Here is an 88,977-nt window from a genome sequence, read left to right as displayed (position 1 = left end):
GCGCGGCGCTCCGGGCGCCGCCGGATCAGCTGACGGGTCGAAGGCGTCGCCGCGCCGCGCCGTGCGCGACGGCGGAGATCCGGCCGCTGGCCCCCCCGATGGGGTCGCCGGGGACCCCGCCGCCGCCGAGCGATTGTCGCCGCTGAGGTAATCGTCGATGGCGTCCGTGCGCTTTTGCGGCTTGACGGCGGCCGCCGGAGCGCCGCGCCCGCTATCCTGAAAGCGGAAATCGACGTCTTCCTGAAATTTTCGCAGCTGATCCTCAAGCTTGCGGTTCTGGAACTGCAATTGCTCGATTTGGCCATTGAGTTGGCGCAGCTGCGCCTCCAACCGGTCGACCCGGACGAGCAGCGAGGAGGGGTCGGCGTCCTGCTGGCCGTAGGGATCGCCGCCGACGTCGGACGGCGGCGCACGATAGTTTTGCGCGAGCAACTCGCCGGCGGGCGCCTCCCCCGCGCAGATGAGAGAGGCAAGACAGATAAGCGCCGCGGCGCCGGCGCTTGCGAAAGGCCTTGAAAGCCTCATGATGCGAGTTCCCACAAAAATGGCGTGATTTATTCTAAAATAACGCTTCTGCTGTAGACCGGTGGTTTATCGAGAATTGGACCGCGAGACCCCAAGGCCGCGGCCGCAGAGGCCCGACGATCACTGCGATCAAACCGAATCCGTGTAAATGCGGACAAGATGATGAATGCAAGGCGTCGCCGGGTTTTGGCTGATTTAAACGATCACGGCTGCGTGTCATATCCGGGAAATACGCTGCCCGCCGGGCGAAATGGCGACAGTTTTGCGCCATGTTCGCGCAACGGGGCCGGGGCGACGGCATGATGCCGGAAAGTCGCAGACGGGCGAAAGCTTCAGGGATTGCTCATTAATGTCTCGTAAACATTTTGGAACCGACGGAATCCGCGGCCAGGCCAATTCCGTCATCACGCCCGAACTCGCGATGAAGGTCGCGCAGGCGACAGGGGTGCTGTTTCAACGCGGCGAACATCGCCATCGCGCGGTCATCGGCAAGGACACGCGGCTGTCGAGCTACATGATCGAATATGCAATGGTCGCGGGCTTTGCCTCGGTCGGCGTCGATGCGCTGCTGCTCGGGCCGATGCCGACCCCGGCGGTCGCCATGCTGACCCATTCGATGCGCGCCGATGTCGGCGTGATGATTTCGGCATCGCATAATTCTTTTGAAGACAATGGCATAAAGCTGTTTGGGCCCGACGGCTTCAAGCTTTCGGATGAGGTCGAGACGAAGATCGAGACGATGCTCGAGGCCGGTTTCGCGCTAAAGCTGTCGAAGCCGGCCGACCTCGGCCGCGCCATGCGCGTCGAGGGCGACCGCGCCCGCTATATCGAATTCGCCAAGCGCACGCTGACGCGCAGCCTGTCGCTCGAGGGCCTTCGCATCGTCGTCGATTGCGCCAATGGCGCGGCCTATAAGGTCGCCCCCGAGGCGCTCTGGGAGCTTGGCGCCGAAGTGTTCTCGATCGGCGTCGAGCCAGACGGCTTCAACATCAATCGCGGCGTCGGCTCGACCTCGCCGCAGGCCCTCGTGAAGAAAGTGCGCGAAATGCGCGCCGATATTGGCATCGCGCTCGATGGCGACGCCGACCGCGTGCTGATCGTCGACGAAACCGGCAAGATCGTCGACGGCGACCAGCTCATGGCGGTTATCGCCGCGAGCTGGAAGGAGGACGGACGGCTCTCCCGGCCGGGCGTCGTCGCGACCGTGATGTCGAACCTCGGCTTAGAGCGCTATCTCGAAAGCATTGGTCTGACGCTGGCGCGGACCGCGGTCGGCGACCGCTACGTGCTCGAACATATGCGCAGCGAGGGCTACAATCTCGGCGGCGAGCAATCTGGCCATATCATTCTTTCGGATTTCTGCACGACCGGCGACGGCCTTGTCGCCGCGCTGCAGCTTCTCGCCGTCGTCAAGCGGCTCGAAAAGCCGGTCAGTCAGGTCTGCCGCCGTTTCGAGCCCTCGCCTCAGGTCTTGAAAAGCGTTCGCGTCGCGGCGGGCAAGCCCCTCGAGGATGCGAGCGTCGCCCGCGCGATCGACCTTGCGCGCAAGAAGCTTGCGGCGTCGGGGCGTCTCGTCATTCGCGCGTCCGGCACCGAGCCGGTGATCCGGGTGATGGGGGAGGGCGACGACCTCGACCTCGTCGAGGCCGTCGTCAATGAATTATGCGACATCGTCGCGCGTTCGGCGCGGGCGGCTTGAGCCGCCGGCGCCGATTATTCGAGGCGGCCTCTGAAGCCCAGAGGAAGCAATCCGGTCAGCGCTTGAACTCAGCCTGACAGGCGCGGGTAAGATGAAACATATTGCGCTCCAGACAATGCTGGATCCGCAGATGGTCCGGGATAACGGCGCGGCAAAACTTGAACGCATCGTCGTGGCAGGGATTGCGCGCTGAAGCCGGCGCGGCTGCAAGGGTCACAAGCGCAAGCGCGGCGGCGGCAAGGCTAAGTTTCAAATTCATGGCGTTTCTCCAATCCTCAATTTTCTTCGTCGCCTGAGGGCTTTTATCTGCGCTTCTTCTTCGCGGGAGCGATGATCGAGCGGCAAGCCGGACTGAGATAGGCCTTGTAGGTCACGAGGCAGGTATGAATCTTCGCGTGGTCGGGAATATAGGGCGCGCAGAGGCGGAGCGCGTCGCCCTGACAGTCAGCGGCTTCCTGCGCCTGGCTCAGGGCCTGGCCGGGCGTCGTCGCCGACATCGCCGCGCAAAATGCGGTCGCGGCGGCAAGCGTCCATCTTACGGTCTTGCGCATTCTCTCGTCCCCCCTCCGACCTTCGGGCCCCCTCGGGCCCGTTTCGGGCCTCTCCCGTTCGCGTCGATAATCGATTGCAGGAGCGACCGCAATAGCCACGCCTTCGATGATGCACAAAACGGCGGCGGGACGAAATTCCGGCGACTGCGCGGGATCAGGCGCGGGGCTTTCTCACAGCTTCGGCGACATTGACGGGCTTTGGCAGCAGGCCGAGCTTGAGGAATGTGTCGGCGATCAACTGCTGGTCAGCGACGACTTTTTCGGTCAGGGGGGCGACGCCGAAATTCTGCCGCTTCAGCGCGACGGTCAGGGCCGGGGCCGGAATGCCGGTGAGAGGGGCAAGCGTTTCGGCCGCCGCTGTCGTGTCCTTTTCCACCCAGCGGTTGGTCTCGTCGATCGCGCCGATCAGCGCCTCGATGATCGCCGGATTCGCGTCGGCGAATTTCCGCGAGCCGAGATAAAATTGATAATTCGGCACGATCCCTTCCGCGGTTGTCAGCGGCCGGGCGCCGATGGAAACTTCGGCGGCGGCGAAGAAGGGATCCCAGATCGCCCAAGCGTCGATCGCGCCTCGCTCAAAGGCGGCTCTTGCGTCCGCCGGCGGCAGGAAGGCGGTTTTGATCTCGGAGTAGGCGATCCCGTGTTTCTCGAGAGCCTTGACCAGCAGGAAATGCACATTCGACCCCTTGTTGAGGCCGACTGTCTTGCCCCGCAGCTCTTCCACTGATTTGAGCGCGCTGTTGTTTGGAATGATGATTGCCTCGCCGCCCGGCGAGGCTGGCTCGTTGGCGAGATAGAGCAGATTGTCGCTCGCGGCCTGAGCGAAGATCGGCGGCGCCTCGCCGGTCTGGCCAATGTCGATCGCCCCCGCGTTGAGCGCCTCAAGCATCTGCGGACCGGCGGCGAATTCGGACCATTTCACGGCAACGCCGAGAGGCTCCAGCTTCTTTTCGAGAATGCCCTTTCCCTTCAACAGCACCAGCGTTCCATATTTCTGGTAGCCGACCCGCACAACAGAGTTGGCGGCGAGACTGGCGCGGGCATTCATGGATAGAGCAAGGCCAGCGGCTCCAGCAAGGGCCGCACGTCGGCTGATATGCGTCATATAACACCTGTGATGTTGTTTGTGGAATTGGCGACGCCGCAAGCTAAAGTTGGCTTAGGCGCCAAACAGCTGATCGAGAATGCGCGCCTCGATGGCCGCGCTTTCGGGCGAGCCGCGGCGCCGCGGCCGGGGCAGCGGGGCCGGAAGATCGAGCGCGACCTTGCCGGAGTCGACAAGAACGATGCGGTCGGCGAGCGCGGATGCTTCGGCGACGTCATGCGTGACGAGCACGGCGGTAAATCCCTGTTCGAGCCAGATGCGCTCGATGAGCCTTTGCATGTCGATGCGGGTCAGCGCATCGAGCGCGCCAAGCGGCTCGTCGAGCAACAGCAGCTGCGGCCGGCTGACGAGCGCTCTTGCGAGCGCAACGCGCTGCTTCTGTCCGCCCGACAGAACGGAGGGCCATTCGCCGGCGCGGTCCGCGAGTCCGACCGCTTTGAGCGCGCTCAAAGCCCGCTCGCGCCCCTCGGCCTTGTTCACCCTCGCGGGCAGCCCAACCTCGACATTGGCAAGGACCCGCCGCCATGGCAGCAGCCGCGGCTCCTGGAACATCATGCGCGTCACCGGCTCCGCGCCGCCAATGGCGACGGCGCCTTCCGACGGCGCGTCGAGACCGGCGAGCTGACGCAGCAGCGTGCTCTTGCCGCAGCCGCTCTCGCCAACGACGGCAAGAAATTGGCCCGCCGGAATGTCAAGGTCGAGACCGTCGAGGACAGGCGTCTGTCCGAAGCGCCGCGTGACGCCGATAAAGCGGGCGGGGACGCCTCTTGCCTCCGCGAGGGGCGTCGGCGCCGAGTCGAAGGCTCGCCTTTGAGGTGCGATGGCAAGGCTCATGCGTCTAGCTCCGCGCCGGTTGAAAATTGGGATGCCAGCTGAGGCAGACGCCCTCAAGCAGCCGCGTCAGAACATCGGCCAATTTGCCGAGCAGGGCATAGATGAGGATCGCCAGCATGACGACGTCGACCTGCAAAAACTCGCGCCCCTGCATCGCCATATGGCCGAGCCCTGATTGCGCCGCGATGGTTTCGGCGACGATCAGCGTCAGCCACATGACGCCAAGCGCAAAGCGCAGGCCAACGAAGATCGACGGCAAGGCGCCGGGAAGGATAACGCGCACAAACAATGTGACGGGCGTCATGCCATAGGCGCGGCCCATTTCGATCAGGTGGGGATCGACGGTCCGGACGCCATGCAGCGTGTTGATGTAGATCGGGAAGAAGACGCCAAGCGCGACGAGAAAGAGTTTGGCTTCCTCATCGATGCCGAACCACAGGATGACAAGCGGGATCAACGCCAGATGTGGCACGTTGCGGATCATCTGCAGTGTTGTGTCGGTGTAGCGATGGCTGAGTTCGGATACGCCGTTGGCGATGCCGAAGACGAAGCCGATCGCCCCCCCGACGATCAGGCCGGCAAGCGCCCGCGCCGCGCTGACCGCCATATTCTGGAAGAGGTCGCCAGAGCGCGCCGCCTGCCAGCCCGCGAGCGCGATGGCCGAAGGGGCGGGAAGCACATTGCCGTGGATGACGCCGGCCCGGGACAAGGCTTCCCATGCCAGGATGAGAAGGAGAGGAAGAATCCAGCCAGCGAGGCGCCGCTCGATGCCGGCCATGCGCCGAGGTGCGCTCTGTGTTTGCGGGGGCCTCGCTGCGACCGGCGCATCAGGCGTGGCGCTGGCGCCAGGTCGACGCGCCGCGTCCGTGGCGAACGCCGCCGCTTGCGCGGCGTCTAATGTTTGCTGCTGCATGAACCCTCGGGAGCCCCTCGCGCGATTGGCCCTGCGCGAATTGCGATGGCGCTCAGGGATGCCACAGCGGAAACGGTATGTCTAGTTATTCTATAGAGTATTATCCTATGCCTGTGAAAATGTCCGTCCTCGCAATAGGCCACGACGTTGGCCCATGTTTCAGGGGGACGCCGGGATCGCCGCGGGCGTCTTGCGCCGATCTGGCTGACACGCCTGCTGCTCGGCCAATCGTTCGGCCACATGTGTCGCGATGCGGACAGCGTAATTGGTGACGTCGGGCAATCCCATCAGCTCGCCGAACGTGCCGCGGGCAAGCGGACCTGCGACGAAGAGATCGCTCGCCGGCTGATCGCCCGCGCCGATCACGCGACCGTTCAGATCGACATCGATCCCGAGCCGGAGCGGATCCGGCCGCGCCAGCCCCGCCGCCTGCATCGCCTGAAGCAGGAGGTTGTCGGTAAAGACGCCGCCATGCGCCGGACCGGTGGCGAGAATGACGGCGTCGAAGGCGAGCGTTTCCGTTTCGCCTTTGCTTTTGCCGCCACGGCTTCGCAGCATGACCTGCATGGTTTCGCCTCTGCGTTCGGCGCGGCGCAGGGATGCGGTCTTGAGCGTCAGGCTTCCGTCAGCAATCTTCCGGTCGAGCGTCGCCTCGATCTGCGGCGCGATGCGGAATCGATGCACGTCCCAGAACGGCCGGATCAGCCGCAAGAGCCGCGCCCGCTCGGGCAGGGGCAAGGCGCGCCAGATCGCAGTGCCCTGAAGGCGGACCTGATCGAGCGCGCCATGCCAGCTTTTGCCCTGGGCCGCGCCCTCGGCCACGGCCTTACGCACGCGGCGCACCAGCTCGCGCACGGTGCGCGCGGGACGGGCGGCAAAATCGCCATAGGGCTCGACGGCGGCGGGGGGATGGCCGCGCGATCTGAGGCCGCGCCGCGACACCGCGGTAATGGGGCCGCGATGGCCAAATCGATCGAGCGAGGCGACGATATCGGCCATAGTCAGCCCGCTGCCGACGATCAGCACGCGGGCCTCGGCGCCGATTCCCTCAAGAGCGCCGGGCGCCCAGGGATTTTCGATGAAGTGCGAATGGCCGGCGAAGGCGTCGGCCAGCATTGCGGGCGGGCTCGGCGGGGGATGGCAGACGGCGAGAACGACGATCTTCGCAAAAATGGTCCGGCCGTCCGAACAGGCGATGGCGTAGCCTTGCGGCGTCTCCTCGACCTGCTCCGCGGTCGCGACGACATGAGCGATCTTGTCGCCAAAGGCGCGAAGCTGTTCGCCCATATATTGGCCGAAGACGGCGCGGGCAGGAAAATTGCGTCCGTCCGGCAGCCGCGCCGTGGGATCTTCGTCAAGCCGGCCGGAGGCCGTGAGCCAGTCATTGAAATCATTTGGCTCTTCGGGACTGATCGACATGCGCGCGGCCGGCACATTGATGCGCCAGCTCGGATCTTCCGCGCCATAGGCAAGGCCGCGGCCGAGATTGGCGCGCGGCTCGATGATGACGACGCGCTCGAGATCCGGGCGCAGCCGAAGCAAATGAAAGGCGACCGTCGCGCCGGAAAACCCGCCGCCTATGATCGCAACGGGCGTGGGTGCGGATTGAGCGCTCAAGATTGCGAGACGGCCCGTGCGGCCGGCCGATAGTCGTTTGCGATGGTTTCGCCGAAAGGACCCGTGTTCACCGAGAGCTCCGCTTTCCGGACGCCATGGTTGAGCCGCAGCCGGGGCAGCACAAGCTCGGCGACGCGATAGGCTTCCTCAAGATGCGGATAACCCGAAAGGATAAAGGTGTCGATTCCGAGATCGGCATATTCCTGGATGCGTGCGGCGACCGTCGCGCCGTCGCCGACGAGAGCGGTTCCGGCGCCGCCGCGTACGAGGCCGACGCCCGCCCAAAGATTTGGGCTGACTTCGAGCCTGTCGCGCCGCCCGCCATGGAGCGCCGCCATGCGCGCCTGACCGACCGAGTCGAGGCGCGAAAATACTTTCTGCGCCGCGGCGATGGTGTCGTCGCTGAGATGGCTGATGAGTTTGTCGGCGGCGGCCCATGCGGCCTCGGTCGTCTCGCGCGCGATGACATGCAGGCGGATACCGAAGCTGATGTTGCGTCCGCGGGCGGCTGCAGCGGCGCGAACCACTTTAAGCTTCGCGGCGACGGCTTCCGGAGGCTCGCCCCAGGTCAGATATTTGTCGACATGCTCGGCGGCGACATCATTGGCGGCGGCCGAAGAGCCGCCGAAAAAGAACGGCGGCGGCGCCTGCCGGGGCGTGAACAGAAGATGTCCGTCCTCCAGCTTGATGTGTTTGCCGGAAAAATTGACGCGTTCGCCCGCGAGCAGCGCGCGGTAGACGGTGAGGAACTCGCGCGTCACCTCATAGCGCTCGTCATGGTTCAGAAAGATTCCGTCGCCGGCGTTCTCGGCCGGATCGCCGCCGGTGACGACATTGATGAGCAGGCGCCCTTCGGAAATCCGGTCGAGCGTCGCGGTCATGCGCGCCGCGAGCGTGGGGGAGGAAAGGCCCGGCCGCACCGCGACGAGGAAACGAAGTTGCTTCGTCAGCGGCGCGAGCGCCGAGGCGACGACCCAGGAATCCTCGCAGCTTCGGCCGGTCGGCAGCAGCACTCCAAAATAGCCGAGGCTGTCAGCCGCCTGCGCGACCTGACTCAGATAGGCGAAATTGGTGTCGCGTCCGCCTTGCGTCGTGCCGAGATAGCGGCCGTCGCCATGGGTCGGTATGAACCAGAGAACGTTAAGGCCGTTTTGGGCGTCGCCCGAAGGCGTGGCGTTGGTCATGGGATGGTCCTTGTTTCAAGAAGAGAAATTCATTCGGCCGCGATGGCATGCGGCGGGGCGCGCCACGAATGGCCAAGGATACGGAGCGCCTCGCGCTTCAATTCGTCGAATTCGGGCGAAATGCGGTCGCGCGGACGCGGCAGCGCGATCGGCAGCACGGCTGCAATTCGTCCCGGACGCGACTGCATGACGACGACGCGGTCCGCGAGGACGAGGGCTTCCTCGATGTCATGGGTGACGAGCAGCAGCGTCGGCCGCAACTCGTCCCATAGGCTGAGGAGATGATCTTGCAGATCGGCGCGGGTGAAGGCGTCGAGCGCGGAAAAAGGCTCGTCCAGCAGAAGCGCGCGCGGCTGCGGCGCCAGCGCGCGGGCCAGGGCGACACGTTGGGCCTGTCCGCCGGAGAGCTGGCGCGGCCAGCGCCGGGCGTGATCGGCAAGGCCGACGCGCTGGAGCGCCGCCGCCACGCGCGCGCCCTGCTGCGGCTTCGAGGCGCCGGAGAGGCCGAAGCCGACGTTTTGCGCGACGGTCAGCCAGGGAAACAGCCGCGGCTCCTGAAACACCACGCCGACGGCGGGATGCGGCGCGCTGATGGGCTCATGATCGATCAGCACGCGGCCGGAGCTCGGCCGGTCGAGCCCGGCGACGAGGCGGAGCAGCGTGCTCTTGCCGCAGCCGGAGCCGCCGATGACGGCGACGATCTCAGCGGCATCGATGTCGAGGCTGACATTGGAGAGGGCGTGCGCCCCGCCGGGATAGATTTTTGAGACCGACTGGATGGTCAGCATGGCCCGCTAGCCTCCCTCGCCGGACGTTTGTCCGAGCGTGTCCTGCCAGCGCAGGAAGGGGGCAGACGCTGCGACCAGCAGCGCGTCGGTCGCTTTGCCGAGTACGGCGAAGGTGAAAATGGCGCCGATGATCTGCGCCGGCTTGCCGAGCTGTTGGCCGTCAACGAGGAGATAGCCGAGTCCTTCGGAGGCGCCCATGAATTCGGCGGCGACGACGAACATCCAGCCGAGCCCGAGACCGGAACGCAGCGCGACGACATAATGCGGCAGCACCGCAGGAAACAGGATGCGGCGAGCGAGAGCGACGCCTTCGAGGCGAAAGCTGCGACCGGCTTCGATGATCTTGCGATCGACGGCGAGGATCGCGCCGAAAATTCCAAGATAGACCGGAAAGGCGACCCCGACCGCGATCAGCGCGATTTTGGAGGCCTCCAAAATGCCGAACCACAAAATGAACAGAGGAACCCAGGCAATCGAGGGAATGGCGCGCAGACCCTGCAACGTGGGGTCGATCAGAGCGCGCCCCAGCGCGGAGGCGCCGGCAAGAACGCCGAGCGCGGTGCCAGCGACAACGCCGAGCGCGAAACCGGCGCCGACGCGCAGCAGCGTCGTACGGATATGCAGCCAGAGATCGCCGCTCACTGCGAGTTGCGCGAGGTTGGCGGCGACGACGCTTGGCGTCGGCATCAGGCGGCCCTGCGCCCAGCCGAGCCGCACGGCGATCTCCCAGACGAGCAGCGCGCCGAGCGGAAGGGCGAGGCCGAGCAGGGCGAGCCGCAGCGACGCCCCGCCCCGTCGCCGAGGCCGCGCCGCGGGCTCGACTGAGGCGAGGCTATCGATCGCGCTCACCGCGTCCGCCCGGATCAATTGCTGACGGTCAGAAACGCGGGATCGATCAAGGCGTCGACGCTTTGTTTGACGTTGGCGTCTTTGGCGATGACGCCGGCCTGCTGCAAGGCGTCGCCCGCCGCGACAAGGGTCTCCTTCTGCGCCGCGCCGATCGGGCCGAAGGTCAGCTCGGTGCGGCTCAGCTGACGTTCGATCACCGCCGGCGGCAACTTGGTCGCGCCCTCCAGCAAGACGGCGAGCTCCTTCGGGTGGGCCAGCGACCATTTGCGCGCCGTCTCATAGGCGGCGAGCACGCGCCGGACGATGTCGGGATTTTCCGCCGCGAAACCCTCGCGCGTGTTGAGGACGCCCCAGCTGTTGGCGGCGGGATTGCGATAGAACAGCACAGCGCCGTCGTCGATCTCGGCGGAGGCCATGATCGGGTCGAGGCCGGCCCAGGCGTCGACGTCGCCGCGGGTCAGCGCGAGACGGCCGTCGGCATGCTGCAGCAGGACGAGACGCAGATCCTTCTCGGTCAGTCCGTTGGCGGCGAGGGCGCGGATGAGGAAAATATGCGGGTCGGTGCCGCGGGTGACGGCGACGGACTTGCCCTTGAGATCGGCGACCGAGGCGATCCCAGTTTCCTTGCGGGTGACGAGGGCGGTCCATTCGGGCCGGGAATAGACATAAACGGCTTTGATCGGATTGCCGTTGATGCGCGCGATCAGCGCGGCGGCGCCGGCCGTCGAGCCGAAGTCGAGCGATCCGGCGTTCAGAAATTCGAGCGCCTTGTTGGAGCCGGCGGACTGGACCCAGCGGATGGCGACGCCATCCTTGGCGAATTCATCCTCGAGGATTTTCTTATCCTTCAGAATGATCGATACGGGATTATAGGTCGCCCAGTCGATGCGGATTTCGCTTGGGGCGGCTTTTGCGCCGAGCGCGGCCGCCGTCGTCAGGGCGAAGGCGAGGGAGGCTAGAATATGCCGGAAGCGGAGGGACATTGCGGCCTCGTCTGGATCGGGAGTTTATAGTTCATAAAGCCGATAGAGTTAATGTCAATATGCTCCAGAGGGAAAATGACAGCCGCCGCCCCAAGGCGTAGGATACAATTGCTTTTTCTGGCTGGGGACTGCCGCATGGCGCTGCAATCGAAGCTTTTCAGCGGCGATCCCCTGCTTGAATCGGCCGCGATGCGCGATCAGGCGCATATCACGCCGGGCGCGCGCGGACCTCATATCGGCAAGATTCAGCAGGCGCTGGCGCTGGTCGACGGCGCGGCGATCGACCAGGACCAGTCATATGGCCCAGCGACAGCGTCGGCAGTCCTCGCCTATAAGAAGAAGCGCGGCATCATCAATTTCAGCTACCAGACCCAGCCGGACGACATCGTCGGCAAAATGACCATCGCCTCGCTCGACGCCGAACTGTTGGAGCGCGAGCGCATCCCGACCGGGCCGCTTATCGTTCGTCCTGTTCATCCGGGCGCGCGTCCGCCGAACGTCGCCGACAGCGCCTTGTTTCGCGCGCCCGCCGGCAATCGGCTGGCGGTGGGAGGGCCGACCGTTGGCGCCACCGCCAGTCTCGATCTCAATCTCACGGGATTTCAGAAAATCCGGGTGCCGCCGCGCTTCACCGCGACGGTCGAAATCCTGAACGGCGCCGGCGGGCGCGTTGTCGGGCGCAATTCGATCCCGCCGAGCGACACCAATGCAAAAATCAGCTGGGCCTTCGATCCCGATGACAAATTGCTTCCGGTGATCCGGCTGAATCCGGAGCCGATCGGGCCGGCGACAGCGATGACCGACGCCGGTTTCGTCCGGATTACGAAAAGCCCGTTTCAGCTGAAAATCGATTCCTACAAGCCCGGCGACGGCCTGTTCGACTTCTCCGCTGAAAACGGACTGTCCAATCTGCATGTCGAAGTGCGCGCGCCGAAGATGACTGGCCCTTCCGGGCCCGCGCCGATCACAGTCAACCCGCGCGGGAAGAATGGGCTGATTTCCGGCAATGGCGATCCCGGCGTGCCGGGCGGGGTCAGCGGCGGCAGGCCGATGAAAATCGTCGGCAGCCGGCGCAAGATCAATCTTGGCGGCGAACATGAGACGCCGGGATTTGAAGACTACACGGCCTCGCTTGGCTTTTCGGCCTGTCCCGATTTTCCGGACCGCAACCACCGGGCGTTCAGGCCCTGGACCGAGGATCGTGATCCGTCGGTGTTTGTGTCCGATGGCGAGGCAAGCGACATCTGCATCCGCAACACGCCAGTCACCGATGAGATTTTAGCGGTCATCAAACGCATCAAGGCCTCGCCCTGCCGCCTGACTTTTTCTGGACGGCCCGACGCGTTCACCACGCTCAAAGGGGCGTTTTCAGGCGAGGCGTCGATCGCCGATGAAATCATCGACGAGGCTATTGTCCTCGACTTTCCCTGATCGGGCGACAGCTGCGGTAGGCCGCAAAAAATTCAACCTATTTTTTCGGCCTCGGAGCTGTTGACAGGAGCGGTGTCGAGGGCCTGGCCTTTTCGATAGGCGGTTTTCCTGTAGACATCGCCTTCTTTAAAGATCCTGGTCGTCCATCCGGATTTCCAGACGATCACCGCGGCGTCGCCCTCGCGCGTCCAGGGACCGCTCATGTCCTCGTCGAGCGTCGCCCGGGCCGTTCCATCCGCGCCGAGCGTGATCTCGAATTCCTCGCCGACGCTGTCCTTGACCTTCCAGACGCCTTCGAGTTCGCTGGCGCCGCCTGCCGCCGGTTTTTTGCTCATGCCGCCCATTGTCTCCGCCCGCTCTTTGATTTCGATTGAGTGTGCATCCGAACAATTGACCGCCGCAAACGAAAACTTTCGCCGGCTTTGCGCGGCGCGATCGAGGATAGAAGATGACCGACGAAGACAATCGGCTACGGCGCGCGGTGCGGCTTGTCGCGCTGCTCAATCTCAGCTTCTTCGGCGTCGAGTTCGCCGTGGCGCTGGCCATCGGCTCGGTGTCCCTGATTGCCGACAGCGCTGATTTTCTCGAGGACGCCGCAATCAATTTTCTGATCTTTGCGGCGCTCGGCTGGAGCGCGGCGCAGCGCGCCCGCGTCGGCATGGCGCTCGCCGCGATCCTGCTCGCGCCGGCGCTCGCCTTTCTGTGGATGCTTTGGCAAAAATTCGGCGCGCCTGTTCCGCCGAACGCCGGGGCGCTGACGCTGACCGGCATGGGCGCTTTCGCCGTCAATCTGCTCTGCGCTTTCATCCTGGCGCGGTTCCGTCATCACAGCGGCAGCCTGACCAAGGCCGCGTTTCTGTCGGCGCGCAATGACGTGCTCGCCAATGTCGCGATCATCGCCGCCGGTTTTGCGACCCTCTACGCGCCTTCGGTCTGGCCGGACATCCTCGTCGGGCTTGGCGTCGCCTTGATGAATCTCGACGCCGCGCGCTCGGTCTGGACCGCCGCGCGCAGCGAACATCGCCTCGCCAGAGCGGAAGCCTGAAAATCGCCAGCAGCAGATCTGGTTTATATGACGTTGATCCGGCAAAAAAAGCGATCCGGATATGCGGGAGGCGAAGGCCCCGTATGGCCTTCCTGGCTTGCCTCGCATTGGTGGACCGCCATATTTGATCCGCATCGGCGGCAGGGGGCAGGCTTTTGCAGCCCTCGGTCGAGGGGGTAGAAGATCGCTGCGCCTGTCCGCTTTAAGGAGAACAAGCATGAGCGTAATCACCGCCGCCGCTTCTGGCGACTTCACCATTGGCGACATCAAGATCCATCGCTTGGGCTTTGGCGCGATGCGCATCGTCGGCAAGGGGGTGTGGGGCGGACCGGCCGACCGCGGCGAAAGCCTTGCCGTTCTGCGCAAGCTTCCCGAGCTCGGCGTCAATTTCATCGACACGGCCGATAGCTACGGGCCCTTCATCAGCGAGGAGTTGATCGCCGAGGCGCTCTATCCTTATGACGGATTGTTGATCGCAACCAAGGGCGGTCTGACGCGGCACGGCCCTGACATATGGGCGCCGCTGGGGCGCCCCGAATATCTGCGCCAATGCGTGTTGATGAGCTTGCGCCGCCTGAAAATCGATCGCATCGATCTCTGGCAGCTGCACCGCGTCGATCCGAAGGTGCCGCGCGAGGAGCAATTCGGCGTCATCGCCGACATGCAGAAAGAGGGGCTGATCCGACACGCGGGCCTCAGCCAGGTTTCAATCGACGACGTCAAGGCCGCCGGCAAGTTCTTCAACGTCGTCTCGGTGCAGAATCTTTACAATCTCGTCGACCGCACGAGCGAGGACGTGCTCGATTATTGTGCGACAGCAGGCGTCGGCTTCATCCCCTGGTTTCCGCTCGCGGCTGGAAGACTGGCGCGGCCGGGAACTTTGCTCGACGCCATCGCCAGGAAGAAAGGCGCGACGACAAGTCAGGTCGCCCTGGCTTGGACGTTGCGGCGCAGCCCGGTAATGCTGCCGATCCCCGGCACAGGAAGCGTGGGCCACCTCGAGGAAAACGTCGCCGCCGCGGCGATCGAGTTAAGCGACGAGGAGTTTGCCGGTCTCGACAAGGCGGGCCGCGACGCGGCCTAGCGCGCCTGCCTCTAATACTTCACAGCGTGCCCCGCCCCTGACCGGGGGTGGGTCGCCTTTCCCATGCGGGCGTGCTAGCTGACGGGTTCGCCCTTTTCATGCCGCCTGCCCGAAATGCTCTGAAGCGCATGTCGCCGCCAACCCGCCAAAGCCAAAAAGAAAACGTCCATGAGTGAATTTTTCCGCGAAGTCGACGAGGACTACCGCCGCGAGCGCCTCGCCAATATCTGGACGAAATATCAGGTGTGGTTCATCGGCGCCGCGGTTTTGCTTGTCGCCGCGACGGCCGGCTGGCGCATCTATCAGCATTTTCATCTGCAGGCGGCCGAGGCGGCCGGCGCGCGCTATGAGGCGGCGCTGCGGCTGTCGCAGGACGGGAAATCCGCTGAAGCCGAAGCTGGATTCAAGGAGATCGCCGCCTCGGGGCCGAAGGGCTATGCGACGCTGGCCCGTCTTCGCGGCGTCGATGAGATCGCTGGCCGCGATCCTGCGGCGGCGATCGCGGCCTATGACGCGCTCGGGGCCGATCCGTCCTTCGATCAATCCTTCAGGGAGGCGGCGCAGACCCGCGCGGCGATGCTGCGCGTCGATCGCGACGATCCGAAGGCGTTCGAGGAAAAATATGGCGCGCTGGCGCAACCCTCCTTTACCTATCACGACACCATGCGCGAATTGCTCGCCATGGCCGCGTTCAAGCGCGATGATTTCGAGGCGGCCGGGCGCTGGCTCGATATGATCGTCGGCGATCCGCGCGCGCCGGGGCCGCTGCGCCAGCGCGCCGAGGCCTTCCTTGGCCTCGTTCAGGCCGGCAAGCTTGCGCCGGCGCCCGCCGCTGAGTCTCTGCCTGCTGCTGCGCCGGCGCTCGAAGCGCCGGTTTCGCCCGAAGCTCCAGCGGCGGCCTCTGCCGCGCCGGACGAACCTGCCGCGCCCGCGGCGCAAAATCCCGTCGCTGAAGCGCCGCCGGCCGCCGCAGCAGGGTCCGACGAAAATTCCGCCAGCAAAAGCGCCGCGCCGCCGCCGGAGCCGGAGAAGAGCGGCGTAGAGCCTGACGCCGCGTCGCCCGCCGCCGCGCCGGGCGCGCCGACGCAACCGAACTGATGTTCACGATCGCCATAATCGGGCGCCCCAACGTCGGCAAATCGACTTTGTTCAACCGTCTCGTCGGCAAGCGCTTGGCGCTCGTTGACGATCGTCCGGGCGTCACCCGCGACCGGCGCGAGGGGGAGGCCCGGCTTGGCGATCTCGTGTTCAAGATTATCGACACGGCCGGGCTCGAGGAGGGAGCGGCGGCTTCGCTCTCCGGACGCATGCGCGCGCAGACGGAACGGGCGATCGAATCTGCCGACGCTGTCTTTTTCCTGTTCGACGCGCGTCTGGGTCTCACCCCCGACGACCGCTTTTTTGCAAATCTGGTGCGGCGCGCGGACAAGCCGCTGATCCTCATCGCCAACAAGGCGGAAGGGCGAGTTGGCGAAGCCGGCGCGCGGGAAGGTTATGACCTCGGCCTTGGCGATCCGGTGCCCCTGTCAGCCGAGCATGGCGACGGAATGTCGGATCTTTACAGCGCCATCCGCGAGGCGCTGCCGGAGCAGACCGAACTGCCGGCCGAGGAGGAGGAAGGCGAAACGCGGCTCATTCTCGGCGACGATGAAGACGGCTCCGAGCTCGATCCGACCAAGCCGCTGCGCATCGCTATCATCGGGCGCCCGAACGCCGGCAAATCGACGCTGCTCAACACCATCATCGGCCAGGACAGGCTTTTGACCGGACCCGAGCCGGGGCTGACGCGCGACACCATCGGGATCGACTTCGAATGGGGCGGCCGCAAGATCAAAATGTTCGACACCGCGGGCCTGCGCCGCCGCGCTAAGGTGGAAGATAAGCTCGAAAAGCTCGCCGGCCATGACGCGGTCCGCGCGGCGAAATTCGCCGAAGTCGCGGTTCTGCTGCTCGACGCCACGATACCCTTTGAGAAGCAGGACCTGACGCTGGCCGATCTCGTCGAGCGCGAGGGCAGGGCGCTGGTGATCGGCGTCAACAAATGGGATCTGATCGAACATCGTGGCGCAAAGCTCTCTGAGCTGCGCGAAGAGGCGATCCGCCTTCTGCCGCAGGTAAAGGGCGCCCCTGTCGTGCCGCTGTCAGGCGCCACCGGCGACGGCGTCGGCAAGCTGATGGAGGCGATCTTCCGCGTTCATGAGGTCTGGAACAAGCGCATCTCGACGGCGCGGCTGAACCGTTGGCTCGCTGGCGCGCTGGAGCAGAGCCCGCCGCCCGCCGTCTCGGGCCGGCGTATCAAAATCCGCTACATGACGCAGCTGCGCGCAAGGCCGCCCTATTTTCTCCTGTTCGGCAATCAGCTCGACGCTTTGCCGGCGAGCTATGAGCGCTATCTCGTCAACGGCCTGCGGCAGGCCTTCGATCTGCCCGGCGTGCCGATCCGCATCTCGAAGAAAACGAGCGATAATCCGTATGCCGACCGCAAAGCGCGCCAGAGATAGGCGGCTGCCGGTTGCGCGAGACATGGGTCAGAACCGATCCGCCCCTTGAGCCAAGCTTGCCGGCGATCGAAGCGATGGCGCGGCGGCTCTGCCCCGGCGCCGCTGTCTGCCGGGCGCAGGAAATTCCCGGCGGTCTGATCAACGCCAATTTCAGGCTCGACCTTGCCGGCGATCCCAATCGGGATCGACTGCTGTTGCGCTACTGGCGGCGCGGGCGCGCGGACGCCGACAAGGAAATCGCGCTGCTGCGTTTCCTCAAAGGGCGGGTTCCTGTTCCCGCCGTTCTTGCGACGGGCGCGGCGGATTCTGAATTCGGACTGCCTTACGCGCTCTTGGAGTGGATCGACGCGGAGAGTCTGCACAGCGCCTCAGCCGGGTTGGCTGCGGCGGGTCTGCACGAACTTGGCCTCGCCGCCGGCGGGACGCTTGCCGCCATTCATGGCGTGCGGTTTCCGCAGCAGGGTTTCTTCGGCGCCGATCTCGCTCCGGAAGACGGATATGAGGCGAGCGTCGACGGACAGCTCGCTTGGCTGAATGCGACGCTCGGCCGCGATCAGGCGCGCGAGCGGGTCGGCGGCGCGCTGGCGGGCGCCCTCAGCGCATTCGTCCGGCGCAATGGGGAGGCGCTGTCGCAGGAATGGGCGCGTCGGCCGACACTCAGCCATGGCGATTTCGATCCGACAAATATCATGGTCAGGCCGATGGCAGGCGGGTTTGCAGTCGCTGCCGTACTCGACTGGGAGTTCGCCTTCGCCGGCGGGCCTGCCTATGATTTCGGCCATATGCTGCGCCCGCCGCTGGGCGATCAGGCGGCGTTCATTGGCGGTCTCTGCGCCGGCTATCGTGCGGCGGGAGGCGGTCTGCCCGAAGATTGGCGCGAGGCGGCGCGCCTCGCGGATCTTTTGTCCTGGGTCGATTTTATCTCGCAGCCCTTTTGCGGAGAGAAAGCCGCCGTCTCGGCCCGGCAGATGATGGCGCGGCTGATGGCGCCATAATATTTGCCAAGCTGCGCGCATCAACATATCTGCCCTATCGTGGCTCTTCCCCCGGCGACTGCGCCGTAAAATGGATCTGGCAAGATGCTGACGACCTTCTCGCGGATCATTCGTCTCGTCCTGCTGCGCCTTGCCGAGGCGCTCGTCATTTTTTACGTCGTGCTCGATTCGATTTTTACGCCGCTTTTCCGCCCGCTGCTGCGCTGGGCGGCTGGGCTACGCCTCCTGCGGCAGCTGCAGGATCTTGTCGTCGAGCTGCCGCCCTATGCGATTTTGGCGGCGCTCGCTATTCCCTTCGGCCTCGCCGAGCCGGCAAAAATTTATGCGCTGGTGCTTTTCGCGGGCGGCCGTTGGCTGACTGGCGTCATCGTGATGGCGCTCGCCTATCTTGTCAGCCTCGTCCTCGTCGAGCGCATTTATGACGCCGGCCGGGACAAGCTGCGCACGATCGGCTGGTTCGCCCAGCTGATGGATTGGTTGGTCGGGCTCCGCGATTCGCTGCTCGCCTGGGCCCGCGCCACCAAAGCCTATGCTCTCGCCGTGCAAATGCGCCGGCGCGGCGTGGCGATGTTTGGACGCCTGCGCGCGCAGTTCAGGTTGCGCTAGCTGCCGGGTCGCCGCTCGTTTTCTGCGCCGCGCTTGCGGCGCTTGCAGGCTCACCCTATCTTGCCGCCAATGGATCGCCGCTCCGCAAACAATGATTTCGCCTCCCGCCGCGGGCGAGGCGACACGCCTCCGTTCGAGGGCGGCGACGAGGCCGCTTTCGACCCCTTTGCTCCGGCGCGGCCGCCAAAGCGGCGCTTTCGCGCCGTGCCGATGCGGATCATCCTGCCCAATCTCGTGACGCTGCTTGCCTTGTGCATGGGTCTGACGGCGATTCGCTTTGCAATCGAGGCGCAGTTCGAGGTGGCGGTGGTCTTCGTCATTATCGCCGCCGTGCTCGACGGCCTTGACGGGCGGATCGCCCGCGCGCTGCGTGGCGCGACAAGATTCGGCGCGGAGCTCGACTCGCTCGCCGATTTCGTCGATTTCGGCGTCGCCCCGGCGCTGATTCTCTATTTCTGGGGTCTGAACGAATTCAAGAGCCTTGGCTGGTTCGCGGCGCTGGTCTTCGCGATCGCCGCAGCGTTGCGCCTCGCCCGCTTCAACGTCATGGCCGACGAGCCGGACAGGCCGGCCTGGCACGCGCATTTTTTCACGGGCATGCCGGCGCCGGCGGGAGCGATCGTCGGCCTTTTGCCGATCTACCTCAGCCTGTCGATCCTCGACGCCCCTCATGGGCGGCTGATGGTTCTGATCTATATTGTTTATGTGATCGCTGTCGCTCTGTTGATGGCAAGCCGGATTCCCCATTTCTCCGGCAAGAAGATCGGCCGCATTCCGCGCGAATATGTCATCGTCGTTATGTTCGGCGCGGTCGCTTGCCTGCTTCTTCTGGCGACCTTCCCGATGGAGATGCTGATTTTCCTGTCAATCGCCTATCTTGCCTCGATTCCTTTTGCGATTCGCAAGTTCAAGGCGCATGAAGTCGACGACGCGGCAAAATTGAAGGCTCTCGGCGCGGCGCCAGACAAGTGACGCCCGCACAGCGAAGGCGAAGGCGGCAGTTCACAAATGCGCGGTTCTCGATTAGGGTCCGCGCCAATTGTCAGCCGGATTGATCCGTCTTTCTTGAGCTTGGTCTGATCTCGGTCGCGCGGATGCTCTGCGCGGCCGCGCACCCGTTGGGGTCGCCGCCTCCTGCGGCCGGCGAAACGGTGTCGGACGCTGCAAATATAAGGAAACAAATGTCGAAGGAAGAATTGCTTGAATTTCCGGGAGTTGTGGTCGAACTGCTACCCAATGCGACGTTTCGTGTGCAACTCGAAAACGAGCATGAGATCATTGCGCATACGGCCGGCAAGATGCGCAAGAACCGCATCCGCGTTTTGACCGGGGATAAGGTTCTCGTCGAAATGACGCCCTATGATCTCAGCAAAGGCCGCATCACATACCGCTTCAAGTGAGGCGCGGAAGTGATTGTCATTTTTGACGGAAAGACTGTTTAAGGATCGCCGCAATGACGAAGCCGGAGATCCCGGAGGAGTTTACGCGGCCAAAGCTCGTTCTGGCTTCAGCTTCGCCGCGCCGGCTTGAATTGTTGCAGCAGATCGGCCTCGAACCCGATGCGCTGCTGCCTTGCGATCTCGACGAAACCCCCGGCAAGACCGAACTTCCACGCACGCTCGCCTCGCGCCTCGGCCGCGAAAAAGCGCGCGCCGCCGCCCGCATCGCGTTGAGCCGCCCGGAACTCGCCGATGCCTATGTAATCGGCGCCGACACGGTGGTCAGCGTCGGGCGCCGCATTCTGCCCAAATGCGAATTATCAAGCGAAGCCGAGCAATGCTTGCAGCTTCTCTCCGGCCGCGCGCATCGGGTTCATACCGGCGTCTGTCTGATCGTCCCCGGCGGGCGCGAGCGTCACAAGCTGATCGAGACGAGGGTCCGCTTCAAGCGGCTGTCGTCGAGCGAGATCGAAACCTATCTCGAGAGCGGCGAATGGCGCGGCAAGGCGGGCGGCTACGCCATCCAGGGTTTGGCCGGGGCGTTTGTCATCAAGCTCATCGGCTCCTATTCTTCCGTGGTCGGCCTGCCGCTTTACGAGACCATGTCGCTGCTCGTCGGTGAGGGTTTTCCGGCCATGACCTCGTGGCTGAATCGGGTTTAGAGGACTGCGTATGGCGGAGCCGGAAGCAAATCCCGAAGCCGCAGCGGACGCCGCCGTCCTGCCCAAGCGGGCGTGCCCGATCTGCGGCAAGCCCGCGGTCGCGGCGATGCGTCCCTTCTGCTCGAAGCGCTGCGCCGACGTCGATCTGCATCGTTGGCTCGGCGGCGTCTACGCCATCCCGGCGAGCGAGACCGAGGAGTCCGCAAAAGGCGCGGCCGCCGAGGACGAATGAAACTTGCACGCGTTCGGCCGCCGCCGCGGCCTGACGCGGCGCGATAAAGCCGGGCTCCATGTTCTTTCCAGTCTCCAAGATTTTCTGGCTTGTCGCCGAGCCTTTGACCTTTTTGATCCTGCTGACCGTGGTCGGCGTCGTCCTGATGTTCACACGTTTCGGGCGCGCGGGACGGGCGCTGGCGGCGATGGGCGCCTTCGCGATGGCGCTCCTGTTCCTGACGCCGGTTGGCGTCGCCTTGCTGCTGCCGATAGAGGACCGCTTCCCGCCGCCCCCAGCCGATTTGCCGGCTCCGACTGGAATTATCGTGCTTGGCGGCGCGCTGAACCAGAGCCGCAGCGTCGCGAGGGGGCAGGCGATTTTCGGCGGGGACGGCGAACGGCTGATCGCCGGGATCGACCTCGCCAAACGCTACCCCTCCGCGCGCCTTGTCTTTACCGGGGGCTCCGGCAATCTCGTCGAACAGACCATCGTCGAGTCGACCGGGGTCAAAAAATTCTGGGTCGATATGGGAGTTCCTCCCGACCGCATGGAATTTGAATCGCACTCGCGCAATACTTGGGAGAATGCGCTTTTCACGCGCGACCTGCTGCGGCCGAAGCCCGGCGAAACATGGCTGCTCGTCACCTCGGCGTGGCATATGCCGCGCTCGATGGGGATTTTCCGGCGGCTTGGCTTCGATGTGATCGCCTATCCCGTCGCCTATCGCACCTCCGGCGATTCCTCCGACTGGAGTTTTTTGCGTCCGGCGTTCGAGCGCGTCCCGCTGGTCGTTCTCGCTTTTCGCGAATGGATCGGGCTCCTCGCCTATCGCCTGACCGGCAGGACTGACCAGCTCTTTCCGGCGCCCTGAAACCGGGTCGGACGCTAGACGTCCTCCCGCGTCAGCGAGCGCCGCGCGGCGGAGAAAAACTGCCGGCGCATGACGATGATGAAAATCCCTGTCGTTGTCGCCATCAGCACATAGGGGCTGACGAACCAGCCGATATAGGCGAAGGCGAAATAGAAGCTGCGCAGGCCCTTGGCGAAATGCAGCCCTGCGTCGATGGTCATGAATCCCGCCCGCTTCTGCGCGACTTCTCTGGCGCGGGCGTCGGGTTCTTCGGGGCCCGGCGTTGCGCCAAGCAGAATCGCCGCATAGATGAACAGGCGGTAGGCCCAGGCGAATTTGAAGAAGGAATAGCCGAAAATCAGGGCGAGCCCCAAGACTTTCAACTCCCAGGTCGCCCTGGTGACGACAAGCCCGAGCGGGAGATCGCCAACCACTTTCAGAACATCGTCAGCAGCGCGCATCGAGGCCGCCGCGCCGCCGAGCAGCAGGAGTGAGGTGGAGGCGAAGAAAGCGGCGCCATTCTGCAGGCTCGACATGATGCTGGCGTCGGCGATGCGCGTATCGCGGGAGGCCATCGCCCGCATCCACGCCATGCGATGCTGGTTCATCAGCACGGACAGGCTGGTCTGATCGCCAAAGCCGCGTTCATTGACGAAACGGTAGAGAATCCAGACGCCGATAAAGAAGACGACGCCGGCGATGTCTGCGGCGGAAAGGCCGGGCATTGATCCCCCGAGGAAGTTGGGCCGGTCGAGCGCCTTGTTGCCTGCGCCTGTTGCAGGCGAAACAGTCTAGCGCTGTTTCATGATCGGATGTTGAATAGACGCCGCCTTTTGGAAAGATCCCGCCCAAGTGACCTACACGCTGCTCATCGCCAACAAGAGCTACTCGTCCTGGTCGTTCCGGCCATGGATTTTGCTGCGCCATTTTGGCGTGGCCTTCGATGAGATCATCGTTCCGCTCAGCCGGCCCGACACGAAGGAGCAGATTCTGCGCTTCTCGCCGGCGGGGAAATGCCCCGCGCTGCGCGATGGCGACCTCCTGATCTGGGATTCGCTGGCGATCATTGAATATGTCGCCGAAGGCCATCCCGATCTGCCGATCTGGCCGCGCGGAAGGGAGGCGCGGGCGCAGGCGCGCTCGCTTTCGGCCGAGATGCACTCGGGCTTCATGGGCGTCAGGTCGCATCTGCCGATGAATTTTCGCCGCAAGGTCGGCGAGCGGGGGCTGACGGAGGAGGCGAGGGGGGACGTCGCGCGCATCGAAGCAGCCTTCGCTGCGGCGCGCGAGAAATTTGGCGCGGGCGGCCCGTTTCTGTTCGGCGCCTTTTCCGCCGCTGACGCGATGTTCGCGCCGGTCGTCAGCCGGCTGCACAGCTACGCGGTCCCTGTAACGCCGCAGACCCGCGCCTATATGGATGCGGTGATGGCGCTGCCGGCGTGGCGCGACTGGAGCGAGGGCGCGTTGGCGGAGCCCTGGCCCATCGAGAAATACGACCGGCTTTGATCGAGCGGCGGCAAGATCAAACGCCGGGCTGGAAATGCGAGGACGCTGTGCAAGGGCCAAAGGATGGACGAGATCTCGTCGGATCCGACCGGAATTCGAAAACCGAGATCGACGCGTTCCTCTCGGCGGCGGAAAAGCGCCCGGTCGTCGCGACGGGACGCGGCAGACTGATCTTTGCGCTCGACGCGACGATGAGCCGGCAGCCGACCTGGGATCTGGCGCAGCATCTGCAAGCGCATTTGTTCGAGACGGCCGCCGCCCATGGCGGGCTTGAAGTCCAGCTCGTCTTTTATCGCGGCTTTGATGAATGCAAGGCCTCGCGCTTCTTGAGCGGGGGCAAGGCGCTCGCCGCAGCCATGACCCGCATTTCCGTCGCCGCCGGCCATACGCAGATCGGCAAGGTGCTGCGGCATGTCCTCGAAGAAGCGGGCAATGCGCCGGTCCGCGCGCTGGTGTTCATCGGCGATGCGATGGAGGAGCGGGCGGATGATCTCGCCGACCTTGCGGGGCGGCTCGGGCTCATGGGCGTCAAGGCCTTTGTCTTTCAGGAGGGCGCCGATCGCGTCGCCGAGCGGACGTTCCGGCAGATCGCCTTGCTGACGGGCGGCGCCTATGCGACATTTGACGCAGGCGCGGCGCAGCGTCTGGCGGCGCTCCTCTCGGCAGCCGCGGCCTATGCCGCGGGCGGCCGGCAAGCGCTGGAGCTCGAGGCTGCGGACAAGGGCGCTGCGGCGATGCTGCTCCTCAGTCAGATGAGCTAGCCTCGAAACGATCGGTCTGGGCGCCAGATGTCGCGCCCCAAGGTTGAGATCATGCCCCATCGACGAGAATTTACCGGCCTGGCTGGCCCCACGCCACGGCGGCCATTCGGGAATTCAAGGGCGCGATGATCTATCTTATCTTTGCCTTTCTGATGCTTTGGCTTTCGCTGGCCGGGCTTCGCGCATTCGCCAATGCCAATCCGGCGACGCTCGCCCGCGTGATCAGCCGCGGCGGCGGAATAGCGCTTCTTGTCTTCGCCGCCTTTCTCATGGCGCGCGGCGCCGTCTCCATTGCCCTCGGCTTCGGCGGTCTCGGCCTTTGGCTCTTGAAAGGCGGGCGGGGCTCGCTGCTTTCGCTGTTTGGCTGGCCGTCGGCGGCGCGGCAGAGCGGCGCATCCGCGCGCGTCTCCTGCGTCAGATCGGCGATGATCGAGATGCAGCTCGACCACGCGACGGGAAAAATGCGCGGCGTGATCCTGGCGGGAGCGGATGAGGGACGCCAGCTAGACTCGCTGACGCGTCCGCAGTGTGAAGTCCTCTACGAGCTTTGCCGTCGAGACGATCCGGAGGGCGCCCGCCTTCTGGAAGCATATCTCGATCGCCGGTTTGCCGGCTGGAGTCACGCAGGACAGGCTCAAGGCGACTCGCGGAGCGGCGAGTCGGGACGTCGCGCCGGGGCCATGACCCAGGATGAAGCGTATGAAGTCCTGGGACTTGCCAAAGGCGCGTCGCGTGAGGAAGTTGTTCGGTCGCACCGCTCGCTCATGAAAAAGCTTCATCCAGATCATGGCGGGACGACGGATCTGGCGGCGCGGGTTAATGAAGCTAAAGAAGTCCTGATGCGGCGTCATCCGTAGCATCCAGAGGTTTGCGCCAGCCTTCGCAAAAGCGCGTTGCAATCACGCGCAAAGATTGCCGGAAAACGGTTAGTTTTTCGTTGCGAAGCAGGACAACCCGCTCTGCTTCAGCGTCCTGCAGGCGTTTTCGGCGCTTTTTTCTTCAAGGCCTGCAAAACGCGCCCGGTAGAGGGTTTCCGACCCCTTCTGCACCTTCTCGGTGAAGGGCTGCGCCGAGCCAAGCGTCCTGCCGCAGCTGATCCGGGCCTTGGCGAGAAGCGCATTCGCCTTGGCGACGTCATCCGTTGCGCCGATCTGGATCATCCAGCCACGCGCCGCCGCCGGGGGGCGTCGTTCGGCGCTTTTGCCCTCGGCCTCCTTTATCTTTTCAGCTGGCGCCGCCACACGGAGAGCCTCGATGCTCGTGGCCTCCTGCCGGTCCGCCGTCCTTTCGGTCTTGCGGAGCTTTGCCGGCGCAGGCCCGGCGATCCAGCGCATCGTCGAGGGCGTCGCGGTTGGGGGCGCAAAAAAAGCCGCGTTGACGGTCGAGCCGTCGAGAGAGGCGGTCTTGACGGCGGCGGGCCGCGCCGCGCCGGATTCGGCGGAACCTGCGGCGGCGGCCGCGGCCGGCGTCCTCGCGGCGCCGGAGACGAAAGCCGGCCTTGGCCTGTCGAGCGGAACGTCGGCGGAAATGGAGGCGACGCGGATCGGGTCGATCGCTTGCGGCGCCTGCGGCGCGATAGCCCGCAGCGTGATCTTCTGGGCCGGAGCTTGAACGGCGGGCTGCGTCGCGACATAGGCGAGGGCCGCTTTCGGCGGCGGCGCGATCTCGCGCTGGGGGGCGGGCGTCACGATCGGGGCGGCTGCTTCCGGGGCGGCCTGCTGCTGCGCCATAACGCGCGAGGGCAAATCCGCCGGGGGCGCGCGCTCGATCGGCCGTTGCGGCAGATCGCGCAGCACGGAGGCGGTGCGGACGGTCGCGCCATTGCCAATCTGGTCCTCAATCAGATCAGCCATGATCCGGTCGCGGGAGGGCGCGCTGACGCCGCCCATCACCACCGCGACAATATAATGGCCCTCGCGCTTGACGGAGGTCAGGAGATTGAAGCCCGAAGCGTTGGTGTAGCCGGTCTTGATCCCATCCATTCCTTCGACGCGGTCCATCAGCCGATTGTGGTTGCGGATCGTCGCGCCGGCGAAATAGAACGCCCGGGTCGAGAAATAGCGATAATAGCGCGGGAAGCGCTCCTGCACTGCGCGGCCAAGGATGGAGAGATCCCGCGCCGTCGTGATCTGGGCGTCGGCGGGAAGGCCCGAGGCGTTGACGTATCTCGTATTGCGCATGCCAAGTTCGCGCGCCTTGCGGGTCATGAGCTCGGCGAAACGATCTTCATCGCCGCCGACCGCCTCGGCGACGGCGACCGCAATGTCGTTGGCCGAACGCGTGACGATGGCCTTGATGGCGTCATCGACCGAGATCGTCCGGCCGGGCCGAAGCCCGAGCTTGGTCGGCTTCTGCGCAGCGGCGCGGACAGAGATCGGGATCTCGCTGTCGAGGCGAAGCCGCCCCTGTTCGAGTTGCTCAAACAGAAGGTAAAGCGTCATGACCTTGGTGATCGAAGCCGGATGGCGCGGCTCGTCCTCATTGCGGCCGTAAAGCGACTCGCCGCTGTTGCCGTCGACGACGATGGCCGCAAAGTTACGGCTCGGCGCGAAGGGGCGCGCCCGCATGTAGCGGACCGAATGGGCGTGGTGCGCTCTCGCGTAATGGCCGGGGAAATGTTTTCCCGCGTGATGGCCATGCGACCTTTGCCGCGCCTCTGCCGGTCCGGCGAAGAAGCTGACCGCAGCGACGCCGATGGCCACGACCAGCGCCAGGCCTGAAAACGCTTCGGCTTTGCTGCGGCGAACGGTCGCACCTATGTCGAGCATTGAGCGGCGTCCTTGTTAACAAACGATCCATACGCCGCGCGACGCTAAATCTCCCTCGGTTACCGCCGGGTTAAGGGACATTTTCCGAAATTCATTTTGTTGCACTGCACAATAATACAGTGCAGCGCACTTGACGCTTATTGTGCGGTGCGGTATGAACTAATTGTGAGCGCGAAAGCTCATGTCACCGCCGCCTCGATTGAGCGAGTCGGCAACGCTCTAAGGGGAAGACAATGGCGAATACGATCGAAGATTTCCAGAAGTTTGGCAAAGCCCAGTTCGAGACGGCGACGGCTTCCTCGCAGGGCGTTGTAAAGGCGCTTCAGGCGATCGCCCAGGAAACTTCGGATTTTTCCAAGAAGTCGCTCGAAAATGGTTCGGCTTTCCTTGAAAAGCTGCTCGGCGTGAAGTCTTTCGAGTCCGCGATCCAGCTGCAGTCGGAATTCGCCAAGAGCGCCTATGCCGATTTTGTCGCGGAATCGACCAAGCTCGGCGAGCTTTATTCCGCCCTGGCCAAGGAAGCCTTCAAGCCGGTCGAACTCGCAGTCGCCAAGGTTCAGGCCGCCAAGGACTGACTTCCTGAGGCAGATGGTTTCTGGTTGGCCGGACTTTCGGGTCCGGCTCGACCGGCGCGCTGACAACGTTTCGCGCAAGTCTCGGATGTTAGCTCAGGACATCGGGGTGGCTCCAGCGCTTCCGACCGGTTGAATGCTCTCTGCCGATCGAAAATCGGTTTAGTATCAAGGCGCTTGTCCCTGTCTTTATCCATCAGATTGAATTTTAGCCGATCGATTGGCTGCGGATCCAGGATGGATTGACATGCATGCCTTGCGTGCGTTTCGCGCAGAACTCGCTTTCCTTATGAGCCCGGCTTTACGCCGGGCTTTTTTATTGTCTGGCTTCGGGCTGAGGCGTCTGCTTTTCGGGCGCCGCGTCGCCGGTCGTCGCCGTCGCACTGCGGCGCAATTTTTGCTAAATCGGTCCTTCATGGACCGAAGTGAACTTAAATTTCGTCTGTGTGTTCGCACCATCGGTGAAAACGCCGCGACCAATTCGCTCTTGCCGGAACTGACTGCGCGTTGTTCACTGGAGCTTCGTGGTCGGCGTACCTAAATGACATATATGCAATGAGGGATGGGGAGAGTTAGTGGCGCGCGCAACTGGTCAACGGTCGGTTCTTGTCGGGACGCAAGCCCGGACGCTCGAGCGCGTCGCGGGCTATGGCTATGCTCGGCCGCATCCCGGCCGGCTGCAGCGCCAAGTCGAGAACCGTAATCGGTCGGACGAAATCCGCGCGCGCTTTGCGCCTTTGGGCGCAGGCAAGGACGACAAGGAAAAAAAGGGGGGAGACGGCGGCGCCGGTCAGGGAACCGCCGTTATTACACGCACCAAGACGCAGACCCGCCGGCCGAGCATGTACCGTGTCCTGCTTTTGAATGACGACTATACGCCCATGGAGTTCGTCGTCGCCGTATTGAAGAAATATTTCAACAAGGGGCCGGAAGAAGCCACCCGCATCATGCTTCATGTCCACCAGCATGGGGTCGGAGAATGCGGCGTCTTCACCTATGAAGTCGCCGAGACCAAAGTGACGCAGGTCATGGATTACGCGCGCAAGCACCAGCACCCCCTGCAGTGCATCATGGAAAAGAAATGAGAGGTTGGAGCCAATGCCGTCCTTCTCCCGCAATCTCGAACAGTCGCTCCACCGCGCGCTCGCAGTAGCCAACGAGCGCCACCATGAATATGCGACGCTCGAGCATCTGCTGCTCAGCCTCACCGACGACACCGATGCGTCGTCGGTGCTTCGGGCCTGTTCGGTTGATCTCGATCAGCTGAAAAAGAACCTGCGCGACTATATCGAGCAGGAGCTTGATAATCTTGTCGGCGACGGCCGCGAGGACGCCAAGCCGACCGCCGGATTTCAGCGCGTTATCCAGCGCGCCGTGATTCACGTGCAATCGTCCGGGCGCGAGGAAGTCACCGGCGCCAATGTCCTCGTCGCCATTTTCGCCGAGCGGGAGAGCCATGCGGCCTATTTCCTGCAAGAGCAGGACATGACCCGCTATGATGCTGTGAACTACATCAGCCATGGCATCGCCAAGCGTCCCGGTCTGTCCGATCCCTCCAAGACGCCGCGCGGCGCGGAGGACGATCCCGAGTCGCGCGAGGCCAAGGAGGGCAAGGACACGGGCGAGTCAAAGAAGAAGGAAGGCGCGCTCGACGCTTATTGCGTCAACCTCAACAAGAAAGCGCGCGACGGACGCATCGATCCGCTGATCGGCCGCGAGGCTGAGGTGCAGCGTACGATCCAGGTCCTTTGCCGTCGCCACAAGAACAATCCCTTGCTCGTCGGCGATCCCGGCGTTGGCAAGACGGCGATCGCCGAGGGTCTCGCGCGTAAAATCGTCAAGAGCGAGGTTCCGGAGGTTCTGGCCGAGGCGACCGTGTTCGCCCTCGACATGGGAACGCTGCTGGCCGGCACCCGCTACAGAGGCGATTTCGAGGAGCGCCTTAAGCAGGTGATGAAGGAAATCGAGAACCACAAGAACGCGATTCTGTTCATCGACGAAATCCATACGGTGATCGGCGCCGGGGCGACGTCCGGCGGAGCCATGGACGCCTCGAATCTCCTAAAGCCGGCGCTGGCCCAGGGCACGCTCCGTTGCATCGGCTCGACCACGTACAAGGAATATCGCCAGTACTTCGAGAAGGACCGCGCGCTGGTGCGGCGGTTCCAGAAGATCGACGTCAACGAGCCGACTGTTCCCGACGCAATCGAGATCATGAAGGGCCTCAAGCCCTATTTCGAGGAATTCCACAAGGTCCGCTACACCAATGAGGCGATCAGGGCCGCGGTCGAGCTTTCGGCGCGCTACATCCATGATCGCAAATTGCCAGACAAGGCGATCGACGTGATCGACGAGACGGGCGCCAGCCAGATGCTGTTGCCGGAGAACAAGCGCAAGAAGACGATCGGCATCAAGGAGGTCGAGGCGACCATCGCGACGATGGCGCGGATACCGCCTAAAACCGTGTCGAAGGACGACGCCGAGGTTCTCGAACATCTGACGACGACGCTCGAGCGGGTGGTCTATGGCCAGAACTCCGCGATCGGCGCCTTGACCTCCGCCATCAAGCTGGCCCGCGCCGGGCTGCGCGACGGCGAGAAGCCGATCGGCAGCTATCTGTTCTCGGGACCGACCGGCGTCGGCAAGACCGAAGTCGCGCGCCAACTCGCCGTTGCCCTCGGCGTCGAACTGGTCCGCTTCGACATGTCGGAATATATGGAGCGCCACACCGTATCGCGGCTGATCGGCGCGCCTCCCGGCTATGTCGGCTTCGACCAGGGCGGGTTGCTAACCGATTCGATCGACCAGCATCCGCATTGCGTGCTGCTGCTCGATGAAATCGAAAAGGCGCATCCGGACCTCTACAATATCCTGTTGCAGGTCATGGATCACGGCAAGCTGACGGACCACAGCGGCAAGCAGGTCGATTTCCGCAACGTCATCTTGATCATGACGACCAATGCGGGCGCGTCCGACATGCAGCGGGAATCCTTCGGCTTTACCGCGGGCAAGCGCAAAGGCGAGGATGTCGAGGCGATCAACCGGATGTTTGCGCCGGAGTTCCGCAACCGTCTCGACGCGGTGGTCACCTTCGGCCATCTGCCGCATGAAGTCATCGTCAAGGTCGTCGACAAGTTCATCATGCAGCTCGAGGCGCAGCTCGCCGACCGCAACGTGACGATCGAACTCGCCGACGAGGCGCGCGCGTGGCTGGTCGAGCATGGTTATGACGATCGGATGGGCGCAAGGCCGATGGCGCGGGTCATCCAGCAGACGATCAAGACGCCGCTGGCCGATGAGGTGCTGTTCGGACGCCTCAAGAACGGCGGCACGGTGCGGGTCGTGATCACCGAGGAAGATGGCGAGAAGAAACTCGGCTTCGTGTTCCCCGAAGGTCCGGTGCTGCCGCGCCCCGAGCGCGACATCGTCGAGGCTGGCAAGAAACGCGTCAGGTCCGAGCCTGAGGTGCGCCGCGCCAAATCCCGCAAGATGAAGGGCGGCGAAGAGGAAGAAGACGAGGACGTCGGCGACGACGAGGCCGAGCCCTTCGCCGATGAGTCCGAAACGAAGCACTGAGGCGGATTTCGCAAGCCGCCGCCTGTGCCGATCTGAAAAAGAGGAAGGCGATTCAAGATTGAATCGCTTTTCGCCTGCCGAATTCTTCCCGAAAAAAAGCCGCGACATCGTCGCGGCTTTTTATTTGAACCATCGCAGCGTTGGGCGCCAGAACGGGCTAGGGCTCTATCTCGCCTGCGCCAGCAGCGAGCGCCGCGACGATCTTGTCGCGGATCGGAATGAGCGTCTCCGGCTTGACCATTTCGCCGCTGTGCTTGCGTAATTCCACGTGGCTCCAGCGCGGCACGATATGAACATGGAGATGGAACACGGTCTGGCCGCCGGCCGGTTCATTATATTGCAGGATCGTCAGGCCCTCGGCGCCAAGAGCCGCCTTCACCGCGCGGGCGATTTTTTGCACCCGCAGCGCAAGAGCTGAGAGCGCCGCAGGATCGGCGTCGAGCAAGTTGCGCGAGGGGCTCTTGGGCACGACCAGCACATGCCCGTCCGCCTGGGGCATGACATCCATGAAGGCGAGAACATGAGCGTCCTCAAAAACCTTCAGGCAAGGGATCTCGCCGCGCAGGATTTTCGCGAAAATATTGCTGTCGTCATAGGGCGGCGACGCCATTGGCTGAGCTCCGTTTCGTGTTTTGATGCAGGTTTCCGGAAAGAGCGATAGAGCGCCTGCCCGCGCCGTCAAGCCTTTCGCCAGCTCGGATCCCGGCGGGTCAAAAACTCTCAGCCTCATCGGTTCGCTTGAACGGCGTCAAACCGGAATATTCCTCGAGCGCCAGATCGGAATGAATCCGCTCGCGGCGCAGATATTCGCCGATCGCCTGCGCGAAACGGGGATCGGCGATTTCATGGGCGGAATAGGTCGGAACCGGGCCGTAGCCGCGCGCGAGCTTGTGCTCTCCCTGCGCGCCGGCCTCAACGCGGGCGAGGCCGCGTTCGATTGCAAATTCGATCGCCTGATAATAGCAGACCTCGAAATGGAGAAACGGCCGCTCCTCGATCGCCCCCCAGTTGCGGCCGTAGAGCGCGTCATCGCCGATGAAATTGATCGCGCCGGCGATATAGCGTCCGGCCCGCTTCGCCATCACGAGGAGGATGCGGTCGGCCATCGTCGCGCCGACCATGGAGAAGAAGGAGCGCGTCAGATAGGGCGCCCCCCATTTGCGCGCGCCGGTGTCGGTATAGAATTCGAAGAAGGCGTCCCAATGCGCCTCTGAAATCGCGGAGCCGGTCAGGCGCTCGATTTCGACGCCGCCGATGAGAGCGTCGCGCCGCTCGCGACGGATCATCTTGCGTTTGCGCGAGGCGAGGTCGTCGAGAAAACCGGCAAAATCCGCATAGCCCTTGTTGATGAAATGAAACTGCTGTCCCGTGCGCAGGAGAAATCCCGACGCGCCGAGCTCTGTCCATTCGTCCTTGGTCGGAAAGGTGACGTGAATGGACGAGGCGTTCGCCTTGGCGCGCCAGGCGCGCAGTCCCGCGATCAAAATCTGACGCGCGGCGGCGCCGTGGCCGGGCGCCGTCAAGAGCCGCGAGCCCGTGGCCGGGGTAAAGGGCACGGCGACCTGGACCTTCGGATAATAGTCAAGGCCAGCGCGGCGGTAGGCGTCCGCCCAGCCGAAATCGAACACATATTCGCCCATCGAATGGGTCTTTATGTAGGTCGGCGCCGCTGCGGCGAGCCGCCCGTTCTTGTCTTTCACGAGCACATGGGAGCTGCCCCATCCTGCGGCCGGGCAAACCGATCTGGAGGCTTCCAGCGCTTGCAGAAACGCATGCGTCAGGAAGGGACTGAATCGTTCGCGCGTTCGGCCGGCGTCCACGGCCGCGACATGTTCGAGGTCGAGGTCGGTCGCCGCAGCGCCGCCCTGCTGCGGATTGGCGCAAGCGTCCCATTCCGCCGCGTCGATCGTCGCCATGGAGGTGGCGATCTCAATTTTATAAGGCTCTGGCATCGGCGGGCGGTCTTCCTCCGGCTCGGACTACGCTGCATCGCCACAGAGGAGACACCGCGGCTGTCGGCAAGGTCAAGGCGCTCGCCCTTTGGCGAGGCGATCGCGATGGGTCTCGATGATCGCTTCAGCCGCCTCAAGCCCGGTAAAATAGGCGCCATGCGCGGTCGAGAAACTATGCTTCGAGCAGGCTTCGCCGGCAAAGAACAGCCGTCCATCGACGGGGGCGGCGAGCCTTTGCCGCTGATCGGAATGGCCGGGCGAGGCGTAGGAATAGGAGCCGCGTGAAAAAGGATCGCTCGCCCACGCGGTTTCGCTGACGAGGCCGAGCCCGGCCGCGACTTTGGCGCCAAACAGGCGCGACAGCTCGCCGCGGGCGAATTCAAAAAATGCGCCGCGGCCGCCTGCCTCGAGTTCACGGGCGAGAGCGCCGCCAAAATAGCCCTCGATCAGCGGCCGGCCGAATGGACGCAGCTCGTAATTGCCCGTTCGTGTCCGGGTTCGATCGCCAAAAAAATGGCCCCCCGCAGGCAGGTCGGCCGTGCCGATTGTCATGACAAGCTTGTCGGCGACCCCGAGCGGAAGGCCCGCAGCGGCATCCGTCTTTTCCGGCAGGGCAGGGCGAAAGGCGATGGCCTCCGATGCGATCAGCGAAGCCGGCAGGGTCACAAGCGCGGCCTTTGTGGTGAGCCGTCCCTGCGTCGTCTCGATGATGATGTCTGGTCCGCCATGATCGATCAGCGTGACGGCGCAGCCGAGCCTGATCGGCAGCTCCGCGCCGAACGCCGCGACGGCGGCGCCATAGCCTTCGACAATGCGCCAGTTGTGGCCGCTGTCGGCATAGCGGCCCCAGTCGGCGACAGAGACGCGTTCAAGCTCTGCGCCATTGATATAGGTGCTGATCGCGTCGATCATCGGATTGAAGCGGCCGTCCGGCTCGAGAAGCCTGTCGGCGGCAAAGTCGCCGCTGCCGACGTCGGCCGTCTCGAGACGGGCGAAAAAGGCCTCGGAAGCCGTGGCGGCGGCGGCCCGATCGAGGCCGGAAAAAGCGGCGTCGAAACTTTGCCGGCCCCAATCGGGTTCGGCTTGGTCAATCGTCAAGCCGAGCCCGGCGGCGATTTTTGTCCAGGGATTGCGATCGGCCGAATGCAGCCAGCCGCAGCCAAAATCGAGCGCGAAACCTTGTTCGATTTGTGTGTGCGCGCGGCCGCCGATGCGTGCGCGCGTCTCAAGGATGGTAAAGGACAGGCCGTCGCGCTGGAGACGCTTGCCGGCAGACAGTCCGGCCGCGCCAGCGCCGATGATCACGGCGTCGAAATCGGCGGGCGTTTGAACCATTGACGGATCCTTTTCTGGCGACGCGTTTCACACAGAACGGCCGCGATATTGCAGAGGACTAAAATATGGGCGCCGTAAGGCGAAACGGCCTCCGCGTTTGCCGCGATCTTCCGAAAAGAGGAAACCAAGTGACCAGCATCTGGAGCACGAAATCGATCGCGAGCCTGAAGGCCGAGGCCCATGAAGCCGAATTCGGAACGGAGACGCCCAATCTGCATCGCACGCTGTCTCTCGCCAGCCTCGTCTCGCTCGGCATCGGCTGCATCATCGGCGCCGGCATCTTCGTCCTGACGGGCCACGCGGCCGCTGCTTATGCCGGGCCTGCGATCAGCCTCTCCTTTGTCCTCGCGGGCCTCGTTTGCGCGCTCGCCGGCCTTTGCTACGCGGAAATGGCCTCGACCGTTCCCGTCGCCGGCAGCGCCTACACTTACGCCTATGCGACGCTTGGCGAATTCATTGCCTGGATCATCGGCTGGGACCTTCTGCTCGAATACGCCTTCGGCGCGACGACGGTCGCCATCGGCTGGTCCGGCTATGTCGTCAGTTTCCTGCGGGATCTTCATATCGTCATCCCGGCCGGCTTCACCGGCGCGCCCTTCGCGTTCGATCCGGCGAGCGGCGCCTGGACCCACACGGGCGCCTTCGTCAACGCGCCCGCGGTCGCGATCGTTCTGGCGCTGACCGCGCTGCTTGTGGTCGGCGTCAATGAATCGGCGAAGGTGAATAACATCATCGTCGCGATCAAGCTGACGATCATTGTGATCTTTATCCTTGCCGGTCTGTCGTCGGTCTCGACGGCAAATTGGGTGACGAGCGGCAATCCGGCGGGCGCCTTCATCCCGCCGAACGCCGGTCCCGGCGAATATGGGTGGAGCGGCATCCTGCGCGGCGCCGCTGTTGTGTTCTTCGCCTATATCGGCTTCGACGCCGTCTCGACAGCGGCGCAGGAAGCCAAGAATCCGCAACGCGACATGCCGCTCGGCATTCTTGGATCGCTCGTCATTTGCACCGTGCTCTATGTGCTGGTCAGCATCGTCATTACCGGCATCGTTCCCTATGACCGCCTCAGCGTTCCCGATCCGATCGCGCTCGGCGTCGATGTCATTGGGCTTGGCTGGCTTTCGACCGTCGTGAAACTCGGCGCGGTCCTTGGCCTTAGCTCCGTCGTGCTCGTGCTTCTGCTCGGCCAGTCGCGCGTCCTTTATTCCATCGCGCGCGACGGGCTGCTGCCGCCGATCGCGGCCAGGGTGCATCCGCGTTTTCGCACGCCCTATCTGACGACGATCGGCACGGGCCTGATCGTCGCGGTCATGGCCGGCGTGCTGCCGATTGGCCTCGTCGGCGAGCTTGTCAGCATCGGCACTTTGTTCGCCTTCGCGATCGTCTGCGCCGGCGTGCTTTTCCTGCGATACACGCATCCGCAGATTCACCGGCCGTTTCGGGCGCCGCTGATCGCGATCGTTGCGCCGCTTGGCGCCGCCTCCGCGGTGGTTCTGATGCTCGGCCTTCCGCGCGATACGTGGATACGCTTCGCGATCTGGCTCGCGCTCGGCCTCGTCCTCTATTTCACCTATGGACGCAAGCACAGCCGGCTCGCGCAAAGCTCGGACTGATTGTCAGGCGAGATCGGTCTCGATATTGCGCAAGCGGTCAAGCACGCCCTGCAGAATATAGGCGGCGGCCATCTTGTCGACGACCTCGGCGCGCTTCAGACGCGAGACGTCCTGATCGATGAGCTGGCGCGTGACGGCCGCCGTCGACAGGCGTTCGTCCCAATAAACGAAGGGTTTTGAAACGAGCGCGCTGAGGCTGCGCACGAAGGCGCGCGTCGCCTGTACGCGCGGGCCCTGCGATCCGTCCATGTTGAGCGGCAGGCCGATGATCAGCGCGCCGGCGTCGAATTTCTCGGCGAGTTGAATCAGCCTCGCGGCGTCCTTGCTGAATTTGATCCGCTGGATGGTCTCAAGCGGCGTCGCGATGCGGCGCTCGACGTCGGACAGGGCGAGACCGATCGTCTTCGAGCCGAGATCGATCCCGATCAGGCGCTGCTTCACACTGAGGCGCGTCCGCAGATCGGCGACTTCAAGAATTTCCGCAGCCATTGGCCTCGACCCGCATTTCCTTCAGGCTCTCATCGTTGCTACAAACCCGGCGCGAGCACGATGGAGGTTTACATGAAACTGGCATGGCTGGGACATTCGGCGTTCCGCGTCGAGATCGACGGCGCTGTCATCCTGATCGACCCCTTTCTCAGCGGCAATCCGAAATTCACCGGCAGCGTCGAAGAGGCTTCGATCGGGACAACCCATATCGTCCTGACCCACGGCCATGACGATCACATCGGCGACGCAGCTTCTATAGCTAAGGCGACTGGCGCGCAGATCGTGTCCAATTTCGAAGTCTGCATGCATCTCAATGGCAAGGGCGCTGAAAACATCAATCCGGGCAACACCGGCGGCTCGATCGACTGCGGCGCCTTTGTCGTCAGCCTGACGCAAGCGCTTCATTCCTCGGGGACGACGGAGAACGGACAATCCATCTATCTTGGCAATCCGAATGGAGTCGTCATTGCGCCAAAGGACGGGCCGACGCTCTATCATATGGGCGACACCGACATATTCTCGGACATGGCGCTGATTGCGGAAATCTACAATCCTCAGATTGGGATCGTTCCCATCGGCGACCGCTTCACCATGGGCGCGAAGACGGCGGCGCTTGCGGTCAAGCGTTACTTCAAATTCGACGCCGTGGTTCCCTGCCACTACGGCACCTTCGCTTTGCTTGATCAAAGCCCCGACGCTTTTATCGCGGCGCTTGCCGGCTCTGGCGTCAAGGTGGATGCGCCTGCGATCGGCGGCCATTTGATCTATTGAGGCGCAGCCAAAACACCGCCTTTTATCGCTCCAGGCGCCGGCGCAGCCAGGCCAGAATTTTTTCGGCGGCGACGTCGCGCCAAACGGTGTCGATCATCAGCGCGTGCGGCGCGCCTTCGAGCAACTCCAGCTCGGCCTTCCAGAACTCGGCGGTCTCGTGAAACGCCGTGCGCGGCAAAAACACGTCGGCGCCGCCGCCAACGACATAGATCGGCGGCGAGTCCTGATTGGGCCGCGGCATCGCCGGCGGCGCGAAGAGATCCGCGCTGGCGAGCGGCGACTCGCGCTGAAGCAGCTTCATGATCGCATTGGCGTCGGCGCCGGATTGCTTTGAAACGAGCGCCCGGCTGATCACCGCGGGCGAGGCCATGGCGGGTCCAAGACTCTGCAGCAGGGCGAGCTGGAACAGGACGTCGGGCGCGAACATCGTCATATGCAGGGCCGAGGAGCGAATGCCCGACGGCGGCGCCGAAGCCAGCGCCACCAGCGCCTTCGCCTTGCCGCCCTGAGCCACATAATGCTGTGCGGCGAGACCGCCCATCGAATGGCCGATGAGGATGGGTTCGCCGGAGATCCCCGCCGCGGCCGTGAAGACGTCTTTGACGTAGTCGTTGAAGGTCGCCCGCGAGAGATCGCCGTCGCTGCCGCCGTGGCCGCGAAGCGAAACAGCGTAGGTTGGATAGCCGCGTGCGGCGAAATAGCCCATGAAATGCTCGGCCCAGATTCCGGCGGCGCAATAGGCTCCGTGGACGAACAGGATCGGCGGCCGTGCGGAGGCGCTATCAGGCAGGCTGCTTAAAATCTCTTGTTTCAAAAGGAGTTTCCTGATTTCTGACGACCCGATTATAGCCGCTCATTGTGACGGTGCAAAAGCCTTGCCCGCGCTGTCTCGAAAGGCGGGACCCCGCTCTATTTGATCGGAGCGCTCGCGCGGTGCTATAGGCTGCCTCTTCTTAAAATCAGGTCAGGGAAGATCACATGTCCGTCGATCAGGCGACAGTGCGACGTATCGCCCATCTTGCGCGGATCAAGGTCAGCGACGACGACGTGCCGCATCTGCAGGAAGAGCTGAATGCGATTTTGCGCTTCGTCGAGGAACTGGCGAGCGTCGATGTCGAGGGAGTCGAGGCGATGACATCCGTCATGCCGATGCCGATGAAGAAGCGGCAGGACATCGTCACCGACGGCGAAATCGCCGACGTCATTCTGGCCAATGCGCCGGAGCGCGAGGACCATTTTTTCAAGGTGCCGAAAGTCGTCGAATAGGCGATCGGTCCATATCGATCTTTGATTTTGACAAGTCAGAACGGACGCGACTTTGACAACGCTCACCGACCTTACCCTCGCCGAAGCGCGCGACGCTCTGTTGAGAAAAGATTTTTCCGCTGTCGAGCTGGCCAAGGCGCAGCTCGCCGAAATCGAACAGGCGCGCGCGCTCAACGCCTTCATCACCGAAACGCCCGCAAAAGCGTTGGCGATGGCCGAAGCGTCGGACGCGCGCATCGCGCGGGGCGAGGCCGGTCCGCTTGAGGGCGTGCCGCTCGGCGTCAAGGATCTCTATTGCACGGAGGGCGTCGCGACGACCGCCGCGAGCCATATTCTCGAAGGGTTCAAGCCGGCCTATGAGTCGACCGTCAGCGCCAATTTATGGCGCGACGGCGCGGTGATGCTCGGCAAGCTCAACCTCGATGAATTCGCGATGGGCTCTTCGAATGAGACGTCCTATTTCGGTCCCGTTGTCTCGCCCTGGCGGCGCCAGGGATCGGATACGAAGATCGTCCCCGGCGGCTCGTCGGGCGGTTCGGCCGCCGCGGTCGCCGCGCGGCTCTGCTTCGGCGCCACGGCGACGGACACTGGGGGCTCGATCCGCCAGCCTGCGGCCTTCACCGGCACGGTTGGAATCAAACCGACCTACGGGCGTTGCTCGCGCTGGGGCATCGTCGCCTTTGCTTCTTCGCTCGATCAGGCGGGCCCCATCGCCCGCACGGTGCGCGACGCGGCAATCCTGATGCGTTCGATGGCCGGGCATGATCCGAAGGACACGACGTCGGTCGACGCGCCCGTTCCGGACTATGAGGCGGCGCTCTCGCGCGGCGTCAAAGGCATGAAGATCGGCATTCCGAAAGAATACCGGATCCAGGGCGTTCCGGCCGAAATCGATGCGCTGTGGGAACAGGGCGTCGCATGGCTGAAGGACGCCGGCGCCACCATCGTCGATATTTCGCTGCCGCATACGCGCTACGCCTTGCCCGCCTATTACATCGTCGCGCCGGCCGAAGCCTCCTCCAATCTCGCGCGCTACGACGGCGTTCGCTACGGGCTGCGCGTTCCGGGCAAGGACATCGTCGGCATGTATGAAGAAACGCGCGCGGCGGGCTTTGGCAAAGAGGTGCGGCGCCGGATCATGATCGGGGCCTATGTGCTCTCGGCCGGCTATTACGACGCCTATTATGTCCGGGCGCAAAAAATCCGCACGCTGATCAAGCAGGATTTCGATCGCGCCTATGCCGATGGCGTTGATGCGATCCTGACGCCGGCGACGCCGTCCGCAGCCTTCGGCTTTGGCGAAAAAGGATCGGGCGATCCGGTCGAAATGTATTTGAACGACGTGTTTACCGTGACGGTGAACATGGCCGGTTTACCTGGCCTTGCGGTGCCTGCTGGAACGTCCTCTGAAGGGCTGCCGCTGGGCCTGCAGCTGATCGGGCGCCCGTTCGACGAGGAGACCTTGTTCGCGCTCGCGAGCGTCATCGAGAAGGCGGCGCCGAAGATCGCGCCGCCGCCGAAATGGTGGGCCCCACCCGTCGGCTTCGCCGACACCCTCCCCTGATAGGGGAGGGATAAGTGGCTAATGAAATTGCGTGGCGCCTGCGCAAGACGATGACGCCGCAGGAGGTGAAACTTTGGGTCCGCCTCAGGGCGTTGAAAGAAGCCGGCCTGCATTTTCGAAGGCAGGTTCCGAGGGAAGGCTTTATCGTCGATTTCGCATGCCTCAAGTCGAAGCTTGTTATCGAGATTGATGGCGCGCAGCATGGCGACCAAGATCATTTGCGACGCGACGCCGAGCGTGATGCGCAACTTGCCGCGGTGGGATTTCTCGTTCTCCGGTTCTGGAACAGCGACGTGAATGAAGATCTGGATGCGGTGGCGGCGACGATCTATCAGAGTGCAATTGAACGCCGGGTGATCCCTCCCCGGTACTGGGAGGGTGTCAGCGTAGCTGACGGGTGGGGCGACGCCGAACACGGACAGAAAGCAACAGCATGACCACGCAGGCGAAACCTTCCAAACTCATCAAGGGCGCGACCGGCGATTTCGAAATCGTCATCGGCATGGAGATCCACGCCCAGGTGACCTCGCGCTCGAAACTGTTCTCCGGCGCCTCAACCGAATTCGGCGGCGAGCCCAACGCCCATGTCTCGCTGGTCGACGCCGCCATGCCCGGCATGCTGCCGGTCATCAATCAGGAATGCGTGGCGCAGGCGGTGCGCACTGGCCTTGGCCTTGAAGCGCAGATCAATCTGCGCTCGGTGTTCGACCGCAAGAATTACTTCTATCCCGATCTGCCGCAGGGCTATCAGATCTCGCAGTACAAGAGCCCGATCGTCGGCGAGGGAATCGTCGCCGTCGACGTCTCGCCGACCGAACAGATCAAGGTCGGCATCGAGCGCCTGCATCTCGAACAGGACGCCGGCAAATCGCTGCATGATCAGTCCGCGACGGAGTCGCTTGTCGATCTCAATCGCTCCGGCGTCGCGCTGATGGAGATCGTGTCGAAGCCCGACATGCGCTCCTCCGATGAGGCGCGCGCCTATGTGACCAAGCTGCGCACGATCCTGCGCTATATCGGCTCCTGCGACGGCAATATGGAGCAGGGCTCCTTGCGCGCCGACGTCAATGTGTCCGTGCGCCGCCCGGGCGAACCGCTCGGCACGCGCTGCGAGATCAAGAACGTCAATTCGATCCGCTTCATCGGCCAGGCGATCGAGGTCGAGGCCCGCCGCCAGATCGGCGTCATCGAGGATGGCGGCGTGGTGCAGCAGGAGACGCGTCTGTTCGATCCTGGCCGCGGCGAAACGCGCTCGATGCGCTCCAAGGAAGAAGCGCATGACTATCGCTATTTTCCCGATCCAGATCTGCTGCCGCTCGAATTCGATCAGGCCTATGTCGATGCGCTGAAGGCCGGATTGCCGGAGCTGCCCGACGCCAAGAAAGAGCGTTTCATCACCGAATATGGTCTGCCCGCCTACGACGCCGGCGTGCTCGTCGCCGACAAGGAGACGGCCGATTATTATGAGGCCGCCGTTCGCCATGGCGGAGCGACGCGCGATCCAAAACTCGTCGCCAACTGGCTGACCGGCGATGTTGCGGCCTACGCAAATTCTGTCGGCTTGTCGGTTGCGCAGACGCATATCAAGCCGGGCCAGATCGCCTCGCTTGTCGATCTCATCGCTGATGCAACCATATCGGGCAAGATCGCCAAGGACGTGCTTGCGATCCTCATTGGCGATGAGAAAGACGCGGATCCAAAAGACATCGTCGCGGCGCGTGGGTTGCAGCAGGTGACCGACACGGGCGCAATCGCGGCCGCGGTCGACGCCATCATCAAAGCTAATCCCGACAAGGTTGCGCAGGCGCAGGCCAAGCCCTCGATGCTCGGGTGGTTCGTCGGCCAGGTGATGAAGCAGACCGGCGGCAAGGCCAATCCGCAAGCCGTCAATGATGAGCTGAAAGCGAAGCTCGGCATCTGAAAATCGCAACGCGAGAGCGGTCGTCCGGCGCGTTTGCAGCGTCGAATTTTGCCGCAAGGCCTGCGCGAAAAATCGCGAGGCTTCGACATGCGTGCGAATCAGCTGGCGCTGATTCGTCGCGTCGCCGCCGTCGCGCAAGCATTGCGCACGACGCCGGCGCGAATTTTTTTCTATATGCACGAATTTTTTTTTGCCGCTACGGAGCGAAATTCGCGAGCAAGATCGAGGCTTCGCGTTGCCTCTGGGCGCATCCGTGCGCGTGGTTTCTTGACCTTCGAAAATCTCAGTTGAGGCCGTCGCTCGCGGCCCGATCCTGACGCCGATGCGATCGCTCGTCGCGAGCGGCCAAAATTGAAAACTTCTCGCTGAAGGCAATAGACCTCGGGAAAACAACGGGCTTTGAAAATCGGAAAGTCCAGAGAAGCCTTTGTCGCGCTTTTTTGTTTCGATCGCGCCGCGATCTGCGGCGCTCGCCGGCGCGCTTGCGCGAGGGCGCCGGCGGATTGAATGATGATCGTTTCGAAGGACGATCTTTGACGCGGCGAAGGATGTTCGACCGTCGAAGGAGGGCATGTCCGTGCGCCGCCGCGAGACGGCGAACAGTTTGCGGCTCTTGCGCGCATTAACAACAGCGCTACCCTGTCAAAGCCTCGAGTCGGCGCTGAACCGACTGACGACTTATCGGAGGGGAGTTCAAGCATGGTGAAGGCAACGACAAAGAAGACGCCAGCGAAAAAGACGCCGGCGAAAAAGACCGCGGCAAAACCTGCCGTGACAAAAACAACCGCAGCGAAGAAAACCGCCGCGCCGAAAGCGGCCGCTAAAAAAACTGTGGCTGTAAAGGCCGCGGCGAAGAAAACCGCTGCGCCGAAAGCTGTCGCGACGAAGGCCAGCGTGAAAGCGGCGCCCGCCAAGAAAGCGGCGACGAAAACCACAACGGCGAAGAAGACGACCGCCAAGACGGCTGCGGTGAAGACGACGAGCAAGGCCGCTGCCAAGACTGCGCCGGCCAAGTCTGCGCCAGTCAAGTCTGCGCCGGCCAAGTCTGCTGCGCCGGCCAAGTCTGCTGCGGCGAAGTCTGCTCCAGCCAAGACGCCAGCGGTCAAGAAGGCTGCCGTCAAAAAGACCGCCGCCAAGAAAGTTGTCCGCAAAGCCGCCGCAAAGAAGTCGAAGGCGAGCGCGGCCGCGCCGACGCCGGAGTCGGTCTGACAACAACTGTCGCCAGGTTCCCAGTGGAGACAGCCCGCGACGCCGGCTTCCTCGCAATGATTGCGTGAGGCTGCGTTGTCTGGCCGTCTCCATCGCCTGTGTTTCCGATCAAGGGCGCGGCTGGCGTCTAGGATTCTTTGGCGTTTGAGAGCGTCGAAGGCATCAAACGGATGAAGCTCGCGGTCGAGGATTGCCGGCGCGCATCAATGGCCTGCGTCAGCTAAATTCAGACGGCCTCACGTCGTCGCTTCGTCTGAAAATTTAAATCCGCGGCGCGATCGCTGAGCCTTCCACGACTCGCAAATTTTTGGCGCTTATTGCCGCAAGCATTCTTCAGCGAAATCGCGCCAGATTTTGTCGCGCGCCGCTCCTTCCATTTTCATTTTCCGCCACTCCAATCCGCAGGCGTGCATGCGCTCGCGCGGCGCCGGGGGCAACGGTCTGAATCCGAATGGGCTGTCGGCGCTTTTTGCCGCTGGCGACTCGACTTGCGGCCCAGGCGGAGGCGAAGGGACTGGAGCGGCGGCGGGAGCGCCCCCGAGATCCGCCGGCCGTTGCGGCGGGAGCGGAATGCTTGCGCCGGGCCGCATCCTGGGGGCAACTTCCTGTGCGGGGGCCGGATTGATCGCGACGTGAAAAAGCGAGGCGGCAATCAGAAGCGTTGCGGCGGCGCGCAGCTTCGCCGGCCTCGCCAGCGGTCGCGGGCTTGAGATCTCAGCGGAGAAACGCGTGCGCTGGTGCCGGCTCATGCTTTCGTCGCAGGTGTTGGGGGCAAGCGGCAGGACGGGCGGCAGGGCGACGCCGTCAGGGCGCATGGATCATGCGGGAAGACTACGGCGGGGATCAATGCTGCGCCGGTAATTTCTGTATGAGGGCGATATTTTCCTGCGAACCGCCGGCTCCCCCGTGCGGCAAGCGCGTTGCGCCGAGCAAATATGATGAAATCGCGTCGTCGCCATGCGCGGGCGACCCGAACCGGGGCTGAAGCTTAACCGGTAAAGCAACGGCGCCCGGAATTCGCGCCGGTTTGCCGGACCGCGGGCGCCGCCTGTCGTGCGTCTGACCCGAGGCTGTCATTCATGTCTGCTGCGTTCCGCCGCTCGTCTCCGAGGCCGGACAAAGGAAATTTGGCGGAGACGGAGGGATTCGAACCCTCGATAGGGCTTTACAACCCTATAACGGTTTAGCAAACCGCCGCCTTCAGCCTCTCGGCCACATCTCCGCGCCGCGCGGACCGCCCTTGCGGGGTGCGCCCGTTCGAGGTCGGACATATGCCCGACCCTTCGATGGAAGGCAAGGCCCGCCGTTAATGACATTTTGAGGCCGCCGAAGCCTCCCGAAAGTTGCCTCAAAGCAACACTCTCTCAGGTAACGCCGCGGCGCCTGCGAAAGATGTTTTCCGTCGGGCGGGTCGCGGCTAATGTCTGGCTGCGAGCGAGAGGGGGGCCAACCCGATCGTCGAATCGGGTCGAACATTGGCGGCAAGAGCCGAAAGGCGCTCCAAAAGTTCGGTCCGAAATAGAGCAGGATACCGCAAGTTTGGCGCAGTTTGTCTGGAAAGCGGCGTCGCCGCATTCGGGCGCCAGGGCGGTCCTGATCGGGTCTTTATTCGGAGGTTTGAGATGAAAATGTTTAAGGGGCTGCTCCTGGGTTCCGCCGCCGCCCTGGTGAGCGTCGCCGGCGCCAAAGCCGCCGATCTGCCGACCAGACAAGCCGCGCCGATTGAATATGTGCGCATCTGCGACACCTATGGATCGGGCTTCTTCTATATTCCCGGAACCGACACCTGCCTCAAGGTTGGCGGATTGGTTTTGGGCGAAATTCGCTCCTATAACGCGGGCTATAGCGTCAGCCCGATCGGCGCGACCGGCCAGGCCACGGGCCTTGGGACGGCGGCCGTCGTTAACCGCGCCGCCGGCGGCGTTTCGTCGCAAGGCTATGTTCCGACCTCCGGGCAATATACAAACGCCCGCACGCGCGACTCCTACGGCTGGGTCACGCTCGGCCGTATCGAACTCGATGCGCGCACCGGAACGCCCTGGGGCACGCTGCGCTCCTTCATTCGCGTCGATTCCTTTGTCGGCACGGGTCAGGGCAATACCGGCAGCCTGCAGTCGCAATCGAGCTACAACAGCGGCACCAATCCTTATAACAACACCGCGAACTCCGCCGTCCGCGAGACGACCACCGTCAACAAGGCGTTCATCCAGTTCGCCGGCCTAACCGCGGGCCGCGCCCAGTCGATGTTCGACTTCTACGCCAACGCCTATAACTACCAGAACATCAGCGGCTCGAACGCGACGACCCAGCTCGTCGCCTATACCTATTCGTTCGGCGGCGGCTTCTCGGCCACTCTGTCGGCCGAAGACGTTTCGGCGCGCCAGGCGGCTGTCGGCAGCACGATCTCTTCCTCCAGCCCGACCTCCGCGACGACCACCGCACTCAACGTTGTCAACGGCCTGACCGGGACGGGCTCCTATGTCGGCCAGCCGGCCGGCATGCGCCTGCCCGACTTTGTCGGCAATCTCCGCGTCGACCAGCCTTGGGGCGCTGCTCAGCTCTCGGTCGCCGGCCATCAGGTCAATTCTAGCCTTTACAACTCCGGGACGGTTTCGACCACCAGCGGCGGGGCTGTCTACAACACCATTCCCGCGGCGACCGACACGACCTATGGCTGGGCCATTCAGGGCGGCGTTCAGCTGAACGCGGATTATCTGTCGCCGGGCGACAAGCTCTGGCTGCAGGCCGCCTATGAAAAGGGCGCGGTCAGCTATGTTTGGGGCAACAACCTCGCTTCCAGCTATGGCGCGGTCAACGGCAATCGCTTCTACGGCTCCGGCTTCACGCCGTCCGACACGAGCGCGGGCTGGAATTCGAATATTTATGACTGCGTGTTCACCCTGAGCGGCTCCTGCGAGCAGCAGTCCGGCTGGTCGATCGTCGGCGCGTACAAGCATTACTGGCTGCCGTCTCTTGCCTCCGCCATCTATGGATCCTATACGCAGATCAACTATTCCAACAACGCTCTCGCCGGTTTCGGCGGCGCGATCGGCGCATCCAACCTAAAGGGAACACGCGTCGGCACCAACCTCGTGTGGACCCCGGTGAAGGGCTTCGATATCGGCGCCGAGTTCATGTATGTCAACTCGACGCAGACGCGCCCGGTTGGCCTTGCTCCGGACGCTGTCCTGACCTCGGTGGGGCTCCCGGCGTACCGTGGCAGCACCAACGAATATGAAGGCCGCCTGCGCGTGCAGCGCGCCTTCTGATCGCCTGGCGATTTCGCAAACCCATCGAAGGAAAGGCCCGGCTCTCCTGCCGGGCCTTTTGCTTTTCTGATTAAAGGGCCTGCTTTGCCCGGCCGGACGAAAGCGCTGAACGGCGCGAAAGCCCGGAAAGAGGCGATCAAACCGGCTTGCGCGGCCCGCCTGGCGCGATCATCCCGAGACGGAAGCCCTTTCATACCAAGCCAAAGCTCTCGCCTTTTCCTCTTTGACGAACAGCGGCGGGATCGCCGCGATCGTCCGGTTCGCGCTGGCGACCGGGCAGGCGGGTCAAATCACTTTGCCCGGATTGAGAATTCCATGCGGGTCCAGCGTCGCTTTCAAGGCGCGCATCAGCTCGAGCGCGACGGGGTCTTTTACGCTGGGTAAGAGATCGCGTTTCAATTGGCCGATACCATGCTCGGCGGAGATCGAGCCGCCGTAGCGCGCGACGATTCCATGCACGATGGCGTTGATCTCGTCCCAGCGATCGAGGAAGGCCGCTCGATCGGCGCCGATCGGCTGAGAGACATTGCAGTGGATGTTGCCGTCGCCAAGATGACCGAAGGCGACGAGCCGAGCGCCCGGTGCGGCGGCGGCGAGCGCCGCTTCGACCTCAGTGAGAAACCGCGCGATATCGGCGACCGGGACGCTGACGTCATGTTTGATCGATCCGCCCTCATGGCGCTGCGCGTCGGACAGTTCGTCACGCAGGCGCCAGAACGTCTTGCGCTGGTCGAGCGACGCCGCAACCGCGGCGTCGCAGATGAGGCCGCGATCGGCCGCGTGCTCCAGCAGCTGCAGGAGACGCTCGTCGAGCCCGTCAGGACTTTGCGAGCTGAGTTCGAGCAAAGCATACCAGGGCGCGGCGTGCGGGAGGGGATCGCGCGTCCGCGCGCAGTGGGCGAGGACGAATTCAAGGCCGATGCGCGGCGTGAGCTCGAAAGCGGTGATCTGGCCGCCGCATTTCTCGCGGGCGAGATCCAGCAGAGCCAAAGCCGCGGCGGGCGAGGGCAGGGCGATGAACGCGGTCGCCACCGCCGCGGGCCTTGGAAACAGCTTCAGGACCGCCGCGGTTATGATTCCGAGCGTGCCCTCCGAGCCGATGAAGAGATCTTTCAGATCATAGCCGGTGTTGTCTTTCTTGAGCTTCGAGAGACCGCGATAGATGCGTCCGTCCGCGAGCACAGCTTCGACGCCGAGGGTCAGGTCGCGCGCATTGCCATAGGCGATGACGCTTGTTCCGCCGGCGTTGGCGGCCAGATTGCCGCCGATGGTGCAGGAGCCTTCGGAGGCAAGCGACAGCGGGAAAAGCCGGCCCGCGCGCTCGGCCTCGGCCTGGGCGGCGGCGAGGATCATTCCCGCTTCCACGGTCATGGCGTTGGAGGCAAGATCGATTCCGCGCAGGGCGCGCATGCGCTCGAGCGAGATCACGATCGCCCGGCCGGACGCGTCCGGGGTCTGGCCGCCGACGAGGCCGGTGTTGCCCCCCTGCGGCACGACAGGCGTTCGCGTCTCGTTGCAAAGTGTGAGGACGGCGGCGACCTCTTCCGTCGAACCCGGGCGCAGCACGCATAGCGCGCGGCCATGATAGAGGCCGCGCGGTTCGACGAGATAGGGCGCCATGTCATCGGCGTTGGCCAGAATGTGGCGGGCGCCTAGCATTGTCCCGAATCGATCGAGAAGCGCAGATCCTTGCGCCGGTTCATCGGGAGAAAATCCGGTCATTCGTTCAGCCTTTGGGTCATGCAGCGGGCGATGGCGCCGGCCGGCCTCCACGGTCACGCCGGTTCTTCGCCTTGACCGATGCAAAAGCTTGATTTCCACAGAGGCTTCAAGCTAGGAATGCGGCCTGCGTAGGAGTGTAGCTCAATTTGGTTAGAGCACCGGTCTCCAAAACCGGGGGTTGGGGGTTCGAGTCCCTCCTCTCCTGCCAGTGGGATCCGCCCTTTCGCCGCCACTTCCACATTCGGCTGCTGGTTTTTGTGGTGGGCGTTCAACAGGCCGGTTCCGCATGGCGGTCCGCACTGTGCACGTCGGCGGCGAGACGGATAAATCCTCGACGCAGGCTCTTGACTATCGAACTTAAACTGCGAGCGCGCTGGTCTCAGCGGCGGCAAGGAAGGCGTTTACCCTTCTGCAAGAGCCGCTGGTGGTTGAAAAACCTATCGGTGGTCGCTTGTAAACTATAATATTGCAAATCGTAGAGACGCAAAAAAGCGCGAATGTTGCGAACGGAAGCGCCTGCGGAATCCTTACCGAATACGCCTAAGGGGCCATGACACAGAGACCGCTTCGTTGAAGACGAACACGCGCCGAGGTCCGCGCGGCTGGCCGCTGCTCGGCGTTCTTCCAGACTTGCGGCGCAATGTGTTGAAAACCGTGCGCGAGGCATGCGCCTATGGGGACCTCGTTGAACTAAAGAGCCCATTGTTTTCGCTGCTCCTCTTGAACAGCGCCGATAACGTCGCACGCGTGCTCCAGACCAACAGCGCCAATTACGGACGAACGCGTTTTCACGCTATGTTGAAGCCTGTGCTGGGCCACGGGCTTCTGACCTCCGAGGGCGAGCTTTGGCGCGTGCAGCGCAGCATCATCCAGCCGGCTTTTCTCTACGCCCGGCTTCGCGCTTACGCGATCTTCGAGGAAAAGGCGCTGGCCCGGCTCTGCCAGCGCTGGGAGGCAGCCGCTCGGCTTCAGACGCCGGTGGATGTGGCGGCGGAAATGAGCGCATTGTCGATCGAGGTCATCGTCGGCGCGCTGTTTGGAGATTCGACCGCCGGCGCAACGCTCGACGTCCGGCGCGACATCAACCTGTTGCAGGACCAGATCGCCGGCCGCTTCTGGAGCATCGTTCCCGCAAAACTTGCCGAACTTCTTCCAACCTCCGGCAATCTCGCCTATCAGGGCGCGCGGCAACGTCTCGATAGGCTGATCTATGACCTGATCGAGTCGCATCGGCGAACGTCCGTGCCTGGCGCGATCTTATCGCTGATGCTCGATTATCGCGATCCCGCAACCGGCAAGGGAATCGACGAGCGGCAGATCCGTGACGAGGTGATGACGCTCTTTCTCGCCGGCCACGAGACGACCGCCACAGCATTGACATGGCTGTGGCTCCTGCTCGCGCAAAACCCGGAAAGCCGGGCGCGTGTTGAGGGGGAAGCCGATGCGGCGCAAGGGCGCGCCGCCAATCTGCCAGAGCAGAATTTTATCAAGCGCGCGGCCCAGGAAGCGCTGCGCCTCTATCCGCCGATCTGGAGCTTTAGCCGCCACGCCATAGCCGACGATATGCTGGGCGATCATTTTGTCGGCAAGGATTCAAACCTCATGGTTTGCCCCTACACGCTGCATCGCCATCGCGATTATTGGACCGATCCGGAGCGTTTCGACCCGGATCGCTTCCTGCCGGCGCGGTCTGTGCGGCGGCCTCGTTTCGCCTATGTGCCCTTTGGCGGCGGCCCCCGCGTTTGCGTCGGCGGGCTCTTCGCGCTGGCGGAGCTGGCGAATGCGGTGACGGCGATCGCCGCCCGTTTCAGGCTTGAGCCCCTGTCGGCCGACGTCCAACCCGAGGCGCTGGTGACGCTGCGGCCGAAGGGCGGCCTGATGATGAGCCTCAGCGAACGTTGATCGCCATTTCGGCTTAAGAGCAGACCGCCTTGCCGCATTTGCGGACGGCGGCGATCTTGCTTTGCAGATCCGGATAGCCGACCGCGCCAACGACGACCTCATCGCCAATCACGTAACTTGGCGTTCCTGTGATGTTGAGTTTCTTTGCAAGCTCCATCGATTGCTCGATCGCCGCGGTGACTTCAGGGCTCGCGGCGTCTTTGGCCAGTTTGTCGAGATCCGCGCCAGCATCCTTGGCGGCGCCGACGGCCTCACCCTTGCCGACGGTCGCGCGCGTCGCCAGCAGCTTTTGGTGGAACTCCCAGAGTTTCTGACCCTTGAGCTGGATCGAGGCGGCGTTCGCAACCTTGGCGGCGTCGACCGATTCCTGGCGAAGGATCGGCAGGTCGCGCAGGACCACGCGCAGATCGGGATTGTCCTTCATCAGCCTGGCGAGATCGCCGAGCGCGCGTTTGCAATAGCCGCAATTGTAATCGAAAAATTCGACCAGCGTGACGGCGCCTTGCGGATTGCCGATGACGGCCTGGCTGGCGTCATTGTGGAGCGGGTTGTCCTTGTCGGAAAGCACTTGCTCGCGGATTTTGCTCTCTTCGAGCTTTTCCTTTGCCTCGAGCGCGGCTGCGACGTCGCGCAGGATCTCCGGATTGCTCACCAAATAGGATTTTATGATCGATTCGATTTCCGCCTTCTGCGGAGCCGAAAATTCATCCGCGCGCAGTGGCGACCGCGAAAATGCGGCGAGGGCGGTGACGATGACCGCGGCGCGGCCGAAAAGCGCGAGGCTTCGCTGAAACATGCAGGCGGCTCCTGAAGCGCGACGGCCCTAGCTCGAACCAGATCGCGTGATGACCAATGACAAGTTGCGGCGGGCGCCGCGCGGTTTCCAGTCGCAGGAAGGAGAGCGGCGCAAAGATGGCGCCGCTCCGGAGGCGGGGCGTCAGACCTTTCAAGTCGGATGTCCGACGCCTCCCGATCTCCTACTTGAATTCGCCGAGGCGCGCCATGCCGCACGCGCTTGCAGGCGCGTCGGCCGATGACGCTTATCGGCCGAGCGTGGCTTTGGCGCGTTGCCACCAGCCGGATCGTTTCGGCCGATCCGACTCCGGCGGGTTGGATGCGGGCGCGGGTTCCTGTTGCTCCGAGCTGACCGGGGAGGCGGCAGCTTCCGCTTCGGCTGGCGTCATTGCGGCTGTCTCCGTCGGCTCCGAGCCTGACGGGGCAGCCGGCTCGAAAGGCAGCGTCGGCTCGGACAGGGCGGAGGGTTCTGCGGCGGCTTCCTGCAGGTCGAGAGTCGCTGCTTCCGCCTCGCTCGCGGGCGCGGGCAATTCGGATGCCGCGCGACGCGGCGCGCGGGCGCGTGGCGTTCTGCGCGAGCGCCGGGCTGGCTGCGCGGCGTCTGCTTCGTGTTCGCCGCTTTCGCCGCCGCCTGGGGCGGCGTCAACCGAGGCGAGTTCCTGCGCGGGCTCCGCGTTCTCGGCCTCTTCCGGCGCGGCCTCGCGCGAACGGGCGCGGCGCGGGCGACGCGCAGGCTTGGCGGGAGCCGCTTCCTGTTCCGGCGGCGTCTGTGAGACCTCGCCTGATTCATCCGCCTCTATCGCTGGCTCCGCCTCCGCGGTCACTTCGGAAGGCGAATATTCGGCATTTTCAAAAGCCTCGGCCATGACGTCGACGCTGGGCATGGCGCCCGGCAGACCGCCATATTGAGCGATGACGGCAAGCGCGTCGTCCGACGGCTGCGGCGCATTGGCCGCGATGCCGGAACCTTCACGATCGCCGCGTCCGCGCCGACGCCGGCGACGGCGCTTGCGCCTGTTCTCGGCGTCGCCTTCACTCTCGCCGTCCGCGCGCACATTGGCGTCGCCCGACTCCTGATCCTCGTCGCCATCCTCGGCAGAGCCTTCGGCAACCTCATCATCTGGCGTAAAGCCGGACGTCGTGTCTTCGGGGAAGTCGCGCGCCGCGATCAGCGCGGGCTCGCGCGCCGCGGGTTCGATCGGCTCATGCCCGCCAGAGGCAGGCTCGCCGCGCTCCATGGCGTGATAGACCGAGCCGATCAGGCTGTCGTCCACATCAATGCTGACGGCGACGCCGAAGCGGCGCTCAAGCTCGCGCAGGTGCGCGCGTTTTTCGTTGAGAATATACAACGCGACCGCCGACCGCGTGCGGATGATCAGATCGTGGCTGGCGCTCTTGAGCAGCGCGTCCTCGGCGACGCGAAGCACATGCAGCGCGATCGAGGCGGTCGAGCGAAGGATGCCAGAACCCGAACAATGCGGGCAGAGTTCGGTGGAGCCTTCGAGCACGCCGGTGCGGATGCGCTGGCGGGACATTTCAAGAAGGCCGAAATGCGAGATGCGGCCGACCTGGATGCGCGCGCGATCGTTTTTCAGCGCGTCCTTCAACCGGCGCTCGACGGCGCGATTGTTGCGGCCTTCCTCCATGTCGATGAAGTCGACGACGATCAGCCCGGCGAGATCGCGCAGGCGGAGCTGCCGCGCCACTTCATCGGCGGCCTCGAGGTTGGTGCGAAGGGCGGTGTCCTCGATATTGTGCTCGCGGGTCGAACGTCCCGAATTGACGTCGATCGCAACGAGCGCCTCGGTCTGGTTGATGACGATATAGCCGCCCGATTTCAGCGTGACCTGATTGAGGAACATGGCGTCGAGCTGCGTCTCGACGTCGGATTTCGAGAAGATCGGCTGGGCGTCGCGATAAGGCTGAACGCTATTCACATGGCTCGGCATGAGGAGCCGCATGAAATCACGCGCCTCGCGATAACCTTTGTCGCCGGCGACGACGATATCGTCGATGTCCTTATTGAAGAGATCGCGAATGGCGCGCTTGATCAGCGAGCCTTCCTCATAGACGAGGGTCGGGGCGGAGGATTTCAGCGTCGTCTCCCGCACCGTCTCCCACATGCGCAGGAGATATTCGAAGTCGCGCTTGACTTCGGGCTTGGTGCGGCTGGCGCCGGCGGTGCGCAGGATCACCCCCATGCCTTCCGGCACTTCGAGTTCCTGGGCGATGGATTTCAGCCGCTGGCGGTCGGTCGAATCGGTGATCTTGCGGGAGATGCCGCCGCCGCGCGCCGTATTGGGCATAAGGACGGAATAGCGGCCGGCGAGCGAAAGATAGGTCGTCAGCGCCGCGCCCTTGTTGCCGCGCTCTTCCTTGACGACCTGCACCAGAAGCACCTGGCGGCGCTTGATGACTTCCTGGATTTTATATTGCCGGCGATAGCGCTGGGGCCGGACCGGAACTTCCTCCATGGCGTCGCCGCCGAGCTGCTCGACTTGCTCTTCCTCATCCTCGGCGTCCTCATCGGACTCTGGCGAATGGCGCGCCTCGACGACAGAGCCCTGGCTGGACATGGCCTCATCGGCCTCGTCAGGAGACACGCTGGCGGCTTCTGCATAGGGCGCAGCCGCGCCGGTCTCAAAAAGCAGAGCCGGCTGCTCTTCATAGACGGCCGATTCATCAGCGTCCTGTCGCGCATCCTCGCCGGACGGCGAAAACGCTTCCTCGCCTGACCGATAGGCGTCGGGCGCGGCGGCGAAGGCGGCGGCTGGCCGCTCATCTTCGAAATCGCGTTCGGCGCTTTCCGAGACGGCTTCAAAAGGCGCCAAAGCTTCGCCGGCCGCATCGTCGGCGCGGCGGTCCGCCTCGATCTCGAAACGCTCTCTGGCCGGATCCTCGCCGTGTTCTTCGTTCCGGTTCAGGCTTCCGGCGTCATCCTGCGGGGCGTCGAAACGCTGCGTCTCCTCGGACGCCGCCTCATAGGGTTCGGACAGCGTCTCGGCGTCGCCGGAGCGCTTTTCGGCGCGCTTGCCATTGCGATCGCCGTTACGGTCGCCGCCGTTGCGGTCGCCGCGGCGATGACGGCGGCTGCGCCGCGGGCTTGCCTCTTCGTCATCGGCCTCGCGCTGCTGCGCGCGCGCCTCTTCCTCGATCAGCGCCTGCCGGTCGACGACAGGTATCTGATAATAATCCGGATGGATTTCCGAAAAGGCGAGAAAACCGTGCCGGTTGCCGCCGTAATCGATGAAGGCGGCCTGCAGCGAGGGCTCGACCCGCGTGACCTTGGCAAGATAGATATTTCCGCGAAGCTGCTTCTTGCTTGCGGATTCGAAGTCAAATTCCTCGACGCGGTTGCCGCGAAGGACGACGACGCGGGTCTCCTCCGGGTGGGAGGCGTCGATGAGCATTTTGTTGGCCATGGGGGACTCGTTTGAGCGCAACGCGCGCGCGCCCACGGCCCACGGTCTCAATCTTCAAGGAAGATGCCGGGGATTTGTGCGGACGGCGCGCGGGCGCCTCAGATAGGGGATGGATGGGAAAGTGCGGAAGGGAACACAGCGGCCTCTGCGCCGCCGAAGGATTAAAAAGCTTCGACCGGCAGGAACCTGAAGATTGAAGATCCGAAGATCCGAGGCGGCCGGGGCGACGCAGCATAAGAACCCGAGCCGGATATCGCGCGCCGAAGCGAAGCGGGTTTCTGCGCGCCTCGTCGTCTCCGGTGGTCTGACTGACGGTCGCTGAATGACGCGTCGCGGCTAAGTCCATATGCCTCGTAACCTGATTGAGGCGGCTTTTGAATAGCCGCCCGTCGATCCTTTCCTGGCGGGTCCGTTGGCGTCCGGGTCGAGCCATTTATTGATGCCGAGGCGCCAGGAACGCGCGCGGCCAAAAATGGCGCGGTTGAAAACCGATCACGACTGCGACGCTTTCAAACGTCGTGGCAATGCGAACGCCGTGGCGAGATCCGCAAAGGCTAGCGAATCTTGAGGACCACGAAAGAATGAACTTTCATATCGGGTTCCGTTGGCCTTTGGCAAGGTATTTTGGGCAGCTGTGTCCCCGCTGCGATAGGCGGCGCCCATGGATTGGGCGCAAGATGACGATGAATGCACGGAGAGGCTGGCTTCGCGCCACTTTGTCGATCATGCGTCATAGAGCGTTAACCTTGCGCGTCTATCGCGTAGGCTTCCGGGATTAGCAGGGCTCGCAGACGTCGCGAAGAAGGGCAGCCACGCTGAAACTACGGTCGTTACCGCGCCAAAGCTGCACGAGCTTAAGCGCCGTGACCGCGTTGAAGGGTTCGAGGGCATGAACGCCCGAGAAGGTCAGGAAGCGGATGGTTTTTGATTTCGCCGCTGGATCAGTCGTAGCGTGGATCGCGTTTCTGCGGACAGCCCTCCTCTTACTGGTGTTGGCCGCGGCGCCCGTTTTTGCGCCCGGCTTACGCGCCGAAGAGGCGGGCCCGCCCGCCACGACCCAAAGCGTGGAGCCGGAGGCGACGCAGCCCGCTCTCGAAGATGAAGGCGGCGCCGCGCGCCTGACGATGGAGTTAACCGGCGCAGTCGATCCTTCGGCCTTTGTCATGGCGGCCTTCGTCCTCGCCGATCCCGACCGCGTCATCGTCGACGCCCCGCAGCTGCGTTTCATGATCGATCCCGAAATCGGCAGGGCAGCAGCGGCTGAGCCGCCACAAACGGTCCGGCGTCAACGCCATCGCCATGCCAGGAAATCGACGCCCCCGGCGGGGCTCATCAAGCCCGGCGGACTGATTGGCTCGTTCCGCTTCGGCCGCCTGGATAAGCAGCGCTCGCGCATTGTCATCGACCTCAACGCGCCGGTCCGGATCGTCCGGGCCGTCTGCGAGACGGGTGAGGACGGCAAGCCCCGCCTCGTCATCGAGCTGGCGCGGACCGAGAGGGCGCGCTTCGTGGCGGCGGCGCAAAATGCGCGCCTCGCTTTGGCGAGGCCGGCCGAGGGCCGGATCGAGCGCAAGATCGAGGCCGCCGGCGGCAAGCCGGTCGTCATGATTGACCCGGGCCACGGCGGCATCGACCGCGGCGCGACGGTCAACGGGCTGATCGAAAAAGATCTCGTGCTCGATTTCGCCAAGGCGTTGGCGGCAAAACTCGAGGAGGAGGGGCGCTACCAGCCGGTATTGACGCGCGACGACGACGTTTTCATTGCGCTCGGCGAGCGAGTCAGGATGGCGCAGGACCGCAAGGTCGCGCTTTTCGTGTCGATTCACGCCGACACGCTGGCCGAATCGGCCGACGTCTCGGGCGCGACGGTCTATACCGTCTCGGATCGCGCCTCCGACTCCGAGGCGGCGCGCTACGCCGAAAAGGAAAACCAGGCTGACGCGGCGGCCGGCTTCGAGCGCGCGGAAGACGCCTCTGACGTCTCCGACATTCTATTCGATCTGACCCGTCGCGAGACCCGCGCCTATAGCCATGTCTTCGCGCGCACGCTTCTTAATTACTGGAAGCTCGCCGGCCGGTTAAACAAGAATCCGCAGCGCGCCGCTGGCTTCCGCGTCCTGAAGGCGCCCGACGTTCCCTCGGTGCTGCTGGAGCTCGGCTATCTGTCGAGCGCGAAGGATGACGCGGCGCTGTCCTCGCCGCAATGGCGGGAGAAGGCTGTCGGACGCATGTCGGAGGCGATCGCGGCCTTTTTTGCCGACCGCGGCGAAGCGTCCGGCGTTCCGGCCAATGCAACGGAAGACCCCGCGCCGGTCGGCTCGCTGGCCGCAGCGCCTCCGTCCTCGCCCGCCGCCATCGGTGGCGAAAGCGCGACCGGCCCGGCGCCCGGCGCGGCGCGGAGATAAGATCAGGCCGCGGCGCGACGCTTTATTTCATAGACGCCGCGTGTTTCGCGACCTGTTATGTGACTTGCGGGCGACGCCGCCGAACAGAACCGCGGGCTCCCGAATGGATCTGGCGCCCCGAAGCCCGACAAACTATTAACACAAAAGCGCCGCAGGGATGAGCCAAGGGTAACCAACGCGCTGCGGCGGGCTCGATGCCGCATCCTGCGCCCTGCGCAGGGAAATCGAATCATATCCGGGCCGCAAGGTCCGTTTGTTTGTTTAATTGATGAAAAGGCCTCTTCGCATGCGGCTTATGGCCCGTTTCCTCGGCTTCATTTTCGCGACCGCCGCTATTTTATTTGTCGTGGCAGCCGCCGGATTGGGCCTCGTCATCTGGAATTACGAAAAGGACCTGCCGGATTACACCCAGCTCACCAATTACGAGCCGAAGGTGATGACGCGCGTGCATGCCGGCGACGGATCGCTCCTCGCCGAATATGCGCGTGAGCGCCGGCTCTATCTGCCAAGTTCAGCCATTCCGCCCCTGGTGAAGGACGCCTTCATCTCGGCGGAAGACAAGAATTTCTACCATCATGCCGGCGTCGACCCTGAGGGCATCCTGCGCGCGACGCTTGTCCTGCTGCAGGGCGACAAGCATGTTCAGGGCGCCTCGACCATCACCCAGCAGGTGGCCAAGAATTTTCTTTTGACCAATGAGCGTTCGTTTGAGCGCAAGATCAAGGAAGCGCTGCTCGCCTTCCGCATCGAGGGCGCCTATTCCAAGGAAAAGATCCTCGAACTCTATCTGAACGAGATCTATCTCGGCCTTGGCAATTATGGCGTCGCCGCCGCCGCGCTGAATTATTTCGGCAAATCGGTCAATGAGCTGACGATCGCGCAGGCGGCCTATCTCGCCGCGCTGCCAAAAGCTCCGAACAATTACCATCCCTTCCTGAAGCGCGAGCGGGCGCTGGAGCGGCGCAACTGGGTGATCGACCGCATGGTCGAGAATGGCTATGTCTCGCGCGCCGACGCCGAGAAGGCCAAGCGCGAGCCGCTCGGCGTCAACCCGCGCGTGCTGTCGCCAAACTCCTTCGCCGCCGGCTTCTTCGCCGAGGAAGTCCGCCGCGAGCTCAACGACCGCTACGGCGAGAAGAAGCTTTATGAGGGCGGCCTCTCGGTTCGCACCACGCTCGATCCCAAGATGCAGCTGATGGCGCGGCGGGCGCTCGTTGACGGCCTCGTGCGCTACGACGAGGCGCATGGTTTCCGCGGACCGATGCGCCATATCGACATCAGCCAGGATTGGGGCGTCCCGCTTGCCGACGTGCCGACGCTCGGCGATGTCGGCGCCTGGCGGCTCGCCGTAATCGTCGACGCCAATGAGGGCGGCGCCCGCATTGGCCTGCAGCCGAAGCGCGAAAAGAGCGGCGAGGTCGAGCGCGAGCGCGAACTCGGCTGGCTGACCAACGCCGCCGGACTGAAATGGACCCGCGGCGCCGGCTCGCGCTCGTCTCTGACGCCGGGCGATGTCGTCTATGTCGAGGCGATCGACGGCAAGGCCGGCCAGTTCCGCCTGCGCCAGATGCCCGAAGTGAGCGGCGCCATTATCGCCATGGACCCGTATACGGGCCGTGTCTTCGCCATGGTCGGCGGCTTCTCCTTCGACCAGTCGGAGTTCAACCGCGCAACACAGGCGCTGCGCCAGCCGGGCTCGTCGTTCAAGCCCTTCGTCTATGCGACGGCGCTCGACAACGGCTATACGCCGTCCTCGATCGTGCTCGACGCGCCGATCGAGATCGATCAGGGGCCGGGACTTGGCGTCTGGCGGCCGGACAATTTCGAAGGCAAATCGTCAGGGCCGCACACGCTGCGCTATGGCGTCGAACATTCCATCAACCAGATGACGGTGCGTCTCGCGCGCGACGTCGGCATGCCGCTGATCGCGGAATACGCCAAGCGTTTTGGCATCTATGACGATCTGCCGCCCTATCTTTCGATGTCGCTTGGCTCTGGCGAGACGACGCTCTTGCGCATGACCACGGCCTATTCGATGCTCGCCAATGGCGGCAAGAGGATCAAGCCGACGCTGATCGACCGTATCCAGGACCGCTGGGGCCACACCCTCTATCGTCACGACGAACGCGTCTGCGAGGGTTGCGACGCGCCAAAATGGGAGAATCAGCCGGAGCCGAAACTGGTCGACAAGCGCGAGCAGGTGCTGGATCCCCTGACCGCCTATCAGATCACCTCCATCATGGAGGGCGTGATCCAGCGCGGCACCGGACAATCGATCAAGGCCGTCGGCAAGCACCTTGCCGGCAAGACCGGCACCACCAATGAGGCCAAGGATTTGTGGTTTGTCGGCTTTTCGCCGGATCTGGCGGTCGGCGTCTTCATGGGTTATGACCAGCCGCGCTCGCTCGGCGATTCCGCGCAGGCGGCGCAATATACGGCGCCAATTTTCCGCGACTTCATGACCATGGCGCTGAAGGACAAGCCGGACGTGCCGTTCCGCGTGCCACCGGGCATCAAGCTGATTTCAGTCGACGCCCGCTCGGGCATGCGCTCGAACGGCTCCGGCTCGATCTTAGAGGCCTTCAAGCCCGGCACCGCGCCGCCGGATTCATATGCCGCAAGCGAATCCTCGCCGCGCGCGCAGGCGGTCAATCCCGACGCCGACCGCATGGTCGGAACCGGGACGGGCGGGCTGTACTAGAGCATTTTCCGCAAAAGTTGCAGACTTTTGCGATAAGAAAATGCGTTGAAACAGAAAGATAGAGCCTGTTCACGATTCCATGAATTGTGAGAAGGCTCTAGCCGCGGCGGGAAACGGTTTCCCCAGGCGCGCCGCCACGGCTCCGGTTGGTTGCCCGCACGATCGCGCCTTGAACCTTTCCTTCGAAGGGCGCCTTATTGGGGCGCCTCGCCACATTTTGGCCTTTCGAATTGACCGTCCGTCATGATGTTGTAGCTGACGTCGGTGGTCCACACGCCGCCCCGTTTCGTCACCGTGTAGTTGGCGAAGTTGATCTTCTCCTTCTCCCATGAACTTCCCGAGTTCCAGGGACTCCAGCCGCCGGTTCTTGGATCGTAGACACGGTAGGCTGGCACATACAGTTTGACGACGTATCGCGCTTCAATGCCGTTCTGCTGATCGGCAGCGGTGAGTTGCTGCGGGCCTTCGTCAAGACCGATGTTATATTGGCCGTTGTCTTTCTTGTAGAGCAGGAAATCATAGTACCCGACAACAGGCGCCCCTGAGGGAGTCAAAGCCGGCGCGAAGTTGTTGTCCGGCGCGCGCCTTGGGACGACCCGAGCCATAAGATGTTTTGCGCCTTGCGCATCGATGCATTGAGCCCATGTGCGATTTTGCAGGGCGTCGACCTCGGCGAGCGCTTCTCGCTCGACAGGGTCGAGCTCGCGCGCCGCCGCGCCCGCCGGCAGCAATGGCAAGGCCGCAGTGAATAAAGCAAGAAATTTGATCATTGTTTCCTCCCCAGACTAAAAATGATTCAGTTAAAGCGTTGAGAAAATCGTTGTTTCGGCTAAGCGGCGCCCAACACAAAAACGGGGCGCAGGCGAATGGAATCTCAAACGGTCGTCTTAGTCCAAAGGCGCGCAGGACGCGTTGGCGACGCCATTGGCGCTGTCATCCGCCATTGAGCGCGCGCAGCAATAGGCTGACGATCCTTTTTGCAGATAGATCTTTCGCCGGCTGCTATCGAACGCCTTGATTTCATATCCCTGCGCCAGCACGCTTCGCAGCGTCTGAACGGGCTGGGCATGGGACGCGGGGGCAAACAGTAAGATCGTGGTTGCAACGATCGTTCTTCGCATCAAACCCTCCTTCGGCATGTTGACTGGCGGCGCGTCCTTTTTCAGGCCAGTTACTCTACAGGGCGCTGTTTCTTCGCAGGCCGCTCCGATTTTGCCGGCTACTCAGTCGCAGGGAATATCGACCCTGTCGCGGCGCATTGTGTTGAGATCGACGACTCCTTGCCAATGGTTGATCATCTCGCCGATCGCCGACATGAACGAGCGCCATGCGTTGTCTTGCGCCAGCATTCCGGGCCCCCTTAAATTTTCATTGTAGGGCCGCTCGGCGCCCTTTGTGTAGAACAGGACGTTCGATCCAACGCGGCGAAAACCGAACTGGCGCGCGCCGCTCACCGGATGCGTCCCCATCTCGGGGCTGGTGACTGTCTGCAGCACGAAATGATCCGGCTGGAGCTCCACCAATTGGACCGTGCCCGGATCGCCGGGGATTTCGATATCGATGAGTTCGCCCAGTTTGAGCGGGCCCTTCTGGCGCCGAACGAACCGCGTCACGCGATCAAACATCGCTCCTGCCGGCCCGTAACCGTCAACCGTCGCGTTGGTGGTCGAGCCCAATTGTTGCAGCAGGCTTTCGGGCGTCAGCCCGGCGGGCATTTGCGTGACGGTTATGGTGTATTCGTCGAACGCCATGTCGCGCCCGCTGCCCAGTTTGTTCGATTGGAATCGCGCGCCGGCCTTTTTCAGGGCCTGCTGCAATTGCGGGTTGCCAAGCCATGGCTCCTGATAGAGGCGGGCGTGCTCGGCGGACGGCGCCCGGCACGGCGGCTTCGCCGGCCGCTCGGGCGCAGTTGGGGGACCATCGCGGCGGGATCCTTGGGCCGGGGAGGGCGGATTGTTCGCGCCATTGCTGGCGATCAGGTCCTGATATCCGGGCCGCGGCCAGCAAATCGCGTTATTGCCGCAGACACCGCATCTGATCCAGATTCGGCCCTGTGTCTGGCGGTAGAGATCCTGCATTTGCGGGACCGGCAGGACGATCCCGGCGCTATCGTAGGCTTCGTCATAGCAGCGGCGATCTGTCCCGCCGCATTCGGCGTCGCGCTGCCGGCAAAAAGGGCTTTTGCCGACGCCCGGTTGGTTCGTCGTGGTCGGGCCGCCGCTGTTCGAGTGAAACTCGTCGCCCTGGACGGGAGCGGGGACATTTTGCTCGATTTGGCCGCCAAGCGGCGTTTGCGCATAAGTCTCGTTTGACGCCGCCAAGGACGCCGCCAGCAGGAACACTGCGGCAATTGTCCCCCAGCAATGTTGATTGCAAGGATTTTTCATAGGGCGGCGTCAGCCAAGCAGGCGTTTGTCGGCTTCAGGTTCGGCTCAAGGCCGGCATTGAACGCCGCAACGTGCTCTTGAGCGGAACGTCACGACGGTCTTGCGGAAATTGTTGAGGACGCAGAGCGCGTCGGATTGCCGGGTTGTCGAGCTTTCGGCAGGTAGATCGCGCAGGACGGCGCAGATCTTCGGGCCCGTTCCGGAAATTGGCAGCTGTGCGTTGATGCGGGCGCCATTGCCGGCGGCGATCGGAGGTGATTGCAGACTGACTGTCGGCGTCGTCGGCCGGCTCTTGCCCGCGCCGGCGCAGACCGCGGCGGCGACGGCCGGCGTTATCGCCTGGCGGCATGTCGAGGCCAGCGCATCGCGCGCATTGACATGCGATTGCGAGATCGCCGCCCGCCGCGCCGCGGCGGGATCGCAGTTCGAGCGGGTCGACCGGCGCATCCGGCTCTGGTTAAGGGTGGATTGCGGAACCTCGACGCAGGCGGTGATCTGCGACAATTGCGCCAGGGCCTCGCCTGCCCATGTCAGGCCTATCGTCATGAAGGTGAGCGCGCCTAGAATCGCAACGGGCGTCATGTGATCCTCCCAAGCTTTTCTTACGTTGTCCGATCATTGTCTGTGTTCGATCTTTAGGCAAGAACGATCGCCGGCGCGACCGCGCGTGCGTTTCGGCCGCCATTTACATCCCCGGTCGGCGACCCTATGTTCGCGGCGGCTCCCGCCCATGCGCCGGGCCAATCCCGCAGACGCTCGAAGAAAGCCCAAGACATATGCGCGCCGAAGCCGAAGCCTTGGTCGAATCCATCAAGCAATCCATGGGATTGCTGAGGAGGCATCTTTGACGTCGCGACCGCGGAACGCCGTCTCGCCGAACTGAACGCCAAGGTCGAGGATCCAAACCTCTGGAACGACGCCGACGCGGCGCAAAAGATCATGCGCGAGCGGACCGACCTCGAGGATCGGCTTGGCTCGCTCGCCCGTTTCGACAGCGAGCTCGACGACGCCGTGACGCTTGTCGAACTTGCCGAGGCGGAAGAGGATGCGGCGACCGAAAAGGAAGCTATCGGGCAGCTGAAGGACCTGAAGCTCGAAGCTGAACGGCGACAGATCGAGGCGCTGCTGTCGGGCGAGGTCGACGGCAACGACACCTATATCGAGGTGCATTCCGGCGCCGGCGGCACCGAGAGCTGCGACTGGGCGCGCATGTTGTTTCGCATGTATGCGCGCTGGGCCGAGCGCCACAAATTCAAGGTCGAGGTGATCGAGGAGACGGCCGGCGACGAGGCCGGCCTCAAATCCGGCACGCTGCTGGTCAAGGGCCATAATGCGCATGGCTGGGCGAAAACCGAGTCCGGCGTGCATCGGCTGGTGCGCATCTCGCCATTCGATTCCAACGCGCGGCGCCACACCAGCTTCGCCTCGGTCTGGGTCTATCCGGTGATCGACGACAAGATCGACATCGACGTGAAGGAAAGCGACTGCCGCATCGACACCTATCGCTCGTCGGGGGCCGGCGGACAGCACATCAATACGACCGATTCGGCGGTGCGCATCACGCATATCCCGTCTGGCATCGTCGTCGCGTGCCAGGGCGAGCGGTCGCAGCACAAGAATCGGGCGACCGCCTGGAACATGCTGCGGGCGCGGCTCTATGAGCGGGAAATCGAAAGGCGTGAGGCTGAAGCCAGCGCCACGGAGGCGTCAAAGACCGAGATCGGCTGGGGCCATCAGATTCGCTCCTATGTGCTGCAGCCCTACCAGCTCGTGAAGGATCTGCGCACAGGCTCGACCTCGGGCACGCCGGACGATGTGCTCGATGGCGATCTTGACCCGTTCATGGAGGCGGCCCTCGCGCAAAGACTGTCGGGAGGCGCGCCGCTCGCGGTGGAGGACGTTGATTAAAGCAAACCTGTCAAGGGCGGTCGGGCCCCGGCGCCAGGGCGCGATGCGTCGCCGCACTCCTCAACCGTCAAATCCAGGGCTGCGCGCATGACCCCCGCAAGACAACCGATCTTCAATGTGCCGGCGGTGGTGCTCGCCCTTGTGGCGATCCTCGTGGCCATTGAGGCCGTCTGCGACCTGCTTCCGCCGCTGGCCCATTTCAAGATCATCGCGGCCTTCGCTTTTGTGCCGGGCCGTTTCACTTTTGCCTTCGACCCGGATCTCGTCAATGCGGCGTTCAACGTGAGCGCAGCGACGAGCGAGAGCGCCGCGGAACTCGCGACCTTTTTTCTCGGCGACGGCAAGCCCTTGTGGTGGACGCCGCTGACCTATGCTTTTCTGCATGGGGGCTGGGCGCATGTCGGCATGAACAGCCTTTGGCTGGTCGCCTTCGGATCGGCCGCCGCGCGCCGGTTTGGAACGCGGCGGTTCCTCCTTTTTTGTGCAGTCTGCGCCATCGCTGGCGCGCTTGCGCATTTCCTGACCCATATGGCCGATCTGCAGCCGGTCGTTGGCGCTTCAGCGGTGGTTTCAGGCGCGATGGCGGCGGTGGTGCGTTTTGCCTTCCAGCCGGGGGCGCCGCTCGGCGCCGCGCTGATGTTCGCCGAGCGCCCGGCCGGCGCCTATCGTCTGCCGGCCCTGCCGTTGCGGGAAATCGTCTCGAACCGCAACGCCATCACCTTCGTCGCGCTGTGGTTTCTCGCCAATTTCCTGTTCGGCGTGTTTCCAGCGACGATCGGCCTGACCGACGTCTCCGTCGCCTGGGAGGCGCATGTCGGCGGATTTTTGGCTGGACTGCTGGCGTTCAAATGGTTTGACCCGCCAACTGCGTTAGCGGGGCAGGGAACGGGCCCGGCGGAAGGCTCAGCGCCGGTATAGCAATCTCACTGGCGCTTACCCCAGCAGCTTTCGGGAGCGCTTCTTCGCCTCGCGCCGAAAGCGCGCGACGATCTCGAGATGCGGCGAATGACGGAACTGATCAACCGGCAGAACGCGCTCCAGCTCATAGCCGCCGGCGGAAAGAATCGCGGCGTCGCGGGCAAAGCTCTGCGGATTGCATGAAACCGCGACAACCACCGGCGCGCGCGATGTCGCGATGGCGCGCGCCTGCTCCGGCGCTCCGGCCCGCGGCGGATCGAACACAATGCCGTCAAAGGATGAGAGATCGTCGCTCGAAAGAGGGCGGCGAAACAGATCGCGCGTCTCGACGCTGACCGGGCGCAATCGCGCCTCTCCCGCAGCTCTCGCCAGCGCGGCCAGCGCCGCGCCTTCGGAATCGACGGCGTGGACTGCGGCGAATTCCGCAAGCCGCAATGAAAATGTTCCGACGCCGGCGAACAGATCCGCGACGCGGCGCGCGCCCGAAAGGGCCTGCGTCACCTCGGCGGCGAGCGCTTCCTCGCCGGCTTGCGTCGCTTGCAGGAAGGCGCCCGGCGGCGGCGCGACCATCGCCTGGCCCATGCGGATCAGCGGCGCCCGGTTCAGCGCGACGATCGCGCCATGATTGGCGAGCCGGGCGAGATCGTGGCGCAGCGCGAAGCCGACAAGCTGGCGCGCCTGCTCGTCGCTCAAGGGGCCATGGCCCCTGATGTCGACGTCGAGGCCGGAGGCCGTCGCGGTCAGAAGAATGTCGAGGGGCTTGCCGGAAGCGGCGAGAAGACGGCCAAGGCCGCGGGCGATCTGCGGCGCCTCGAAAAGCGAAGGGGCGAGAACGGGGCATTCGGCGATATCGACGATCCGATGCGAGCGCGCCTCCATGAAGCCGACATTGGCGGCGCCATCGGCCGACATGCGCGCATGAAAAGTCGCCCGCCGCCGGCCTTCGCCATGGGCGTCGAGCAAAGGCGCGGGAACCGCGCCGAGGCCGGCCTGCCGCAACGCCTCGACCAGAAGCCCGCGCTTCCAATCGGCATAGGCGTCCGGCCGCAGCGCCTGGATGGCGCAACCGCCGCAGGAGCCGTAATAGCGGCAGAAGGGCGCGATGCGGTCGGGGCTGGCCGTCTCGATTTCAACGAGCTTGCCGCGCCCGCCGTCGACTTCGGCGATAATCATCTCAAAGGGCAGCGCATAGGGCACGGCGATCAATCCGTGCGGCCCCTGCGCCAATCCTTCGCCGCGGCCGCCGAGGCGGTCGATGCGCAGCCGTTGATGCAGGCTGATCACCGCCGGGCGCCGATCAGAAACTCCCGATTTCCGTCGCCGCCCTCAATCGGCGAGGGAATCAGCCCGTCGATCCGCCAGCCCAGCGAAGCAATCAGCCGCCTAATGCGCGCGCAAACCTCGGCGTGGACGGCGGGGTCGCGCACGAGCCCCTTGGTTACATGAAAGCGGCCGGCCTCGAATTGCGGCTTGATCAGCGTGACGAGCTTTGCTCCCTCCACGGCCAGCGCCGTGATCGGCGGCAGCACGAGGGCGAGCGAAATAAAGCTGACGTCGACTGTGATGAATTGCGGCGCGGCCGGGAGCGAGGCCGTGGCCAGGCTGCGCGCATCCGTGTTCTCGAGTGAAATGACCCGTGGATCGGCCGCGATCGAGGGATGCAATTGTCCGTGTCCGACATCGACCGCAACGAGGCTCAGCGCCCCGCGCGAAAGAAGCACATCGGCAAAGCCGCCCGTTGAGGCGCCTATATCGAGGCAGGCAAGGCCACATGGATCGAAACCGAAGGCGTCAAGGGCGGCGGCGAGCTTGACGCCGCCACGCGAAACCCACGGATAGGGCGCCTCAGCCTCGATTTCCGCTTCAGCGGCGAGAGTCTGCGAGGGTTTTGTGACCGTCTTGCCGTCGATCCGCACGAGACCGGCGGCAATCGCTTCCTGTGCTTTGGCGCGGCTCTCGAACAGGCCGCGCGCAACGAGTGCGACATCGGCGCGGCGGCTCTTTGCGCCATCTTCGGATTCGCCGTCGGGATCTTCTGGTCGTCGCATGAAGGTTTTTGGCTCGGACGATGGGCCTCATCAATCGGTGAACAAACCCGCGCGGCAAACAAGCGCGGCGCGCTGGCGCATTCGTTCAGGCAATTTTCACGTCGAGCGCCTTGCGCCCGAGCACCGAAAGCGCCTTGGCGACGATCGCCTTCGCGTCGAGACCCGCCTGCGCGTAGAGCTTTTCCGGCTTGTCGTGGTCGAGAAACAGGTCGGGCAGCACCATCGAGCGGAATTTCAGGGCGCGCGCGCCAAGGCCGTCGAGAGCGCCCGAGTCTGTGAGCATTTGCGCGACGAAGGAGCCGAAGCCTCCGACGGAGCCTTCCTCGATGGTGATCAGCGCCTCATGGGAGGAGGCGAGCCGCAAGATCATCTCTTCGTCGAGCGGCTTGGCGAAGCGAGCGTCGGCGACCGTCGTTGAAACCCCAAGCCCGGCGAGTTCGTCGGCCGCCTTCATGACTTCGCCAAGGCGCGCGCCGAAAGAGAGGATGGCGACCTGCTTGCCCTCGCGCATGATGCGGCCGCGGCCGATCTCGAGCGGGACGCCTTCGATTGGCATGTCGATGCCGACGCCTTCGCCGCGCGGATAGCGCAGCGCGATCGGGCCATCGTCATAGGCCGCGGCGGTGGCGACCATATGCACGAGTTCGGATTCGTCGGCCGCCGCCATCACCACCATGTTCGGCAAGATGCCGAGGAAGGAGATGTCGAACGAGCCCGCATGCGTCGCGCCGTCGGCGCCGACAAGACCGGCGCGGTCGATCGCAAAGCGCACGGGGAGGTTCTGGATTGCGACGTCATGCACGACCTGATCGTAGCCGCGCTGCAGGAAGGTCGAATAAATCGTGCAGAACGGCTTGAATCCTTCGGTCGCGAGGCCGGCGGCGAAGGTCACGGCATGCTGCTCGGCGATGCCGACGTCGAAGGTGCGCTCGGGAAAGGTCTTTTGAAAAATGTCGAGGCCTGTGCCGCTCGGCATGGCGGCGGTGATTGCGACGATCTTGTCATCCTTCGCCGCTTCCTTGACGAGGGATTCGGCAAAGACGCTGGTATAGACCGGCGCGTTCGGTTTCGGCTTCACTTGCTTGCCGGTGACGACGTCGAACATATTGACGGCGTGATATTTGTCATGCGTCGCCTCGGCCGGCGCGTAGCCTTTGCCCTTTTGCGTCACGACATGGACGAGGATCGGTCCGGTCTCCTTAAAATCGCGGACGTTCTTTAGGACCGGCAGCATCTGGTCGAGGTTGTGGCCGTCGATCGGGCCGACATAATAGATGCCGAGCTCTTCGAACAGCGTGCCGCCCGCCCAGAAATTGCGGGCGAATTCCTCAGTCTTGCGCGCCCTGTCATAGACGAAGCGCGGCAGCAGGCGGCCAAGCTGCTTGGCCGCCTCGCGCACGGAGCGATAGGCGTCGCCGGACACGAGGCGGGCGAGATAGGAGGACAGCGCCCCGGCCGGCGGGGCGATCGACATGTCGTTGTCGTTCAAGATGATGATCAGGCGCGAATGCATGGCGCCGGCGTTGTTCATGGCCTCATAGGCCATGCCGGCTGACATGGCGCCGTCGCCGATCACGGCGATGACGTTGCCGGGGCGCCCGGACAGCGTATTGGCGACGGCCATGCCGAGGCCGGCCGAAATCGACGTCGAGGAATGCGCCGCGCCGAAAGGGTCATATTCGCTCTCGGAGCGCCGTGTGAAGCCGGACAGGCCTCCCCCGCGGCGCAACGTCCGGATGCGGTCCCTGCGGCCGGTGATGATCTTGTGCGGATAGGCCTGATGGCCGACGTCCCAGATCAGCCGATCGTCCGGCGTGTTGAAGACGTAATGCAGCGCCACCGTCAGTTCGACGACGCCGAGGCCCGCGCCGAGGTGGCCGCCCGTCACCGACACCGCGCTGATCGTTTCTTCGCGCAGTTGCCGCGCGACCTCCGCGAGATCTGACTCCGGCAGCCGCCGCAAATCGGCCGGCGTGTGGATCTTGTCGAGCAGGGGGGTCGAGGAAGTCGTCACGCACGCCTCATTCGTTTTAAACGCGAAGTCATCAATCCCAAGGCCGAATTTCGCCCGCGTCGGGCTGAACTCGTAGCCAACCCCTTAAAGAAAAGGGGAATTTGGTTCAAGGCGGCGCATATCCCGCAATTTTGATCTTGCCTCCCCCTCAAAAGATGAATAACCAAATTTTTCGGCGCCGCAATGCGAAGACCGCGTCGCCATCATTTGGTCAAGGAGCGCGGCCTTTCGGTCACAGCGTCGTCATGCGAAATGCAACGCCGTGTCGCCAATGGTTCCGCCCGCCGGCGCGGCGCTCGCCTGCTTCATCCCGAAAGGAGTTACGAGGTCAGGATCACGCGTGCTGCCCTCCCGGGAACGCGGCTTTCGCAGAGAACCAATATGGTCAAATGGGTCTATACGTTTGGCGACGGCCGCGCCGAAGGTTCGAGCGACATGCACGAGCTTTTGGGCGGCAAGGGCGCAAATCTTGCCGAAATGGCCAATCTCGGCCTGCCGGTGCCGCCGGGCTTCACCATCACGACCGAAGTTTGCGCTTTTTTCTATGAAAACGAGAAGCGCTTTCCGCCGCAGCTCGTTGATGCGGTCGAGGCCTCGCTCGCCCATGTCGGCGAACTGACCGGAAAATCTTTCGGCGACGAGCACGAGCCGCTGCTGGTCTCGGTGCGCTCGGGCGGGCGGGCATCGATGCCCGGCATGATGGATACCGTCCTCAATCTCGGCCTCAACGACGTCACCGTCGAGGCGCTGGCGCGGAGTTCCGGCGACGAACGCTTCGCCTATGATTCCTACCGCCGCTTCATCCAGATGTATTCCAATGTCGTGCTAGGCGTCGGCCATCATGAATTCGAGGACGAGCTTGAATTCTACAAGGAAACGAAAGGCGTCTCCTACGACACGGAGCTCGACGCAAAGGATTGGCGCAAGCTGATCGCCTCCTTCAAGGAAAAGATCGTGGAGGCTGTCGGCGCTCCTTTTCCCCAGGACCCGCACGAGCAGCTCTGGGGGGCGATCGGCGCCGTCTTCGGCTCCTGGGAAAATCCGCGCGCGATTACTTACCGGCGCATTCACAATATTCCCTCGACCTGGGGCACGGCGGTCAACGTGCAGGCGATGGTGTTCGGCAATATGGGGCCGACTTCTGCGACCGGCGTCGCCTTTACGCGCAATCCCTCCACGGGCGAAAAGGCGCTTTACGGCGAATTTCTCGCCAATGCGCAGGGTGAGGACGTCGTCGCCGGGATCAGGACGCCGCAGGCCATCTCGGAGGCGGCGCGGATCGCCGCCGGCTCCGACAAGCCCTCGATGGAAACGTCGATGCCGGAGGCCTTCGCGGAATTCGTCCGCGTCACGGAGCTGCTCGAACGCCATTACCGCGACATGCAGGATCTCGAATTCACCATCGAGAACGGCAAGCTCTGGATGCTGCAGACGCGAAGCGGCAAGCGCACCAGCCCCGCCGCCTTGCGCATCGCCGTCGAAATGACGCAGGAGGGGCTGATCGGCAAGGAGGAAGCGGTGGCGCGGATCGATCCCGCCTCGCTCGACCAGCTGCTTCATCCGGCGATCAATTCGAGCGCCGAGCGCAATGTGATCGCAACCGGGCTGCCGGCCTCGCCCGGAGCCGCCACCGGCGAGATTGTCTTCACCGCCGAGGCGGCCGAGCAGCTGAAGGCGATCGGCCGCAAGACCATCCTCGTGCGCATCGAGACGAGCCCGGACGACATTCACGGCATGCACGCGGCCGAGGGCATATTGACGACGCGCGGCGGCATGACGTCTCATGCGGCGGTGGTCGCGCGCGGCATGGGCAAGCCGTGCGTTTCGGGCGCAGCCTCGATCCGCGTCGACTATGCGCAGGGGATCCTGACGGCCGGCGGCGCGGTGTTCCACAAGGGCGACGTGCTGACGATCGACGGCGGCGCCGGGCAGGTGATCAAGGGCGCGATCAAGATGAGCCGGCCCGAGCTCAGCGGCGAATTCGCCACCCTGATGAAATGGGCCGACGACATTCGCCGCATGGAAGTGCGCGCCAACGCCGAAACCCCTCAGGACGCGCGCGTCGCGCTGAAATTTGGCGCTGAGGGCGTTGGCCTCTGTCGCACTGAGCATATGTTCTTCGACGCCGAACGTCTCGCCGCCGTGCGCGAGATGATCCTCGCCGACAACAAGGCGGGGAGGCAGGCTGCGCTGGCGAAGCTTCTGCCGATGCAGCGCGGCGATTTCGTTGAATTGTTCGGCATCATGGCCGGCCTGCCGATAACGATCCGCCTGTTCGATCCGCCGCTTCACGAATTCCTGCCGCATTCGCCGGCCGAAATCGCGGATGTCGCCAAGGCGCTCGGCCTCCCGGTTCATAAAATCACGGCCCGCCTCGACGAGCTGAAGGAGGTCAATCCGATGCTCGGCTTTCGCGGCAGCCGGCTCGCGATCGCCTTTCCCGAAATCGCAGCGATGCAGGCGCGGGCGATTTTCGAGGCCGCCGTCGAGGTCAGACAGCGCACGGGCGCGCTTGTGCGTCCGGAGATCATGGCGCCGCTGATTATCGCCAAGGCCGAATTTGACGCTGTCAAAGCTTGCGTCGACGCGACTGCGGTCACCGTTTTTGCTGAATCCGGCGTGTCGATTCCCTATACGGTCGGCGCCATGATCGAGACGCCGCGCGCGAGCCTGCGCGCCGGCGAGATCGCGGCGACCGCAGAGTTCTTTTCGTTCGGCACCAATGATCTGACGCAGACCTGCATGGCGCTGTCGCGCGATGACGCGGGGGCCTTTCTTGGCCTTTATGTTGGGGCGGGCCTGCTCCCGGGCGACCCGTTCATCACCATCGATGCGGACGGCGTCGGCGAACTCGTCGCCATCGGCGCCGAGCGTAGCCGCGCCGCCCGCGCCGACATCAAGCTCGGTATTTGCGGCGAGCACGGCGGCGATCCGGCCTCGATCGCGTTTTGCGAGCGCCTGGGGCTTGACTACGTGTCATGCTCGCCATTCCGCGTGCCGATCGCGCGGCTAGCCGCCGCGCAGGCGACGCTGGCTTGCCGCCAAAAAACTAAGCGCGGTCCGGCGTCAGGAGAAGCGTAGGATAAAACAATGGTTGTAGTATAGACCTCGCGCAGGACGTTTAGCGAACAAGTTCGATAGAATAGAACTTTTTATAAAAGCTTTCGCTCAATGAAGAAAATAAACGCATTGCTGACGATCAGGGACTGGTGCGTCGTGACGGCGATCACCGCGCTCTATTGCGCCTTTGTTGTTGTCGGGCATCTCAAAATGGGTCAGCTTGCGGAGGCGCCCACCTATGATGACGTCGGCTATTATGCCGACGCGGCGTCGCGGCTTTTAAAACTCTACGAAGACGGGTTCCCCGGGCTGCTGCGCAAATCCATCGCGCTGCCGCCGCACGCCCCCTATTCCACCTTCGCGACCATGACTGGCTTTGCGATCTTTGGCATGCATCCCTGGGCCGTCGCCGCGGTTCAGTCGTTGTGGATTTTCGTGATCCTGGCGGCTTTGCGCGCCGCGCTGGTTGAACAGCCGCTTTATGTCTTTCTCAGCGCGGCGGCGGCTGTTCTCGCCTGGCCGCTGCTGGGGCTGCTTTTGATCTCCGCACGGCCCGACAGCGTTTGCGCGCTGCTGACGGTGGCGGGCTGTCTCTATATCGTCTGTTCGCCCTGGGCCGGATCCGGCCGCAAACGGATGTGGATCGCCGGAGCCTTTGCCGGCGCGGCCCTTTTGGCGAAGCCGAGCCTCAGTCCTGTCACCTTGGCGCTGTTTGCTTCCGCCGCGCTTCTGGCGTCGGCAACGGATTCCATCGAGCGCCGCGGGGACGTCGACCTTCGGCGCCGGCTCTTGCGCACGAACCTTGGCTTTTTGCTGATCGCCGCATTGCTCGCAGCGCCTTACTATATTTTTGGGCTGTCGCAGACGATCGCCTACATCCATCTCAATATGCTTGGCGCCGACGCGGCGCTGTGGCGTCTGCGCATCCCGCTGCTCGACCATGCCTGCTATTATCTCTGGGGGCCGGGCGGACAGGCGACGATGGGCGCCTTCCTGCCGCTGACAGCGCTATTCCTCGCGCTCGCCGGCGCGCTGCAGCGGAACTGGCTTTACGCCAACCGTTTCAGGGCAGGGGCGGTCGCGATCTGGGCATTGCTGGCCTATGCGGCGGTTTCGATCCCCGCGCATAAGAACGCCTGGCTCGGCATCATCGTCAGTTGGACGGTCCTGTTCTTTTTCGTCGCGGCGCTCTGTGGCGTCTTTCGGGCGGTGGCACAGATGCGGTTCGCCCCCTTCTACAGGGTCGCGCTGAGCGTTTGTCTCGTCGTCGTCGCCGCAACGATCGTCGAGCTTCCGGTCTATGATCCGATCTGGGGACACAAAGGAGGTGAGCCGCTCAGCGTCTCGGCCCGGCGCTCCGCGCTGATCGACGACCTCGCCGAGACGATGCTTTCGCCGCCGGTGCGGGTGCCGGCGGTCTATTTTCCGTCCTCCTCCAAATTCCTGAACAGCGATGTTTTGCAATTCGCCTTGAACCAAAGAAACGTCCCAAGCATCGTCGCCTCCGATCCGAAGACCTCGGGCGATCTTGCCGCCCATCTGGCCGCAATCGACAGAGCGACCGACGTCGTCCTTTTTGAAAGAGAGGATCCGGATATTTACGGCTGGATGCCCAGCGCGGCGCTGCTCCCGGCCATCAAGCAAAGGCTGCTCGACCATCCGGATTTCGAACTGAGGAAAACCTTCGATACTGCGGACGGCGAGCACCATGTCTTTCTGTTTCAGCGCCCGCCCGCCTTCTCCGATTTCAGCGCCTTCCATGGGTTCTTGTCGATCGAGGGGCGGTGGCCGCCGCGCGGCGACGAACGGGGCCGCTGGGCGCTTGGCGAAGCGGCAAGTCTTGAGCTGAAATCACCCGGTAAACAGCAATGGGCGGCTATTTCCATCCGCGCGCTGAGCCTTATCGCCGATCAAACGGTCAGCTTCAGCATCGACGGAAAGCCGATCGGCTCGTGCAGCCTGCCGGAGGTTAATCAATTCAAGGATTGCATGATTGAGATGCCCGGAGCCGTTCTGCCGCCGAGAATCGATTTGGCGTTTTTGCGGCCAGGTCCGGAAAACCCTTGGGACGGCAGGCGCCGCTCGGTCTGGTTCAGCGCAATTTCGATCAAAAGAAACCCTTGAACGCAGCCCGGCCATAGAGCGCGTTTTGAGCCCGGGCGGACGCAAACCTTTTCGCTTTTGTGCTTGCTCAGACCTGCTATTGCTGTCGAACGCACTGGCAGATTGTGGCTGCGCATGAAATTTCGATTATCGGGTATCAGAAAAAGGCTCTGGCCCGGCAAAACCCGCGACGACCAGCCATGGACCGACGACGATTGGCCGATAGAGGATAGTTTCGAGACGGTTCGCGGCGCCTTTAATCTGGTGTTTGAAACAGCCGGCGTCCGCATCTTCACGGCCTCGCTTATCGACGCCAGCCATTTGTGGACGCCTCTCCTTGGCGAGAAGGACGTCGTCATTTTCTCCGACCCCTGGACGTCCCGGCTGGAAATAGCGCGGGCCGCGCAAGGCGCCGCGCGCTTTCCCGAAAATCTTTATTTCCTTTGCAACGACTCGCAGAGCTTTTACTTGCGAAGGCGCATCTTGCGTAATGCGTCGCTGGTCAATCAAAACTGCTTTCTCGACGAAAACCTATTCTTCGTCGACGATAGCGCCGAAAAAATCTACGATGCGCTTTACAATGCGCGCCGCTCGAAGTCGAAACGTCATTATCTCGCCAGCGAGATCGCCGAAGCCATGCGGCTCGCCCTGATTTATCCGCATCACGACGATGGCTGGTATGATCTCGACGAAGATCAGCTTCCAAAACATGTCTACAGCAACAAATCGAACCTCAAAATCGGCGAGGTCGCGCAGATCATCAATCAGGCGAGCGTCGGGCTTGTCCTGTCCGAGGCCGAGGGCGCCTGTTTCGCTTCGAGCGAATATCTGCTGTGCGGCGTCCCCGTCGTCTCGACGCCGTCGACGGGTGGCAGATCGTTCTGGTACGATGATGAAAACGCGATGATCGTCGACGCCGATCCGCATGCCGTCTTCGGCGGGGTGAGCGCGCTGATCAAGGCGCCCCGCGATCCGCACAGGATCCGCGCCGCCCATATCGCGCTGATGCTGCGCCAGCGCAAAACCTTTCTCGACGAGGTGCTGGCGCCGATCGCGGCGCGGTTCGGCCTTCAGGACTGGAATTATGAGTCCGCTTTTCACGCCTGTGATTTTTTGAAGGAATTCGGCTTCAAAAAGAACTGCTGGCGCAATCTCGATGAAATCCGGGAGACCCTTTCGGTCTAACCGGCGCAACCGGGGATCGCGAATGGCCTGCCATCTTTCCTTGTAAAGACCTGCAATTCGCGGCAAAAGATTGCATTCATGCCGGCGTTGCTGCGCCGCAACAAAAGGCCGATGACGTATGCATTTCAATATTGTCACGACCGTCTTCAATGGCGAGCGCTTCTTCAATGAAACGCTGCTGAGCGTCGTCTCGCAGGCCGGCGATTTTTCGATCCGCTACCATGTCCAGGACGCCGGCTCGACAGACGGCACGCTGAAGCTGCTGGAAGGATGGCGCAAACGCTTCGACGAGGGATTTCCGATCAGCTGCCGCGGGATCGAATTCACTTACGCCAGCGAGCCGGACTCCGGCCTTTATGACGGGGTCAACAAGGGTTTCGCGCATTGCGGCCCGGCCGACGTCATGACCTGGATCAACGCCGACGACCGCTTCGAGCAGGGCGCTTTCGGCACGGTTGCGACCATTTTACGCAATTTCCCTGACATTGACTGGCTGACCGGGCGCCCGACCACCATCACGGAAAGCGGCGAGTTTCTTTATATGGCGCCGGTGAGGGCGTATCCGCGCAAAGCTATCGAAGCCGGCATCTTCGAAGGGCGCTTCGCCATGCCCTTTATCCAGCAGGAGGGCTCGTTCTGGCGCCCCCGCCTGTGGGACAAGGTCGGCGGGCTTGACGCCGGCTTTCGACTCGCCGGCGATTTCGACCTCTGGCGCCGCTTTGCGCGGGAGACGGATCTCGTCAGCGTTGACGCCATCTTCGGCTGCTTCAGGCTGCGCGACGGCCAGCTTTCGGCCGACAGAAAAAGCTATTACGCCGAAGTCGACGCCTCGCTGTCTCCGGCGGAAGTCAAGGCGCGCGCGAAAGCGTCCTTCATGTACAAAGTGCGCGGCTACAAATATCCGGTGATGACGCGCCACCAAGGCGGACCTTGGGTGCTCGAATGCTGGCCGATGTCGGTTTTGCCCTTCCTTGGCGGACGCGGCTTCAAGCTCGAACATTGGCGCTTGCAGGCGACGGGCTACCTCGGCCTCGCCGACTGAGATCGGCCGCCGGAGCGGGCGGGCGGCTTATTTTTTATCCCCAGTCGCAACATTCCTCGGCGCTTTAAAGCTTCACCCTTGCCGGGGAGCATTTCAAAGGCCCATAAAGGACAGCCTCGCTGCGCCGCTTTCGCGCTGGCAAGCCTGTATCGGGCAGAGGTCGAATATATTGAGACGAGTTCGTTAAATTCATCCCGGATATTGCAGCATGCGTCACTGGATTACGAACAAATCCCGGATCCTTGACACTATAAGCAAGCGTTTCAGCAAGTGTCCAGTCACGTGGGAGTGTCGGATCTCGGAGCCTCATCATGATTTTGTGATGGGTGGATTTAATCTCGTTTTTCAAATACGCGATGTGCGGATTTTCGTCGCAACTTTGATCGACGCGACGCATTTATGGGTGCCGTTGCTCGGACCAAAAGACGTGGTCATGTTTTATGATCCGTGGACAATCCGCCCGCATATTCCGCAAGCCGTGCACGCCGCCGCGCCGCATCCCGAAAATATCTATTTTCTTTGCAGTGACTGGCAGACCTATTATTTGCGCAAGCGATGCGTTCGGAACACGTTGCTGGTTAGCCACAATTGTTTTATCGATGAAACTGTCTATACAATAAAAGAAGGCGTCGAAAAGGAATATGACGCTGTATATAATGGTCGGAGATCGCGGACAAAACGGCATTATCTGGCGAAAGAAGTCGGCGAAAATTTAAAACTGTCTTTGATCTATCCTCATCATGACCTTCAACTTTACGATGTGCCGGAAAAAGAGCTGCCAAGGCACGTCTATCACAACAAGATCAATCTCGGGCCGGATCAGGTCTGCCATGTGCTCAACCAAAGCCGCGTCGGTCTGATCTTGTCAGACGTCGAGGGCGCCTGTTTTTCATCCAGCGAATATCTCCTGTGCGGCCTTCCCGTCGTCTCCACCCCTTCGCAGGGCGGCCGGTCTCTCTGGTATAATGATGAGAATTCGCTGATCGTCGATCCCGATCCGCGGGCGGTTCTCGAGGGGGTTCAGCGTGTGCTCGCCGCCGGGCGCGATCCGCGCCGCATTCGCGACGCTCATCTCGAAGAGATGCGCGCCCAGCGCCAAACGCTGATCGACCGGGTGCTGGCTCCGGTCGCTGAACGTTTCGGCCTTGGCGATTGGGATTATGTCGCCGCGTTCAATCGATGCAATCTTGCCGACGAGTTCGCGTTCAAGAAGCCGAATTGCTGGTTCGATCTCGAAGGCGTCCGCCGTCAGCTGCGTGGTTGATTTTGCCGGACGCAGGGTCTAGCTCGTGGCTGCGCGGCGTCCGCTAATGGCTGACACTCGCCAGATTGCATTTTCCGGGAGGCGGCTTTCCCCGCGCGACGGTCTGATTTTAAAGAATGGATTGCGCGATGCGCTTCAATATCGTCACGTCCGTCTTCAACGGAGAGGCGTTTTTAAACGAGACAATTCTGAGCGTCGCGTCGCAGGCCGGCGATTTTTCTATCCGCTATCATATCCAAGACGCAGGATCGACGGATTCAACCCTGAAATTACTTGAAGGCTGGCAGAAGCGCTTCGAGCAAGGCTTCCCCCTCGTCTGCTCGGGGCTCGACTTCACCTTCTCCAGCGAACGCGACAACGGCATTTACGATGGCCTGAACAAGGGCTTTGCGCAGTGCGGCGCGGCCGACGCGATGACTTGGATCAACGCCGACGACCGCTTTGAGCCCGGCGCCTTCTCGACCGTCGCAACGATTTTCAGGTCAGACCCGGATGTGGAGTGGCTGTCCGGACGCCAGACGGTTCTCGCTGAATCGGGCGAAAACCTCTATATGTCGCCACTGATCCCATTGCCGCGAAAGGCTGTCGCCGCGGGCATTTTCGACGGCCGAAGCGTCGTAAGCTTCATCCAGCAGGAGGGCACATTCTGGCGCCCGAGGCTTTGGGAGAAGGTCGGCGGCCTCAACGCCAGCTTCCGTCTCGCCGGCGATTTCGACCTCTGGCGCCGCTTCGCAAGGGAAGCGCCTCTCGTCAGCGTCGACGCCATCCTCGGCTGTTTCAGAACCCGCAGCGGACAGCTGTCGGCAGACCGCGCATCCTACTATGCCGAGCTCGACGCTTCGATGACCGAGGCCGACCGGATCGCCCGCAAGAAGGCGGCTCGCCTCTACAAATTAAAGGGCTACACCTATCCTGTGATGGTGCGCCACTATGGCGGTCCATGGGTCTGCGAATGCTGGCCGATGTCGGTCATGACCTTCCTCGGCGGGCGCGGCTTCAAGCTCGAGCATTGGCGCTTGCAGGTGGCGCGCCTCCTCGGATTGGCGGATTGAGGCGGATCTAACCGACCGAGGCGAGCTGCTCGGGAGCGGTCGATTTCCGTGGCAGCTGAAGCAGCCGCGCGATCAGCGCCGGGTCGTTCAACAGCGCCATGCGCTCCTTGGGCGTCAGCCAGGCGATTGCTGCATCCATCGTCTCGGCATTTTCCAGCTTGGCGTTTGCGAGCGCCCATTCGGCCGAAATATCTCCGGCCTGGCGCTTTTGCGCCGGCAGCCAGGCGAGATGAAGCGCCCAGAATTTCGGATCGTCGGGAAAGGCGGCTTCCGCTTCAAAATCCTGCGGCGCGTCAGGGCCGAATTGGCGCGCGAGTTCATTGGCGCGCGCGACGATGGGGGGCTTTGACTGTTCTTCCGGCGTCAGCAGAAGGCCGGCGCGGCGAAAAGCCATGCCGACATTCAGGAGCCCGGTCGACCAGGAGATCAGAATCGCCAGAATGAGGCCGATGATGGTCGGCGACATCCAGGCGACGAGCGAGGGCGCGATCATGAAGCCGGCGATCAGCGTGACGACGCCCATCGCGACATGCGAGCGGTGGCGCCGCACGATCGCCCCGAAGGCGATCGAGCCGTCGTCGCGCCGCTGCGGATCCCAGCCCGTGTCGAAGCCAAAGGCGAAATGCATCACATGGCCGGCCTGGATCAGCATCATGATGGGGGCGAGCAGCGCCGACATGATGATCTCGAACAGGGCGGACAGAATAAGCCGGATCGCGCCGCCGCAGCCGCGCCGCGTGCGCCCCTGAAATAGCGCCAGCAGCAGCCCGAACAGTTTCGGCGTCAACAGGATCGCCATGGTCAGCGCGAACAGATTGAGCGAGCGTTCGGCGTCAAAGCGCGGCCAGGTCGGAAACAGCGTGAATTCACGCGAAAAATATTCCGGGCGGATGTAGCTCGCCTGAATGACGAGAATGATTCCGACGAAGAGCTGCAGCATCCACAGCGGCGACGAGACATAGGCCATGATGCCGGTGATGAAATGTTGCCGCGAGGCCATTTTGAAGCCCCGCGCCGGCAGTACGCGCAAATGCTGCAGATTGCCCTGGCACCAGCGCCGGTCGCGGGCGGACAGGTCGATGAGAGAGGGCGGGCTCTCCTCGAAACTGCCGCCGAGGGTCGGCAGCATATAGACGCCATAGCCGGCGCGCAGGATCAGCGCCGCCTCGACGAAATCATGGCTGAGGATGTGGCCGCCAAAGGGAGGACGCCCGCCCAAACCGGGCAGGCCGCAGTGGGCGGCGAAGGCGCGCGTTCGAATGATTGCGTTATGGCCCCAGTAATTGCCCTCGCGCCCCATCCAGACCGAAACGCCGGCGGCGATCACCGGGCCATAAATACGGGCGGCGAATTGCTGCACGCGGGCGAACAGCGTGTTGCGGTTGATGATGAGCGGCAGCGTCTGGATGATGCCGGCGTCGGGATCGCTCTCCATCGCGGCGGCGAGCGTGACGATGGCCGGCCCGGTCATCAGGCTGTCGGCGTCGAGGACCACCATATGCGGATAGCGCCCGCCCCAGCGCGTGACGAAATCCTCGATGTTGCCGGCCTTGCGATTGAGGTTTTTCGGCCGGTGGCGGTAATAGACCCGCGCCGCGCCGCCGATGCGCTGGCGAAGGTCGATGAAGGCGCGCTCCTCGGCGAGAAAAATCTCCGCATTCGTCGTATCCGAAAGGAAGAACCAGTCGAAGGATTGCGCAAGCCCGGAGGCGGCGACGTCCTCGATCATTGCCTCGAGCGCCGCAAAAATCCGCGCCGGCGCTTCATTGTAGATCGGCATCACGATCGCCGTGCGCTCGTGCAGCACGGCGGGGAGCGCCGGCGCGCGCGGGGCGAAAAACATGAGCCAGAGCAGGCCCGCGAGCCCGCTCGAAAAGGCGAGCGCGATCCACGAAAAATTGGCGACGAACAGGATCAGAAGCGCCCATTCGAGCAAAGTGACGCCGCCGACCGCGACGACTTCATACATTTCATAGGCGCCGTAACAGGTGAGCGCCAGGCCGCCGCCGAAGACGAACAGCCGCGCGAACATGACGCCAAGCCAGGGATGGCGCAGAACATTCTTGCGCCGGGATGAAGAGTCAAAGCGCGACAGACTCTGCGTTGGCATGTCGAGCGGCGATTCCGCTGGCATCGCCGAAAAAACGCCGACGCTCTCGCCGCCGGCGTCCCGCGGCTGCGGACGCCGCAGCGCCGGATCAGTTTCCGTCACGCCGTCCATCGATAGATCCATGTCTCGCTGATTGGCTTGCCCTGAGACTCCAGAACAAGCCGCAATTCGGAATAGGCCTCATTGCCGGGATCGAGTTCGAACAGAACCCGAAATGTCGCGCTCTCCTTCGAAAGCAACGTTCGAAGCAAAAAAAAGGATCCCGGCGCGACGTTCAATTTCGGAGCGATGTCGCTGGCGTCCTTGATCTGACCGAGCGCGCCTCCTGAAAATTCGACGAGAAAACGGCGCCGCTTGGCGCTCGCGCCGCGTCCGGAACGCGAGAGCGCAACGGTTGCGAGCGGCGGCCGCTCTGGCGGCACTCTGCACCAGAATTGACGATAGGCGAAGGAAATTTCGGCCCCGACATTCAGAGGCTGCTTTGGCCGCCAATAGGCGATGATATTGTCATTGACCTCGGATTCGGACGGAATTTCGATCAGTTGGACGGCCCCTGCGGCCCAATCGCCGATCGGCTCGATCCACAGCGATGGCCGATTTTCCCAGTGCTGGTCATCGTCCTGAAAATGATCGAAATTGCGGTCGCGCTGGAGAAAGCCGAAGCCGCGCGGATTGTCGTCGATAAAACTCGAGATTTGCAGCGTCGCCGGATTGGAGACCGGGCGCCATAGCCATTCGCCGCGGCCGGTCAGGATCTGCAGCCCGTCGATCTCGCCGATCTGCGGCCGCAAATCGTCGAGGCGGGTCTTGTCGATCGCGCCGGTGACATGGGTCGCGCTCATTGTCGCGATGCCGAAATTCTCGAGCGCGGCTCTGGCGAACAGCGTGCATTCGGTGTCGATGATTGTCGCGTCGCCGGGCCGCAGCGTGAACCGGTAGGCGCCGGTGACGCTTTCCGAATCGATAATGGCGTAGACGGTGAGGGCGTTGCCGGCGAGCGTCGGGCGCTCGATCCAGACCGCGCGGATCGCCGGGAATTCCTCGCCGGCGGGATCGGCCGTCTTGATCGATAGAGCGCGGGCCATGGCGCCTGGCTCCTGGCCGTGGCCGACGGCGCGAAAGAAGCTGGCTCCCTGGAAGGTGGCGAGCTCGAAGAAGCCGCCATGCTCCAGCGGGGCGAGGACGCGAAAGCCGGAAAAGCCGATATCGCCGAGATTGACGGGCGCCGGCTTGCCGAAATCGAACAGAGCGGCTTCATAGATGACGCGCCGCGCCGCGCCGTCGGCGACGATGTTGATCTGCATCGGCGGCGAGAAGGCAAAGCCCCGATGCAGCGGCTCCAGCGCGAAGCCTACATTGTCCTTCGCCCATAGCGCCCCGCCCGGGCGAAGATGGATCGCAACATATTGGTCGTAGGTCAGTCCTTTGAAGGCGTCCGGCAGATCGGCGGCGAGAGCCTTGTAGGGCTGTTTGGCGAGCGATCGCGCCATCTCCGTAACCATCGCCGGATTGAATGGCGTCGGCTCGGCAAGGGGGAACCCGGGAGCCGGCTCCGGCGCGGCGCCGGCAGGGGGGGCAGGGGAAGCTTGCGGATTGGCCGCCTCATCGGCGCGGGCCGCAGCGGGTCCTGCGACGAGCCCGATCGCGAATTGCAAAACCTCCCGGCGATCGACCATGAATCCGTCTGTCCAGCGCTGAACCGCGCCCAAATAAAGCGTTGCCTCTAGAAATTGAGCTTTATAACGCATATTGGGGCGCCGATAAGATGCGGTCGGCGCATTTGAAGGGGTTTTTTGTGCGCCGCACCCTTTACAGTTAAAACGCTCGAACGCTTTGGCCGCTCGGCCGTTTTTGTGCGTCCAGTCCGGAGTTTCATGCTTCATGCCAGCCAATTCCAGCCGGAGCCTCAAGGCGCCGGCCTATCCGAGCCGCACCTGCCTCGCTATCGTTCTGGCCGCCGGCAATGGCAAGCGGATGCGCTCGCGTCTTCCCAAGGCGATGCACAAGATCGCCGGCCGCTCCATGCTCGGCCATGTGCTGAATTCCGTCGCCAAGGCCGGGGCCGATAAGATTGTCGTGGTCGTGGGGCCGGACCAGGAGGCGCTCGAGGCCGAGGCGAGGCTGATCGTTCCTGATGTCGAATGCGTCATCCAGGCGGAACGGCGCGGCACCGCCCATGCGGTGCTCGCCGCCCGCGAGGCGATCGCCGCCGGCTATGACGACATCATCGTCGCCTTCGCCGACACGCCGCTTGTGCAGCCGGAGACTTTTTCGAAGATGCGCATCGCCCTTGCCGCCGGCGAGACCGCGGTCGTCTGCCTCGGCTTCGAGGCGAAAGACCCAACAGGCTACGGCCGGCTCATCATGAAGGACGGCGTGCTTGAAAGCATCCGCGAGGACCGCGACGCCAATCCCGACGAGCGCAAGCTTTCGACCTGCAACGCCGGGCTCATGGGGATCAGCGGGCGCCATGCGCTTGATCTGCTCGGCGCCATCGGCTGCGAAAACAGCCAGCGTGAATATTACCTGACCGATATCGTCGCCATCGCGCGGATGCAGAAACTTGCCTCCTGTGCGCTGATCGTCCAGCAGGACGAGGTGATGGGCGTGAACGACCGCGCTCAGCTCGCTCTCGCCGAGGCTCTGATGCAGGCGCGGCTGCGCACGCAAGCGATGAGCCTTGGCGCGACGCTGGTCGATCCGGCGAGCGTAACGCTCGCCTATGACACGACGCTTGGCGAGGACGTCACCATCGAGCCGCACGTCGTGTTCGGCCCTGGCGTCGAGGTCAAAATGGGCGCCTTGATCCGGTCGTTCTCGCATCTGGAGGGGGCGAGCATCGGCGAGAATGCGACCGTCGGGCCGTTCGCGCGGCTGCGGCCCGGCGCGCGCCTGATGCAAGACGTCCACATCGGCAATTTCGTCGAGGTGAAGGCTTCCGAGGTCGGCGCTGGCGCTAAGATTAATCACCTGAGCTATATTGGCGACGCCAGCGTCGGCGCGAAAAGCAATGTCGGAGCCGGGACCATCACCTGCAATTACGACGGCTTCGCCAAATATCGCACGGAGATCGGGGAGGGCGCCTTTATTGGCTCGCATTCCTCGCTGGTCGCGCCGGTCGCGATCGGCGCCGGCGCCTATGTCGCGACGGGGTCCGTCGTGACGCGGGACGTGCTGCCTGATTCGCTCGTCGTCGCACGGGCGCGGCAGACCGAAAAGCCCGGCTGGGCCGCAGGATTTCGGCAGAAGAAGCGAAAATCCTGACCGCCTTTCAATTACCCCTGGATTGAGTCAGCCAAGAGCTGGTTCGAAAAGCCCGATTTTACCAAAAGCCGATTTACGGCGGGGACGCCGCCGGCAAGGAGTTTTTCATGTGCGGCATCGTCGGCGCTCTGGGGCGGGGTCCCGTGCAAAACCTCATCGTCGAGGCCTTGAGGCGGCTCGAATATCGCGGCTATGATTCGGCTGGAATCGCCTGCCTCGAAGACGGGCGGCTGACGCGGCGGCGCGCCAGCGGCAAATTGCGCAACCTCGAGGAGCGTCTCGCCAAGGAGCCGCTTGGCGGCTCGACGGGCATCGGCCACACGCGCTGGGCGACGCATGGCAAGGCGACCGAAAACAATGCGCATCCCCATGCGACGGATAGAGTCGCCGTCGTGCATAATGGCATCATCGAGAATTTCCGTGAGCTGCGCGAGGAGCTGTGCGCGAAAGGGCGTCACTTCGCCTCGCAGACGGATTCCGAAGTCATCGCCCATCTCGTGACGCAGAGCCTCGACGAAGGGCTTTCTCCCATTGAGGCGGTCGCCGCGAGCCTGCCGCGGCTCAAGGGGGCCTTTGCATTCGCCATGATCTTTGCGGGCGAAGAGAACCTCCTGATCGGGGCGAGCCAGGGCGCCCCGCTCGCCGTCGGCTTCGGCGAAGACGATCGCGCCGGCGAAATGTTCCTTGGCTCCGACGCTCTGGCGCTCGCGCCCTTCACGCAGCAGGTCGCTTATCTCGAAGACGGCGACATGGTCGTGCTGACGCATGAGGCGGCCTCCTTCCGGGACGCCGGCGGGCTGCCGGTCGAGCGCCGACGCATCCGCACGCAGGCCTCGGCCTTCCTGATCGACAAGGGCAACCATCGCCATTTCATGGCGAAGGAAATTCACGAGCAGCCGGAAGTCGTCGGCCGCACCCTCAGCCATTACCTCGACATGTCGGCTGGACATGTGGCGCTGCCCTTCGAACTGCCGGTCGACCCGGCGAGCCTGTCGCGGCTGACGATCTGCGGCTGCGGCACGGCCTATTTCTCGGCGCTTATGGCCAAATATTGGTTTGAGCGCTTCGCGCGCCTGCCGGTCGACGTCGAAATTGCTTCGGAATTCCGTTATCGCGATCCGCCGCTCGATCCCGCCGGCCTGACCATTGTGGTCTCGCAGTCGGGCGAGACGGCGGATACGCTCGCCGCGCTGCGCTGCGCCAAGGGCAAGGGCCAGAAAATTCTTGCGATCGTCAATGTCGCGAGTTCGACGATGGCGCGCGAGGCGGACGTCGTCGCGCCGACGTTGGCCGGCCCCGAGATCGGCGTCGCCTCGACCAAGGCCTTCACCTGCCAGCTGGCCGTCTTCGCGGCGCTGGCTCTTGCCTTCGGGCGCGCGCGCGGCGTGCTCGACGCCAAGGAAGAAGTCCGACTCGTCGGCGAACTCATGGCCGTCCCGGGGCTGATGGCGCAGGCGCTGAAATGCGAAAGCGCGATAGAGGGGCTCGCGCGCGAAATCGGCAAAGTGCGCGACGTGCTTTATCTTGGTCGAGGCGCCGCCTATCCGCTGGCGCTCGAAGGCGCGTTAAAGCTCAAGGAAATTTCCTATATCCACGCCGAGGGCTATGCGGCCGGCGAATTGAAGCATGGACCGATTGCGCTGATCGACGGCGACATGCCCGTGATCGTCATCGCGCCGAAAGACGCCGTGCTCGAAAAGACGATCTCGAACATGCAGGAAGTCGCTGCGCGCGGCGGCAGGCTGATTTTGATCGGCGATGAAAATCTGGCCCGCGATTTCGCAGGCGAGGCGGAGGCGTCAATCGTCATGCCGGAATTTCCAGCCGATTTCGCCGGAATGGTCTATGCGATCCCGATCCAGCTCATCGCCTATCATACCGCGGTGGTGATGGGAAAAGACGCCGACCAGCCGCGTAATCTCGCCAAAAGCGTCACGGTGGAGTAGCGGGGCGCCTTATCCCGGGCTCCGCCAAGGCGTGTCGCTGAGGATCATGCCGCGATAGTCGGAGGGAACGGTGCGGGGCGTATCGCGCAGCGAGATCATCAGCTCCCGCACCCTTTGCAGCCCCGACACAAAATCCTCCCCCGGCTGGCCGAGCGCGGCCACCTTTTTCAGCCTTCCGTGGCGCTTGGGCAGGGCGACTTGCTCCTCCGGGTCTTCGGCGGCGAGGATTTCGAGCAGACGCGCATCCGTATAGCCGAGCAGCCTGCCGATAAAGTAGCAGCGGTCCGCCTCGCTTTTGATGTCGTCGGCCGCGCCGCCGTTCAGCCGTCGCGCGTGATAGGCGAGGCGGTAGTCGAGCGTTCTTGCCGCAAACGACATCTGGTCATAGGCGGCGACGAACTCGGTGAAAAAATAAGTGAGACTTGCGACTGGAGAATCCTCGCTCCACACCATGGGCAAGGCGTTTTTGATCTTCTGATACATTCGCCTTGCCGCGAGCGGCGCGCAATCGACCGCCTTGTCGTCGAGGATCGGCGAGAGCACGCGGCTCTGCGCCTGTTGGTGCTCCGCCTCGAAGCGCTGCGCCGCAGTTTCGCTGTTGGTCAGAAAGACGGGCTTGGCGGGAAATTCCGCGTAGAGCCCATTGGCGAGCGCGATAGCGTCGCGATGCATTTTGGCGTTCTCGTCCGAGCGGCGCCGGCGTTCCTGCCAGCTTTCTTGCAGCAGCCAGACGATGACGCCAATGATGAGGGCGGTCACGCTGCCGACCCATAAATTCGAGGCGAGACCCGGCCAGAAGTTAGCCCAGAAGGGATCTTTGAAGTCAGGCCAGAAGCTCTCCCAGAACGGATCCTTGAAGGCGGCCGTTGGCGGATATTTGGTCATCCAATAAGCCAACGCGGTTATGCCCACGTCGAAGACGACGGCGAGGACAATGAAGATGATGATCTGGGCGAGCAGCGGCATGGCGGGGCACGGCGCGGTTACAGAACCGCTGAATCCATGATCCGCTTCGGCGGCGGGCGCCAGAGTTTTTCGCTTCGCCGCGCCTACAAAAGCCGCTGCATGGCCAGAGCCTCGACCTCAAAGCCCATCTTTTGGTAGAAGCCGCGAGCGCTCTCATTGCCGGCGCGGACAAACAACCCGATTGAGACCGCGTCCGACGTTTTGAGCCAGTCCATCACATGCTGCATCAATCGCGTCGCGACGCCCTGCCGGCGATGGGTTGCCGCCACTGCGATAGCCATGACACAGGCCCTTTGTCGCGGCTCGGCGCCCTGATAGGCCGGCTCGTCGAACAGTTCGATTGCGGCCATTCCAATCACGACATCATCGAGGTCGGCGACAAAGATTTCCGATCTTTCGATGTCGCGCAGCAAATCATTGTCGGAGGGCTCGCCGCGTTCGCCCCGCTCGGCGCGATGCAGCTTGCGCAGCAGCTCCAGCAAGGCGATCTGGTCGCGCGGCGCGGCCTCCCGGATCCAGAGGGCGTTTTGCGCTTTGACGTCGTTTAAAATCGCTGAAACTCCCGTTCGAGCCGGTCGAGAAATCTTGCGCCCCGCTCCCGCGTCATGGCGTCCATGCTGTGCAAGGTTAACGACCGGAACGAGGCTTTCGGGCAAATCCAGGGTTTGACCCCGCGCGCGATGTCCCGCCGCGCCGGATCGCCGGCGATGAGGCTTGTGACCCACCAGGGCGAGCCGGTCGAACTCACGGCCCAGAGCGCGTCGATATGGGTGAGCAGCGGCGTCAGGCCGCGTTCCTTTTGATAGGCGAAGGCGACGCCCGGCGCGAGCGCCCGGTCGAAAAAGCCCTTGAGAATGGCGGGGGCGCCGAACCACCATTGCGGGAAGATGAACACAAGCTTTTGCGCCGCCTGGAGCCGGCGTCCATAGGGCGTGCAATCGGCGGCGTCGAAGCCTGGCGCGAAATACGCCCGGCGCTCGGCGGCGGTAAGGCGCGGGTCGAAATCTTCGGCGTAAAGATCGAGAAGATCGATCTCCATTCCGCGCTGCTCCAGCGTTGCCTGGACCCGCGCCGCCGCCGCATGGGCGAAGCTGTCGGCAAGCGGGTGGGCGAGAACGATCAGGGCGCGCATGAGGAGGCCGCGCGGGAGGAGGGCGGCCAGCCGGCGCGACCGGCCTTGCGCCGTCCTGGCGCCACGCCTATCAAATTCGGGACATCGCGCCTGGACCGGAATCTCATGATCGCTCCCGTGACCTCGTTCTATGCCGGGCTTCTTGCGCTTCTGTTTATCTATCTGTCCTATCGGGTGATTGCCAGACGCTACGCCGCAAGGGTTTCAATCGGCGCCGGCGGCGACCCGGCGCTCGAGCGCGCCGCGCGCGTGCAGGCCAATTGCGCTGAATACGCCCCGATGGCGCTTCTGCTCATGCTGCTCGCCGAGACGTCGCACCTTCCTTTCTGGGCAATGCACCTTGCAGGCCTGACCTTGCTGATTGGCCGCTCGCTGCATGCTTATGGCGTCTCGCAACAAAAAGAGAATTTCCGCTTCCGCAGCGCCGGCATGACAATGACTTTTCTTGTTCTGGCGGCGCTGGCGCTTTTTCTGATCGTCAGGGCGCTGGTCTACGCTCTCTAGTGGCTGAAATTAATCGCTTGGCCTGCTCTTGATGTCGCCTGGGGTGGATTTCGGCCACGCTGCTTCCGGGCCTTTATCCTCGAAAGCGGATGTTCAACAGATGGCGCACGGAGAGCCCAAGGTGTCGAATCCGAAATACGCTGCCTTTGAGGCCGCCGGTCCGTACTTCAATCTGGTTCGAGGGGCGTTAGGCGACCTTGTCGATGGCGAGCATTTCTTCGACGTCCTCGCTGACGGCGTCGTCTACGAGGTTCTCTACGACTTCCCTGGTTGGCCCCGCATTATCCAGGGGCGTGCTGATCTGATGGCTCACTTCAAGGGCTATACCGACAACATTGAGCTTCAATCTGCCGATAAGCTGATTACCCATAAGGCGGAGGACGGCCGTGTCGTCGTCATCGAATACGAGGTCCACGGGACCGTCCTTGCCACGGGCGTGAGATACAACAATCGGTTTTGCTCAATCATCAAGATCGAAAACCGGAAAATCGGGCGCTGGAGAGATTACATGGACTCTCTCGCGGCCTGGAACGCGTTGACGGCGCATGCTCGCTAGGTCCTGTTGACAAATAAGATTCCCAGTCCCGGCTTTCGGTGATTCAACGTTGCTTTCTCAGGGAGGCGGCTTTGATTCGGGACATGATGAGCGACGAGGAGTGGGCGTTCTTCGAGCCGTTTGT

At 63.4% G+C, this 88,977-nt stretch carries 76 protein-coding genes and 2 tRNA genes; 43 read left to right on the top strand and 35 right to left on the bottom strand.

Annotated features, from left to right (window positions below):
• The coding region (locus tag CR492_RS14845) for a YbgF trimerization domain-containing protein (RefSeq protein ID WP_280951548.1) at window positions 1-525 on the bottom strand (525 nt) is incomplete at its 3' end.
• 349 nt (window positions 526-874) lie between these two features.
• Between CR492_RS14845 and glmM the strand changes: the two genes are divergently transcribed.
• Window positions 875-2,224: a phosphoglucosamine mutase gene (gene glmM, locus CR492_RS14840; protein WP_102844514.1), complete on the top strand. Its 1,350-nt coding sequence runs from the start codon at window positions 875-877 to the stop codon at window positions 2,222-2,224.
• Between the two features lie 55 nt (window positions 2,225-2,279).
• Here the strand turns inward: glmM and CR492_RS14835 are convergent, their stop codons facing one another.
• From CR492_RS14835 to CR492_RS14790, 10 genes are all read right to left on the bottom strand, one after another.
• Window positions 2,280-2,483 carry a hypothetical protein gene (locus CR492_RS14835; protein WP_102844513.1) on the bottom strand — a complete coding sequence of 68 codons (204 nt, stop codon included), beginning with the start codon at window positions 2,481-2,483 and terminating at the stop codon, window positions 2,280-2,282.
• Between the two features lie 43 nt (window positions 2,484-2,526).
• Window positions 2,527-2,775: a hypothetical protein gene (locus CR492_RS14830; protein ID WP_102844512.1), complete on the bottom strand. Its 249-nt coding sequence runs from the start codon at window positions 2,773-2,775 to the stop codon at window positions 2,527-2,529.
• Window positions 2,776-2,929: 154 nt separating this feature from the next.
• Window positions 2,930-3,880, bottom strand: coding sequence for a sulfonate ABC transporter substrate-binding protein (locus CR492_RS14825; RefSeq protein WP_102844511.1), 951 nt, complete (start codon window positions 3,878-3,880; stop codon window positions 2,930-2,932).
• Window positions 3,881-3,934: 54 nt separating this feature from the next.
• Window positions 3,935-4,714 (bottom strand): ATP-binding cassette domain-containing protein, encoded by a 780-nt coding sequence (locus tag CR492_RS14820; protein ID WP_102844510.1) that lies wholly within the window; start codon window positions 4,712-4,714, stop codon window positions 3,935-3,937.
• Between the two features lie 4 nt (window positions 4,715-4,718).
• Window positions 4,719-5,492 carry an ABC transporter permease subunit gene (locus CR492_RS14815; protein ID WP_180982567.1) on the bottom strand — a complete coding sequence of 258 codons (774 nt, stop codon included), beginning with the start codon at window positions 5,490-5,492 and terminating at the stop codon, window positions 4,719-4,721.
• A 294-nt stretch (window positions 5,493-5,786) separates the two neighbouring features.
• On the bottom strand, window positions 5,787-7,244 hold the full coding sequence (locus CR492_RS14810; RefSeq protein ID WP_102844508.1) for an FAD/NAD(P)-binding protein: 1,458 nt from the start codon (window positions 7,242-7,244) through the stop codon (window positions 5,787-5,789).
• Complete coding sequence (gene ssuD, locus CR492_RS14805; protein ID WP_102844507.1) at window positions 7,241-8,428, bottom strand: FMNH2-dependent alkanesulfonate monooxygenase; 1,188 nt, start codon at window positions 8,426-8,428, stop codon at window positions 7,241-7,243. Before ssuD ends, CR492_RS14810 begins: the two co-directional genes overlap by 4 nt.
• Before the next feature lie 29 nt (window positions 8,429-8,457).
• The gene (locus CR492_RS14800; RefSeq protein WP_102844506.1) at window positions 8,458-9,216 is read right to left on the bottom strand and encodes an ABC transporter ATP-binding protein; all 759 of its coding nucleotides are present in this window, start codon (window positions 9,214-9,216) and stop codon (window positions 8,458-8,460) included.
• A 6-nt stretch (window positions 9,217-9,222) separates the two neighbouring features.
• A complete protein-coding gene (locus CR492_RS14795; RefSeq protein WP_432431216.1) occupies window positions 9,223-10,065 on the bottom strand; it encodes an ABC transporter permease in 843 nt (280 codons plus the stop codon).
• A gap of 14 nt (window positions 10,066-10,079) precedes the next feature.
• Window positions 10,080-11,048: an aliphatic sulfonate ABC transporter substrate-binding protein gene (locus CR492_RS14790; protein ID WP_180982566.1), complete on the bottom strand. Its 969-nt coding sequence runs from the start codon at window positions 11,046-11,048 to the stop codon at window positions 10,080-10,082.
• Window positions 11,049-11,183: 135 nt separating this feature from the next.
• Here CR492_RS14790 and CR492_RS14785 point away from each other — a divergent pair, with 135 nt between their 5' ends.
• The gene (locus CR492_RS14785; RefSeq protein ID WP_146030287.1) at window positions 11,184-12,479 is read left to right on the top strand and encodes a hypothetical protein; all 1,296 of its coding nucleotides are present in this window, start codon (window positions 11,184-11,186) and stop codon (window positions 12,477-12,479) included.
• A gap of 32 nt (window positions 12,480-12,511) precedes the next feature.
• Here the strand turns inward: CR492_RS14785 and CR492_RS14780 are convergent, their stop codons facing one another.
• Entirely contained in the window at window positions 12,512-12,814 is a 303-nt protein-coding gene (locus tag CR492_RS14780) for a hypothetical protein (protein ID WP_146030286.1), read from the bottom strand.
• A 113-nt stretch (window positions 12,815-12,927) separates the two neighbouring features.
• Here CR492_RS14780 and CR492_RS14775 point away from each other — a divergent pair, with 113 nt between their 5' ends.
• From CR492_RS14775 to CR492_RS14725, 11 genes are all read left to right on the top strand, one after another.
• The gene (locus CR492_RS14775; protein ID WP_102844502.1) at window positions 12,928-13,524 is read left to right on the top strand and encodes a cation transporter; all 597 of its coding nucleotides are present in this window, start codon (window positions 12,928-12,930) and stop codon (window positions 13,522-13,524) included.
• A gap of 217 nt (window positions 13,525-13,741) precedes the next feature.
• Complete coding sequence (locus tag CR492_RS14770) at window positions 13,742-14,608, top strand: aldo/keto reductase (RefSeq protein WP_102844501.1); 867 nt, start codon at window positions 13,742-13,744, stop codon at window positions 14,606-14,608.
• Window positions 14,609-14,776: 168 nt separating this feature from the next.
• Window positions 14,777-15,706, top strand: a complete 930-nt coding sequence (locus CR492_RS14765) for a tetratricopeptide repeat protein (protein WP_180982565.1) — start codon at window positions 14,777-14,779, stop codon at window positions 15,704-15,706.
• On the top strand, window positions 15,706-17,109 hold the full coding sequence (gene der / locus CR492_RS14760) for a ribosome biogenesis GTPase Der (protein WP_180982564.1): 1,404 nt from the start codon (window positions 15,706-15,708) through the stop codon (window positions 17,107-17,109). Before CR492_RS14765 ends, der begins: the two co-directional genes overlap by 1 nt.
• 56 nt (window positions 17,110-17,165) lie before the next feature.
• Window positions 17,166-18,104, top strand: a complete 939-nt coding sequence (locus CR492_RS14755; protein ID WP_146030285.1) for a phosphotransferase family protein — start codon at window positions 17,166-17,168, stop codon at window positions 18,102-18,104.
• A gap of 84 nt (window positions 18,105-18,188) precedes the next feature.
• Entirely contained in the window at window positions 18,189-18,710 is a 522-nt protein-coding gene (locus CR492_RS14750; protein WP_102844498.1) for a hypothetical protein, read from the top strand.
• A 69-nt stretch (window positions 18,711-18,779) separates the two neighbouring features.
• On the top strand, window positions 18,780-19,682 hold the full coding sequence (pssA, locus tag CR492_RS14745; RefSeq protein WP_102844497.1) for a CDP-diacylglycerol--serine O-phosphatidyltransferase: 903 nt from the start codon (window positions 18,780-18,782) through the stop codon (window positions 19,680-19,682).
• Window positions 19,683-19,891: 209 nt separating this feature from the next.
• On the top strand, window positions 19,892-20,110 hold the full coding sequence (gene infA, locus CR492_RS14740) for a translation initiation factor IF-1 (protein ID WP_102844496.1): 219 nt from the start codon (window positions 19,892-19,894) through the stop codon (window positions 20,108-20,110).
• Window positions 20,111-20,163: 53 nt separating this feature from the next.
• Window positions 20,164-20,811, top strand: coding sequence for a Maf-like protein (locus CR492_RS14735; protein ID WP_102844495.1), 648 nt, complete (start codon window positions 20,164-20,166; stop codon window positions 20,809-20,811).
• Window positions 20,812-20,821: 10 nt separating this feature from the next.
• Window positions 20,822-21,043, top strand: coding sequence for a DNA gyrase inhibitor YacG (yacG, locus tag CR492_RS14730; RefSeq protein ID WP_102844494.1), 222 nt, complete (start codon window positions 20,822-20,824; stop codon window positions 21,041-21,043).
• Window positions 21,044-21,101: 58 nt separating this feature from the next.
• The gene (locus tag CR492_RS14725) at window positions 21,102-21,896 is read left to right on the top strand and encodes a YdcF family protein (RefSeq protein ID WP_102844493.1); all 795 of its coding nucleotides are present in this window, start codon (window positions 21,102-21,104) and stop codon (window positions 21,894-21,896) included.
• A gap of 14 nt (window positions 21,897-21,910) precedes the next feature.
• Here the strand turns inward: CR492_RS14725 and CR492_RS14720 are convergent, their stop codons facing one another.
• Window positions 21,911-22,600 carry a DUF599 domain-containing protein gene (locus CR492_RS14720; RefSeq protein ID WP_102844492.1) on the bottom strand — a complete coding sequence of 230 codons (690 nt, stop codon included), beginning with the start codon at window positions 22,598-22,600 and terminating at the stop codon, window positions 21,911-21,913.
• A gap of 127 nt (window positions 22,601-22,727) precedes the next feature.
• Here CR492_RS14720 and CR492_RS14715 point away from each other — a divergent pair, with 127 nt between their 5' ends.
• The 3 genes from CR492_RS14715 (at window position 22,728) to CR492_RS14705 (ending at window position 24,999) form a co-directional block, all read left to right on the top strand.
• Window positions 22,728-23,381 (top strand): glutathione S-transferase family protein, encoded by a 654-nt coding sequence (locus tag CR492_RS14715; RefSeq protein WP_102844491.1) that lies wholly within the window; start codon window positions 22,728-22,730, stop codon window positions 23,379-23,381.
• Between the two features lie 47 nt (window positions 23,382-23,428).
• On the top strand, window positions 23,429-24,142 hold the full coding sequence (locus CR492_RS14710; protein ID WP_102844526.1) for a hypothetical protein: 714 nt from the start codon (window positions 23,429-23,431) through the stop codon (window positions 24,140-24,142).
• Between the two features lie 125 nt (window positions 24,143-24,267).
• Window positions 24,268-24,999: a DnaJ domain-containing protein gene (locus CR492_RS14705; protein WP_102844490.1), complete on the top strand. Its 732-nt coding sequence runs from the start codon at window positions 24,268-24,270 to the stop codon at window positions 24,997-24,999.
• A gap of 69 nt (window positions 25,000-25,068) precedes the next feature.
• Here CR492_RS14705 and CR492_RS14700 read toward each other — a convergent pair whose 3' ends face one another.
• Complete coding sequence (locus tag CR492_RS14700) at window positions 25,069-26,910, bottom strand: serine hydrolase (protein WP_102844489.1); 1,842 nt, start codon at window positions 26,908-26,910, stop codon at window positions 25,069-25,071.
• Window positions 26,911-27,143: 233 nt separating this feature from the next.
• Between CR492_RS14700 and CR492_RS14695 the strand changes: the two genes are divergently transcribed.
• The 3 genes from CR492_RS14695 to clpA all read left to right on the top strand — a co-directional run bounded on the left by CR492_RS14695 (window position 27,144) and on the right by clpA (window position 31,058).
• Entirely contained in the window at window positions 27,144-27,485 is a 342-nt protein-coding gene (locus tag CR492_RS14695; RefSeq protein ID WP_102844488.1) for a phasin family protein, read from the top strand.
• A gap of 734 nt (window positions 27,486-28,219) precedes the next feature.
• The gene (gene clpS / locus CR492_RS14690) at window positions 28,220-28,567 is read left to right on the top strand and encodes an ATP-dependent Clp protease adapter ClpS (RefSeq protein ID WP_102844525.1); all 348 of its coding nucleotides are present in this window, start codon (window positions 28,220-28,222) and stop codon (window positions 28,565-28,567) included.
• A gap of 13 nt (window positions 28,568-28,580) precedes the next feature.
• Complete coding sequence (gene clpA, locus CR492_RS14685) at window positions 28,581-31,058, top strand: ATP-dependent Clp protease ATP-binding subunit ClpA (protein WP_102844487.1); 2,478 nt, start codon at window positions 28,581-28,583, stop codon at window positions 31,056-31,058.
• 157 nt (window positions 31,059-31,215) lie between these two features.
• On the opposite strand, the gene CR492_RS14680 is transcribed toward clpA, so the two are convergent.
• The 3 genes from CR492_RS14680 to CR492_RS14670 form a co-directional block, all read right to left on the bottom strand.
• On the bottom strand, window positions 31,216-31,668 hold the full coding sequence (locus CR492_RS14680; RefSeq protein WP_102844486.1) for an HIT family protein: 453 nt from the start codon (window positions 31,666-31,668) through the stop codon (window positions 31,216-31,218).
• A gap of 100 nt (window positions 31,669-31,768) precedes the next feature.
• A complete protein-coding gene (locus tag CR492_RS14675; protein ID WP_102844485.1) occupies window positions 31,769-33,010 on the bottom strand; it encodes a GNAT family N-acetyltransferase in 1,242 nt (413 codons plus the stop codon).
• A gap of 72 nt (window positions 33,011-33,082) precedes the next feature.
• The gene (locus CR492_RS14670) at window positions 33,083-34,345 is read right to left on the bottom strand and encodes a flavin monoamine oxidase family protein (protein WP_102844484.1); all 1,263 of its coding nucleotides are present in this window, start codon (window positions 34,343-34,345) and stop codon (window positions 33,083-33,085) included.
• A 128-nt stretch (window positions 34,346-34,473) separates the two neighbouring features.
• On the opposite strand from CR492_RS14670, the gene CR492_RS14665 reads away from it, so the two are divergent.
• The gene (locus CR492_RS14665; RefSeq protein ID WP_102844524.1) at window positions 34,474-35,958 is read left to right on the top strand and encodes an amino acid permease; all 1,485 of its coding nucleotides are present in this window, start codon (window positions 34,474-34,476) and stop codon (window positions 35,956-35,958) included.
• Window positions 35,959-35,961: 3 nt separating this feature from the next.
• Here the strand turns inward: CR492_RS14665 and ruvX are convergent, their stop codons facing one another.
• Window positions 35,962-36,447 (bottom strand): Holliday junction resolvase RuvX, encoded by a 486-nt coding sequence (gene ruvX / locus CR492_RS14660; protein ID WP_102844483.1) that lies wholly within the window; start codon window positions 36,445-36,447, stop codon window positions 35,962-35,964.
• Window positions 36,448-36,519: 72 nt separating this feature from the next.
• Between ruvX and CR492_RS14655 the strand changes: the two genes are divergently transcribed.
• Window positions 36,520-37,218: a metal-dependent hydrolase gene (locus CR492_RS14655; protein ID WP_102844523.1), complete on the top strand. Its 699-nt coding sequence runs from the start codon at window positions 36,520-36,522 to the stop codon at window positions 37,216-37,218.
• A 22-nt stretch (window positions 37,219-37,240) separates the two neighbouring features.
• Here CR492_RS14655 and CR492_RS14650 read toward each other — a convergent pair whose 3' ends face one another.
• Window positions 37,241-38,032 (bottom strand): alpha/beta hydrolase, encoded by a 792-nt coding sequence (locus tag CR492_RS14650; protein WP_102844482.1) that lies wholly within the window; start codon window positions 38,030-38,032, stop codon window positions 37,241-37,243.
• A gap of 164 nt (window positions 38,033-38,196) precedes the next feature.
• Between CR492_RS14650 and gatC the strand changes: the two genes are divergently transcribed.
• The 5 genes from gatC to CR492_RS21180 all read left to right on the top strand — a co-directional run bounded on the left by gatC (window position 38,197) and on the right by CR492_RS21180 (window position 43,178).
• On the top strand, window positions 38,197-38,484 hold the full coding sequence (gatC, locus tag CR492_RS14645) for an Asp-tRNA(Asn)/Glu-tRNA(Gln) amidotransferase subunit GatC (protein ID WP_102844481.1): 288 nt from the start codon (window positions 38,197-38,199) through the stop codon (window positions 38,482-38,484).
• 52 nt (window positions 38,485-38,536) lie between these two features.
• On the top strand, window positions 38,537-40,048 hold the full coding sequence (gene gatA, locus CR492_RS14640; RefSeq protein WP_102844480.1) for an Asp-tRNA(Asn)/Glu-tRNA(Gln) amidotransferase subunit GatA: 1,512 nt from the start codon (window positions 38,537-38,539) through the stop codon (window positions 40,046-40,048).
• Window positions 40,049-40,062: 14 nt separating this feature from the next.
• The gene (locus CR492_RS14635) at window positions 40,063-40,485 is read left to right on the top strand and encodes an endonuclease domain-containing protein (RefSeq protein WP_102844479.1); all 423 of its coding nucleotides are present in this window, start codon (window positions 40,063-40,065) and stop codon (window positions 40,483-40,485) included.
• The gene (gene gatB, locus CR492_RS14630; RefSeq protein ID WP_102844478.1) at window positions 40,482-41,969 is read left to right on the top strand and encodes an Asp-tRNA(Asn)/Glu-tRNA(Gln) amidotransferase subunit GatB; all 1,488 of its coding nucleotides are present in this window, start codon (window positions 40,482-40,484) and stop codon (window positions 41,967-41,969) included. Before CR492_RS14635 ends, gatB begins: the two co-directional genes overlap by 4 nt.
• A 699-nt stretch (window positions 41,970-42,668) precedes the next feature.
• On the top strand, window positions 42,669-43,178 hold the full coding sequence (locus CR492_RS21180) for a hypothetical protein (protein WP_245412094.1): 510 nt from the start codon (window positions 42,669-42,671) through the stop codon (window positions 43,176-43,178).
• Window positions 43,179-44,306: 1,128 nt separating this feature from the next.
• On the opposite strand, the gene CR492_RS14610 is transcribed toward CR492_RS21180, so the two are convergent.
• Window positions 44,307-44,400 (bottom strand) — tRNA-Ser (locus tag CR492_RS14610).
• A 400-nt stretch (window positions 44,401-44,800) separates the two neighbouring features.
• Here CR492_RS14610 and CR492_RS14605 point away from each other — a divergent pair.
• Entirely contained in the window at window positions 44,801-46,447 is a 1,647-nt protein-coding gene (locus CR492_RS14605; RefSeq protein ID WP_102844474.1) for a porin, read from the top strand.
• Window positions 46,448-46,732: 285 nt separating this feature from the next.
• Here CR492_RS14605 and CR492_RS14600 read toward each other — a convergent pair whose 3' ends face one another.
• On the bottom strand, window positions 46,733-48,169 hold the full coding sequence (locus CR492_RS14600; RefSeq protein WP_102844473.1) for an FAD-binding oxidoreductase: 1,437 nt from the start codon (window positions 48,167-48,169) through the stop codon (window positions 46,733-46,735).
• A gap of 130 nt (window positions 48,170-48,299) precedes the next feature.
• Between CR492_RS14600 and CR492_RS14595 the strand changes: the two genes are divergently transcribed.
• Window positions 48,300-48,377 (top strand) — tRNA-Trp (locus tag CR492_RS14595).
• A gap of 362 nt (window positions 48,378-48,739) precedes the next feature.
• Complete coding sequence (locus CR492_RS14590; protein WP_180982562.1) at window positions 48,740-50,071, top strand: cytochrome P450; 1,332 nt, start codon at window positions 48,740-48,742, stop codon at window positions 50,069-50,071.
• Between the two features lie 13 nt (window positions 50,072-50,084).
• Here the strand turns inward: CR492_RS14590 and CR492_RS14585 are convergent, their stop codons facing one another.
• Together CR492_RS14585 and CR492_RS14575 are read right to left on the bottom strand one after the other, a co-directional pair.
• Window positions 50,085-50,867 (bottom strand): DsbA family protein, encoded by a 783-nt coding sequence (locus tag CR492_RS14585; RefSeq protein WP_102844471.1) that lies wholly within the window; start codon window positions 50,865-50,867, stop codon window positions 50,085-50,087.
• Window positions 50,868-51,111: 244 nt separating this feature from the next.
• A complete protein-coding gene (locus CR492_RS14575; protein ID WP_102844469.1) occupies window positions 51,112-54,288 on the bottom strand; it encodes an Rne/Rng family ribonuclease in 3,177 nt (1,058 codons plus the stop codon).
• 917 nt (window positions 54,289-55,205) lie between these two features.
• On the opposite strand from CR492_RS14575, the gene CR492_RS14570 reads away from it, so the two are divergent.
• Both CR492_RS14570 and CR492_RS14565 read left to right on the top strand, forming a co-directional pair.
• Window positions 55,206-56,693, top strand: coding sequence for an N-acetylmuramoyl-L-alanine amidase (locus CR492_RS14570; RefSeq protein WP_102844468.1), 1,488 nt, complete (start codon window positions 55,206-55,208; stop codon window positions 56,691-56,693).
• Between the two features lie 286 nt (window positions 56,694-56,979).
• Window positions 56,980-59,394 carry a penicillin-binding protein 1A gene (locus tag CR492_RS14565; protein WP_102844522.1) on the top strand — a complete coding sequence of 805 codons (2,415 nt, stop codon included), beginning with the start codon at window positions 56,980-56,982 and terminating at the stop codon, window positions 59,392-59,394.
• A gap of 194 nt (window positions 59,395-59,588) precedes the next feature.
• On the opposite strand, the gene CR492_RS14560 is transcribed toward CR492_RS14565, so the two are convergent.
• The 4 genes from CR492_RS14560 to CR492_RS14545 form a co-directional block, all read right to left on the bottom strand.
• Entirely contained in the window at window positions 59,589-60,164 is a 576-nt protein-coding gene (locus CR492_RS14560; protein ID WP_102844467.1) for a hypothetical protein, read from the bottom strand.
• A gap of 117 nt (window positions 60,165-60,281) precedes the next feature.
• Window positions 60,282-60,515 carry a hypothetical protein gene (locus CR492_RS14555; protein ID WP_146030284.1) on the bottom strand — a complete coding sequence of 78 codons (234 nt, stop codon included), beginning with the start codon at window positions 60,513-60,515 and terminating at the stop codon, window positions 60,282-60,284.
• A gap of 102 nt (window positions 60,516-60,617) precedes the next feature.
• The gene (locus CR492_RS14550) at window positions 60,618-61,715 is read right to left on the bottom strand and encodes a hypothetical protein (protein ID WP_146030283.1); all 1,098 of its coding nucleotides are present in this window, start codon (window positions 61,713-61,715) and stop codon (window positions 60,618-60,620) included.
• A gap of 111 nt (window positions 61,716-61,826) precedes the next feature.
• Window positions 61,827-62,363, bottom strand: a complete 537-nt coding sequence (locus tag CR492_RS14545; RefSeq protein WP_102844464.1) for a hypothetical protein — start codon at window positions 62,361-62,363, stop codon at window positions 61,827-61,829.
• 194 nt (window positions 62,364-62,557) lie between these two features.
• Between CR492_RS14545 and prfB the strand changes: the two genes are divergently transcribed.
• Both prfB and CR492_RS14535 read left to right on the top strand, forming a co-directional pair.
• Window positions 62,558-63,689, top strand: a protein-coding gene (gene prfB / locus CR492_RS14540) for a peptide chain release factor 2 (protein ID WP_102844463.1) whose coding sequence is annotated in 2 segments (ribosomal slippage) — window positions 62,558-62,626 and window positions 62,628-63,689 — 1,131 coding nt in all. Because the reading frame shifts where the segments join, the coding sequence is not laid out codon by codon here.
• 87 nt (window positions 63,690-63,776) lie between these two features.
• A complete protein-coding gene (locus tag CR492_RS14535) occupies window positions 63,777-64,607 on the top strand; it encodes a rhomboid family intramembrane serine protease (protein WP_102844462.1) in 831 nt (276 codons plus the stop codon).
• Between the two features lie 15 nt (window positions 64,608-64,622).
• On the opposite strand, the gene CR492_RS14530 is transcribed toward CR492_RS14535, so the two are convergent.
• From CR492_RS14530 to dxs, 3 genes are all read right to left on the bottom strand, one after another.
• Entirely contained in the window at window positions 64,623-65,891 is a 1,269-nt protein-coding gene (locus CR492_RS14530; protein WP_180982561.1) for a class I SAM-dependent RNA methyltransferase, read from the bottom strand.
• Entirely contained in the window at window positions 65,888-66,655 is a 768-nt protein-coding gene (locus tag CR492_RS14525) for a TlyA family RNA methyltransferase (RefSeq protein ID WP_102844461.1), read from the bottom strand. The genes CR492_RS14530 and CR492_RS14525 overlap by 4 nt, the downstream gene beginning before the upstream one ends.
• Window positions 66,656-66,740: 85 nt before the next feature.
• The gene (gene dxs, locus CR492_RS14520; protein ID WP_102844460.1) at window positions 66,741-68,669 is read right to left on the bottom strand and encodes a 1-deoxy-D-xylulose-5-phosphate synthase; all 1,929 of its coding nucleotides are present in this window, start codon (window positions 68,667-68,669) and stop codon (window positions 66,741-66,743) included.
• Between the two features lie 381 nt (window positions 68,670-69,050).
• Between dxs and ppdK the strand changes: the two genes are divergently transcribed.
• The 6 genes from ppdK to CR492_RS14490 all read left to right on the top strand — a co-directional run bounded on the left by ppdK (window position 69,051) and on the right by CR492_RS14490 (window position 78,375).
• Window positions 69,051-71,750 carry a pyruvate, phosphate dikinase gene (gene ppdK / locus CR492_RS14515; RefSeq protein ID WP_102844520.1) on the top strand — a complete coding sequence of 900 codons (2,700 nt, stop codon included), beginning with the start codon at window positions 69,051-69,053 and terminating at the stop codon, window positions 71,748-71,750.
• A gap of 90 nt (window positions 71,751-71,840) precedes the next feature.
• A complete protein-coding gene (locus CR492_RS14510) occupies window positions 71,841-73,853 on the top strand; it encodes a hypothetical protein (RefSeq protein ID WP_102844459.1) in 2,013 nt (670 codons plus the stop codon).
• A gap of 114 nt (window positions 73,854-73,967) precedes the next feature.
• Window positions 73,968-75,017 carry a glycosyltransferase gene (locus CR492_RS14505; RefSeq protein ID WP_102844458.1) on the top strand — a complete coding sequence of 350 codons (1,050 nt, stop codon included), beginning with the start codon at window positions 73,968-73,970 and terminating at the stop codon, window positions 75,015-75,017.
• Between the two features lie 118 nt (window positions 75,018-75,135).
• A complete protein-coding gene (locus CR492_RS14500) occupies window positions 75,136-76,059 on the top strand; it encodes a glycosyltransferase (protein WP_102844457.1) in 924 nt (307 codons plus the stop codon).
• 322 nt (window positions 76,060-76,381) lie between these two features.
• Window positions 76,382-77,323, top strand: coding sequence for a glycosyltransferase (locus tag CR492_RS14495; RefSeq protein ID WP_102844456.1), 942 nt, complete (start codon window positions 76,382-76,384; stop codon window positions 77,321-77,323).
• 128 nt (window positions 77,324-77,451) lie between these two features.
• Window positions 77,452-78,375 (top strand): glycosyltransferase, encoded by a 924-nt coding sequence (locus tag CR492_RS14490; protein WP_102844519.1) that lies wholly within the window; start codon window positions 77,452-77,454, stop codon window positions 78,373-78,375.
• Window positions 78,376-78,382: 7 nt separating this feature from the next.
• Here the strand turns inward: CR492_RS14490 and mdoH are convergent, their stop codons facing one another.
• Window positions 78,383-80,596 (bottom strand): glucans biosynthesis glucosyltransferase MdoH, encoded by a 2,214-nt coding sequence (gene mdoH / locus CR492_RS14485; RefSeq protein ID WP_180982560.1) that lies wholly within the window; start codon window positions 80,594-80,596, stop codon window positions 78,383-78,385.
• A complete protein-coding gene (locus CR492_RS14480) occupies window positions 80,584-82,161 on the bottom strand; it encodes a glucan biosynthesis protein (RefSeq protein ID WP_102844518.1) in 1,578 nt (525 codons plus the stop codon). Before CR492_RS14480 ends, mdoH begins: the two co-directional genes overlap by 13 nt.
• Before the next feature lie 205 nt (window positions 82,162-82,366).
• On the opposite strand from CR492_RS14480, the gene glmU reads away from it, so the two are divergent.
• Together glmU and glmS are read left to right on the top strand one after the other, a co-directional pair.
• Window positions 82,367-83,749 carry a bifunctional UDP-N-acetylglucosamine diphosphorylase/glucosamine-1-phosphate N-acetyltransferase GlmU gene (gene glmU, locus CR492_RS14475; RefSeq protein ID WP_102844455.1) on the top strand — a complete coding sequence of 461 codons (1,383 nt, stop codon included), beginning with the start codon at window positions 82,367-82,369 and terminating at the stop codon, window positions 83,747-83,749.
• Between the two features lie 107 nt (window positions 83,750-83,856).
• On the top strand, window positions 83,857-85,695 hold the full coding sequence (gene glmS, locus CR492_RS14470) for a glutamine--fructose-6-phosphate transaminase (isomerizing) (protein WP_102844454.1): 1,839 nt from the start codon (window positions 83,857-83,859) through the stop codon (window positions 85,693-85,695).
• A 9-nt stretch (window positions 85,696-85,704) separates the two neighbouring features.
• Here the strand turns inward: glmS and CR492_RS14465 are convergent, their stop codons facing one another.
• The 3 genes from CR492_RS14465 to CR492_RS14455 form a co-directional block, all read right to left on the bottom strand.
• The gene (locus CR492_RS14465; RefSeq protein ID WP_102844453.1) at window positions 85,705-86,661 is read right to left on the bottom strand and encodes a hypothetical protein; all 957 of its coding nucleotides are present in this window, start codon (window positions 86,659-86,661) and stop codon (window positions 85,705-85,707) included.
• Window positions 86,662-86,744: 83 nt separating this feature from the next.
• Window positions 86,745-87,317 carry a GNAT family N-acetyltransferase gene (locus tag CR492_RS20840; protein WP_102844452.1) on the bottom strand — a complete coding sequence of 191 codons (573 nt, stop codon included), beginning with the start codon at window positions 87,315-87,317 and terminating at the stop codon, window positions 86,745-86,747.
• Window positions 87,206-87,793: an NAD(P)H-dependent oxidoreductase gene (locus tag CR492_RS14455; protein WP_102844451.1), complete on the bottom strand. Its 588-nt coding sequence runs from the start codon at window positions 87,791-87,793 to the stop codon at window positions 87,206-87,208. The genes CR492_RS20840 and CR492_RS14455 overlap by 112 nt, the downstream gene beginning before the upstream one ends.
• A gap of 105 nt (window positions 87,794-87,898) precedes the next feature.
• On the opposite strand from CR492_RS14455, the gene CR492_RS14450 reads away from it, so the two are divergent.
• Together CR492_RS14450 and CR492_RS14445 are read left to right on the top strand one after the other, a co-directional pair.
• Entirely contained in the window at window positions 87,899-88,297 is a 399-nt protein-coding gene (locus CR492_RS14450) for an MAPEG family protein (RefSeq protein ID WP_102844516.1), read from the top strand.
• Window positions 88,298-88,418: 121 nt separating this feature from the next.
• The gene (locus CR492_RS14445) at window positions 88,419-88,853 is read left to right on the top strand and encodes a nuclear transport factor 2 family protein (protein WP_102844515.1); all 435 of its coding nucleotides are present in this window, start codon (window positions 88,419-88,421) and stop codon (window positions 88,851-88,853) included.
• Window positions 88,854-88,977: the final 124 nt, after the last annotated feature.

The sequence above is a fragment of the Methylocella silvestris genome (assembly GCF_002891535.1).
Taxonomy (GTDB): domain Bacteria; phylum Pseudomonadota; class Alphaproteobacteria; order Rhizobiales; family Beijerinckiaceae; genus Methylocapsa; species Methylocapsa silvestris_A.
The sequence above is the reverse complement of the archived record's forward strand: the minus strand, read 5'-3'. Positions and strand labels throughout refer to the sequence as shown.

Bases quoted from the DNA above. Each gene is read 5' to 3' on its own strand.
- CR492_RS14695 (WP_102844488.1), top strand. From the start codon at position 27,144: ATGGCGAATACGATCGAAGATTTCCAGAAGTTTGGCAAAGCCCAGTTC.
- pssA (WP_102844497.1), top strand. From the start codon at position 18,780: ATGGATCGCCGCTCCGCAAACAATGATTTCGCCTCCCGCCGCGGGCGA.
- CR492_RS14605 (WP_102844474.1), top strand. From the start codon at position 44,801: ATGAAAATGTTTAAGGGGCTGCTCCTGGGTTCCGCCGCCGCCCTGGTG.
- CR492_RS14565 (WP_102844522.1), top strand. From the start codon at position 56,980: ATGCGGCTTATGGCCCGTTTCCTCGGCTTCATTTTCGCGACCGCCGCT.
- CR492_RS14465 (WP_102844453.1), bottom strand. From the start codon at position 86,661: ATGCCGCTGCTCGCCCAGATCATCATCTTCATTGTCCTCGCCGTCGTC.
- glmM (WP_102844514.1), top strand. From the start codon at position 875: ATGTCTCGTAAACATTTTGGAACCGACGGAATCCGCGGCCAGGCCAAT.
- CR492_RS14790 (WP_180982566.1), bottom strand. From the start codon at position 11,048: ATGTCCCTCCGCTTCCGGCATATTCTAGCCTCCCTCGCCTTCGCCCTG.
- CR492_RS14815 (WP_180982567.1), bottom strand. From the start codon at position 5,492: ATGGCCGGCATCGAGCGGCGCCTCGCTGGCTGGATTCTTCCTCTCCTT.
- glmU (WP_102844455.1), top strand. From the start codon at position 82,367: ATGCCAGCCAATTCCAGCCGGAGCCTCAAGGCGCCGGCCTATCCGAGC.
- gatC (WP_102844481.1), top strand. From the start codon at position 38,197: ATGTCCGTCGATCAGGCGACAGTGCGACGTATCGCCCATCTTGCGCGG.
- CR492_RS14525 (WP_102844461.1), bottom strand. From the start codon at position 66,655: ATGCGACGACCAGAAGATCCCGACGGCGAATCCGAAGATGGCGCAAAG.
- CR492_RS14765 (WP_180982565.1), top strand. From the start codon at position 14,777: ATGAGTGAATTTTTCCGCGAAGTCGACGAGGACTACCGCCGCGAGCGC.
- CR492_RS14480 (WP_102844518.1), bottom strand. From the start codon at position 82,161: ATGGTCGATCGCCGGGAGGTTTTGCAATTCGCGATCGGGCTCGTCGCA.
- CR492_RS14600 (WP_102844473.1), bottom strand. From the start codon at position 48,169: ATGACCGGATTTTCTCCCGATGAACCGGCGCAAGGATCTGCGCTTCTC.
- CR492_RS14750 (WP_102844498.1), top strand. From the start codon at position 18,189: ATGCTGACGACCTTCTCGCGGATCATTCGTCTCGTCCTGCTGCGCCTT.
- ssuD (WP_102844507.1), bottom strand. From the start codon at position 8,428: ATGACCAACGCCACGCCTTCGGGCGACGCCCAAAACGGCCTTAACGTT.
- CR492_RS14830 (WP_102844512.1), bottom strand. From the start codon at position 2,775: ATGCGCAAGACCGTAAGATGGACGCTTGCCGCCGCGACCGCATTTTGC.
- infA (WP_102844496.1), top strand. From the start codon at position 19,892: ATGTCGAAGGAAGAATTGCTTGAATTTCCGGGAGTTGTGGTCGAACTG.
- clpA (WP_102844487.1), top strand. From the start codon at position 28,581: ATGCCGTCCTTCTCCCGCAATCTCGAACAGTCGCTCCACCGCGCGCTC.
- CR492_RS14800 (WP_102844506.1), bottom strand. From the start codon at position 9,216: ATGCTGACCATCCAGTCGGTCTCAAAAATCTATCCCGGCGGGGCGCAC.
- CR492_RS14535 (WP_102844462.1), top strand. From the start codon at position 63,777: ATGACCCCCGCAAGACAACCGATCTTCAATGTGCCGGCGGTGGTGCTC.
- CR492_RS14500 (WP_102844457.1), top strand. From the start codon at position 75,136: ATGCATTTCAATATTGTCACGACCGTCTTCAATGGCGAGCGCTTCTTC.
- CR492_RS14450 (WP_102844516.1), top strand. From the start codon at position 87,899: ATGATCGCTCCCGTGACCTCGTTCTATGCCGGGCTTCTTGCGCTTCTG.
- CR492_RS14655 (WP_102844523.1), top strand. From the start codon at position 36,520: ATGAAACTGGCATGGCTGGGACATTCGGCGTTCCGCGTCGAGATCGAC.
- CR492_RS14820 (WP_102844510.1), bottom strand. From the start codon at position 4,714: ATGAGCCTTGCCATCGCACCTCAAAGGCGAGCCTTCGACTCGGCGCCG.
- CR492_RS14570 (WP_102844468.1), top strand. From the start codon at position 55,206: ATGGTTTTTGATTTCGCCGCTGGATCAGTCGTAGCGTGGATCGCGTTT.
- ruvX (WP_102844483.1), bottom strand. From the start codon at position 36,447: ATGGCTGCGGAAATTCTTGAAGTCGCCGATCTGCGGACGCGCCTCAGT.
- CR492_RS14455 (WP_102844451.1), bottom strand. From the start codon at position 87,793: ATGCGCGCCCTGATCGTTCTCGCCCACCCGCTTGCCGACAGCTTCGCC.
- CR492_RS14825 (WP_102844511.1), bottom strand. From the start codon at position 3,880: ATGACGCATATCAGCCGACGTGCGGCCCTTGCTGGAGCCGCTGGCCTT.
- gatB (WP_102844478.1), top strand. From the start codon at position 40,482: ATGACCACGCAGGCGAAACCTTCCAAACTCATCAAGGGCGCGACCGGC.
- CR492_RS14575 (WP_102844469.1), bottom strand. From the start codon at position 54,288: ATGGCCAACAAAATGCTCATCGACGCCTCCCACCCGGAGGAGACCCGC.
- CR492_RS14495 (WP_102844456.1), top strand. From the start codon at position 76,382: ATGGGTGGATTTAATCTCGTTTTTCAAATACGCGATGTGCGGATTTTC.
- CR492_RS21180 (WP_245412094.1), top strand. From the start codon at position 42,669: ATGGTGAAGGCAACGACAAAGAAGACGCCAGCGAAAAAGACGCCGGCG.
- der (WP_180982564.1), top strand. From the start codon at position 15,706: ATGTTCACGATCGCCATAATCGGGCGCCCCAACGTCGGCAAATCGACT.
- CR492_RS14505 (WP_102844458.1), top strand. From the start codon at position 73,968: ATGAAATTTCGATTATCGGGTATCAGAAAAAGGCTCTGGCCCGGCAAA.
- CR492_RS14585 (WP_102844471.1), bottom strand. From the start codon at position 50,867: ATGTTTCAGCGAAGCCTCGCGCTTTTCGGCCGCGCCGCGGTCATCGTC.
- CR492_RS14675 (WP_102844485.1), bottom strand. From the start codon at position 33,010: ATGCCAGAGCCTTATAAAATTGAGATCGCCACCTCCATGGCGACGATC.
- CR492_RS14735 (WP_102844495.1), top strand. From the start codon at position 20,164: ATGACGAAGCCGGAGATCCCGGAGGAGTTTACGCGGCCAAAGCTCGTT.
- CR492_RS14560 (WP_102844467.1), bottom strand. From the start codon at position 60,164: ATGATCAAATTTCTTGCTTTATTCACTGCGGCCTTGCCATTGCTGCCG.
- CR492_RS14705 (WP_102844490.1), top strand. From the start codon at position 24,268: ATGATCTATCTTATCTTTGCCTTTCTGATGCTTTGGCTTTCGCTGGCC.
- CR492_RS14785 (WP_146030287.1), top strand. From the start codon at position 11,184: ATGGCGCTGCAATCGAAGCTTTTCAGCGGCGATCCCCTGCTTGAATCG.
- CR492_RS14780 (WP_146030286.1), bottom strand. From the start codon at position 12,814: ATGAGCAAAAAACCGGCGGCAGGCGGCGCCAGCGAACTCGAAGGCGTC.
- ppdK (WP_102844520.1), top strand. From the start codon at position 69,051: ATGGTCAAATGGGTCTATACGTTTGGCGACGGCCGCGCCGAAGGTTCG.
- CR492_RS14545 (WP_102844464.1), bottom strand. From the start codon at position 62,363: ATGACGCCCGTTGCGATTCTAGGCGCGCTCACCTTCATGACGATAGGC.
- CR492_RS14775 (WP_102844502.1), top strand. From the start codon at position 12,928: ATGACCGACGAAGACAATCGGCTACGGCGCGCGGTGCGGCTTGTCGCG.
- CR492_RS14725 (WP_102844493.1), top strand. From the start codon at position 21,102: ATGTTCTTTCCAGTCTCCAAGATTTTCTGGCTTGTCGCCGAGCCTTTG.
- CR492_RS14700 (WP_102844489.1), bottom strand. From the start codon at position 26,910: ATGCTCGACATAGGTGCGACCGTTCGCCGCAGCAAAGCCGAAGCGTTT.
- CR492_RS14835 (WP_102844513.1), bottom strand. From the start codon at position 2,483: ATGAATTTGAAACTTAGCCTTGCCGCCGCCGCGCTTGCGCTTGTGACC.
- CR492_RS14555 (WP_146030284.1), bottom strand. From the start codon at position 60,515: ATGCGAAGAACGATCGTTGCAACCACGATCTTACTGTTTGCCCCCGCG.
- CR492_RS14510 (WP_102844459.1), top strand. From the start codon at position 71,841: ATGAAGAAAATAAACGCATTGCTGACGATCAGGGACTGGTGCGTCGTG.
- CR492_RS14720 (WP_102844492.1), bottom strand. From the start codon at position 22,600: ATGCCCGGCCTTTCCGCCGCAGACATCGCCGGCGTCGTCTTCTTTATC.
- CR492_RS14770 (WP_102844501.1), top strand. From the start codon at position 13,742: ATGAGCGTAATCACCGCCGCCGCTTCTGGCGACTTCACCATTGGCGAC.
- CR492_RS14490 (WP_102844519.1), top strand. From the start codon at position 77,452: ATGCGCTTCAATATCGTCACGTCCGTCTTCAACGGAGAGGCGTTTTTA.
- yacG (WP_102844494.1), top strand. From the start codon at position 20,822: ATGGCGGAGCCGGAAGCAAATCCCGAAGCCGCAGCGGACGCCGCCGTC.
- CR492_RS14670 (WP_102844484.1), bottom strand. From the start codon at position 34,345: ATGGTTCAAACGCCCGCCGATTTCGACGCCGTGATCATCGGCGCTGGC.
- CR492_RS14680 (WP_102844486.1), bottom strand. From the start codon at position 31,668: ATGGCGTCGCCGCCCTATGACGACAGCAATATTTTCGCGAAAATCCTG.
- glmS (WP_102844454.1), top strand. From the start codon at position 83,857: ATGTGCGGCATCGTCGGCGCTCTGGGGCGGGGTCCCGTGCAAAACCTC.
- mdoH (WP_180982560.1), bottom strand. From the start codon at position 80,596: ATGGACGGCGTGACGGAAACTGATCCGGCGCTGCGGCGTCCGCAGCCG.